This window comes from Nocardia sp. NPDC004860, from assembly GCF_040609015.1.
Taxonomy (GTDB): Bacteria; Actinomycetota; Actinomycetes; order Mycobacteriales; family Mycobacteriaceae; genus Nocardia.
In genome coordinates, this window is the sequence record NZ_JBEXJI010000008.1 from 47,618 (window position 1) to 161,606 (window position 113,989).

The following is a 113,989-nucleotide window of genomic DNA, read 5'->3' on the forward strand; positions in this document are numbered from 1 at the left end:
GTGGGGTTCGTGGGCGGCGTGATTCCCGGCTGCTCGTGCCCTGCTGGCGTGCGCAGCGCACGGGGAGGTGCGGCGAACGATCGGCATCACCTGGGGCAGCAGGTCGCCGCTGCCATCGAATCCAGTTGCCAGAGGTGGGGTTCGTGGGCGGCGTGATTCCCGGCTGCTCGTGCCCTGCTGGCGTGCGCAGCGCACGGGGAGGTGCGGCGAACGATCGGCATCACCTGGGACAGCAGGTCGCCGCTGCGATCGATTCCGGTTGCCGGAGGTGGGGTTTCATGGGCGGCGTGATTCCCGGCTGCTCGTGTGCTGCTGGCGTGCGCAAGGACCGCAGAGTGTGGTTGTGTCGCCTGCCCTGCCGGACTTGGGCTGACGCCGGGTCGGGAGCGTTTCCCGCCGATCCCGGCCCACGGACTGCACGCATCACCTGTACAGACACCCCCACCGCAGATCCCCGCACACCCAGACGTCCACAGCGATATACCCGCTGCCAGGATCGGTACGGCCGTCTCCACCGCGACCAGATCCCGCGACCGCTATTGCGGCAGCAATCACCACCGCGTCCGCGATCGTGACCGTGACCGCCGGCGACGGCCCCCGCCCCGCCGGCTCACCGGTTCTCGCCGAACACCGGACGCCCGCACCGGCATTGCTGCCACTGCTTCTCCGATCCCAACCGCCACTGCCGCCGCCACCACGAACCCGACAACCATCATGTGGCGACCCCAACCCCGTGATCTGAAGCAATACCTCCTGCAGCAACCCCACACGCGGCTTCAAAGGTGAGGGGGCTGGTAGGTGCAGGCGCGGACGTGAGCCCGGCCCCCTCCCTTCTCCAGGCCTCTCTTGTCTTTGATCTTTGGTTCTTTGTTTTTGGTCTTTTAGTTTTTGTCTCTTGGGTTTTCGTTATTCCGTATTACCTCCTGTACGCGGGTGGTGCGGGCGGTCAGGCGTCCGGACTTGAAGACATAGTTCCGATCGGGGCGGTCGAGTAGGGCACCTTCGACTCTCCGCGTGGACAGCACCACTAGATCGGCGGCCGCGCCGACGCGTAGCCCGTATCGCTCCGAGATGCCAATGGTGCGGGCCGCCTCGGTGGTCGCCATTGCCAGCACCCGGGTCAAGTCGTCGGGGCCGGAGAGATGCGCGGTTTGGGCCAGGAAGAGTCCGATATCGAGAATGTCGGCGTTGCCGTACGGGGTGAAGGCGTTGCGGATGTTGTTGGACGAGTAGGCCGTTGTGATTCCTGCCTGCCAGAGCTCTCGGATCGGGGCGATGCCGCGGCGCACGTTGGTGACATCCGATCGGCCACCGAGATGCATGTCGGTGGCGGGCAAGGGGACGACGGAGATTCCGCTCGCCGCCAATTGCTCCAGGATGCGGGCGCGGTCGGCGCGGGGACGACCGGCCAGGGAGGTCATGTGACCGAGGGTGACCCGCCCGTGCCGGCCGGTGCGCTCGGTGACCTCGGCGATGTAATCGGCCATGGCATAGCGGGGGTCGGTGGCGTCGTCGGCGAAGTCGGCGTGAATGTCGAGCGGCACATCGAATTCGGCGGCCAGGCCGAAGATGAGGTCGATGTGGCGGCGACAGTCTTCGACGGTGCGTTCGTTGTAGGCGCAGCCGCCGAGGACGTCCGCGCCCGCGTGCAGACTCTCGCGGAGGAGGTCGAGGGTGCCGGGAGCTTGGAGAATGCCCTCCTGCGGGAATGCGACGATTTGAATGTCCAGGCGGTCGCGATACTCCTCGCGCAGATCGAGCAGCGCGGTCACCCCACGCAGGCCCACGATCGGGTCGACATCGGGGTGTGCGCGAATGGCGGTGGTGCCATTGCCGATCGCCATGTCGAGGACACGTCGGGCGCGGTCGCGGATGGCGGCGACGGTGAAGCCGCGCTTGAGTTCGGCGGTCACGCTGATGGCCCCGGCCAGGGTGCCGTCCGGATTGGACTTCTCGGCGTCGAGGAGCGCCTTGTCCAGGTGCACATGGGATTCGATCAGGCCGGGAATGACGACTCGTCCGGCGCAGTCGATTTCCTCGGCGCCCCGGCCGGTGAGCGCGGGCCCGATCGCGGTGATGACACCGCCGTCGATCGCGATGTCGACCAGCTCCGCGTCGTCGGCGATACGCGCCGCGCGCAACATCAGATCCACGGTGTGCGGCAACGGATCCGCCATGGTGACCTCCCCGGACGAAGTGACTCCGTTTTGTATACGAGAGCCGTGTTTCGTCCCGAGGTGGCAATTGCTGCGCCGATGTTACGAAGTGTGCGACCTCGAAGCACGCTGTCGCGCAGTGTTTTCGGTGCGCGGCGACGCGGTGTCCTCGGTGTGTTTCCGGAACCGGTAGGCGTTCGCGGCGTGCGCGATGTGGGCGCTCACCACATCGGCCGCGCGGTCGGGGTCACCGGCCTCCAGCGCGGCGCAGATCTCTTCGTGCTCGCTCCACGAATCACTGGCGCGGCGCGGCAGTTCGACCGAGTACACCCAGGCGATCTTCCAGCTCAGCTGCATGATCAGCTGCGCGAGCAGGGTACTGCCCGATGCTTCGGCGAGCACCTCGTGGAACCGGCTGTTGAGCCGGGCCAGCTCGTCCAGGCGGCCCGCCCGCACCGCGTCCTGGCCCAGCGCGGTGAGTTCCTTGAGGCGGCCCAGTTGTTCGGGCGTGCGCCGCACCGCCGCCCGTGAGGCACAGAGCGGCTCCAGGCGGGCCCGGATCTCCAGCAGGTCGGCGGCCTCGTCCTCGGTGAGCTCCGCCACGAACACCCCGGCGTAGGGCCGTGACGAGGCGAAACCCTCGGCTTCCAGGGTGCGCAGCGCTTCCCGGACGGGCACGCGGGAGACGCCGTAGCCCTCGGCGAGCGCCTCCTCGGTGAGTCGTTGGCCGGGGGCGTACGCGCCACGAATGATGTCGTCGCGGATGGCGCGGCACAGCTGCTGCGGTGTCATGCGCCCGGCGGTGCTGGTCACTGCGGCCTCATCTGACGATCGGTGGGATGGGGATTTGCATACGATCCATCGTGGCCTCGCCCGACGGGATCCCGCAAATCTACTGCACCGGTCAGATATTCGCGGGTCCAGCTGTGTCGCAGGTGTTTCCGGTCGCTGAGCAGGCAGGATTTGTATACGATGCGGCCATTCCGATCGGAAGGTTTTCCGAATTGCCGTTCTCTCTTCGATACAGGTGGTGCACTCCATGAACGATCTCCTGCTGCGCGGCGGACGCCCCTGGACTCCCGGAGTCCCGCTCGCCGGCGCCGACATTCTCGTCCGGGACGGCCGGATCGCGGCGATCGCACCCGATCTGAGCGCCGAGGGCGTCGACACCGTGGATCTGGCCGGGGCGCTGGTGCTTCCGGGCCTGGTCGAGTCGCACTGTCACCTCGACAAGACCATGTTCGGCGGGCCCTGGGTGCCCAATACCGGCGGGCCGACGCTGGCCGGGCGGATCGCCAACGGCGAGGGCCGCCGTGACGAGCTCGGGCTGCCCAGCGCCGACTACGCGTCGAACCTGCTGGGGGCCATGGTGTCCGGCGGGACCGCGCACGTCCGCAGTCATATCGACATCGACCCGGAGGTGGGGCTGCGGGGCGTGGAGGCGGTCCGGGCGGCCGCGGCGCGGCACGCGGACCGGGTCGACGTGCAATTGGTCGCCTTTCCGCAGGGCGGTCTGCTGACCCGGCTGGGCACCGGCAAGCTGCTGGAAGCCGCGCTGGCCGAGGGTGTCGAGGTGATCGGCGGGCTGGATCCGGCCGGGTACGACGGGAATCCGACCGGTCAGCTCGATCTGATCTTCGGTCTCGCCGAGAAATACGGCGCGCGCATCGATATCCATCTGCACGACCGGGGCGCGCTGGGCGCCTGGCAGTTCGACCTGATCGCGGCCCGGACCAGGGCCACCGGGCTGGCGGGACGGGTCACCATCAGCCACGCCTATGCGATGGGCGAGCTCGCCCCGGGTGAGCAGCGCCGGATCGCCGAAAACCTTGCCGACGCCGGGGTTTCCATGATCACCTGCGCGGTGGGTGACGCGCCGGTGGTGCCGGTGCGGGTGATGTACGAGGCGGGAGCCGGGCTGGCGCTGGGCAATGACGGTGTCCGGGACCTGTGGACGCCCTACGGCGACGGCGACATGCTGCGCCGGATCATGCAGGTGGCCTTCCGGGATCGGCTGGTGTCCGATGCCGATATCGAACTCGCGCTGGCGGCCGGAACCTATGGCGGCGCCGCCGTTCTCGGAATCGAGGATTACGGACTGCGGGTGGGTGCGCCCGCCGACCTGTTCACCGTCGACGCCGAAACACCGGCTGCCGCTGTGGTTTCCGTTCCGACCCGAAAGCTGGTGGTCAAGCGCGGCCGGGTGGTCGCGCGGGACGGCCGGCTCAGCGCGGACTGATCGTATACGAAACAAAGGTGTAATCGCGTGGACCGCATCCGGCAATGATCCGCCGATAGAACTGTGGACATGCGCACCACCGCCTCAACCATCGTCAAAGGCCAAGGCCCGGACGGGAATACGGAGGCCGCCGAGGGCGGCAATGTATACACCGATCCGGCCTTGGCCTTTCAGCATGTCGGCCTGACCTTCGAGAACGGCACGCACGCGCTCGACGACATCGATATCGCCATCCGGCCGGGAGAGTTCGTCTCCCTGGTCGGCCCGTCCGGTTGTGGCAAGTCCACCCTGCTGCGCCTCGCCGCCGGATTCGAGCAGCCCACCGCCGGAACGGTTTCCGTCGCCACCGGCAAACTCGGCTACGTCTTCCAGGAGGCGACGCTGCTGCCGTGGCGCTCGGTGCTGCGCAATGTCGAGCTGCCCGCGGAGCTCGCCGGCGTGGACAAGGCCACCCGGCGGGCGGCCGCGCGCGAAGCGCTGGAGCTGGTCGGGCTGTCCGGCTTCGAGAACCACAAGCCCGCACAGCTTTCCGGCGGCATGCGCATGCGGACGTCGATCGCGCGGGCCCTGACAGGTGCACCCGAACTGTTCCTGTTCGACGAGCCGTTCGGTGCGCTCGACGAGATCACCCGGCAGCGCCTGAACGAGGAGGTGAGCGGGTTGTACCGGCGATCGGGCTTCACCGGGGTGTTCGTGACGCACTCGGTGGCCGAGGCGGTGTTCATGTCGAGCCGGGTCGTCGTGCTGACCGGGCGGCCGGGCCGGGTGGCGGCGGATATCCCGGTGCCGCTGGACTTCCCGCGATCGCCGGAGTCGCGGTACACACCCGAGTTCGGCGCCGTCGCGGCGGAGGTGTCGGCGGCGTTGCACGACGCCGAGCGGGGAATTGCGCGGATCGGGGGTAGGGCCGCATGACCGCCGCGACCGCCGACAGCGGAATCGTCGTGCTCGAGACGGCCGTGCCGCCCAGGACGACAGCGGCGACCGCGCGGCCGCCGCGCACGCCCCGGAAACTCCGCTGGCCCTTCGCCGTCACCCCGGTGCGCGTGCTCGCGCCCGCGCTGGTGTTCGCACTGGTCATGGCCGCCTGGACGATCGCGAGCCACCTTCTGATCCCGCAGGAATCCCGATTCCTGCTGCCGCCACCGGAATCGGTGGTGTCCAAGGGCCTGCTCGATGCCGCCACCCGCGCCGAGATTCTCACCGCCCTCGCCTCGACCGTGCAGATCGCGCTGGTCGGTCTGGTGATCGCCATCGTGCTCGGGGTGGCGTTCGCGGTGATCATGAGCCAGGCGCGCTGGGCCGAGTATTCGCTCTACCCGTATGCCGTGATCCTGCAGACGATTCCGGTGCTGGCCGTGGTGCCGCTGTTCGGCTTCTGGTTCGGCTACGAATTCGGCAGCCGGGTCATCGTGTGCGTGATGGTGTCGCTGTTCCCGGTCATCACCAATACCCTGTTCGGCCTGAAGTCGGTGCAGGCGTCCGAGCACGACCTGTTCACGCTGCACGGCGCCAACCGGTGGCAGCGGCTGCTGAAACTGCAACTCCCGGCGGCGCTGCCCGCCATGATCTCGGGATTCAAGATCTCGGCGGGCATGGCCGTGATCGGCTCCATCGTCGCCGATTTCTTCTTCCGCCAGGGCAATCCGGGCATCGGCCGGATGATCGACGTCTACCGGCAGCGGCTGGCCACCGAGGAACTGCTGACCGCGCTGCTGCTGTCCTCACTGGTGGGCCTGGTCCTGTTCTGGATCTTCGATTTCCTGGCCGGGCGCGTGGACCGCGCCCACGGCAAGCGCGTCGGCGAATAGCCGAACAAACTCTCCCGCAATCAGTTTCAACCTTCTAGGAATGCTCGTGAAAAAACGTGTCCTCGCCGCTGCCGCGATCACCGGCAGCGTCCTGCTCACCGCCGCCTGCGGTGGCGGCGCCTCCACCCCGAAACCCTCCGGGCAGGGTGTGCTGGCCGGAGTCTGTCCGTCCACCGTCGTGATCCAGACGGACTGGTACGCCACACCCGAACGCGCGTCGGCCTATCAGCTGGTCGGCCCGAACGGCACCGTCGACCCCAAGAAGGGCGCGTACACCGGCCCGCTGGGCGACACCGGCGTGAATGTCGAAGTGCGCCTCGGCGGTCCGTTCCTCGGCGGCCAACCGGTACCCGCGCAGATGTACCAGGACGACTCCATCACCCTCGGGCTGGTCCCGACCGACGAGCAGGTGCGAGCCAAGGCGAAATTCCCGCTGACCGGTGTCTTCGCCTCACTCGCGAAGAACCCGCAGATCATCATGTGGGATCCCGCCACCTACACCATCAACTCGTGGAAGGACGTGGCCGCGACCAACGCCCCGATTCTGTACTCCGAGGGCAAGATCTACATGGACTACCTGATCGCCAGCGGGTACGTGAAGAAGGAACAGGCCGACGCCTCCTATGACGGCACGCCCAGCCGCTTCGTCGCCGAGCACGGCCGGGTCATGCAGCAGGCCTACGTCTCCAACGAGCCGTACCGCTGGGAGCACGACGTCAAGGGCTGGCAGAAGCCGACCGGTCACCTGCTGGTCGCCGACGCCGGATACGAGAGCTACCCGCACGCCTGGTCGGTCCGCAGCGGCGAACTCGACAAACTGCGTCCCTGCCTGCAGAAGCTCGTCCCCCTGCTGCAGCAGGCCCAGATCGACTACGTCACCAACCCCGACCCCACCAACCAGGCCCTGCTCCGCATCGCACAGACGATCCCGGACGGCCCGCCCATCTCCGCCGCCGGCAATACCGACTCCGTCCGGGTCCAGCTGGACAGCAAGATCGTCGCCAACGGCCCCGGCAATACCCTCGGCAATTTCGACACCGATCGCGTCACCCGCGCCATCGCCCAGGTCACTCCGCTGCTGCGCGCCAAGGGCCAGCAGGTCCCCGACAACCTCACCGCCGCGGACCTGGTCACCAACGAATTCATCGACCCCGCAAAGGGTCTGAAGCAGCAGGGATAGGCGGGGCCGAACCCTGTCGAGTCACGACCCGCCACTCTCACCGGCCAGCCGGCCGCCGGCATTCCGGCGGGCTGGACCGACTCAGGCCTCCCGGTCGGACGCCAGATCATCGGCCGCCACCTCGACGACGCCACTGTGATCCGGCCGGCCGCGGCCATCGAGCGCGTCGCCCTCTGGGCGCATGAGGTACATCTCGCCGGCGCACACGGCCGGCAGCGGGAGATTGCGGTCCACGCCTTCGGGTGTCAGTGCCGGGATGCTTCGGACTTCTCGAGCTGGTGGACCACCAGGTCGAGAAAGGCGTCGACCTCCTCGCGGTGATAGGCGGGCGCGCCGTCGGTGGCGAGGTGGAAAGTGATGTCCCGGACATCCTCGGGGGTGAGGCCGTTGGGGCCGTGGTGGGCGAGCGTCGCCGCCAGGCGGTCGAGGAACGCGCCCACTTCGTCGGCCAGATATCCGCGGAAACCGAAAGGGGGTGCGGAGAATTGGATGCGCAGGACGTCGGCGGGGGTGAGGGCGTCGGGGGTGCGGCCGGCGGGGACGCGTCCGCGGCCGCGGCGTAGGTATTCCAGTTCCGTGCAGACGTGGTCGAGGAAGTCGTCGACCTCGCCGATGTCGTAGCCGCGATGTCCGGGTGGGGGACCGTCGAATTCGATGTGCCGGATGTCGGCGATGCTCAGATGGTCGCGGCCGAGCATGGTGTCGGCGATGCGTGCGCAGAAGGCGTCCACCTGGGCGGGGTGGTAGCCGTGGGGCCCGGACGGCGCGTGGCCGAACCGGGTGCGGCGGACGTCGTCTGGGGTCACTCGGGTCATTGTGCCAATGGCTTCATGTCCGAATTACCTCCGCCCCCAGCCGAATCCGGCCGCACCGGACAAACGGGTCCGTTTGTACAGGGTGGTTCAATGCTTGCGGACGCCGTCGATGAGCAGATGCCGGATGGCGTGGCTGAGATCGTCGACCGCCTGCGCCTCGGGTGTCCGGATGCCGTGCAGAATGGCGGCCAGCAGCATGCCGGTCACCGCCCGCGCGGTGTTCACGGTGTCGAGATCCGCACGCAGATAACCGCGTTCGACCCCGTGCTCGAGGTACCCGGCGGTCAGCATGTCGGCGGTGTCGAGCAAACCGTAGAGGCGCGCGGTCAATTCGGTGTCGATGCCGGTGGCCTGGAACAGCAGCAGCTGTGCCACCCGGCGGTCCTCGAGGAAGATGTGGTTCAGCGCGTCGCCGATGCGATCCACCTGCGCGCGGTATTCCTCGAGGCTGTCGGCGGCGTCGGGGGCATTGTCGGTCCCCAGCGACTCGATGATCCGCGCGGAAAGGTCGTCGATGACGTGGTCGATGATGTCGCGCTTGTTCTCGAAGTACCGGTAGAACGTCCCGTGCCCGATACCGAGCTCGCCGGCGATATCGGCGATGCCGGTGGCGTGGTAGCCCCGCTCGGCGAAACACGTGAACGCGGTGTCGATGATCTCCTGCCGGAGTTCGGCCTTGCGCCGTTCGATTCTCGAGGATGGCTTCGTCACGAGCCCGATGATACGGTGATCACAAACGGAATGAGATGTCATTCCGTGACATGTGCATCATTTCTTTGTGTGAACACAGTTTTGTTCGAACACAGTTCTTGCAGGAGGTTCGGCGTGGCACCTCAGTACGACGCCATCGTGGTCGGCGCGGGATTCGGCGGTATGGGCGCGGGCATCGAGCTGGATCGGCTCGGCCTGAGCAATTTCGTCATCCTCGAGCGGGAGAACGACCTGGGCGGCACCTGGCACGTCAACCGCTACCCGGGCCTGGCCGTGGACATCGCCTCGGTCACCTACTCGTACTCCTTCGAGCCCAACCCGTACTGGTCGCGGCTGTTCGCGCCGGGTTCGGAGCTGAAGAAGTACGCCGAGCACGTCGCGGACAAGTACGACCTGCGCCGGCGCATGCGGTTCGACACCGTCGTCGGGGGTGCGCGCTGGGACGAGGAGCAGCAGTACTGGGTGGTCTCCGTCGAGAACGGTGAATCGCTGACCGCGCGCTACCTGATGGCCGCCACCGGATTCCTGTCCCAGCCCTACACCCCGCCGTTCCCGGGCATCGACACCTTCGCGGGCAAGATCATCCACACCACCGCGTGGGACGACCAGGTCGATCTCACCGGGACCAGGTCCGCCATCATCGGCACCGGCGCGACCGCCGTGCAGCTGATCCCGGAGGTCGCCAAGCAGGCGCGGGCGCTGACCGTCTTCCAGCGCACCCCGATCTGGGTCGTCCCGAAGGTCGACGCCCCGATTCCGCCCGCGGTGCAGCATCTGTTCGCGCGAGTTCCGTTGACGCAGAAGGCCGCTCGCCTGGTCAACACCTCCATGCTGGAGGCGCTCATGGTGGTCGGCGTGCTGCACTTCAAGGAGGCCAAGCCGCTCAACAAGGCCGCGGGCATCCTGGCCAAGGCGCATCTGCGAACCCAGGTGCGCGACAAGGAGACTCGCAAGAAGCTGACGCCGGACTACGACTTCGGCTGCAAGCGACCCACCTTCTCCAACCTCTACTTCAAGACCTTCAACGAGCCGCACGTGCGCCTGGAGACCAACTCCATCGACCACATCGAGCCCGACGGCATCGTCACCGCCGACGGCCACAAGACCGAGATCGACACCCTCATCCTGGCCACCGGCTTCAACCTGTGGGACGTCAACTTCCCGGCCATCGAGATCATCGGCCGCGACGGCCGCAATCTCGGAAAGTTCTGGCGCGACAACCGCTTCCAGGCCTACGAGGGCATCACGGTGCCGAAGTTCCCCAACTTCGTCAGCCTCAACAGCCCCTATTCCTACAGCGGCCTGTCCTACTTCACCACCATCGAGGCGCAGATGAAGCACATGGCGCGCCTGTTCGGGGAGATGTTCCGCCGCGGCGAACGGGTCTTCGAGGTCACCGAGCGCGCCAATGCCGAATTCCTGGACCGCGTCACCGAGAAACTGGATTCGTCGGTCTTCTACAGCGGCCAGTGCGCCACGGCCCGCAGCTACTACTTCAACCAGCACGGTGAGGCCGCGCTGCTGCGCCCGACAAGCACCCTGAACGCCCACCGCGAGGCGACCACCTTCCCACTCGACGACTACACCTACGGGCAGCAGCCGGCCTGAGTGGGACTGCGCGGTCGGCAGAGTCGGCGGTCGACCGCGCAGCTGGGGGAAACAGGATTATCAGCCCTGCGCGGACGAGCGTGGACTCTAGAACAGGTCGCCGCGCATTCTCTCAGGGATTACTGGCAGACTGTGTGGGAAACGCACCCAACCGACCACTTACTAGGGGCTGACTTCGACGATGGACCTTCTGCTGCCGCTACTGCTGGTTGCCCTGCTCATCCCGATGTTCCTCGGTGTCCGCCGTCAGAAGCGGGAGATGTCGAAGGTCACCGAGATGCAGGACAGCCTGAAGGTCGGCGACCGGGTCGTCACCACGTCGGGGCTCTTCGGCACCGTGGTCGAGCTCGATGACACCACCGTCGATCTGGAGATCGCCGAGGAAGTCGTCACCACCTGGCTGCGGCAATCGATCCGCGAGGTGCGCAACGACGACGACGCCACCGAGGACACCACCGCCGAGAGCACCGAAGCCGCGTCTTCGAACGGCGTCGCCGACGATCACGTCGCCGCCCCCGAAGCCGCCGACGACGCGCCGCGGCTGACCAAGGACTGACATACTCCGCGCCATCGGCCGCACCGGATTCCCGGCGGCCGGTGGCGCTGCGGCGTGTGCCCCGCTCGTTCCACCTTCGAATCCGCCTAGGAGATAAGTACTGTGCCACCTTCTCAGGGAACGGCGCACCCGTTGCGTCTGCTCGGCATCTACGCCGCGCTGGTGGCTCTGATGTTCGGCCTGATCTTCTTCACCGGGGACAAGCACCACACCCCGAAGCTCGGCATCGACCTGCAGGGCGGTACCCGCGTCACCCTGACGCCGCGCACCCCGGATGGCGGTAAGCCGAGCCAGGACAGCCTCAAGCAGGCGCAGAACATTATCGAGCAGCGCGTGAACGGTCTGGGCGTGGCGGGCTCCGAGGTCGTCATCGAGGGCGACAATCTGGTGATCACCGTCCCCGGTGCCGATGGCGCACAGGCGAAATCGCTGGCGACCACCGCCAAGATGTACTTCCGCCCGGTGGTGCAGAGCGCCCCCGCGCAGGCGGGTAAGCAGGCCCAGCAGCCGCAGCAGACCCAGCCGCAGCAGCCGCCGAGCACGAGCGCGACGCCGGCCGAGACCACCCCGGCCACGGCCGAGGCTCCGGCCCCCACGACGACCGGCGAGGCCCCGCAGAACCGGGTCTTCCCGGCACAGGCCCCGACCACCCCGTCCGCGCCGCCGTCGACGCCCGCGCAGCCGGGCGGCCAGCAGCAGACCGCGCAGGAGATCGCGGCCGCCAAGGCGGCCCGCCAGAGCACCGACCAGAACGCCCAGCTGCAAGCCATGGCCACGCTGGACTGCTCCAAGCCGGATCCGTTGCAGGGCAACGACGATCCGAACCTGCCCCTGGTGACCTGCAGCACCGACGGCACCACCGTCTACCTGCTCGACAAGTCCGTGATGGACGGTACCGAGATCAAGGACGCCTCCGGCGTGCTGCAGCAGGCCCAGTGGGTGGTCAGCCTGCAGTTCAAGTCCAGCGGCACCGACCAGTGGGGCAACCTCACCAACAAGTACGTGGGCAAGCAGATCGCCTTCACCCTGGACTCCCGCGTGGTCTCCGCGCCGGTGATCAAGGAGGGCGGCCAGTTCAGCGGTAGCACCGCGATCTCGGGTCCGGGCATCAATGCCAAGACCTCCAAGGAACTGGCGAACACCCTGAAGTACGGTTCGCTGCCGCTGTCGTTCGGCACCTCCGAGGCCGAGACGGTCTCGGCGACCCTGGGCATCTCGTCGCTGCACGCCGGTCTGATCGCGGGCGCCATCGGCCTGGTGGCGGTGCTGCTGTACTGCCTGGCCTACTACCGCATGCTCGGCTTCCTGGCCGGTTTCTCGCTGCTCGCGGCGGGTGTGGCGGTGTACGCGCTGATCGTGTTGCTGGGCCGCTGGATCGGCTTCACCCTCGACCTGGCCGGTATCGCGGGTCTGATCATCGGTATCGGTATGACGGCCGACTCGTTCGTCGTCTTCTTCGAACGGATCAAGGACCAGATGCGGGAGGGCCGCAGCTTCCGGTCCGCGGTCCCGCGCGGCTGGCAGCGCGCGCAGCGCACCAACCTGTCGGGCAAGACGGTCTCGCTCATCGCCTCCGCCGTGCTGTACGTGCTGGCCGCGGGCCAGGTGAAGGGCTTCGCCTTCACCCTCGGTGTCACCACCGTGCTCGACGTCGTCGTCCTGTACCTGGTGACCTCGCCGCTGATGATGCTGGTCTCGCGCTCGCCGTTCTGGGCGAAGCCGTCGGTGAACGGCCTGGGCGCTATTACAGAGCTTGCACAGGAACGCAAGGCCACCGCCGGCGTCCTGGTGAAGGAGGCGTGATCATGGCCAAGTCCTCTCCCGTCGTCGTGGATTCCGACTCCGAGCTCGACTACGAGGCCGTGCCGACAGGCAAGCGGCACAGCCTGTTCGAGCGGCTCTACACCGGTACCGGTGGTTTCGAGATCGTCGGCAAGCGCAAGGTGTACTACGGCATCGCGGCGGCGCTGATCGCCATCGCGGTGGCCAGCATGGTGTTCAAGGGCTTCACCCTGGGCATCGACTTCGCGGGCGGCTCCCGGATCCAGCTGCCCGCCTCGGACAGCGTCACCACCTCGAAGGTGGAGGACGTCTACCGGTCCACGCTCGGCCACGACCCGGTCACCGTGCAGAAGGCGGGCTCGGGGTCCTCGGCGACCATCCAGATCCGTTCCGACACGCTGAGTGCCGAGCAGGCCGACAAGCTGCAGACCGCGCTGTTCGACACCTTCCATCCGAAGGACTCCAACGGCCAGGCCAGCCGCAACGCCATCAGCGTCGCCGAGATCAGCGGGACCTGGGGTGGCCAGGTCACCAAGAAGGCGCTGCTGGCGCTGGTGGTGTTCGTCGGCTTGACCACGCTGTACATCGCGATTCGCTTCGAACGCGATATGGCGTTCGCGGCGATCGGCTCGCTGTTCTTCAACCTGATCGTCACCGCGGGCATCTACTCGCTGGTCGGTTTCGAGGTGACGCCGGCGGCGGTCATCGGTCTGCTCACCATCCTGGGCTATGTGCTCTACGACAACGTGGTCGTGTTCGACAAGGTCGAGGAGAACACCCGCGGTGTACTGCACCTGACCAAGCACACCTACGCGGAGAAGGCGAACCTGGCGGCCAACCAGACGCTGATGCGCTCGATCAACACCACCGTCATCGGCATCCTGCCGATCATCGGCATGCTGGTGGTCGCGGTGTGGCTGCTCGGTGTCGGCACCCTCAAGGATCTGGCGCTGGTGCAGCTGGTCGGCATGATCGTGGGTGGCTACTCGTCCATCTTCTTCGCGGTGCCGGTGCTGGTGACGCTCAAGGAGACCTGGGGTCCGGTGGCCGCGCACACCAAGAAGGTGCTCAACCGCCGCTCCGGTGGCGCGAAGGCGCGGGTGGGCGTGGCGGCCGCCGAGCGGGCCGGCGCCGCAGGCCGTGGCGCCGACGCCAATGGTTTCGGACGCGACCACGCGCCGCGCAGTCAGAGCGCCGGGGCGCCGCGTCCCGGGGCCCGGCCGAGTGGGAAACGACAGCAGCGACGGCACTGAGCGCAGGGGGTGCGACCGTGAAGCAAGATCACAGGGTTGTGCGCCGGACCGCCGTCGCGCTGGTGGCGGGTACCCTCGCCGCCGGTGCGCTGGCCGGGTGCTCCAGCAAGAATCAGGTGCCCTCGATCGGGTACGGCGTGGACGCGGTCGTCGCCAGCTACAACGGCGGCAGCATGCTGGGCGCGAACAGCGGTACGGCCGCGGTGTTCTCGCGGGTGCTGACCGGGTTCTTCTATACCGGCCCGGACGGGCAGCCGGTGGCCGACACCGACACCGGCACCGCCAAGGAGGTCCCGGGCGACGCGCAGACCATCCAGTACCGCCTCGCCCCGGAGGGCGTCTACTCCGACGGCGTGGCGACCTCCTGCGATGACCTGGTGCTGACCTGGGCGGCGCGCAGCGGGCGATTCACCAAGGCCGGTCCGGGCGGGCCGGTGCCGCTGTTCGACGCCGCGAGCACCGACGGCTACCGCGATATCGAGCGGGTGGACTGTCAGCCCGGATCCAAGGACGCCACTGTGGTGTTCCGGCCGGGCAAGCACTATTCGGCGTGGAAGACGCTGTTCAATGCCACCGAGCTGATGCCCGCGCACGTGATCGCCGCACAGGTGAAGATCCCGAGTGTGGTGACGCCGGTGCAGACCGGGGATCAACCCACCCTCGAGCGCATCGCCGACTTCTGGAACAACGGCTGGAAGCTCGCCCCGGGCAAGGTGGACCTGACGCTGCTGCCGTCCTCGGGGCCGTACCGGATCGACTCGTTCGGTGACAAGGACGGTCTGGTGCTGGTCAAGAACGAGAAGTGGTGGGGCAATCAGCCCCGGACGCCGCGGATCGTGGTGTGGGACCGGCACTCCGACCTGAAGTCGAAGGTGTCGGACAAGTCGATCGGCGTGCTCGATGTGGGCGCCGGGTCGCTGGGCGACGTAAGCCTGGGCGGGTTCCACAAACAGAATCTGCCGGGCCGCGGCGTCGAGCAGCTGGTGCTGAGCACCGGCGGGGTGTTCGGATCGGCGGATGCGCGCCGGGCGTTCGCGCTGTGCGTGCCGCGGCAGGCGTTGTTCGACAAGTTCGGGCACCCGGGCTACGACGTCAAGCTGGGGCTGGGTGCGAGTCTGCTGAATTCCCGGACGGTGCAACAGGATTCGGTGTACTACTCGGCGATCTCGGGTGCGGGTGACAAGTACAAGGGCGGTGACGCCACCGCCACCCAGGCCGCGGCGACCTCGGGTGTCCAGAACCAGACCGTGCGCATCGGCTACGTCAAGCCGGACGAGCGGCGCGCGGCCACGGTGACCGCCATCGCCGACGCCTGCAAGGCCGCGGGCATCACCGTGGTCGACGCGGGCGCACCGGATTTCACCGCGTCGCAGCTCACCGACGGCAAGGTCGACGCCATCCTGGGCGGCACCGCCGGCATGCCGGGCCCGTCGGGTTCCTTGACCGGCACCGACGCCATCGCGTCGCTGCGCACCGGCGCGGGGCTGAATTTCGGCCGGTTCGGCAACGGCCGCTACGATGCCATCGCGGATCAGCTTGCGGCCGAGGACAACTCGGGCACCGTGCTGAACCTGCTGACCGAGCAGGAGAACCTGCTCTGGAGCGAGATGCCGTCGGTTCCGCTGTTCGCCGCCCCCCGCACCATCGGGTTCGGCGACGGTATGGAGAACGGCATCGCCAGTCCCACCGAGGCGGGAGCGGGCTGGAACATGGATCGCTGGGTGCTGAAACGGTGAGAGCCGTGGTGGCGTGGTGAATGAGGAGTGGGTGCGGATGAGCAAGCACGAGATGATGGAGACGGCCGAGGTGGCGGGGGAGCGGGCCGCCCGCGCGGAGGCCGCGGTGCAGCGGTTGACCCGCTGGCGTGACGACTTCCCGACGCCGGGAGTGCGTTTCGCGGATCTGTCCCCGGTGTTCGCCGATTCCGAGGGCTTCCGCGCGGTGCTGGACTGCTTGGCGGCCTGCGCTCCCGACGCCGACCTGGTGGCGGGTGTCGACGCGCGCGGGTTCCTGCTGGGGGCGGGCGTGGCCGCCACGCTGGGCACCGGCGTGATCGCGGTCCGCAAGGCGGGCAAGCTGCCGCCGCCGGTCATCTCGCGTGAGTACACCCTCGAATACGGTTCGGCGGCACTGGAGATCCCGGCCGACGGCATCGATCTGAAGGGCCGTAAGGTCCTGCTGCTCGACGACGTGCTCGCCACCGGCGGCACCCTCGCCGCGGCGGCCGAGCTGTTCGCCGCCGCCGGGGCCGAGGTGGTCGCGGCGGCGGTGGTACTCGAGCTCGGCTTCCTCAAAGGCCGTGAGCGCCAGGGTGATTACCCGCTGACCTCCATCGTCGAGCTGTGACCGGTCACCTCCCCGCCCCGATGGCCTGACCGATCAGGGCCTGCACCGCGGTGGGGACGATCTCCCCGGGGGTCTGCCAGAACCGGGGCTCGGCCATCACGAGGACCGGATCGGTGATGGTGCCGCCCTCGGGGGGCCGGAACGCCGTCGAGACGATCGCGCGGCCAGTGGAAGACCCCGGGCAGCTGCCCGGCGACACCGGTGATGTGCTCGGCCACCAGTTCCCGTTCGCAGACGACGCTGGGTGCGCCCTCGGCACAGTACTTGTCCACCAGGCGGTCGACGCCGGCGTTCGGCAGCATCTCCTCGTACTGCGCATGGATGTACACCGGCATGGACGGTCTTCTGTGCCACGACGATGTGGGCTGAACCGTCCCGGACAAGGGCGGTCGCGGTCTCTGCACACGGGGCTCGGAGTTGATCGGCTGGATTTGGTGGAATGACAGGCCGGTCCGGCGGTGGCGGCTATTCGCCCTGCTGGATTCATTTGCCCCGCAAAGGGATTCGGTCGCGGCAACAATGTACCGGTGAGTAACCCACTCGAGGATCAGGCCGCGTTCGCGGACTTCCTGGCGACCCACCTGCCCGAGGCCGCGCGGGAGGTCCTGGCGGCGGTGGTGCGCAGCGTCCCGGATTACGAGCAGTTGCCTCGGGATCTGCTGGAGCGGGACGTGATCCATCGTGCCGAGGACAATCTGCGGCTGTTCGCGCGACTGCTGGGGGAGGGACGCGAACCCCGGGCGGGCGATCTGGACGACCTGATCGCGGTCGCGGTGCGGTGGGCGCGCGAGGGTATCCCGCTGGACGCGGTGCTGGCGGTGTATCACCAAGGGGCGCTGGCGTCCTGGAACTTCCTCACGGCGCAGGCGCGGACGGAATATGAGCGGGAGGAGCTGCTGCGGGCCGTGCCGCAGTTGCTGCGGTACCTGGGCGTCGTCATTCCGGGCGTGGCCGGGTCCTATCTGCGTGAGCGGCAGGACCTGCACTGGGAACAGCGGGAAGCCAAACGCGCTCTGGCGCAGGCGTTGTTGCAGGGCAAACCGGCTGAACTGCTGGCCGATCGATTCGGGATCACGCTCGGCGGCTACCACGTGCTGGCGCTGCGCACCGCCGGCACGGCCGCCCCGGTGGGTGATGTGCGGCCCGCCGCAGGGGACGGCGCGCGGCCCGCGATGCGCGTGATCCACGGGGAGGTCGACGCGCTGTCACCGCTGGCGCTGACCGTGCTGGATCGGGCCGGGGGCTGGGTGCTGGTGCCGGTGAGCGAACCGGCCGCCCGGGTCGATGCCGCGGTCGGCCGGATCGCCGCCGCCGCGGGTGGCCGGGTGATAGCCGGGACAGCCACCGCCGCAACGGTTTCCGAGATTCCCGGGCGTGCCGAGGAGGCGGGGGAGATCGCCCGGCTCGCCCTCGGACTGGGCCGGCCGAACGGTGTGTACCGCATGGCCGACCTCGCCCTGCAGTACCAGTTCGCCCGCCCCGGCCCCGCCCGCGCCTGGCTGCTCGGCCTGCTCGCGCCCCTGGCCGAGCATCAGCACCTGATGGCGGCCCTGCGCGCGTATCTGGCCTGCGACCACAATCGCGTCGCGGCCGCCGAGTCGCTGGTCGTGCACCGGAACACCCTGAACTACCGCCTGAACCGCATCGCCGCCCTTACCGGATACGATCCCGGCCGCTCCGAGCACACACCCCTGTTCGCCGCGGCTCTCACCGCGTTCGATCTCTCGGCCGCCGGCCTCTAGCGGGCAATGACCCGGGCGACGAAACCGGTGACCACCAGCCAGAAGACCGCCGCCAGGCCGTAATTCAGGATGGTGTCGACGTTCGGGCTGCCGGTGTGGAACAGCCCTGGGAAGAATAATGCGAGAGGTTCGGCGAGCCCCTTGATGAAGACGAAGAACTTATTGGACTGATCCGCGTTGAGGATCAACATCAGGATGTAGACGCCCTCGACGAGGGCGAACAACGCGCCGACGCCGCTGATGATGCGAGCGGCGTGGACTTCATTGCGGGCGACGTACGGCATATCAGGGGGATGCCCGCTGTATGCCTGTTGAAACAGACACACAGATCCGTGAAACCGTGTGTCCGCCATGGCATGATGTCCGGGTGATCACCGCGGCGGCCGGGAGCGTTCGGGCGTGAAGCCCAAAGTCCTCGTAGGTGGGGCGGTCGCCCTGGTGCTGGGTCTGCTGACCCTCGTCCTCGTTATCATCCTGCCCGCCAGCGAGACCAGTTGCGGCCCGGGCACACCCAGCGTTCCGGCCGTCACCTCGGCCCGCACCGAACCCAACTGCCCCACCACCGGCTCGCCCGTCGAGGCCGGTCTGCAGGAGGGCGCGCTGCGCGTGCTGCGCTGCACGGTGGCCCACTTCGGCATGATGGACATGCGCGGCATCGTGAACGACGACTCCGTTCCGGACCTGAAGGCCGGGCGCTCGGTGGAATTCATCGTCGGCGCGGACTCGGGCAAGGGCGACGCCATCGTCTCGTTCCTGCAGCAGAACGCGGCCGCCTTCCGGGTCGACTACCTGATCTGGAAGCAGCGCAGCTGGACTCCGGGCGCGGCCGCCGGCACCGAGTGGAGCCCGCTCGGCGACCGCGGCGACGTCGCCCGCAATCACCTGGACCGGGTCCAGGTCACCATCAAGGACGTCGCCCCCACCTCCACCGAGCTCGCGCCGGCCAATGCCTCCATGGCGGCGGCGCCCGGCACGGTGAACGAGGCGGGCAGCCTCATCGGGGCCGGACGGCACCAATATCCGCTCGCCGCAGGCACATTCACCGTCAGCGACGTGTTCGGCGCGCGCGGCGGCACCCATATGGGCGTCGACCTGGCGGCCCCCGCGGGCACGCCGATCTACGCCGCCGCCGACGGACTGGTGGTGGCCGCGGGCGCGGCGTCCGGCTTCGGCGACTGGGTGGTCATCGACTCCCTCGATGGCAGCGGCCGCCGGTACTCCACCGTGTACGGGCACATGTACCAGAACGGCATCTTCGTGCACACCGGCGACGTTGTGCAGATGGGCCAGCGCATCGCCGACGTCGGCAGCAATGGCGAATCCTCCGGCCCGCACCTGCATTTCGAGCTGGTGCCCGGCGGACGGCTGACCGGCGGGCACCAGGTCGACCCCATGCCGTGGCTGGCCGGCGGCAGCATCCCCGCACCCAGTACGCCTTACTGCGAGAACGGATTCGGCACGCCGGGCGGCAATCTCGCCTCCGGGAAGGTGCCGCCCGAACTCGAGATCTGGTACCGCCGCGCGGGTTCGCTGTGCCCGGAGATCGGCGCCTCGCTGCTGGCCGCCCAGGGCCAGGCCGAATCCGGGTTCCGCACCGACGCGGTGTCCCCGGACGGCGCGCAGGGCATCGCCCAGTTCATGCCCGGCACCGCCAAGGCCCTCGCGCCCGACGGACAGCCGTACGTCATCGACGCCGACGGCAAAGGCTATGCCAGCGTGCTGGATCCGGCCGACGCCATCATCGGGCAGGGGCGCTACATGTGCGCCATCGCCAAGACCATCGAGGGCTGGATGTCGGAGGGCAAGGTCTCCGGCGACCTGACCGCGCTCACCATCGCCGCCTACAACGCCGGTGAGGGCGCGGTGCTCGCCTCCGGCGGTATGCCCAACCAGATCTCCCGGCACTACACCGAGACCCGGCCGTACGTGGCGCGGATCCTGGCCGCCGAGCCCGGATTCCGCAGCCTCGGCAGCGAGGGCCGGTTCCAGGCCGACCCGAACGCCGATCTGGGAGCGCAGATCGTGGCGGCGGGACAGCAATGGGTCGGCACCCCTTACGTTTTCGGCGGTGGCGGCCCGGGCGGGCCCAGCGACGGCGGATTCGACCAGGCGGGCTTCACCGCGGCCGCGGTATTCGCCGCCAGCGGCAGCACCATCAGCCTGCCGCGCACGGCCGAACAGCAGTGGGAACAGGGCGTGGAGGTCCAGCTGCTCAATGCCGAGCCCGGCGATCTGGTGTTCGGGTCCTTCGGCCCGCGCGGGCCCTCGGATGTCGGCGTCTACACCGGCAGCGGCCGCATGCTGCACGCCGAATCCGGCGGCAAGGTGACCGAGGTGCCGCTCTCGAACGGCATGAAGGCCCGCCGCATCAGTCGCTGAATCGGGGTTGGCCCCGGGTATCCGGGACATGTATTATCCCTATTCATGATGATGGGTGAAGGCGTCGAATGGGGACTGCACTGCTGCGCGGTGCTGGCCTGGCTCGACGATCATGCGCCGATCGCCACCGCCCGCCTGGCCGAGATCTTCGAGCTGCCGCCCGAATACCTGAAGAAGCGGCTGCAACCGCTGGTGCGCGAGGGAATCCTCGACTCCACGCCCGGCGCGCGCGGGGGCTACCGGCTGGCGCGCACACCCGAGCGCATCACGCTCATGGACGTGGTGTCCGCGGTCGAGGGGCGCACGGAAGCCTTCCGCTGCACCGAGATTCGCCGTCGCGGGGCCGGAGCCACCCGGGCGAGTACGGAATTCGCCAAACCGTGCGGCATCGCCCGGGCCATGGGGCGCGCCGAGCTGGCCTGGCGGCGCGAGCTGGCCGCGCAGACCGTGGCCGACCTGATGGCCGCCGCCCCGGTCAATGCCTCGGCTCACACACGCAGCTTCTATGAACATGTGACCGCCTGAGCGGTCGCGCCGCTCGCGAGAAACCGACCCGGCCCGCGCCGGGTTTTTTCGGAAGGAGATTCGGGATGGCTAATATCCCGGTTGCTGCCCGGCCGTCGACGGCCGAGACCACGGCCGCGCCGAACGGGTTGCGGCGCACCCTGATCCTGGCGTTGGGCACCTTCGCGGTCGGCACCGACTCGTTCATCCTGGCCGGTTTCCTGCCGGACCTGGCCGGATCGCTGCGGGTGTCCACGGCGACCGCGGGCGCGGCGGTGACGGTGTTCGCGGCGGCCTATGCGCTGGGGTCGCCGGCGCTGGCCACGATGACCGCGCGGCTGCCGCGCCGGGCGCTGCTGGTGTCGGCGCTGCTGGTGCTCGCGCTGGCGAATCTGGGATCGGCACTCGCGCCGACGTTCGCGATCCTGCTGGCCACCCGGATCGTGGCCGCGCTGGGAGCGGCGGCCTTCACGCCCAATGCTGGCGCGGTGGCCGCGGCGCTGGTGCCGCCGCAAGCGCGCGGGCGGGCGCTGGCGGCGGTCGTCGGCGGCCTGACCATCGCGACCGCGCTGGGCGTGCCGCTGGGTGATCTGCTGGGGCACTGGCTGGGCTGGCGGTCGGCGCTGACCGGGGTCGCGATCGGGTGCCTGCTCGCGGCGGCCGGTGTGGCGGCGTGGGTGCCGGCGCTGCCCGGCAATCCCGCGGTCCCGCTGGCGAAACGGCTGGCGGTGCTGCGCAATCGGTCGGTCGCGGCCGTGCTGCCGCTGACGGTGCTGGGCATGGGGGCGGCGTATGTCGTGTACGCGTATGCCGTTCCGGCGTTGGGGGCCTTGGGAATCGGGGCAGCCACGACCGCGTGGATGCTGATGCTGTACGGGGTGGGCGCGGTGGCGGGCAACCTGTCGTCCGGTTACGCCACCGACCGCTTCGGCGCCACCCGGGTGCTGACCGCCGGATACGCGCTGATGGCGGCGACCCTGGCGAGCATGGGTGTGCTGGCGGCGACGGACACCCGTGTTCCCGCCCTGGTCGGGCTGCTGGCCCTGGGCTGGGGTGCGGCCAGCTGGTGCCAGACGCCGGCACAGCAGCACCGGCTCATCGCGGCCGCGCCGCAGGAGTCCGGGCTGGTGGTGGCGTTGAACGCCTCCTGCATCTACATCGGCATCGGCGCGGGGACCGCGCTCGGCGGCATCACCCTGGGGCACGGCGCGACGGTCATGTACGGCCTGGCCGCCCTGCTGGCCGTGATCGCGCTCGGCTACCTGCGGTGCACCGCGCGAGCCGCGCGCTGACCCGCGGTGAGACTCGGCTCACGAAATATGTTCTTGCACGGTCTCGTTGAGCTCGGTTACTGTAGTCGAGTTCTTTTCCCGTCCGATCGGAGACATGCCGTTGCTCTTCTGAGGTGATCGCCGAGTGGCCCGCAATCGCGCGCCGCATTCGCTCACTCTCGAGGAGGCCCGCATGTCAATGCCCGTTATTTCCATTTCCGATCTCACCTTCGCGTGGCCGGACGGCACCGGAGTCTTCGACGGTCTCGACGCCCAGCTCGGACCCGGTCACCTCGGCCTGGTCGGCAGCAATGGTGCGGGGAAGTCCACCCTCTTCCGCCTGATCACCGGCGAACTGCGCCCCGCGCGCGGTTCGGTGAGCATTCCGGGGCGCTTCGGGTACCTGCGTCAGGACCTCGGATTGGCCGCGGGGCAGCGGGTCGACGCGGTGCTTGGGCTGGCCGGGATCCGGAAAGCCCTGCACCGCATCGAATCCGGATCCGGTACCGACGCCGACTTCGAAACCGTGGGCACCGCCTGGGATATCGAGGAACGCGCCGTGGCACTGCTCGGACGGCTCGGATTGCATTACGTCGCAGGGGATGTCGCGCAGCTGGACCGGCGGCTCGACACCCTCTCCGGCGGCGAGACCGTACTGCTGGGCCTGGTCGCCGAGCTGCTGCGCGAACCCGACGTCCTGCTGCTGGACGAACCGACCAACAACCTCGATCAGGTGGCGCGGCAACGCCTCTACGAGGTCGTCGGCCAGTTCCCCGGCACCGTGCTCACCGTCAGCCACGACCGTGAACTGCTCGACCGCGTGGACGCCGTCGCCGAGCTGCGCCAGGGCGAGATCCGGCTCTTCGGCGGCAATTTCAGCGAGTACGAGCGGATCATCGAGCTCGAGCAGGACGCCGCCCGCGCGGCGATCCGGGAGGCACGCAGCGATGTCCGCAAGCAGGCGCGCGAACTCGTCGAGGCCCGCATCAAACTCGATCGGCGGCAACGCTACGGGCAGAAGATGTGGGACCAGAAGCGTGAACCCCAGATCGTCATGGGGGAGCGCAAGCGCCAGGCCCAGGTCTCGGCGGGCAAGCTGCGCAACAACCACATCGGCAAGGTCGAGGAGGCCAGGGATCATCTGACCGACATGCAGGACCGGCTGCGCGACGACCGCGAGATCCGCGTCGACCTGCCGGAAACCCGGCTCTACCCGGGCCAGGACGTGCTCGAGCTGACCGAGGCGCGGCTCCCGTGCGGGCCGACGGTGACGCTGAAAGTCAGTGGCCCCGAACGCATCGCGCTCACCGGCCGCAACGGCATCGGCAAAACCACGCTGCTGCACCGCATCCGGGAGGAGTCGCCCAGGGTGCCCTGGCGCATGCTGCCGCAGCGCCTGGACGTCTTCGACGAATCCAGGTCGGTGTTCGAGAACGTCGCGGCCACCGCGCCGCACGCCTCGGCCGAACAGATCCGTGCCCAGCTGGCCCGGTTCCTGTTCCGCGGCACCGACGCCGATGTCGCGGCCGGCGCGCTCTCCGGCGGTGAGCGGTTGCGCGCGGCCCTGGCCATGCTGCTGCTGGCCGAACCCGCGCCCAAACTGCTGCTGCTCGACGAGCCGACCAACAACCTGGACCTGCCCAGCCTTGCCCATCTCACCGAGGCGCTGGCGAGCTTCCAGGGCGCGCTGCTCGTGGTCAGTCACGACCCGCGGTTCCTCACCGAGATCGGGGTGACCAGGCGGCTGGAACTGACCCCGGAGGGCCTGGTCGAGAGCGCGGGCGAACAATGAGCAGGGAGGCCCGGCCGACACCGGAACAATCCGGGTCCCATGCGGGCGCGAAACCGAGCCCCGACCGGGTATCGTTCATCGCTCCGGAGCTGTTCGGACCGGCGGTGATCGCTGTCCGGTCGGGATCCGATTCCAGGACTAAAGTGGATGATCTGGGTGGTTGAACGGTCCGATATGGTTTTCCGATCGAGGCCGCGAGCGGAGGTGGCATGACACAGCATCTGGAGCAGGCGAACTCGGGGCAATCGCCCGAGGGTGAGTCCGCCACCCCATCGGCCAACGGGCAGTCCGCCGCTCGCAACACCACCGCCGTTCCCACCTCCGCATCACGTCGCGTCCGCGCGCGCCTGGCCCGCCGCATGACCGGGCAGCGCGGCATCGCCGCCGTCAAGCCGGTGCTCGAGCCCCTCGCCAGCGTGCACCGGGAGCTGTACCCGAAGGCGAATCTCGCTCTGCTGCAACGGGCTTTCGACGTCGCCGACGAGAAGCACGCCCACCAGTTCCGCAAGTCCGGCGACCCGTACATCACGCACCCGCTGGCCGTGGCCAACATCCTGGCCGAGCTGGGCATGGACACCACCACGCTGGTGGCCGCGCTGCTGCACGACACCGTCGAGGACACGGGGTACTCGCTCGACGAGCTGACCGCCGAATTCGGCACCGAGGTCGCCCATCTGGTCGACGGCGTCACCAAGCTGGACAAGGTCAACCTGGGCGCGGCCGCCGAGGCCGAGACCATCCGCAAGATGATCATCGCCATGGCCCGCGACCCCCGCGTGCTGGTGATCAAAGTCGCCGACCGGCTGCACAACATGCGCACCATGCGTTTCCTGCCGCCGGAGAAGCAGGCCAAGAAGGCCCGCGAGACCCTCGAGGTGATAGCGCCGCTGGCGCACCGGCTGGGTATGGCCACCGTCAAGTGGGAGCTGGAGGACCTCGCCTTCGCGATCCTGCACCCGAAGAAGTACGACGAGATCGTGCGACTGGTCGCCGACCGCGCGCCATCACGTGACACTTACCTGGCCAAGGTGCGCGCCGAGATCGTGAACACCCTGGCGTCGAGCCGGATCAATGCGGTCGTCGAGGGCCGTCCGAAGCACTACTGGTCGATCTATCAGAAGATGATCGTCAAGGGTAAGGACTTCGACGACATCCACGACCTGGTCGGCATCCGCATCCTCTGCGACGAGGTGCGCGACTGCTACGCCGCGGTCGGTGTCGTGCACTCGCTGTGGCAGCCCATGGCCGGGCGGTTCAAGGACTACATCGCCCAGCCGCGCTACGGCGTCTACCAGTCGCTGCACACCACCGTGGTCGGACCGGACGGCAAGCCCCTGGAGGTGCAGATCCGCACCCAGGACATGCACCGGACCGCCGAGTTCGGCATCGCCGCGCACTGGCGGTACAAGGAGACCAAGGGCAAGCACTCCAACGACTCCACCGAAGTCGACGACATGGCGTGGATGCGTCAGCTGCTCGACTGGCAGCGGGAGGCGGCCGACCCGGCCGAGTTCCTGGAGTCGCTGCGCTTCGACCTCAAATCGCCCGAGATCTTCGTGTTCACGCCCAAGGGTGACGTGATCACCCTGCCGCAGAAGTCCACCCCGGTGGACTTCGCCTACGCCGTGCACACCGAGGTCGGCCACCGGTGCATCGGCGCGCGCGTCAACGGGCGGCTGGTCGCGCTGGAACGGCAGCTGGAGAACGGTGAAGTCGTCGAGATCTTCACCTCCAAGGCCCAGAACGCCGGACCCTCCCGGGACTGGCAGAACTTCGTGGTGTCCCCGCGCGCCAAGGCCAAGATCCGGCAGTGGTTCGCCAAGGAACGCCGCGAGGAGGCCCTCGAGGCGGGCAAGGACGCCATCAGCAAGGAGGTCCGGCGCTCGGGCCTGCCGCTGCAGCGCCTGATGAGCGTCGACGCCATGAGCGCGCTCGCCCACGAGCTGCACTACACCGACATCTCGGCGCTGTACGCGGCCGTCGGCGAGAACCAGGTGTCCGCGCACCACGTGGTGCAGCGGCTCATGGCCCAGCTCGGCGGCGTCAGCGATGTCGAGAACGAACTGGCCGAGCGGTCCACGCCGTCCACCGTGCCGGCGCGTCAGCGCACCACAGGTGATGCGGGCGTGGAGATTCCGGGCGCGCCGGGGACGGTCTCCAAGCTGGCCAAGTGCTGCACCCCGGTGCCCGGCGACGAGATCATGGGCTTCGTGACCCGCGGCGGCGCGGTCAGCGTGCACCGCACCGACTGCACCAACGCCGATTCGCTGCGCTCGGAACCGGAACGGATCATCGAGGTCAAGTGGGCGCCGTCGCCGTCGTCGGTGTTCCTGGTGGCCATCCAGATCGAGGCCCTGGACCGTACCCGCCTGCTGTCGGACGTGACCAAGGTGCTGGCCGACGAGAAGGTCAACATCCTCTCGGCCGCGGTCACCACCTCCGGTGACCGGGTCGCCATCTCCAAGTTCACCTTCGAGATGGGTGACCCCAAGCACCTCGGCCACCTGCTCAACGTGGTCCGCAATGTGGAAGGCGTCTACGACGTCTACCGCGTGACCTCGGCCGCCTGATCCCGTCCCGCCCCGGCGAAAGCCGGTGGGGGACAGGTCAGTCCGCGCACAGCAGCGGCTGGGTGGAGCAGCGGAACGCGTCGCCGACTCGATTGCTGGTTCCCGGACGGGTAGGAGATCCATATGTCGACGGGCAAGCGCGTCAAACTCGCCCTGGGTAGTGGCGGCGCACGCGGATACGCGCACATCGGCGTGATCGCCGAGCTCCAGGAGCGCGGCTACGAGATCGTCGGCGTGGCCGGATCGTCGATGGGGGCACTCGTCGGCGGGCTGTTCGCCGCCGGGCGGCTCGACGAATTCACCTCCTGGGCAACCACTCTCGGCCAGTTCGAGGTGGCGCGGCTGCTGGATCCGGCGTTCAGCGAACCGGGCGTGATCCGTGCGGGCAAGGTCCTCGACCGGATCCGCGAGATGCTCGGCGCCCTGCGCATCGAGGACCTGCCCATCCCGTATGTCGCGGTGGCCACCGATATGACGACCGGGCGGTCGACCTGGTTCCAGGCCGGTGAACTCGATGCCGCCATCCGGGCCTCGATCGCCATTCCCGGATTCATCACCCCGGTGCTCGTCGACGGGCACGTGCTGGTGGACGGCGGTGTGCTCGATCCGCTGCCGGTGGTGGCGACCATGGCGCTGGGCCCCGCGGACATGACCATCGGCGTCGACCTCTCGGGTGCGCCGGACCCGGCCTACGACCGCGCGCAGCCGCGCACGAACTGGTTCACCCAGTGGTGGCGGGCCTCGGCGCAGCGGCTCGGCGGGCCGCGCACCCCGGTCGAGGAGATGCCGGCGCAGCCCCCGGCGCTGAGCAGCATCCGCGCCACCGATGTCGCCCAGCGGGCCATCGATCTCATGCTGGCCGCCCTCACCCGCCAGCATCTGGCCGCCCACCCGCCGGATCTGGTGATCGAGGTGCCGCAGAACATCTGCGGCACCATGGATTTCCATCGCGCCACGCCGATCATCGAGCAGGGGCGGGCGTTGACGGCTCGGGCCCTCGATGCCCTGCCCGACCGCGCCCTCGACGCCCTGCCCGACTGAACGATTGCCCGGCGGTCGCGGGTACGATCGGCGCGAACCGGACCGGCCCGCGCGGCCGGTCGTCACCCGTAGGAAGGGCACCGTACCAGCATGAAGTTCGAGAATGTCACCGTCACCAAGCGTGCCAACGTCTACTTCGATGGCAAGTGTGTGAGCCACAACATCGAACTGGCCGACGGCACCAGCAAGTCGATCGGTGTCATCCTCCCCGCCACCCTGACCTTCAACACGGGTGCGCCGGAGATCATGGAGCTGCTCGAGGGTCAGTGCAACGTCACCCTCGCCGGCGAGTCCGAGGCCGTCACCTACAAGGGCGGCGAGTCGTTCTCCGTGCCGGGCAACTCCAGCTTCCAGATCGAGGTCGTCGAGCCGGTTCACTACGTCTGCCACTTCGGCTGAGTTCCGAACCCTGTGGCCCGGTCGCGAATGTGACCGGGCCACAGCCATTTCCGGCTCCGGCGTGGTACGCATGGGGTATGACGACCCTGGGAGTGGTGTTCCGGCCGCAGCAACCGCCCGAGCGGCTGCGGGACGTGGTGCGGGCGGCGGACGAGTCGGGACTCGACGAGCTGTGGCTGTGGGAGGACTGCTTCCTGGAGGGCGGGATCGCCACGGCCGCAGCGGCGCTCGCGTGGAGTGAGCGGGTGCGGGTCGGGGTGGGGGTGCTCCCGGTGCCACTGCGCAATGTCGCGGTCACCGCGATGGAGCTGGCGACGCTGGAGCGGATGTTCCCCGGGCGGGGGATCTGGGGTGTGGGACACGGGGTTCAGGACTGGATGGGGCAGGTGGGGGAGCGGATTGCCTCGCCGATCACCCTGCTGCGCGAATACCTCGACGCGCTGCGGGCGCTGCTGGCCGGGCAGCGAATCACGGTGAAGGGCAGGTATGTCCGGCTCGACGACGTCGCGCTGGACTGGCCACCGAGCGCCGCACCGCCGATCCTGGCCGCCGCGACCGGGCCGCGGACGCTGAGTGTGGTGGGGGAGGCCGCCGACGGCGTGATCCTCACCAGCTCCACACCCGCCGACGGGATTCGGACGGCCGCCGGGATCGTGCGGGCCGCGCGGCCCGAAGCGCTTGCGGCGCAGCCGTATCCGATCGTCGTGTACCTGCTGGCGGCCACCGGTCCCGGTGCCGCCGAACGGGTGGCCGCGGAGCTGCGCGGCGAGGGACGCGACACCATTCCCGATATCGGTGTGGCGGGAGATGCCCGGGCCATCGCCGACACCGTGCTCCGCTGGATCGAGGCCGGCGCCACCAGCGTGGTCCTGCAACCCACCGGGGACGAACCGGACCCGGTGGGTTTCGTCCGGTTCGCCGCCGAGCAGGTCAGGCCCCTCGTTTCCTGATGCCGCCGAAGGCTTGCCACACGGTCTAGCGCAGGTCGCGGAAGAATTCGCGGATGTCGGCGACCAGCAGCTCGGGTTCTTCCATGGCCGCGAAATGCCCGCCGCGATCCACGTCGACCCAGCGGGTGATGGTGTTGGACTGCTCACAGTAGCGGCGGATGCAGACGTCGTGCGCGAACGCGATGACACCGGTCGGGACACCGGAGTTCACGCCGGGCACACCCCACTCCCCGGTGTTCGCGTATCCGACGTACGCGGCCGACCCGGCGGTGCCGGTGAGCCAGTAGAGCATGACGGTGGTGAGTAGGCGGTCGCGGTCGATGATCTTGTCGGGATCGACGCCGCGCGGGTGCGTCCACTCGCGGAACTTGTCCATGATCCAGGCCAGCTGGCCGACCGGCGAATCCACCAGCCCGTACGCCAGGGCCTGGGGTCGCGTGGACTGAATCGCGACGTAGCCGAACTCCTCTCGCATGAACGCCTGGATGCGCCGCACCCGGTCCCGCTCGAGCTCGGTGAGCTCGTCGATGTCGTCCGCGGCCGAGGGCGGCGGCAGGTTCGGGCCGCCGTTGACGTGCACGCCGATCACCCGATCCGGTGCCGTGCGGGCCACTTCGGGGCTGACCGCGCCGCCGATGTCGCCGCCCTGCACGGCGTAGCGCTCGTAGCCGAGCCGGTTCATCAGCTCCGCCCAGACCCGGCCGATACGGGCCCGGGTCCAACCGGAGTCGCCGACCGGTCCCGAGAATCCGAACCCGGGCAGCGAGGGAATGATCAGGTGGAAGGCGTCGGCCGGATCGCCACCGTGGGTGCGCGGATCGCTCAGGGGGCCGATGACGTCGAGGAAGTCGGCGATCGAACCAGGCCAGCCGTGGGTGAGCAGCAGCGGCACCGCGCCCGGTTCGGCGGAGCGGATGTGCAGGAAGTGGATGCGCTGCCCTTCGATCTCGGTGACGAATTGCGGATACCGGTTGAGCTCGGCTTCGGCTGCGCGCCAGTCGTATCCGGTGCGCCAGTGGTCGACCAGCGCGCGCAGCCAGTGCACCGGAACGCCGGTGTCCCAGTCGTCGCCGGGCAGCGGGGCGGGCAGGCGCGCGGCATCCAGTCGCCGGCGCAGGTCGTCGAGCTGCTCGGCGGGGATGTCGATGCGGAAGGGCGTGATCTGTTCGCTCATGAGAACCACGGTAGAAGGCAGTTAGGACAGGTACTGCCCTAGCTGTCCGGCAGAATCGCATTCATGTTGGAAACTTCCGCCCGGCTGCTGCGCCTGCTGTCGCTGCTGCAGACCCCGCGCGAGTGGAGCGGCGCGGAACTGGCCGCCCAGCTCGCGGTCGACGTGCGCACCGTGCGCCGCGATATCGACAAGCTGCGCGCCCTCGGCTATCCCGTCGACGCCACCGCCGGCGCGGCCGGATATCGGCTGGGCGCGGGCGCACAGCTGCCACCGCTGCTGCTCGACGACGAGGAGGCCGTCGCCGTGGCCATGGGATTGCGCACGGCGGCGGGCGGGACCATCGCGGGCATCGAGGAGAGCTCGCTGCGGGCGCTGGCGAAACTCGAGCGGGTCCTGCCCTCGCGGCTACGGCATCGGGTGACGGCCTTGCAGACCGCGACCGTGGCCGTCCCCGATGGCGGCCCGCGCGTCGACCCGGACACCCTGACCGCCATCGCCGCGGCCATCCGTGACCAGCATCGCCTCCGATTCGACTACCGCACCCACGATGGCGAATCCTCGCGCCGGACAACCGAACCGCACCGCCTGGTGCACATCGGCCGCCGCTGGTACCTGACCGGCTGGGATGTGGACCGCGAGGACTGGCGCACCTACCGCGTCGACCGCCTCACCCCGCGTATCCCGACCGGCCCCCGCTTCACACCACGCGAGGCCCCCGACGCCGCCGCTCAGGTCTCCCGCGGCGTCACCACCGCGCCCTACCGCTATCAGGCCCGCATCGCCCTGATGACCTCGGTCGAGCGTGCGGCCGAGCTGATCGCCCCGACGGTCGGCGTCCTCGAGGCCGTCGACCCGGACACCTGCATCCTGCACACCGGCGCGGATTCACTCGACGCCCTCGCCGTCCACGTGGCGGGTTTCGGTTTCGACTTCCGGATCCTCGAGCCGCCGGAACTGGCGGCTCACCTGCGTGAGCTGGCTACCCGACTGCACCGGGCGGCCGGCTGACCTGCGCGTAGGCGCCCGGGCAGCTGGACCGCCGGCAATGCAAACTCTGCGGCCGATTCAGCCCGCCAGGGCTGTGCGGGTGGCGGAACGGATGGCGGCCGTGACGGTTTCGGGTTGTTCCAGCATGACCAGGTGGCCGCAGTCGGGGAGTTCGATGGCCTCGGACGGGCACAGGGTGGTGTTGAGGCGGGCGCCGGCGGCGGCGGACAGAATGTGGTTCTTGGCGCCCCAGACGGTGGTGATGGGCGGGAAGCCGGGGGCGGGCCGGAAGTTGTCGAGGACGGCCAGCTTCGGAAGGTCGCGGGCGATGGCGGCGGGTGGGAGCAGGCGGCGGGGTTCGCTCCAGCGGTGGCGCAGGCCGATGAAGGGGGAGGAGCCCATGCCGCGGCCGCGCGGGCCGAGCTGTTCGCGGACGACGAGATTCGCGGCGAAACCGGGCAGCCGGATCGCGCCCGCGACCGAGTCGAGCGGGAGCCGGGCAGCCGCGCGCGCGGTCCATCCGGTGGGCGTGGGACGCAGGGTGGCGGCGGTCAGCGGGCTGCACAGCACCAGGGCGCGCACATTCTGCGGGTTGCGGCGCGCGTACAGCAGGGACAGCGCGCTGCCGAAGCAGTTGCCGACCATCGTGACATGGGTGAGCCCGTGGGTGTCGATGAATTCCGACACCATGCGCACATAGTTGTCGACGGTGTAGCCGTCCTCGGGTGAGTCGGAGTCGCCGTAGCCGAACAGGTCCAGGGCGTACACGGTGTTGGTGGCCGCCAGCGCGCGCGTCTGGTTCACCCAGATGCGCCGGTCACCGCCGATATTGTGCAGGAACAGGATCGGATCCCCGGACCCGGCGCGATCGTAGGCGACGGATACGCCGTGATAGTCGAACTCCGGCATCGGGCGCTCTCCTCATTGAGTAGCGGTGCTGCACTGCGTCTGCGGCCTCGAGGGCCGTCAGCACCGACTCACCCTCGCGCGGTACCAGCCATGTTAGCCGGTACCGCGCGTAACACAAGTTTTTGAGGGGAGCGTCCGAGCGCTGGTCAGCGGGTGGATCCGGCGATCACCTCCCCGCTGCGGATCCAGGATTTCAGTTCGGTCATGCCGGTGTCGCGATCCATTACGGGCCGATATCCGAAATCGCGGGTCGCCGCGGAGGTGTCGTAGGTGCCCGAGCGGGTCATCACCGCCACCGAGTACCGCGATAGCGGCGGCGTCCAGTGTTCGGCGAGATACGGTACCCGCCTGAGGTTTTCGATCACCGACACCACCAGCGCCACGACGCGCGGATCGAGCTTGCGGCCGGGCCGCGGATAGCCGAGGTCCGCGGCGACGTCACCGAGGAACCCCCACACGTCGGTCCGCTCCGCATCGGCGATGAAATACGGCTTGCCGCCGACATTCTCGCTGGCAGCGGCCTTGACCGCGGCCTCGGCGATATTGTCGACATGGCACAGCGAGGCGTACACCTCGCGCCCGGCCGACAGATCCGGCAGGGTCCCGGCCGCCGCCCGTTCGAGCAGCCGCACAATGGGCCCGGATCGGTCGCCCGCACCCCAGATGGCCCGCGGCCGCAGCGCGCAGGTGGTGAATCCGGGCGTATTCGCCTTCAGCACCAGGCGTTCGGCGGCGGCCTTGGTCTCGCAGTAATGGTTGAGGTAGCGGCGGGGATACGGAACCGACTCGTCGATGTCGATCTGGTCGCCGCCGTCACGGTCCATGAGCGCGCTCGGACTCGAGATGAATACGAACCGCTGCGCGCCCGCGGCCCGGGCAGCGGCCAGCAATCGCGCGGTGGCGGCGACGTTCTCGGCCCAGAAGCGGGCGCGGGTGCCGCGCTCGTCCACGCGGGCGGCGCTGTGGAACACGACATCGACCCCGGCGACGGCGCGTTCCAGCGAGTCGGGGTCGCCGAGATCGCCCACCACCCGCTCCACCTGGTCGAGCACCGGGGCCAGGTCCCGCAGATTGCTGGTGCGCCGCACCAGAATCGCCACCTCGTGGTCCCCGTCGCGGACCAGCCGGCGCGTGAGCGCGCCGCCCAGGAAGCCGGAGGCCCCCGTCACCAATGCCTTCACGATGCTGCTGCTTTCACGATGCCTCCAGAAGTGTGTGGTCGCGTCGCCGGGCGCGGCCGAGGAGCGGCGTCAGTGCCGCGGTGCCCCAGCCGACCCGGCTGGCCAGTTCGTCGGCGGCCATGCTGACCGGTATGCGGGTGGCCGGATCCGCGGCGCACAGTGCCGCGTCGGCCCACCACAGCAGCCGCAGCGCGGGATTCGACGGGGCGCGCCCGGCCACCGCGGCGATCAGTCCGGCCACCAGATACAGCCGGGCGGCGATCCCGGCCAGGAAGTACAACCGCGTGACCAGTGGAACCACCTGCGGCGCCGGGCTTCTCATGCTGCGGCCCTACCCGTCGAGCTGCTTGGCCGCCCAGACCGCCAGCTTCTCGCGGCCGATCTTGGCATTGTGGCGGATGTCGACCGGGAATCGCGGATGGAACAGGAATTCCGCCACCGGTTTGGTGATGTCGAATTCGTCGCGCCGCCCGCGCAATCGGTCCTCGACCGCGGCCCGGTCGGCCGCCGGCGCCAGCTCCACACACAGCACCGGCTGCTGGTCTCCGCGCGCACCCACGCCCACCAGCGCGGTGCGGGCCACGCCCTCGACGGTGTTGAACACCTGCTCGACCTGCACGGTGAACATCGGCCCGCTCGCCGTCTCCAGCCGCTGACTCTTGCGCCCGCAGAAGCGAATTCGCCCGGCGTCGTCGATCCAGGCCAGGTCTCCGGTGCGGTGCCAGATCACCTCGCCGTCGGCGATCTTGCCGGTCCGGTTGGCCGCCTGCGGCCAGAAGTAGCGGGGGCTGACATTCGGCCCGGACACCACCAGCTCGCCGATCCCGCGTGACGCCGCCAGATCGGCTGCCCGCGCCTCCACATCCGGCCAGTCCGGTAGTGGATCATCGGTGATGGCGATGATGCGCGCCTGCACGTGGAGCGCGGGCGTGCCCACGCACACCCCGTACCCGGTGTGCGCCTGCTCCACCAGATCGCCCAGCAGCTCGCGGGATTCGATGGTCGCCATGGGCAGCGCCTCGGTCGCGCCGTAGCCGGAGTACACCTTCGCCGGCTCGGGCAGCACCTGCCGCAGCGCCGCGATGCACCAGTCCGGGACGGGCGCTCCGCCGGAGTAGATGCTCTCGATGCTCGGCAGCGCTGCCCCGGTCTGCTCGATGTGCCGCAGCAGCGGGATCAGCACGGCGGGGGAGGCGAACATGGTCTTCACCTGGTACCGCTGCACCGCGTCGACCACGTGCGCCGGATCGGTCGCCCCGACCTTGGAGGGAATCAGCGGCGGTAGCACGCACCGGGATCCGAGCAGCAGCTCCAGGATGCCCGCCACCGGCGCGGTGATGAGCGAGGTGCCCGGCGCGACGTGCTCGCGCGCGGCGTCCACCTGGTCGATCATGGCGCTGAGATTGCCGTGGGTGAGCACCACCGCCTTGGCGGGCCCGGTGCTGCCGGTGGTGTACGCGATGAGCAGCGGTTCGTCATCGGGCGCGGGCTCGCGTTCGGGCAGCGCGGAAGCCGGTGTGCGGCCCCAGCTTTCGAGGGTGGGTCCCTGCCACCACGAGCGCCCGACCGTGACCGCCATCCGCACCTTGCGGAAGTAGGCGCGGAACACGATGCGCAGCGCCTGCGCCTCGGTGACGCCCACGAAGGCTTCGGCGTCGGCGGCCTGCAGGCAGCGCAGCATCTTGAACATGCCCATGCCCGGGTCGATCACCACCGGCACCGCGCCGATCTTGAACAGCCCGTAGAGGACGGCGTACAGCTCGGGTCCCGGCCGCACCAGCACGATGGTGCGCACGCCGCGGGTGACGCCGGCCTCGGCGAACCGCTCGGCAATGGTGTCCGACCACGCGTCCAGTTCGGCGTAGGTGAGGTGACGGTAATCGGGCAGGCCGTCCCGATTCCTGCCGTCGGCATAGATCACCGCCTCCCGTTCGGGATGGGCGGCGACGATATCGCTGAAACGATCGAGAGCGCGCCAATAAATGGTGGGCAAGGAATGCGACACACTTCCCCCAGTGAATTGTCGAGGAATGCGAGGAATGTATCGGTGAGGCTACACGGGGTGATGTCGGACCGCTAGCCGTGGCGCTCCGTATTCGTTTGATATACAACAGTTTTAGTGTGTCCCCGGGTACCGACACCGGTTCTTCGCAACCCCCTATTCCACCCCTACGGAGTGACTCGCCGATCGGCGTGCGCACCACTTCCATCCAGCGATTACGCCGCGAAAATCGCTCGAACGCACGGTGATTGGTGAGGCGCGTGGGGCACTCGCCTACCAGCGGGTACGGTAGCGTTTCACTTGGCATCGGGGCTACGGGATATCAGCGGGGCCGGCTCGGGGGACACCGAATTGCGGCCGCCGCAGCCACATTCGACCGGACGCACTCAGTCCAGAGAGCAGGGGGCCACATGCGTACACGCTTCGAATCGATCGGTGCGTACACACCCACGACCATCCGTTCCACCGAGGACGTGATCAACAGCCTTTCGGTACCCAGGGCATTGGACCTGGAACGAATTACCGGAATCAAGAACAGGCGCGTGCACAATAGCGATCCGGAGAATTACGAATCGTCGTTCGCACTGGCGCGCCACGCCATCGAGGACTGCCTCGCCCGCTCCGGCTACGATGCCGCGGACCTGGACGTCATCATCTCGGTGTCGATCACCCGCTTCACCGCGCCCGGGCAGTACTGCTTCGCACCGTCTTTCGCCGCCCAGCTGGGTGCGGCCATCGGCGCGGGCCGGGCGCTGCACTTCGACCTGTCCAACGCCTGCGCGGGCATGATCACCGGCGTGCTGGTGCTGGACCGCATGATCAAGTCCGGTGTGGTGCGCCGCGGCCTGGTGGTCAGCGGCGAGCAGATCACCCCCATCGCCGAGACCGCCACCCGCGAGATCTCACAGCCCTACGACCCGCAGTTCGCCGCCCTCACCGTGGGCGACGCGGCCGTGGCCGTGGTGGTCGACGACCAGGGCGACGACGCGGACGAGATCCACTACATCGAGCTCATGACCACCTCGGCCGGCGCCGAGCACTGCATCGGCATGCCCAGCGACAAGACCACCGGTATCGCCATGTACACCGACAACCGTGCGCTGGCCAGCGAATCTCGCTTCCTGCAGGGTATTTCGCGCATGGCCGACTTCCTGCTGGAGACCGGCCGGGCCTGGGAGAGCGAGAAGTACGACTACTGGATCCACCACCAGTTCAGCGGCCCGGCCATCGACTACATCAGCTCGCTCACCGAGCGGCACTTCGACACCCCGATGCCGCAGGCGCTCAATGTCTACGCCGAATACGGCAATACCGCGTCCACCTCGCACTTCGTGGTGCTGCGCGAACACCTGGCGCAGGGCCGGATTCCGCGCGGCTCCAAGGTGCTGCTGATCCCCGAGGCGTCCGGCGTGGTCTCCGGGCACCTCGCCGCGACCATCTCCCGGCTGGAGGCCTGAATCCATGAGCACCGCAATCGTTTCCGCGGCCGTCTGCACCGACGCCGACACCGGCAGCTATTTCGAGCTGGCCGCCCGCGCCGGCGCGCAGGCGCTGACGGCGGCGGAGGTCTCCGCCGACCGGGTCGGCCTGGTGGTCAACGCCGGGGTGTTCCGGGACAGCAATATCGCCGAACCCGCGGTAGCCGCGCTGATCCAGAAGCGCCTCGAGGTGGGCCTGGAGTACGCGACCGGGCGGGTGCCCGCGTTCTCCTTCGACCTGCTCAACGGCGGCACCGGGGTGGTGCACGCGCTCATGGCCGCCCAGTGCTTCACCGGTCTCGGCGATGTCGAGTACGCGCTCATCGTGGCCGGCGACACCCATCCGTCCACCGAGCGCGACCGCGAGGACTTCCCGTACGCCGCGAGCGGTGCGGCCGTCCTGCTGCGTTCCTCCGACAGCGCGGGCGGTTTCGGCCGCATCTACACCACCGAGACCCCGGGCGCGCTCGCCCCGACCGCGTGGGCCGACCTGGAGGCGGCGGGCACCGGCGGCCGCACCGCGCTGACCGTGCGCACCGAGACCGGGGACCCGCTCGCGCTGGCCGAGGCCGCGCTGCGCGAATGCCTGGCCGGTGAAGGACTGCAGCCCAGCGACTTCGCCACCGGCGGCGCGGTACTGCTGGCCCCGGCCCCCGTCCCCGGCTTCCGGGAGCGGGTGGCCTACCGGATCGGGGTGCCCTCGGCCGCGGTCGCCGGGATCGACCCGTTCGTCGGCGACCCGTATTCCGCGGGCCCCGTGCACGCGTATCTGAGCGCGGCCACCCAGGGCATGCTCGACGAGGCGCGCGCGGTGGTGTTCCTGGCGGTGGACGACACCTCGGCGGCCGCCCTGGTCTATCGCCCGCAGGCGCTCGTCACCACCTCCTAGGCGAATGTGAAATACACTGTTTGGCAGTACATTTCGAAACCGTTGTGCCCCCGGCTGATCCTGGGCGCCCATGCGCCCTCGCTGCAATGATGCCGCTCCAGCACACCGAAGCTCGCCGTGCCACGCCTGTCAGTCGGGCGCATCCCGATCGGTGAAAGGGACGTCAGATGGCACGGTCGGTCGCTCGGGACCGAGGGGAAATGCCGGTGGGGACCGGCGCCAGGACGAGCTGGGCGGTCGCCACCCAGGTGAGCGCGGCGGACGCGGAGCGGCTGCGGGTCGCGCGCGCGGTGGCGGTGCTGGGGGCCGCCGCGGGGGTGGGGCGGGTCGCGGCACTATTGGACACGGAACTCGACGAGACCCGGGCGGTGGTCACGGAATTGGCGGCGGCCGGGCTGATCGTGGGGGAGTGCCGCCCGCACCCGGAGCTGGCGGCCCCGGTGCTGCGGGACCTGCCCGACGAGGATCGGCGCGCCCTGCACACCGGGGCGGCCGAACTGCTGTTCCGGGAGGGCCTGCCCGCGGCGACGGTGGCCCGGCACCTGGTCGAGGCGGGCGACGCCCGCGGCTCGTGGGCGGCGCAGGTGCTCCTGGAGGTCGCCGACCGCGCCTTCGACGCCGATGAATTGGACAGCGCCGGAACCTATCTGGAGCTGGCCTATCGGGCCAGCAGACGCGCCGACGAGCGGGCCGCCATCGCGACCCGGCTGGTGGCGGTGGAGTGGCGGATCAACCCGTCGTGCCGCACCCGCAATTTCGGCCGGCTCAAGGCGGCCCTGCGCACCGGGCGGGTGCCGTATCCGGAGCTGCCCATGACCGTGCTGCAGATGCTCTGGCACGGTCATGTCCTGCACGCCGATCACGCGCTGGTCCAGCTGCGTCGCAGCACGGACGCGGCGGCGGCCGATCGGGTCGAATTCGTCGGGGCGTGGCTGCGCTACACGCATCCGGTGCAGGCGCAACGGCATCCGTGGCTGGCCCGCGCCCGCTCCGGCCCGGAATCGCCGTCACCGGACCGGGATTCACCCCACCGGCAGGCCGCCGCGCTGCTGGCGGGACTGTGGGAGCAGCGCTCACCCGCCGAGACCGCCGCCGCGGCCCAGCGCATCCTGGCACACCACCGGCTGACCCCCGCCACCGTCGAGGTGCTGGTGGCGGCGGTCGACTGCCTGCTGCACACCGATCGCCTCGACGCCGCCGACGCCTGGTGTACCGCCCTGCTGGCCGAGGCCACCGCGCGCCGCGCCCCGACCTGGCAGGCGCTGTTCGCCTCGGCGCGCGCGGAGACGCTGCTGCGCAAGGGAAATCCGGTCGAGGCGGCCGGACATGCCCTGGCGGCACTCAATCTGCTGCCCGCCGAACAGCTCGGGGTGTGGCTGGGCCGGGCGGTCGCGGTGCTGGTGCGCGCGCTCACCGCACAGGGCAGGCACGCCGAGGCCGCCGCACAGCTGGAGCGGCCGATGCCGCGCGCCATGTTCGAATCCCGTTTCGCACTGGGCTATCTGCGCGCCTGCGGCGAGCACTGCCTGGCCACCGGCCGACCCGAGGAGGCGCTGCGGCACTTCCGCCGGTGCGGGCGGCTGATGGACGAGTGGGACATGGACTTCGCCTGGCTGGCGCCGTGGCGCAATGACCTGGCAGCGGCCGGCCTGGTATCCGGGCAGCAGCGGCAGGTGCGGAATCTGGTGACCCGGCATCTCGATCTGATCGGCGGAGCCGAGCAGCACCACACCGGTGGGGTGTCGCTGCGCCTGCTCGCCGCGACCAGCGATCCGCTGCGGCGGGTGACGCTGCTGCGCCGCTCGGCGGCGCTGGCCCGCTCGGGCGGCGACGAACTCGAATTGGCCACGGTGCTCGCCGATCTCGGGAACGCCTACCGGGCGCTGGGGGAGTCGGACCGGGCCCGGCCCCCGCTGCGGGAGGCGGCGCGACTCGCCGAGATCTGCGGGGCCGAACCGCTCCTGGCCCGCCTACAGGTCGACCCGGTGCCGGCCGCGCGAGAAACCCTGGTCGACACCGGTTTCGACGCCTTGAGCCCGGCCGAACGGCGGGTGGCCGAACTGGCCGCGCTCGGTCAGCGCAACCGCGATATCGCCGAGGCCCTGAACATCACCACCAGTACGGTGGAGCAGCACCTGACTCGGGTTTACCGCAAACTCGCGGTCGCTCGCCGCAGCGAACTGCGGTTCGCGCTGGCGTCCCGGACCGAGACGAGCGCGCGGACCGCTACCGGATGACCGTCGGCCGAAAGGGGATTGGCATGATCGCGTATCCAACCGGGGCGCCGCAGCCGCCGCGGGACGATGATCCGCAACCGCTGCTGCCCGAGCACGACCCGTTCTACCGGCGTCCGCGCGGACTCGACCGCGTCGTGCCCGGGGCCGTCCTGCGTTCGCGTCCGGTGGAACTCGCACTGCTGGGCCGCATTCCGCAGCGCGTCACGGCCACCCAGCTGCTGTACCGCAGCACCGATCTGCACGGCCGCGCCGAGGCGGCGGTCACCACGGTGCTGCTGCCGTCCGGTGCGGACCCGGCCGCCGACCGGCCGCTCGTCTCCTTTCAGTGCGCTATCGACGCCGTCGCCTCGAAGTGCCTGCCGTCGTATGCGTTTCGTCGCGGTGCGCGGGCGCTGGGCGCGGTTCCGCAGTTCGAGCTGCTGCTCATCGAGCACGCCCTGACCCGCGGCTGGGTGGTGTCGGTGCCCGACCACACCGGGACCGCGGGGCGGTTCGGGGCCCCGCGCGAGCCCGGGCACCGCACCCTGGACGGCCTGCGCGCCACCCTGAATTTCCTGGCGCGGCCGGATGATTCGCCGGTGGCGCTGTGGGGGTACTCGGGCGGCGGCCTGGCCACGGTATGGGCCGCCGAGCTCGCGGCGAGCTATGCCCCGGAGCTGAATATCCTTGCCGCGGTCCTGGGTTCGCCGGTGGGGAACCTCGAATCGACTTTCTTCCGGCTCAACGGCTCGGCCTTCGCCGGGCTGGCCACCCTGTGCGTGGCCGGACTGTGCCGCACCTACCCGGCCCTGGACCGCACCCTGCGCGAGCACCTCGACGCCGAGTCCCTCGACCTGCTCGACCGCGCCGAAACCAGCGCCACGATTCCGCTCCTGCTGCGCAGCGGCCGGTCCCGGCTCCAGGATCGCGACGGTTCGGCCCTGGCGACGCTGCGGACTCTGCCGCAGGTGCGGGCCGTCCTGGCCGATGCCGAACCCGGTGCGCGAGCGCCGCGGTTCCCGGTGCTCGCGGTGCAGGGCGTGCACGATCTGATCATTCCGTGCGGCAATGTGGATCGGCTGGTCGATCGCTACCGGGCCGAGGGCGCCTCGGTCCGCTATCTGCGCGATGTGCTGGGCGGTCACGCCAGCCTGGGACTGCTGGCCGCGCCCCTGTGCGAGAACTGGCTCGCCGATCGATTCGCCGGTCGTCCGCTCCCGGCCGGAACCACGCAAACCGTAGTCTCCCTGGCGCTTTCGATCCCCGCGCTCCGCGGCTACCTGGGCCTGGCGTGGGTCCTGGCGAGGGCGGTGGTGTCCCGGCCGATGCGCGCCGCACCACCCGCGCGGACCGCCGCGCAGCCGGGCACGCCGGAGTCGGACATCGCGCCCGCACTGCCGGCCACGTGATGCGCACGCCGCCCCCGCCCGACGAGGTCAAGGTCGGGCATCGATTCCCCTGAACGCCCGCGACCAGCCGATTCGGCTCCTACGAGGCACTACCGCAGCGAATCGGCCTTGCTGATCCAGCCCACCACCGCCCGGGTCAGGAAGGGCGGGGACAGGCGGGTGGCGAGGGCGGTGAGTTTGGTCTGCAGGCCGACCAGGACGTGCGGGCCCGACAGCGGGCGGCGTCCGATCGCGGTGTGCCACACCGCTTCCGCGACATCGTCGGGGGTGAGGTGGACGCCCAGCGTGGTCGCGGATTTCGAGCCGCGGCTCACCTCGGTCATCATGTCGGTCGCGACGAACAGGGGCAGCAGGTCGCTGACCGTGATGCCGTAGTGCCGCCATTCGAGGTCGAGGGCCTCGGTCAGGCTGCGCACCGCGGCCTTGGTCGCGCCGTAGGTCGCCAGGCCGGGCTGACCGTAGAGCGCCGAGGCCGAGGCCAGGTTGATGACCCGGCTGCCGGAGGTGCGGCGCAGATAGGGAAGGGCGGCGTGGCAGCCGTTGAGGACGCCCTTGACGTTCACGTCCACGAGACGATGCTGGCGTTCCACCGGGATCTCGCCGAAGGGCCCGGAGACCAGAATGCCCGCATTGTTGACCAGCAGGTCCAGCCGGCCGGTCGCGTCGTCGAAGTCCTTCAGCGCCCGATCCCAGCCCGCCGGGTCGGTGACATCGAAGGCCCCCGTCACGGTCCGCCCGCCGATCTCGGCGGCGGTGCGGGCGACCGCGTCGGCGTCGATGTCGTACAGGCCGACGGTCCAGCCCTCGCGGGCGAATCGCGCGGCGATGGCGCGGCCGATACCGGCGGCCGCCCCGGTGACGAGGATCGCGGGCTGAGAAGCATTGGCGGGCTGGGACATCGGAGCCTCTCGGATCGGAGGGTCGGGACCGCCGGTGCGGATCAGGCGGCGCTGCGGCCGAGGCGACCTGGATCGATCATCGCACGGTGGAAATCGGCCGCGTCACGGGCGGCGTCCCGGCCGTCCGCGAGCAGGTCCGCACCCAGGTGGATGAGGGTGTGCGGGGCGCTCGGCCGCACCTGCAGGCGCAGCGGGACACCCGCCGCCTCGGCGCGTTTCGCCACCGCCAGCGCGTCGGCGAGCAGCATCTCGCGTGAGCCGACCTGCAGCAGAATCGGTGGCAGACCGGTGAAGTCGTGGTTCACCACCGACCAGCTCGGATCCAGCTCGCCGTCCACGGCGATACCGCGGCGCACCACCATGTCCGGGCCGACCGCGGGCAGCACCGCGTCGTAGCGGGCATTGGGATGCGCCAGGCGGGCGGCGGAGTCGAAATCCGCCCACGGCGAGGTCACCGACAGTGCCACGGGTAGCGGCAGGCCCAGCTCGCGCAGTGTCAGCGCCAGCCGCAGCGCCAGTCCGCCGCCCGCGGAATCGCCCGCGACGACGATCTTCTCGGGCGGGAACCCCTCGGCCAGCAGGTGCCGGTAGGCGGTGAGCGCGTCGTCGAGGCTCTCGTTGGGGTGGGCGTCGGGCAGCTGGCGATAGTCGACGGTCAGCACCGGCAGCTCGCTCAGCGCGGCCAGCCGGGCGGTGTGGCGGCGGTAGCTGTTGAGCCCGCCCGCGATGAACGCGCCGCCGTGCAGGTACAGGATCGCGGCGTCGCGGTCCACCCGCGGATCGGGAACCGGTGCGCTCCACAGCCATTCGGCGTCGCAGTGCTCGAACCGCACCGGTTCGCGGCGGGTGCCGCGCGGGGTGCCGAGCACCCGGGCGGGCTGCTCGGACAGCCGCGTCATCCGGAACACCAGGTGCGCGGGGCGCGGGCCGAGGTCGGCGACCCAGGCTCCGGCGCGCAGGAACTGCTGCACCGTGGTGCGCAGCACCGGATGGGCGAGCCTGGTCCCGATGCGCGCCGGCCGGATCGTCTCCACGATCACCGATGAGACGGGGTCCGAGGTCTGCGGCGTCGCCACGGGCGCTCCTGTCCGCGCCGCGAAACACCGGGCGCTGCTGAGACAACGATGTCAGTTCTGGCCGAGGGCCGTTGATCATCTTGACGGTGAATGCGCGGATTGTCATGTCCGAGAACGAAATTCCCACGTAAGAGGGGGTGCCGGGCCGCCCGTCCGGCGGGGCGCGGCGGTAGGGCGTTGACTTATGCAGGTAAATGCCTGCATAATTTTCCCGTGCAACCCGAACCCGAGATGGACGCGGTCTTCAAGGCCCTGGCCGACTCCACCCGCCGCATGCTGCTGGACCGGCTGCGGGAGAACAATGGCCAGACCCTGCGCGAACTGTGCGAACGGGTCGAGATGGCCCGCCAGTCGTTGACCCAGCACCTCGACATCCTGGAGCGGGCCGGCCTCGTCACCGTGCTGCGGCGCGGTCGCGAACGGGTGCACTACATCAATCCGACCCCGATTCACGACATCGAACAGCGCTGGATCTCCGTCTTCGATCGCCCCCGGCTGGATGTCCTGCGCGCCGTCAAAAACCAGGCAGAGGAGTACGCCATGACCGCCACCACCGTGCCGAACTACGTCTATGTCACCTACATCCACGCCAGCGCCGAGCAGGCGTGGAAGGCCCTCACCGACGCCGACCTGACCGCGCAGTACTGGGGGCACGCGAATGTGTCCGACTGGCAGCCCGGCTCGGAATGGGAGCACCGCCGCGTCGACGGTTCGGACAAGATCGATGTCGTCGGCAAGGTCCTCGAGGTCGACGAGCCCCGGCGCCTCGTCCTCACCTTCGAGGATTCGATCGGGGCGGACCGCGCCCCGTCGGTGGTGACCTTCCTCATCGAGTCCCACCAGGACATCGTCCGGCTCACCGTCACCCACGAGAACCTGCCGAATCAGGAAATGCTACAGGGCATTTCGAGCGGCTGGCCCGCCGTGCTGGCCAACCTCAAGTCGCTGCTGGAGACCGGCGCCGTACTGCCGCAGGCGCCCTGGGAAATGTCGCAGGCCCACGCCTGATGTTCGACGCCACCACGCTGCGCGAGGTCTACGACACCCTGCTGGAAGCCGCTGCCGCCGTGGCAGATTCGGGCCCGCCGCTGCCGCCTCCGCCGGGGGAGTGGAACGCCGAGCGGATCCTGGGCCACGTCTCCCTCGTCACCGCCGCCACCATGGCCGCCGCGTCGGCGGTGGCGGCGGGGGAGCACGCCACCTACGACAATCGCCTCGCCCTCGACACCTGGACCATCGATCGCGTCGTCGATCTCGCGGGCGGGTTCCCCGGCCTGCGCGAACGCCTGCGCCGCCAGGCCGAGATGCTGTGCGGTTTCGGCGGGCCCGCGCTCAGCGACGCGGAACTGGACAGCCCGGTTCCGACCCGCCTGCTCTCCGCGGGCGCACTGCTGCTGGATCAGGCCATGCCCCTGCGGAATCTGTTCATCGGCCTGATCGATGTCGAAATCCCCGGCCACACCCGGCAGCTGCTCGCGCTGCGCGGAAACGGTGACGGCACCGGGCGGGCGAGTGCCCGCGCCGGTGCCGTCACCAGGTGATCGCCGCGGTGACCACCGCGTGGCCCTGCTGATTACCGCGGGGCCATGCGGATCGCGCCGTCGAGGCGGATGACCTCACCGTTGAGCATCGGGTTCTCCACGATGTGGCGGACCAGCGCCGCGTATTCGGCCGGGTCGCCCAGGCGCGACGGATGCGGCACCTGCGCGCCGAGGGCGTCGATGGCCTGCTGCGGCAGGGTCGCGAACAGCGGGGTGTGGAACAGGCCCGGCGCGATGGTCATCACGCGGATCTTGTACGAGGCCAGGTCACGGGCGACCGGCAGGGTCAGGCCCACGATGCCGCCCTTGGAGGCGGAGTAGGCCGCCTGGCCGATCTGGCCGTCGTAGGCGGCGACCGACGCGGTGTTGACGATGACGCCGCGCTCGCCGTCGGCCTCCTCGACCGCCGAGATGCGCTCGGCGGCCAGGCGGATGACGTTGAACGTTCCGATCAGGTTAACGTTGATGATCTTGGAGAAGGACTCCAGCGGGAACGCGCCCTGCTTGCCGACCGTCTTGATGGCATTGCCGATTCCCGCGCAGTTCACCGCAATTCGCAGCGTGCCGAGCTCCTGGGCGGCGTCCAGCGCGGCGGTCACATCCGCTTCGCTGGTCACGTCACCGGGCGAGAACACCACGCGCTCACCGAGTTCCTCGGCGATGGCCTTGCCGTCGGACGAGGGAAGATCGAGGATAACGACCTTCGCGCCGGCCGCGTGCAGTTCCCGCACGGTGGCCAGTCCGAGTCCCGACGCACCACCGGTCACGACCGCGGCAATGTCTGCTGTCTTCACAAAACCTCCAAAATTCTTGGTCTTGTTAATGTAGATTCTGCTCCGTCCACAGGGAAGACCGCCCCGTCGGCGTGGCGTTCACACGATGTCGCGAACCCTGCTACTCGCACGCGCGCGCGGATTGAACGGAGTGTCGTCCGGCGCGTCGAGTCGTTGGAATCCTGTTCATGCGAGAGAATTTCCGATCGGGACCGTTTCGTGCGCGACGCCCGTGGCGACGCGACGACGGCGGGCTGCACAGTACCGACGATCACCGACGACAACACACCGTCAGCCACGACCGACCGCCGAGAGGGTCAGACGATGCCGAGCGACGTGCCCCCAGCGGGAATGTTGAAGTCGTACAAAAAAGTGTCGCGCTGGTACCCCGCCCTGGAACTCGACGTACAGGCCCCTGCCCCCGAACGGCCCGACGCCGACTCGGCGTTCGCCGACGAGCAGGGCCCGGCCCGCTACCCGCACTACATCCACGACGAACCCGAGCTCGAGATTCCGCCGGTGCCCGAATCGGTGCTGCGGCGCAACCACTTCGATGGGGCCTGGGCGGACTGGATGACCGACTCCGGCGAGAGCGCCTCCTACGCACCGCCGCTGCGCTACCGCGGCAGCACGGTCGTCGAATTCCCCACGGGGAGTGGCGAAGCCGGTGCGGCATCGACCGGCGAGCGCGTCCCGAGAGCGGTCGACAGGGCCTCGCAGCTGCTCGACGCGGTCGCCGACCGCGCGGCCGTGCCGGGCGGGCGCATCGCGGGGCGGCGGTTTTTCGCCGTCGCGTTCCTGATCGTTGCCATTGTTTTGCTAGCCATTGCCGGTGGAGTTGCTCTATATGTGCTGAATTCCCACGGCGGCACTGCGCAATCCATCGGCACACGCGAGGCGGGACCCCGTTCCGGCCCGATCGCCGTCACGGCGGCGTACAACGAAATGACGGCCCCCGCGATCATCGGCGACCATGGACCCGCCGCGGGCATTCCGGCCGGATAAGAGGAGAGCGGAGACAATGGATCAGGACTGGAGCCGCTGGCTCGACGAGAAACCCGAAGAGGGCGAATCGACGGGCCGTGCCGCGCGTTCCAAGGCTCCGGTGATGCGCTTGCGCAAGCGCCGCGGCGACTCCGGCGAGGCCGGTCCCGCGCCGCGCCCGATTCTGGTGGTGGGTGGTTGCGGCGGCGCGGGCACCACCACGACAACGCTCGGCATCGCGGGGGAGATGAGCGCCGCCGGCGCCGAAACCGTCGCTGTGGACGGCACTTTCGCGGGCAGCGATCTCGCGTTGCGGGGCGCTGACGAGCACCTGAGCCCGATCAGTCTGCAGGCCTGGCTCTACGGCCGCGGCGACGACGAGGCCGCGCCGCTCAAGGAATGTCTCTCCCGCTCCACCTCCGGCATCGGCCTGCTGTGGCGCGATCCCGCCCCGCTGCGCCGGCGCGCCACCTACCTGACCGTCGCCCGCGCGCTCGGCGAGACCGGGTACACCCCGGTTTACGACGGCGGCAATCCGATCGCGAGCCGGCATCTGCGCCCGCTGCTCGAGGACGCCGATATCGCACTGGTGCTGTCGATTCCGGCGCGCGTGGATGCGGCCAACCGCTTGCGCGTGACGCTGGAGTGGCTCGACGATCAGTTCGGCGGGCAGGGCGAGGGGCAGGGTGACGGCATCGTCGGCGACACCACCATTGTCGTGTCACATCAGTTGCCGGGCAGTGATTCTCGGGTCGCTGAGCATTTGCGGGAGCATCTGGACGGCTGGGTCCGTGAGATCGTCGAGATACCCTATGACGCACACCTCGCACGCGGAGAGTTGGTGCGGCACAGCAACCTGGCCGCAGAGACACGCCGCGCGTATCGCCGCCTGCTTGCTGGAGTGGCATCATGACCGCAGCCATGAAGGAACGCCGATCCGCCTCCGAGGCCGCTCTGGCGGCCGGTGTGGTGCCGCCGCCGGAATCCCGCCGCGCACCGATCTGGGACCGACCCGTACCCGGCGATGGCCGAGCGCCCCTGGTGTGGCTGCTCGGCGTGCACGGGGGCGCGGGCGCGACGACGCTCTCGCATGTGCTTGCGCCGGCGGCGGATTCGTATCGGCGCTGGCCGGGCGTGTTCGACCGGGAGTCCCCGTTCGTGGTGCTGGTGGCGCGCGAGACCATCGCCGGGCTCACCCGCGCCCACGATCTGCTGCGCCAGCATCACGCCGGGCTGGCCGGTTCGTGTGAGGTGCTGGGCCTGATCACCGTGGCCGCGCGGCCGGGCCGGCTGCCCGCCGAGATCCGCCGCTACCGCGATGTGGTCGGTTCGCTGGCGGGTCAGGTGTGGAAGTTGCCGTGGCACGAGGAATGGACCCTGGTCGAGGCCGATGAGCTGCCGGTGTGGTCACCCGGCGACCCGGTGCCGCAGCAGCGCAAGCGCAAATCCGATCCGCTGGAAGAGATTACGCCCGACGTGCGGGAGCTCGGCGCCGGCATCGTGGCCGCCGTGCAGGACGCGCTCGACGCCCCCCGCCCCGCGTTCCCGGACCGGGGAGAGTGATCATGGACACCGACGGATTGTGTTGTGCGGGAAGAAGTTCCCGGTTGCGGGGACCTGCCCGGTCCCCAGGGAAGGTGGCAGGGCAGTCAGTAGAAGGAGTTGTCGTCGCCGGTTGGACGGCCGGGCCGTGCATAGGCGAGATTGTTACTAGCAGTTCGCTTTTGGATAAGGACAGACAATGAGCATGCTCCTCGCCGTACACGACGCGTACGGCCAGATCCTCGCCCAGGTCGGGAATCCGACCCCCGAGGCACCGCCCGCGTCGGACAAATTGCTGAAACTGGTTCGGTATTTCACCTGGTTCGTTCTGTTGTCAGGAATCCTGGGCATCACCTACGCCGGTGGCCGGTTCGCCTGGGAGAAATGGACAGGAGGCGGTTTGGAGTCGCCGAAGATGGTGGCAGGGGCCATGATCGGAGGAATCGTCGCCACGAGCGCGGGCACGATCATGAATGCAGTGATCACCTAATGTCCGCCGCGCTGGTTGCGCCAGCGATGGACGCCGTGCTGGCCTACAAGCAGATGCCGCCGGATGTGATCCGGCCGATCATGCAGCTCATCGACTGGCTGCTGTGGTGTGTACTGCTGTTCTGCCTGGCCTGGATGATCCTGGCCGCGGGCCGGCTCTGGTATGCCTTCCGCGACGACCTGGCCGCCAACGACGCGACGCACGGGGTGGTGATGAGCCTGCTGGGCGCGATCATGGCGACCTCGGCCAGTGGGATCGCGCTGGCCCTGCTGCCGACCTGACGGGCACGGGCAGCTGAATTGTCCACTGGCACACACATTTCGGAGGCCATGCGATGAGCGAGAAGGAGTCGCCCGAGCGTGACCGCGTCTCGTTCGGCGTCATCGCCTCGGCCGCCCTGGTCGCGGTCATCCTGATCGCCGGCCTGGTGGTCTACTTCGGGCACGGCGACAGCAAGCCGAGCGCCAAGCCCGACGGGACCGTCCCGGCGGCCTCCGACTCCGGCGCCACCGGATTCGCCTCGCCCGAGGTGGATCTGTTCGGCCGCCGGGTCGACGTCCCCAACAACACGGCCGGCCAGCCGCTGCCGCAGGATCCGTCCAAGCAGCGCAAGGCCACCGACGCCGACTGGCTCACCGCCGCCCCGCTGGGGACCACCGATCCCCACGGCTGGCAGCGGGTCTACGGCGCGTCCGTGCCCTTCTCCACCTCCGACGGTCCGGCGCGCCTGGAAAACGGGCTGGCCGTCGGCTATTCGCACACCCCGCAGGGCGCGGCGCTGGCCGCGGCCCAGATCACCTACCGGCTCAATGCCCGCCCGGCCGACCGGGAGCTCTACGTCCGGCAGGTGCGGGTGCCCGCCGAACAGCTCACCGCGTACGACCAGGCGCTCGCCGATCAACGGCTGCCGAAACAGCAGCCCCAGAAGGTGACTCGATATCTGGTGGCCCCCGACGGCTTCCAGATCGAGAACTACGCCGACGACATGGCCATCGTGCGGCTGGCCGCGCGCGGGCCGGTGGTCGACAACCGGCAGCTGTGGGCGGCGGTGCGCCTGATCATGGTCTGGGACGCCGGCGACTGGCGGCTCAAACCTTCGACTTCCAAGACCGCGCAAACCGAATACGTCGATTCGCTTGCGGGATGGACCCGATGGTGACAACAACAGAAATGGCATCGCGACCCATCGAGAGGTGGACCACATGCTGAGGCGGCTAGTCACGATCCTTGCGGTCGTCTTCACCGTCATGATCGCAACCCCGACGGTGGCCTACGGCCAGACGTACGGTTTCGACCAGGCCTGCAACGAATTACACGACTCCCTCGACGGGCTGGGCGTACCCGGCATCTCGCTCGGCGACGCGGCCTCGGCCGCGTGCAAGGCGGGCAATGTCGCGACCCACCCGACCGACGCCGCCGCCACCGTGCGCGACAAGGCGTGGGACTCCACCTTCGGCAAGGTGGTGGACTCGCTGATGAACGGTCTGGGCGAGGCGTTGACCCTGGCGTTGACGTTCTGGATGAAGATCCCGAACGAACGCGTCAGTGACGCGGGCGCGCTCTTCACGAAGATCAACGACTACACCTATCAGGTCCAGATCCTGTTACTGATGGCGTCGGTGATCCTCTCCGGCCTGAAACTGGCGCAGGCCAGACGCGGAGCCGCGGTCAGCGAGGCCACGGAATCGTTCTGGATGTTCGCGCGCGTGGTGTTCAGTTCCTGGATGCTGGGCGCGGTGATCGTGGCCGCCACCCAGGCCTCGGACAAGTTCTCCGAGTGGATCATCAACGACTCCACCGGCGGCAATGCCAAGAACATCGCCGAGCTGATGGTGAAAACCTCGAAGCTGCAGGCGTTCTCGCCGGGTCTGGTGCTGATCATCGCGATCGTCGGCCTGCTCGGGGCGCTGGCCCAGATCGTGCTCGCCATCGTCCGCCAGGGTCTGCTGGTGGTGGCCGCGGGCGTGCTGCCGCTGGCCGCGGCCGCGTCGGGCACCCAGATCGGGCGCACCTCGTACTCGAAGCTGCTGGGCTGGATCATCGCGTTCATGCTCTACAAGCCGGTGGCGGCGATCGTGTACATGATCGCGTTCACCACCGCGGGCAATACCGACGACCTGACCGGCACCGTGAACCTGCCCGACGCCGACGAGGCCCAGCGCATGCTGGTCGCCATCGTGCTGCTGTGCACGGTCGCGTTCGTGCTGCCGGCGCTCATGCGCCTGGTGACCCCGGCGGTGGCCATCGTCGGTTCCGGCGGTTCGGGTCTGGCCGCCACCACCGGCACCCTGGTCGGCATCGCCGCGCTCGGTGCGGTCGGTTCGCGCGCGGTGGCCCCGCGCGGTGCCGCCGGACCCGGCGCCGCCGGATTCGTCGGACCCGGTCGCGGCGGGCGTCCCCGTCCCGGTCCCGGGGGCGGCGGTCCCGGCGGCGCGCCACGCCCGACACCTTCGCCACGCCCGGCGGGTGGTGGCGGCGGTGCGCCCGCCGCGAGTCCTGCCGCCCAAGGCGGTGGCGGCGCAGTACCGTCAGGCGCGTCCCGCGTCGCCAACCGGGTCGCGCAGGCGCGCGCGGCGACCGCCTCGCTGAGCAAGGCCGAGTCCACCGCGGGCGACCTGGCCGGTGACCGCTGGGCCAACCGTTCACCCGACCTCGGCAGGAGCACCATCCCGCGATGACGATGACCGAGACCTACGAGCGCCGCTCGTACGGACTGTGGCAGAAGCCCCGCAGCGCCGGGCTTTTCGGCCTGCGCTGGGGTGAGACCGTGGTCGGTTTCGCTGTCGTGATCACCGCGCTGCTGACGGCGCTGGCGGCCGGGCCGAAACCGGCCGCCGTGGTGGCGGGCATCGGCACGGTCGTGATGGTTCCACTGGTGTGGCGGACGGGGGGCCGCTCCGGCTACGAGAACGGATTGATGATGTTCCATTGGTTGCGCGGCCGTTCCAAGGGCGAGCACGTGTACCGGGGCGGGCGGTTCTCCCGGATCCCGGGCGGCGTCACCCGCCTGCCCGGACTGATGGCCCCGTCACGGCTCTACGAGGGCATCGACGCCGGCGGCTACAGCTTCGGCATGATCCACCTACCGCAATTCGCCCAGTACACAGTGGTTCTGCGCGCTTGGCCGCAGGGCCACGAGGCCGTCGACCAGCCGGTCATCGACCGCTGGGTGGGCGCGTGGGGCACGTTCCTGGCCTCGCTGGGGCAGACCTCCGACATCGTGGCCGTGGTGCCGGTCATCGACACCGTGCCCGAGACCGGAAACCGTTTGCTCACCGAGGTTTCCACCATCACCCGGCCCGAGGCCCCCGATCTCGCGCAGCAGGTCATGTACGAGCTGGCCACCGAACTGCCGCAGGAGCGGGTGCAACTGCTGCCCCGGGTCGCCATCACCTTCAAGGCGACCACCGCGGAGCGCCGCAAGAATCCGGCGGAGGAGGCGGTCGAGATCGGCCGCCGCCTGCCCGGCATCTGTGCGGCCCTGGCGGAGGCCGGCGTTCGTGCCCAGCCCATGGCCGCCGACGAGATCATCTCGTTCATCCGCCGCAGCTACGACCCGGCCGCCCAGGCCGATCTCGAGGTGGCCGCGGGCGAACCCGGTGGGCACGGCCTGGATTGGGCCGACGCGGGCCCGGTCTCGCACGAGGAGCGCTGGGACCACTTCATTCACGACGGTGGCCGCTCGGTCACCTGGGAGATGGACACCGCGCCCGAGGGCGCGGTCGACGAGCGGGTGCTGCAGCGGCTGCTCGCGCCGAATCCGGAGGTGCCGCGCAAGCGCATCACCATCGTCTACCGCCCGCACTCGGCCGGCGACGCCGCCCAGATCGTGGACGACGACTACAAGAACGCCCTGGTGGCACAGCAATCCGAGCGCGGCGTCGTGTCCGCCGCCGCCACCCTGCGCGTCGGCGCCACCCAGCAGGCCCGCGAGGAGCAGGCCCGCGGGCACGGTGTCACCCGCTTCGGCGCCCTGGTCACCATTACCGAACCCCTGCGCGGCGACCTGCCGCGCATCGAGGCCATCACCCGCGACCTGTCCACCCAGGCCCGCCTCAAGATCCGCCGCTGCTACCGCTACCAGGCGGCGGCGTTCGCGGCCTCGCTCGGCTGCGGGGTGATCCTCCCCGAACACGCCACCATTCCGAAAGCGCTTGCGGGGTAACCCATGCCACGTGACTTCGACCCCTCGGTCCGCGAACGCGACGCCGCGCCGCCCACCCGGCGCGGCTCCCGCCGCGACCCGGCTCCCGTCGACCGCTACGACGAGCCGGACCCGTACCCGCCCCCGTCCTCCCGCGTCATGCGCGACGAGCACCGGCCCCGGCGCGGCACCCTCCCGGACCGCCGCATGCTCCGCCGCGACCCCATCGAGCCGCCCGACCAGGATCGGCCGGCCGAGGTCGTGAGCGCGCACGAGGGTGAAGCGCTGCGCGCCGAGCCGGGGATCATCACGGATCACGCTGCGCCCCAGCATGATCCGGAAGCGATGGCGCAGCCGGAACCGCCGGTCGGCGAGCGGCCGGTGGAGGAGCGCGGGGCGTCGGTCCCGATGCCCGAGGCCGAGCCCGAGCGGGCCGAGACGCACCCGGAGATCACGAGCCGGGAGCCGGTCGAGGTCGTCACTGCACCGCAGCTCAGCGAGACGGTGGCCGAGCCGATCGAAGTTCCCGAAGCGGACAGCGGCGCGGAGCCGGTGAAGAAGGCGGCCCGGCGGCGGCTTCCGGCGATGCCCGCCCTCGAACCCACCGGTGGCACAGGCGAATCGGGCACGGCCCAGGGTGTCGCCGCCGAGGTCGTGGCGACCGGGCGAGAGCTGGCGGTACGCGCGGAGGCCGATTCGGGGGATGCACTGCGGGCCGCGGCCGATGTGCTGGGGGAGCCCACGGCCGGATCGGCCGGGCGTCCCGGCGGCACCGAGCGGTCGGAGCGCGTGCTGGACAAGGGATCCGGCCGGAGTGGTGCGGTGGCGCGGTCCGGCGGTGTGCGCGAGGGCGAGGCTCGGTCACGGGCGCGCGGGCCGGAGCGGACCGAGGGGGATCGCATGGAGCGCAAGCGGAGTCGCGAGACCACATCCGAGGCGGATGCGGTACGCCGCGGGGAGCCCGGCGAACGGCGCCGCGAACGACCGCGCGCCGAGGGCGAACCCGGACGAGAGCGGCGCAGTGACGGTGAATCCGGGCGCGAACGGCGTGTAGCCGAAGGCGGGCGTGAGCGCCGTGCCGACCCGGAGCGGGATGCCCGGCGCGGCAATGGCTCCGAGGGCCGCGGGCGGTCCACGGACGCGGATCGGGTGCATCTGGGCGGACGGGCCGGCGCCCCCGGCCGGACCCGTGCCGCGCGGCCGGAGGGCGAGGCAGGGGAGCGGCCGGTGCGCAACCGGCCCGCGCGCGACGGGCGGCCCGAGCGGACCGGCACCGAGGAGCGTGGCCGCGGCGCCCGTAAGGACAAGCGGGACAAGGTCGCCGACCAGGCCGAGCGCGACGCGGCCGCCAAGCGCGCCGCCGCGCGCAAGGCCGCGGCCAAGAAGAAGCAGTCCGGTCCCAAGCTGCTCGACGACACCATGCGGGCCAAGCTCGAGGTCACCGCGCGCGAGGGCAATGGCATCAGGGCGGCCTGGGCCACCTTCCGCCTGCACACCGACGATCTGCGGCGGCGCAACTTCGCGGCGCGCGCCGAGCGCATGGAGTACGGCAGCTTCGACGAATTCGACCGCACCACAGCACAACTCACCGATCGCGGCTACATCGGCGCGGGCGGCGGGCGGATGAACGTGGTCGGCCGCCCGGTCGAGTACCGCGCCACCACCGCGCAGGTCGCGGGCCTGTGGCCGTGGTCGGTCGGCGCGGGTGCGCCGCTCATCGGCACCCCGCTGGGTTCGCACCTGCACACCGGCGCTCCGGTCTGCTTCGACCCGATGAACTGGTTCATGCGCGGCAGCTTCATCACCGCGCCCAGCCTGTTCGTGCTGGGCCTCAATGGTTTCGGCAAATCCTCGCTGGTGCGCCGCATCGTGCTGGGCGGTGTCGCGCAGGGCATCACCCCGCTGATCCTGGCCGACGTCAAGCCCGACTACCGCAAGCTGGTGGAACTGGTCGGCGGTCAGGTCATCGACCTGGGTTACGGCCACGGCAAGCTCAATCCGCTCGCCGCCGGTGTGCTGGGCTCGATCGTGCCGATGCTGGGCGAGTTCCCGGAACTGCAGACCCAGGTCATACAGGAGATGCGCGCCCGCCAGGTCACTTTGGTGGCCGGTCTGGTGGAGCTGGTGCGCGGCGCGCGCGTGCGCGACTTCGAGGAGACCCTCATCTCCACCGCGCTGCGCATCCTCTATCGCGAGGGCAGCGTCTTCACCCCGGACCACCCGCCGATCATCGAGGACCTGCTCGATGTGGTCGTGGCGGGCGGCGACGAACTGCAACTCGATGCGGGCGCGGACAATCCGGACGAATACCAGGAGGCCATCAAGGGTCTGCGCCGCTCCTTGCGCGCACTCACCCAGGGCCCGTTCGGCGCGGTCTTCAACGGCCACACCACCACTCCCATCGACACCACCGCCACCGCCGTCTGCATCGACGTCTCCCACATCCCGAACGGCGACAAGAAACTCAAGGCCGCCGTCATGCTGGCCTGCTGGGCCGACGGTTTCGCCTCCGTCGAGGCCGCGCACGTGCTGGCCGACGCGGATCTGGGCCCGCAGCGCTACTTCCAGGTGGTGATGGACGAGCTGTGGCAGGTGCTGGGCCTGGGCGACTTCATGGTCGACCGCGTCGACGAGCTCACCCGTCTGCAGCGCGGCATCGCCACCTCGCTCATCATGATCAGCCACACCATCAAGGACCTGCAGGCCCTGGGCTCCGAGGCGGCCATCGCCAAGGCCCTCGGCTTCCTGGAACGCGCCCGCGCCAAGATCTTCGGCGCGCTCCCGGCCGAGGAGATCGCGCGTCTGGATTCCACCGTGCCGTTCACCGCCGCCGAGGAGGAGATGGTGACCAGCTGGTCCGCGCCGCAGGCGCTCACCGGTGAGGCACTCAAACCGGGCCAGCAGCGCCCGCCCGCGCCCGGCACCGGTAAGTTCCTGCTCAAGATCGGCGAGGACCGCCGGCCCGGCATCCCGTTCCACATGGAGTTCACGCTCTCGGAACGGGAGAGCGGAATCCACGACACCAATCAGCGTTTCAGCGAATTCACCGAGACCACCGCGAGCCGCGGCTCGGACGAGGGGAGCGCCGCATGATGCCGCACCGGTCGTATCGAAGAGTGTCGCCGGAGGTCCGGCAGGCCGCCGTCGAGCAGGTCATCGCCCTCACCGGCAAACTGCGCTCGGAATCCGAGGCCTGCCGGGTGGTCGCCGAACAGATCGGCGTGCACACCAATTCGGTGCGCAACTGGGTGCGCGCCGCCGAGAGCCCCGGCCTGGAACGCATGGATGCGATCGCGCTGCGCCGCAAAGTGGCTCTGCTGCAACAGCAGCTCGCGGCCGCCGCCGAAATGAACCGCACGCTGGTGGAAACCCTCCACGACGCCAAGCGCGGCACATGAGCCGCTGCCGCGAGTACGAACACGCCGACTCGGGAAACCCGCTGGTATGGACCGGGTATAGCGCTCAGCGACTAACCTGGAAGGGTGGTCCGGTGCTGCGCCGCCGGCGCGGGCCGGTGAGCGCGAGCACGGGTGTGCACGGTGCGAGCGCAGGCATGCGTCCCGCGATTGGGGTGGTGATGCTGGTAGTGAGCGTCGCAGTGCTGGCCACCGCATGCGGCGGCGGCAGCTCGACCGGCGGCGGCTCGAATCCGTCTGCCGGGCAACCGCCCACGTCCACCACGCGGTTGCTGGAGGATGCCCCCGCCCCCGACCCGACCACGCCCGACGGTGTCGCGGTGACCGCGCTGGAGCAGATCTACACCTGGTACCCGGCCACCGAGTCCGAGGGTGACGCGCTGCGCCGGGCCCGGAAATGGCTGGGCCCCAGCCTGATCCGTACACTGGACAACCCGTCCACCGGCGTGGAAACCCCGAGACCGTCACTGCGCTGGGCCGACTGGGCCAAGACGGGCGCTCACGTCGAGGCGTTCGCGTTCGCCTCCGGTGAGAAGGCTCCCACCGGCGCCGACCCGAACCGGCAGCAGTACAAGATCGGCATCGAGCAGACGGTCGTCTATCCGGACGGCAGGCGGGAATCGCTACCCCCGGCCACGGTCGTCGCCACCGTCGTGCGTGCACCTGCCGGTGGCTGGTTGCTGGACGAATTCCGTTGAGCGGTAACGACTCACAGGTCATCCCAGGAGGTTAGAGATGGCGAAGAAACCGATTGCGGACCCGGCCGACCCGGGTCCGGATCGTGTCCTGCACCTCGTCTACGCGGGTTTCTACTTCTTCGGAACCGTGTGGCTGGCCGTGCAATTGGGCAACCTGCTGAGCTCGCCGCGCCAGCACGTGCCGATCAACCCGATCGCCATCGTGGTCAACCTGCTGAAGGGCGAGCTGCGCTGGCCGGCCGCCGCCACCGTGATCATCGTGCTCGTCTTCGGGGGGACGCTGGGCTGGGTGCTGTACCGGCGCCGCCGCGAGCTGAACGCCAAGAAGGGCCGACTGGCGATCGACGACAAGGCCGATCACATGGGCACCGGCGGAGCCATCAAGGCGCTCACGCTGTCCGGTGTCCGGGAGAAGGCCGGCCAGATCGGTGTGCCGCTGCACAAGCACCTCACCGGGGACATGCTCATTCCCGGTTCGCTGATGCGGCCCGGGGACATGCTGGTTCCGGGTATCCCGATCGGCATGTCGGTCGCCGACGGCGAAATGATGTACGGCTCCTACGAGGATCTGCAGGTCGACATCTGGGGCCCGCGACAGGGCAAGACCACCTCCCGGGTGATCCCGGCCGTGCTCGCCGCCATCGGCCCGGTGGTCGTCACCTCCAACAAGCGTGACGTCGTCGACGCCACCCGGGATGTGCGGGTGGGCAAGGGCAGTCAGATCTTCGTCTTCGATCCGCAAGGCGTGGCCCCGGATTCGCACGACCTGCAGGCACAGCAGGAACCCGGCTGGTACTGGGATCCGCTGGCATGGGTCGACGTGCACCGGCCCGGCTGCGAGGTGCGGGCGGTCAGCCTGGCGGGTCATTTCTCCGACGCGGAGGGCAGTCCCTCGGCCGGCCAGGGCGCGGACTCGTACTTCGACCCCGAGGCCGAGGATCTGCTCGCGGCACTGTTCCTGGCCGCGGGTTTCGAGGGCAGCAACATCCTGCGGGCCTGGGAATGGGTGAACAACCCGATGGACACCACCCCCATCGAGATCCTGCGCGCCCATTCCAAGCACTACATGGCCGAGGGTCTCGCCGGCCAGTACAACCTCGACATCCGCACGCGCGACGGCATCTTCGGTGGCGCGAAGGCGATGATCAGGTGCCTGAAGTTCCCGCACATCCAGCCGTGGATCATCCCCAACGGCGGCCGGTCGGCCTTCGACGAACTGGAATTCCTCGAGCGCAACGGCACGCTCTACTGCCTGTCGCTGGAGGGCCGCGGCTCGGCGGCGCCGCTGGTGAGCGCCCTGACCGCGGCGGTCATCGACGTGGCCTCCCGGGAGGCGTCACGGTCGCCGGGCGGGCGGTTGCCGGTGCCGCTGCTGGCCGCCCTCGACGAGGCCGCCAATGTCGTGCGCTGGAAGGATCTGCCGAAGCAGTACAGCCACTTCGGTTCTCGCGGCATCGTGGTGATGACGGTGCTGCAGTCCTGGGCGCAGGGCGCGCGCTGCTGGGGACCCGATGGCATGGAGGCGCTCTGGGGCGCCGCGAACATCAAGGTCATCGGCAGCGGCATCGACGACATGACCTTCCTGCAACAGCGCTCCGAGGCCATCGGCGACTACGACAGCATCTCGCAGTCGGTCTCGGAATCGAAGGGCGGCAAGAGCTATTCGCGCTCCCTGAGCTCGTCGCGGACCTTCAACGCCCATGCCCTGGCAACCCTGCCGCGCGGCCGCGCCATCCTGTTCGCCTCCGGCACACCGGCCGTGCTGCTGCGCACGGTGCCGTGGTGGGAGGGCCCCGACGCCGCCGCGGTCGAGCGGTCGATCGAAGCCCACGACCCGTCACCGACGCGCAAGACCGAGATTTCCGATCTGATCAGTCCCGCGCTGATCAAAGAGACACTGCCGGATGTTTCGGCGCCCAAGGAGGTTCGACCGCTGTGAGCGAAGAGTCAACACCCATGGTCTACGCGAGCGTGGTCGAGTTCGTGGAGAACTACCTCAGCCTCGTGTACCGCCGGCAGGTGACCGATATCAGCGACACCGTGTGGTGCCCCGAATGGTGGAAGCACGCCGAGGCGGTCGCGCGACTGGATGCCATGTGGCGGGCGTGGGAGCACTTCCGCCACGACGGCAAGACCGGGCTCAGCATCTGGTTCCTCGACCACGCCGACCCGCACATGGCGAAACTGTTCGATCCCAAGGGCCCGTTCAAGTACTGCAGTGTGCGCAACGGCCACAAGGACATGCTCACCCCGCTGCCGTTGAAGTCCCCCCAGCAGGGCTTGTTCAGCAATCCCACGATGGGGGAGTTCCCGCTCTGAGATGAACCGTCGGCCTCGGTATGGTGCCGGCGCCGAAACGAAAAGTGGCGGATCGGGTTGCGATCCGCCACGGTTCGAAGTTATTGCTGCTCAGACTCGTTCACGTGAGCGAGCGCGTTCGCGCTCCCGCTCGTGCGCTTCCTGCTCCCGCACCCGCCGCTGCGCCGCCTCCTGCTCCCGCAGCCGCACGGCATCCTGTGCCGACTGGGCCTGTCCGACCTCCATCAGCAGCCGTACCGATTGCAGTTCGGGCGAGATGCCCATGCGCGAAAGGTGTTGCGCCAGCGCGGTTCGCCGTTCCACCGAGTCGTATCGCACGGAGCCGCGGCTGGCTTGCTGCGCGGCCATCCGAGATGCCTCCGCCTGCGCGGAGAATCGATCCTTTTCGAGAGATACGCCCCGTTCACGCGTCGGGCGCTCCAAGATTCGCGAGAGTTCGCGGTTACGCGGATCACGTGCCTTGGCATCCGCTGCCTCACGCAGCCGACGCTCGCGGCCCTCCTTCTGGCGGGCCTCGGTGACCCTGACGCGTGCTTCCGCTTCCTTCTGGCCACGTTCCCGGGTGCGCAGCGCGACAAGTGTCGCGAGCTGCAACATTTGCCTCATCATCGCCGCTGTTTCGCGGCCGATGTCGTCGAGTTCCTCGGCCATTGCCTGCTCCCCGATGCTGCAGTTAGATCACTATGGATGATTGTGGTGCTTCGTCACGGACATCGCCACACGAACGGTGGTTGCGCGTAGCCATATCCCGCCTGCAAACGTGGACACCCGGAGCCCATCAGGCGTCGCAACGGCCCGGTGGGGATTGCCCGGTGGGCTTTACTACGCCTTGGTACTCCGTTCTACGAGGTTACCAGCGAAAACTCCGAAACCACCGCACGCGCGCGTCGCGATCCAGCATATATCGCACAATTCCGGCACGTCGTGGAAAAGTCAGGATTTTCTTTGGTTAGGGAAGCCTTAGGCAAGAGGTTCAACGGGACCTTCCCGAGACCTTCGCCGGAAAAGAACCGGGCCCGGCGCGGGGAAGCGCCGGGCCCGAAAAACCATGCTGGTCAGTTGATTTGGACCGAGTGGATGTTCACGTCCGCGGCCGGCTTTCCGTCCTGGCCGCCGCCCTGGACGCCCGCCTTGGCGACCTTGTCGAGGGTGGCGAGACCGGCGTCGTCGACCGTGCCGAAGATCGTGTACTGCGGCGGCAGTTGGGAATCGCCGTAGACCAGGAAGAACTGGCTGCCATTGGTGCCCGGCCCGGCGTTGGCCATGGCGAGCACACCGCGCTTGTAGGCGACCGGGTACTGGGCGGCTTGGTCATTCGGGTCGTACTGGTCGGTCGGGTACTCGTTGTCGAATTCGTAACCGGGGCCGCCCATTCCGCTGCCGGTCGGGTCGCCGCACTGCAGCACCTCCAGGCCCTTGCCCGTGGTGATGCGATGGCAGCTGGTGTTGTCGAAGAACTTCTGCTTGGCCAGGCTCTCGAAACTGTTGACCGTGCAGGGGGATTCACTCGGGGTCAGGGTCATGGAGATCGGACCCTGGCTGGTGTCCATGGTCGCCTTGACATCACCGGCGGTGGAGACATTGGCCGTGCTCGGCGGATTCACCGGCTTGTCGGCCGGCTTCTGCGACGGGCGGTACTCACAGCTGACCGAGGCCGGCTTGGCCTTGGCGGCCGGCGGGGGAGCGGCGGTCAGCGAGGCGTCCGGAGTCTCCGAGGCCTTGGCGCTGGTGCTGTTGTCATCGCCCTTGGTCAGGAAGTAGATGCCGACACCGGCCGCGACCGCGACCACAACACCCAGGGCCGAGGCCGCGATGGTGAGTTGCTTGCGCTTACGCGCCCGCTGGGCCCGATTCTCCAGTTGACGCTCCAGCTTCCGCTTCGCCGCAGCGCGTCGCTGTTCATTGCTCGGCACTAACTGTCCCTCCGTGAACGGTCGGTATCTGATGTCTGTACAGACTGCGGCCGTCAGCCCAGCGGCCGCGGCAGACATTACCTGCATTCGCTGAGAAAAACCTACATATGGCAGGCCCTGGTGACCGACGGCCGGTAACCGGTTGGACTTGGCGGACGGGCGTGGTGAAAACTGGGCATCGTGACCAAGACCAGCAGCTTCCGTGCCCCGAGGGGGGTCCCCGACTATCTGCCACCCACGTCCGCCGAGTTCGTCGCCGTCCGCGACGCCCTCGTGGGCACGGCGCGATTGGCCGGATACGGGCATGTCGAGCTGCCGATCTTCGAAGAGACCGCCCTGTTCGCGCGGGGTGTGGGCGAATCCACCGACGTCGTCACCAAGGAGATGTGGACCTTCGCCGACCGCAATGGCGAGAGCTTCACCCTGCGCCCCGAAGGCACCGCCGGCGTCATGCGGGCGGTCATCGAGAACGGCCTCGACCGCGGGGCGCTGCCCGTCAAACTCTGCTACGCCGGTCCGTTCTTCCGGTACGAGCGCCCGCAGAAGGGCCGCTACCGGCAGCTGCAGCAGGTCGGCGTGGAGGCCATCGGCGTCGACGATCCGGCGCTGGACGCCGAGGTGATCGCCATCGCCGACGCCGGATTCCGGGGGCTCGGACTGGAGGGTTTCCGGCTCGAGATCACCTCGCTCGGCGACGAGACCTGCCGGCCGCAATATCGAGAACTGTTGCAGGACTTCCTGTTCAAGCTGCCGTTGGACGAGGAGACCAAGCGCCGGGCGGCGATCAACCCGCTGCGGGTGCTCGACGACAAGCGTCCCGAGGTCAAGGAGATGACCGCCGAAGCGCCGCTCATGATCGACCACCTGTCGGAGTCGGCCAAGGCGCACTTCGAGCAGGTGCTCGGCCTCCTCGACGCGCTGGGCGTGCCGTACGTGGTCAACCCGCGCATGGTGCGCGGGCTCGACTACTACACGAAGACCACCTTCGAATTCGTGCACGACGGGCTGGGCGCGCAGTCCGGCATCGGCGGCGGCGGCCGTTACGACGGGCTGATGGCCGAGCTCGGCGGGCAGCCGCTCTCGGGCATCGGCTTCGGCATCGGCGTCGACCGGACGGTGCTGGCGCTCGAGGCCGAGGGCAAGTCCGCCGTCGACGGTCCCCGCGTCCAGGTGTTCGGCGTCCCGCTCGGTGAGGTGGCCAAGCAGCGCCTGGTGGTGCTCGCGGCCGAGCTGCGCCGGGCCGGCATCCGCGTCGACCTCGCCTACGGCGGCCGGGGGATGAAGGGCGCGATGAAGGCGGCCGACAAGTCCGGCGCGCAGCTGGCCCTGGTGCTCGGTGACCGCGAGGTCGCCGAGGGGCAGATCGGGCTCAAGGATCTGAGCACCGGCGAACAGCGTCAGATCCCCCTGGACGAGGCCGTCGCCCAGGTCGCGGCCGCACTCGCGGGCGAGCAGAACTGATCCGTCGGCCGAGCCGGACAGCGCCGCTGCCCGGCCCGGCCGGCAGCCGCCGCGCCGATGGGGCTTGGGGTGGGGCAAATCGGGGTATGGGGTTAGGACCTGCTGGTACCGTGCGGTGCGTCCCGCGGGGGCGGTGCGTGCCGCCGGCAGGCCCGACCCATCGAGACTTGGACGAATGCGCTGCTGTGACTGATGAATCGAAACCGGGGTCCGACGGCGAAATCGGCCTCGACCTGGTCGCCCCCGAACTGCTGGCCCCGGCCCTGCGCAGGCTCACCCTGGCCGCGCTCGGCATCGGCATCGGGGTCGGACTGCTGATGGCGCTGTTCGTGCACTGGCCGATCGCCCTCGTCACCGGCCTCGTGCTCGGCGCGCCCACCGCTCTCTACGCCGTGGCCGTGCAGCGCCGTCGAATCACGGTGTCCGGCACCGTCATCCGTGCCCGCACCTGGCGCGGCGAACGCCGCCTCGACCTGGCCGGCGCCACCGCCGCCGAAATCCTGGTCTACCCGGGCAAGATCAGCCGCATCGTGCTGCGCGTCACCGCCGGCGCCGACACCCAGGTCGTGCCGCTGGCCATCTACAGCGACTCCGGCAGCGGCCGCGAACTCCACATTCTGGGCCTGCGCAAACTCGCCGACGCCCTGGCCGGTTGCCCCCTCGCGGCCGCCCTCGCCATCTCCGGACTGCTCGTCCAGCAACTGCGCGCCGAGGCCCGCGACGCCGTCGCCGAGCAACGGCCCCTCTACCGGGCCGTCCGCATGGTCCGCGACCGCGACCAGGTCGCCCCGGTCGTCCTCAGCGACTCCGACATCGCCGACCTCGCCCACTGAGCGGTCAATTCACCGATCCCCGAGCCGGATTCACCGGCCGGTGCCGGTGTCTGTTTGCTCACGTGCTGCTCACGGGGCGGGACGCGGGGGAGTGAGCCTGGCTAGGGTGAAGACGGACCTACCCGCCATCGCGAGGAGATCGTCGTGAGCACCATCGCGCCAGTGACCGTCACCGTGACCGGAGCCGCCGGGCAGATCGCCTACGGATTGCTCTTCCGCATCGCGTCGGGGGCGCTACTCGGGTCCGAGACGCCGGTGCGGTTGCGGCTGCTGGAGATTCCGGCCGCCGTCGGATCGCTCGAGGGCGTGGCGATGGAACTCGAGGACGGGGCGTTCCCGCTGCTGGCGGGCATCGATATCGCCGATGATCCGTGGATCGGGTTCGACGGGGCCAATATCGCGATTCTGGTGGGCGCGCGGCCGCGGACCGCGGGCATGGAACGCTCGGACCTGCTGGCGGCCAACGGGCCGATCTTCACCGATCAGGGCGCGGCCATCAATGCCAATGCGGCAGAGGACATCCGGGTGCTGGTGGTCGGGAATCCGGCCAATACCAATGCCTTCATCGCCATGAGCAATGCGCCCGACGTGCCCGCCGGGCGGTTCACCGCGCTCACCCGGCTCGACCACAATCGCGCGATCGCGCAGGTGGCGAAGAAGACCGGGGCGGCGGCCGCCGACATCGCGCGGATCACGGTGTGGGGCAATCACTCCGCGACGCAGTACCCGGACCTCGCCCATGCGACGGTCGGCGGGCGCGGCGCGCTCGAGCTGATCGCCGACGATGCCTGGGTGACCGGCGATTTCATCCCGACCGTGCAGCAGCGTGGCACCGCCATCATCAAGGCGCGCGGCGCGTCCTCGGCGGCGAGCGCGGCCAGCGCCGCCATCGACCACATCCACGACTGGGTGCTGGGTACCGCGCCCGGAGACTGGACCTCGATGGCGGTGCCCTCGGACGGCTCCTACGGCGTGCCCGAGGGACTGATCAGCTCGTTCCCGGTGACCTGCGCCGATGGCGAGTACACCATCGTGCCGGACCTGGAGATCGGCGAGTTCGCCCGCACCCGGATCGACCACAGCGTCGCGGAACTCGTGAGCGAGCGCGACGCCGTGGTCGACCTGGGGTACGCCAAGCGGTCCTGATCAGTACCGGCGAGCGGAGGTGATCAGCTGAGCTTGCTGATCACGTTCTCGCCGTACCACTTGATCTTGACGATCTTCTCCTCCAGCGACTCCGTGTCGGGCTCCATCGCGTACGAGTTGCGGAAGCCGACGATCAGATCGGTGATGCCCTTCTCCTCGAGGCGCTTCACCCCGTCGGTGGTGTAGCCGTCGCGGGAGACCGCGTGGATCTCGAACTCGCCCGGATTGTCGCGCTCACTGCGCAATTCGTTGATCCGCGCCAGGTACTTGTCCAGGTCGTCGCCCTTGCCGCCGGCGTGCATCCAGCCGTCGCACAGCCGCACCGCGCGGCGCAGCGCGGCATCGCTGTGCCCGCCGACCAGGATCGGCAGTGGCTGGGTCGGGGCGGGGGTGAGCTTGATCTTGGGAATGTCGTAGAACTCGCCGTGGTACTCGAAGTACTCGCCGGTGGACAGGCCGCGCACGATCTCGATGCACTCGTCCAGGCGCTTGCCGCGCTTCTCGAACGGGACGCCCATCATCTGGAAGTCCTCCGGCCACGGGCTGATGCCCACGCCCAGGGCGAAGCGGTTGTTGCTCAGGCGGGCCAGCGAACTGGCCTGCTTGGCCACCAGCACCGGCGGGCGGATGGGCAGCTTGAGCACGAACGGGGTCATGCGCAGCGTGGTGGTGGCCGCTGCGAGGGCGGCCGACAGCACGAAGGTCTCGATGAACGGCTTGCCGTCCAGGAACTCGCGATTGCCGTCGGCGGTGTAGGGGTACTTGGAATCCGACTCGGCCGGGTAGGCGATGCTGTCGGCCACGGTGATGCTGTGGAACCCGGCGGCCTCGGCGGCCTGCGCGAGGGGGATGTAGTAATCCGGGTTGGTCATCGCCTCCGCGTAGGTGAAGCGCATCGATCGTCCTCTCGACAGTGAGCCAGTACAAAAACTAGAACCGATTCTAGTTCTGTGAGTGATGCTAGCGGGAGGCTCGCGGGAAAGGCAGTCGAACGAGCGATCCGCACCCTCCGCACCCGATCCTGCTGGAGGTGCTCACCTGTCGTATCCCAGCGGCAGACCGCCCGGTCGTAGCCGTCCCGGTGGCTGAGATGCCCGTCCCGGTGGGCTTGTCCGGATTCCTGGATCTTGTTCTAATCGCGTCATGACGATCGCCATCACCGGCTCCGGCTCGGGCATCGGCGCGGCCACCGCCGCCGCTCTGCGCGCCGCCGGGCACGACATCATCGGGATCGACCTGCGCAACGCCGACATCACCGTCGACCTCACCGACGCCGCGGCGCGTGCGGCCGCGGTCGAGGAGATCGTGGAGCGATCCGGGGGAGTGCTGGACGGCGTGGTGCTGTGTGCCGGTGTCGGCCCGCAGGTGCCCGACCCGAACCTGGTGGTGGAGATCAACTACCGGGCCACCGTGGCCCTGCTCGATGCCCTGCTGCCCGCGCTGCGCAAGGGCGAAAACCCTGCGGCCGTGGTCGTTTCGTCGGTGGCCTCCACCCAGATCAAGTGGGAGGACAATCCGATCCGCACGGGCACCGAGGCCGAGGCCTTCGCCCAGGCCGGGGATTTCGCGGGCCACTACGCCTACGCGTCCTCCAAGAACGCCGTCACCGTGGCCGTGCGCGAACGCGCCGTCGAGTGGGGCGCCGCCGGCGTGCGATTGAACACCGTCGCCCCCGGCAGCGTCGAAACCCCGCTGCTGCAGGCCGGTCTGGACGATCCGCGCTACGGTGACGCCATCCGCAACTTCGTGGCCCCCATCGGCCGCAATGGCAAGCCCGAGGAGATCGCCTCCCTCATCGCCTATCTGGTCGGCCCGCAGGCCGGCTTCATCCACGGCGCCCAGTTCGTCATCGACGGCGGAATCGACGCGCAGACGCGGCCGACCGCGGTGTAATCCACCGCGGCGCGCCGACCGCGCGCCCTGAACGGTGGCCGAGCCCGCGGGGTGTACAGCCGCATTTCGGCCTCCACCGATGCCGCGGTGACCGGGGTACCCGACCCGATCGCCGCGGCATTCTGCTGTCCGGAGACGACCGTGCCGCCACGAAAGCGGCTGTGCCGCACCCGGATCAGGCCGGATCGGTCTCGGCCGCGTCCGTGCTTTCCGCCGGCCCGCCGATGACACCGGGGGCGAAGGTGCCCAGGTTGCCGGTGAGTTCGCTTTCGGCGGTGTGGCTTTGATGCGGCCGCACGGTGCGGCCGTGCTTGGCATCGGCCGCACCGCCCTGGCTCGTGCCCGCCGCAGCAGGGGAGCCCATGTAGCCCGTACCGGCCGGGCCGCCGAGGCCGGGGATGCGGGCCGCGCCTGCGCCGAACGGGTTGGCGGGGTTGGTGACCTTGCCACCGGGGATCGAGGACCCGGGGCCGCCAGGGATTGACGGCAGGCCGCCGCCGAGACCGCCGGCACCGGCTCGGGGCCCGCCGGCCCCTGCGGCCGTGGTGTTCGGGAGACCACTGACCGGATCGGCCTTCCGGGGGGCGCCGGGCGTGTGGGTGGCTGCCTGCAGGCCGCTGCCGAACAGGCCCTCGGCCTGCGCCAGGATCGGCCGGCCGACATTCTGTGCCAGCCACTGTGCGACCTCGGCCGGGTTCGGGCCGCCGCCCTGGCCGAGCAGCTGACCGATGATGGCGTGCACCTGCGCGGTGTAGACCGAGAGTTCGCCGTGCGTGGCGTTCACGACCGCGACGGCCTCGCCGAGATGCCGGGTGGCCGAGGCGATCAGCGTGGTCTGGCCGATCGGGGTCAGGATCAGCGGGGCCAGCGCCGTGGCCTCGGCGGCGAAGGCCTCCGCGATGGCGGTGAGCTGGATATTGCCCCGCTGCACCACGGCCGCGGCCCGAGTGGTGATCGACGACAGATCGCAGCCGCGCTGGGCGGTCGCCCGGCCGTGATTCCCGGCCTGCCGGCCCGACTCCTGCGCACGCTGGGAAGCCTGGCCCTGCCACAGGGATTCGACGGTCTCGAGCGCGCCCCCGCCGATCTGTACCGCGGCCACGATGACCTTCGACCCGGTGCTGAGCAGGGTCGCCGGATTCAGCGGGCCGAGGATGCCGGTGCCGAAGCTCTGCAACAGGTCCAGGAACGGCTCGAAGAGCGCGTCCAGTCCGGGAATCGCGGGAAGCGCCAGGCCCTTCATGAGATCGCCGACCGGATCGGCGGGCAGCGGCGGCAACGCGGCCGCGGGATCGGCGGCGGCCCGGGCCAATGCGGCCTGGGCGGCATCGAGCGCGGCGGGCACCGCGGTCAGGGCGGCGTCCGCGGAACCGAGCACGGCCTCGGCACTGCCGAGTGCGTCCTGCGCGCCCGAGAGTGCACCGTGGGCACCGTCCAGCGCCGGCGCGACCGTGTCGCCGAGCGTGCCGGTCCGTGACTCCGCGGCAGCACCGCCCGGGACTCCTCCGGCGAGCGGCGAGCCGGCCTGCTCGAATTCCTTACGCGCGAGCGCGAATTCCGGCGATTCGAACGGCGGCATGTCGGTGGGCAGTGTGCCCAGCGGCAGATCCGGGATCGGACCGATGACGCTCACGTTGCCGGCTCCCCTCGCACCGGTGTCCGGATCTGCCGGGCGGACGGCATCGATGACGCCGGAGTCGATCGGCCTCATACCCGTTCGCCGATCTGCCCGGCGGCCGTGCCGAGGCCCCCGGCGAAGTCGGCGTCGGTGGTGTCGTAGGTGGCGGCCGATCCGAAGGCGGCCCGGCCGAGGACGCCGAAGCGGGCCGAGAGGGCGGCGATGTCGCGATCGTGCAGGAGTTCGGCGACCGCGAAGCCGGCCAGGAAGTCCGCGCCGACGAGTCCGAAGACCGGTGTCATGGCCGCGACGTGGGACACCGTGTCGAGGCCGCCCTGGGCGGCGATGTCGGCGGCGACGCCGTCCTGGGTGGCGGCGAATGTACGCACCGCACCGGTGTCGACCAGAGCTCGGCCATGGCAGTACCCCCCTGATCGTCATGGACATGCGGATGGCGAATATATCCCGTCCATCGTCCAGACCGGCGTGGCGTGCGCGGCCACACCGCAACCACACCGTTGTTGCAAATTAGAACAAGTTCTATATTCTCGTCTCCATGAAGGTCGCAGTCACCGGCGCCGCCGGGTTCCTTGGCACCAATTTGCTTCGCCTGCTTACCGATCGCGGTCACGAAGTGACTGCCATCGACCGGGTCGCGGGCGCGAGCCGGCCCGGTGTCGCCTGGGTCAACGGTGACGTGCTGGACCCGGCGTCCATGCGCGCGGCGCTGGACGGGGCCGAGGTGGTCTACCACCTGGTCGCGCTCATCACCCTGGCCCACAAGAACGACGTGGCCTGGCGGGTCAACACCGAGGGCGTGCGCATCGTCGCGGACGCCGCGCGCGAGGTCGGCGTGCGGCGGATGGTGCACACCAGCTCCATTCACGCGTTCAACCAGTACAGCTGTGGCGGCCGGATCAACGAGCGCTCGCCGCGGTCCATCGATCCCGAGCTGCCGGTGTACGACCGCTCCAAGTGGCAGGGCGAGATCGAGCTGCGCAAGATCATCGACAAGGGCCTGGACGCGGTGGTGTGCAACCCGACCGGTGTGTACGGCCCGATCGACAACACCGCCTCGCGCATCAACACCACGCTGTGGGACGCCGCGCGCGGCCGGGTGCCGGTGATGATCAGCGGCGGCTTCGACCTGGTCGACGTGCGCGACGTGGCCCAGGGTCTGGTGCTCGCGAGCGAGCGCGGCCGCACCGGTGAGAACTACCTGCTCGGCGGGCACTTCACCGACATGTTCCAGGCCACCCGCACCGCCGCCGAGGTCAACGGGAAGATGAAGCCCGCCTTCGCGATTCCGGCCAAGGTCATCAATGCCTGCATGCCGGTCATGGAGCCCGTCGCCCGTGCGCTGGGCAGTGACCGCATCTCCAAGGCGGCCATGGGCGCGCTGCTGTCGGCGCCGATCGTCGAGCACACCAAGGCCACCGAGGAACTCGGCTACCGGCCGCGGCCCGCCGAGCAGACCATTCGGGATCTGGTCGCCTTCTACAACGGGCAGCCGATCGAGTCCGACACGCAGAAGATTGCTTGACAGTCGTTAGAACACGTGTTCGACTGGGGTGGTGCGTTGGCAAAGGCAAACCCTCGGCGCCGATGACGGCGCGCTACCCGGGCTCGAACGTGCGGGTTTCGTACGCAGCGTACAGACGCCCGAGTTCGAGGGCATCACGTTTCACGAGGTGCTCTGCAAGAGTGCCCTGAACCGGGTGCCCGACAGCAATCTGCCCTTCAGCTGGACCATCAACCCCATGCGGGGCTGCTCGCACGCGTGCCGCTACTGCTTCGCCCGCGGCACGCACGAGTACCTCGACCTGGATGCGGGGGCCGATTTCGACTCCCAGATCGTGGTCAAGACCAATGTGGTCCCGGTGCTGCGGCGCGAACTGCACAAGCGGTCGTGGCGGCGGGAATCGGTTGCGCTGGGCACGAATACCGATCCCTATCAGCGCGCCGAGGGCCGCTACCGGCTCATGCCCGGCATCATCTCCGCGCTCGCCGACTCCGGCACCGGGTTCTCCATTCTCACCAAGGGCACGCTGCTGCGGCGGGATCTGCCGCTGCTGGTCCAGGCTGCCGGGCAGGTGCCGGTGCACCTCGCCGTCTCCATCGCCATCCTGGATCCGGAGCTGCACCGCGGCCTCGAGCCGGGCACGCCCTCGCCGCGGGCGCGGCTGGAACTGGTGCGCGCCCTGGCCGACGCCGGATTCGCGGTGAATGTCATGGTGGCCCCGGTGATTCCATACCTCACCGACTCCCAGGCGCATCTCGACGCGCTCTTCGCCGCCATCGCCGAGGCCGGGGCCGCCGGTGTCACGGCGTTCCCCATGCATCTGCGCGGCTCCACGCGCGGCTGGTTCCTCAATTGGCTGGCCGAAGCCCACCCGGCGCTGCTGCGACGCTACCGGCAACTGTATGGTCGGGGTGCTTCGGTGACACCGGAGTATTCTGCGTGGCTACGCGGCCGAATCGGGCCGTTGCTGGAGAAACACCGTTTGAACCGCGATCGGCCGGCCGAACCCGAGGTCCGCGTCGCCGAATCGCACACGCCCGATCCGCAGCTGGCGTTGTTCGCCTGACGGCGGTTCTTTGATCGAAACCATTGCGCATCACGGGTGTGTCGCGAATATTGCGGAGTAGTTTGGCGTTGGTACCTCACACCTGACGAGGAAGTGATGCACGCGCATGGTTTCGCAGCATGACGACCCTGCGGCGCTGCCGCACAAGGATACTGTGGCTCCGCTGCACAACAGCACTGTGAAAGCTCCGTCCGACGGCGGGGTCGCGGCGGCCGGAAACGGTGGCGCCACAGCGAAATTGGCGGTCGAGAAATTGGAAAGAGTCGTCATCCGCTTTGCGGGTGACTCCGGTGACGGTATGCAGCTCACCGGTGACCGTTTCACCCACGAGGCCGCCGCCTTCGGCAATGACCTTGCCACCCAGCCGAACTTCCCTGCCGAGATCCGCGCGCCCCAGGGCACGCTGCCGGGCGTGTCGTCGTTCCAGATCCAGATCGCGGACTACGACATCCTCACCGCGGGGGACCAGCCCGACGTATTGGTCGCCATGAATCCTGCTGCGCTGAAGGCGAATCTGGAGGATTTGGCCCGCGGTGCGACGGTGATCGTGAATACTGACGAATTCACCAAACGGAATCTGACCAAGGTCGGCTATGCCGGTGATCCGCTCGCCGATGACACGCTGACCGATTTCGTGGTGCACCGGGTGCCCATGACATCCCTGACGCTCGGGGCAACCGAACCGACCGGTGTGGGTAAGAAAGATGGGCAGCGCGCGAAGAATATGTTCGCGCTCGGCTTGCTGTCGTGGATGTACGGGCGGCCCATCGGTGGCACCGAGCAGTTCATGCGGGAGAAATTCGCGGCCACACCGGATGTCGCCGAAGCGAATATCCTCGCATTCCGGGCAGGCTGGAATTACGGCGAAACCACCGAGGCCTTCGCCACCACCTACGAGATAGCCCCCGCGACGCTGCCGGTCGGCACCTACCGGCAGATCACCGGCAATACCGCGCTCGCCTACGGCATCGTCACCGCCGGGCAGCTGTCCGGGCTGCCGGTCTTCCTGGGCACCTACCCGATCACCCCGGCCTCGGACATCCTGCACGAACTGAGCAAACACAAGAACTTCGGCGTCACCACCTTCCAGGCCGAGGACGAGATCGCCGGCATCGGCGCGGCGCTGGGCGCCGCACTCGGCGGCGCGCTCGGGGTCACCAGTACCTCTGGGCCGGGGCTGGCGCTCAAGAGCGAGACCATCGGCCTGGCCGTCATGACCGAGCTGCCGCTGGTGATCATCGACGTGCAACGCGGCGGGCCCTCCACCGGCCTGCCCACCAAGACCGAACAGGCCGACCTGCTGCAGGCGCTCTACGGGCGCAACGGCGAGTCGCCGGTGGCCGTCGTCGCGCCGCGCTCACCGGCGGACTGCTTCGACGCCGCGGTCGACGCCGCCCGCATCGCGCTGACCTACCGCACGCCCGTGCTGCTGCTGTCCGACGGCGCCATCGCCAATGGTTCCGAGCCGTGGGCGATTCCGCAGGTCACCGAGCTGGCCCCGATCGATCCGGGCTTCGAACCCGAGGGCGCGGAGGGCGATTCGTTCCAGCCCTACGCGCGCGATCCGGAGACCCTGGCCCGGCCGCTGGCCGTGCCCGGCACCGTGGGCCGCGCCCACCGCATCGGCGGGCTCGAAAAGGCCGACGGCAGCGGCAATATCTCCTACGACCCGGCCAATCACGAGCTGATGGTGCGGATCCGGCAGGCCAAGATCGACGGCATCGCGGTGCCCGACCTCGAGGTGGACGATCCGGGTGACCGCGCCGAACTGCTGCTCATCGGCTGGGGCAGCTCCTACGGGCCGATCGGCGAGGCATGCCGGCGGGCACGGCGGCGCGGGGTGCCGGTGGCGCAGGCGCATCTGCGGAACCTGAACCCCTTCCCGCCCAACCTCGGTGAGGTGCTGCGCCGCTACCGCACCGTGGTCTGCCCGGAGATGAACGGCGGCCAGCTGGCCATGCTGCTGCGCGCCCGCTACCTGGTCGACGTGCAGCCGTGGACCAAGATCGCCGGCACCGCCTTCCAAGCACAGGAACTGGTCGGCGTCATCGACGCGGCCCTGGACGGTTCCATCGCGGAGATGGAACAGGCCAAGGCCTTCGCCGCTCGCGCGCGGGCGACCTACCGCACCCCAGGGGGCAACTGATGACCATTCTCGAAAACCCGCTCGTGGGTACCGATCTCGGCCTCACCGGACTGTCCGGCGTGCCGCGGGCCGACCGGCCGCAGAAGGCGAAGGACTTCACCTCCGATCAGGAGGTGCGCTGGTGCCCCGGGTGCGGCGACTACGTCATTCTGGCCACCGTGCGCGGCTTCCTGGCCGATCTGGGTCTCGAGCGCGAGAACCTCATGTTCGTGTCCGGCATCGGCTGCTCGAGCCGGTTCCCGTACTACCTGGAGGCATACGGGATCCACTCGATCCACGGTCGCGCGCCGGCCATTGCCACGGGCATGGCGGTGACCCGGCCCGACCTGTCGGTCTGGGTGGTGACCGGTGACGGCGACGCGTTGTCCATCGGCGGCAATCACCTCGTCCACGCGCTGCGCCGCAATGTGAACATGACGATCCTGTTGTTCAACAACCGGATCTACGGTCTCACCAAGGGCCAGTACTCACCGACCTCGGAGACCGGCAAGGTCACCAAGTCCACCCCGATGGGCTCGGTCGACCATCCGTTCAACACCCTGTCGGTGGCGCTGGGCGCCGAGGCCACCTTCGCCGCCCGTGCGCTGGACTCGGATCGGGCCGGGCTCACCGAGGTGCTGCGCGCCGCCGCCGAACACCGCGGCACCTCGTTCGTGGAGATCCTGCAGGACTGCCCGATCTTCAACGACGGCTCCTTCGACGCGCTACGCCGGGAGAACGCCGAATCCCATCTGGTCCGGTTGCGGCACGGTGAGCCCATTCGGTTCGGCGCGGACGGTGAATTCGCGGTGGTCCGTGCTGGTTTCGGCCTGCGGGTGGCGCGCGCCGACAGTGTCGCCGAGGCCGAGATCGTGGTCCACGACGCCTATACCGACCACCCCGAATACGCCTACGCCCTGTCCCGCCTGTCCGACCAGGACCTCACCCACGTGGTGACCGGCATCTTCCGCAGCGTCTCCCGCCCCACCTACGACGACGGCGTCCGCGCCCAGTTGACCACCGCCGTCGAACGCAAACCGGTGAGCGAGAACTCGCTGCAGGAGCTGCTCACCGGCCGCGAAACCTGGACGGTCGGCTGATCTTTCGCCGCTAGGCCGGAACGAAGGCGTTCAGCAAGCGCTGGAACAGATCGTCGAAGCGCTTGCGGGACGCCTTCTCGTCATCGTCGAGCCCGTCGCCGAGCTCGGGCGCGTACACGATCCTCGCCGAAAAGTCTTGCCGCCCTGGCTGTCCGCATCACATTCCTCCGAATTCCCTTGCGGGCAGCCACCCGCCGCCGCCGATTCTGCCGCCAACCGCACGCCACACCCGTGCTGCCACGCCGACCCACCCCGGATCCCGCCCTCGCCCCGAGCGAAACGGGTGAGGGGCCGGAAATGGCAAGGTCCCCAGCCTGTTCGAGGCTGGGGACCGGAGGAATGTCGGGTCAGCGGAGAGCGGGCGGGTTGTTCAGGTCCCGGGCCGAATAGGTGTCGCAGGCCTTGACCTGGCCGGTCTTGTAGCCGGTCAGGAACCACTTCTGCCGTTCCTCCGACGAGCCGTGGGTCCAGGCTTCGGGGTTGACGCGGCCGGTGGCGGCCTTCTGGATGCGGTCGTCGCCGACGGCGGACGCGGCGGAGAGCGCGTCGCGGATGTCGTTGTCGGTCAACGGCTTCAGGAAGGGTGTGTTGGAGCCGGGCGCGGGGAGCTTGTCGGCGTAGTTGGCCCAGACCCCGGCGTAGCAGTCGGCCTGGAGTTCGGTGCGGACCGCGCCGGAGGTGGCGCCCTGGGGGTCGCGCTGGGCGCGGTTGATGTCGCCGAGCAGGTTCTGGATGTGGTGGCCGAACTCGTGGGCGACCACGTACTCCTGAGCGAGCGGGCCGCCGCTGGAGCCGAAGCGGTCGACCAGTTCCTGGAAGAAGCTGGTGTCGAAGTAGGCGGTCTGATCGGCGGGGCAGTAGAACGGGCCGACCGCCGAGGAGGCACGACCGCAGCCGGTGCTGACCGCGCCGGAGAAGAGGTTGAGCTTCGGGACCACGTACTTGCGGTTGGTCTGCTTCGGCAGTTCGGTGCCCCAGATCGCGTCGAGGCTCTGGGCGGTGAGGATGACGCGGCAGTCGACGTACTTGTTGGCGTCGGCACCGGTCTTGCAGTGCGTGGGCAGGATCGCGGTGCCCGACTTGGCATTGCTGTCCGCGCCCGTGAACTGGCCGAGAATGCTGCCCGGGTCGCCGCCGAAGATCAGTGCCGCGATCACCGCGATGATGCCCAGCGCACCGCCGCCGAGAGCCAATCCACCGCCCATACCCGGTCCGCCACCGCCACCACTCGCCCGGTTCGGGTCGATTTGCAGGCCCTCGTTGAAGGTCATGGCTATCACTGTGACACGGGCGAGTCGATATCGGTTTCCACTCGCTGAACGTGTCTCTCTACGATGGGTCTGCACCTGGTCACACCTCACCGGTGCTTCGAGCCCGTCGAAAGGAATCCCGTGCTGCGCACCCACTTGGCTGGTTCGCTGCGAAGCGAGCACGCCGGTCAGACCGTCACCCTCACCGGCTGGGTGGCCCGGCGGCGAGACCACGGTGGCGTGATCTTCATCGATCTGCGCGATGCGTCGGGTGTTGCCCAGGCCGTCTTCCGTGAAGGCGAACCCGCGGCGGCCGCCCACAAGCTGCGCAACGAGTTCGTGGTGAAGATCGTCGGCGTGGTCGAGAACCGCCCGGCCGGTAGCGAGAACCCGAACCTGCCGACCGGCGCCATCGAGGTCAACGTGACCGAGCTCGAGGTGCTGAACGAGGCCGCGCCGCTGCCGTTCCAGCTCGACGACGAGCCGGGCGAGGAAGCCCGCCTCAAGTACCGCTACCTGGACCTGCGCCGCGAAGGCCCGGCGCACACGATCCGCCTGCGCTCCAAGGTGAACGCCGCCGCCCGCGCCGTGCTGGCCAAGCACGCGTTCGTCGAGGTCGAGACCCCGACCATGACCCGCTCCACCCCCGAGGGCGCGCGCGACTTCCTGGTTCCGGCCCGCCTGCAGCCCGGCAAGTTCTACGCCCTGCCGCAGTCGCCGCAGCTGTTCAAGCAGCTGCTCATGGTCGGCGGCATCGAGCGCTACTACCAGATCGCGCGCTGCTACCGCGACGAGGACTTCCGCGCCGACCGCCAGCCCGAGTTCACCCAGCTCGACATCGAGATGAGCTTCGTCGAGCAGGAGGATGTCATCCTGCTGGCCGAGGACGTCCTGGCCGCGCTGTGGGAGCTGGTCGGTTACGAGATTCCGACCCCGATCCCGCACATGACCTACGCCGAGGCCATGCGCCGCTACGGCTCGGACAAGCCGGACCTGCGCTTCGAGGTCGAGATCACCGAGATGATGGAGTACTTCAAGGACACGCAGTTCCGCGTGTTCCAGGCTCCCTACGTCGGCGCGGTCGTCATGCCGGGCGGCGCGTCGCAGCCCCGCCGCCAGTTCGACGCCTGGCAGGAGTGGGCCAAGCAGCGCGGCGCCAAGGGCCTGGCCTACATCACCTTCAACGAGGACGGCACCCTCGGCGGCCCGGTCGCCAAGAACCTCACCGACGCCGAGCGCGAGGGTCTGGCCAAGCAGGTCGGCGCCGAGCCCGGCGACTGCGTGTTCTTCGCGGCCGGCGACATGAAGTCCAGCCGCGCGCTGCTGGGCGCGGCCCGCGGCGAGATCGCCCGCAAGTGCGGCCTCATCGACGAGAACGCCTGGGCCTTCGTGTGGATCGTGGACGCCCCGATGTTCGAGCCCACCGCCGACGCCACCGCGAGTGGCGATGTGGCCCTGGGCTATTCGGCCTGGACCGCCGTGCACCACGCCTTCACCTCGCCCAAGCCCGAGCACCTGGACACCTTCGACACCGATCCGGGCTCGGCGCTGGCCTACGCCTACGACATCGTCTGCAACGGCAACGAGATCGGCGGCGGCTCCATCCGTATCCACCGCCGGGACATGCAGGAGCGGGTGTTCCAGGTGATGGGCATCGGCGAGGAGGAGGCCCAGGAGAAGTTCGGCTTCCTGCTCGACGCCTTCTCCTACGGCGCGCCGCCCATGGGTGGCATCGCCTTCGGCTGGGACCGCATCACCGCGCTGCTGGCCGGCGTGGACTCGATCCGCGAGGTCATCGCCTTCCCGAAGTCGGGTGGCGGCGTCGACCCGCTCACCGACGCGCCCACCCCGATCACCCTGCAGCAGCGGCAGGAGGCGGGCCTCAACGCCAAGCTCGACGCGAACGGCAACCCGGTCAAGGACGACGCCAAGTAAGGGCGCGCCCGGACCGTCGCGAGCCCGCCGGTATCAGCGATACCGGCGGGCTCCGTCGTCGACAGCGGCTCGCGCGTGCGGGCGGATCGAGCTCAGACCACCAGCCCGTTGGTGAGCGAGCGGTAGGCGTAGGTGGTGGCGATGGCGGTGACCGGTCCGGCCACCAGCAGGCCCAATCCACACAGCAGCGTGCCGATCACGGTCATGATCAGCACCCCCAGCGCCAGCAGGGTCACCTGCAGGGCATTGGCGATCACCAGCCGCACGCTGGATTGGATTGCGGCGATCGGGTTCTGGTCCCGATCGATCACGAAGTGCAGCGCGAACATGCACAGCACGCCCACGATTATCGCCGGGAACACGCACGCGATCGAGGCCACGAGGCACAGCGCGAACACGATGAGCGCGGTGATCAGTACATTCCCGGCATTCACGAAGCCGAAGAAGGCCGGGAAATCCGGTGGCGTCCCGTCGGTTTCGTACAGTGCGCCGCGGATCATGGCGGCCTGCAGCAACCACACCACCAGCGACGCCACCGCGAACAGCAGGACGACGGCCGACAACGACTGCACGTCAACCATATTCACCAGCAAGGTGACCACCAGCCAGGCGATCATGCCGATCAGCACCATGCCCACCCACGGAATGGGATTGAGCCGGAACCGATCCCACCCGTAGGCGAGGGCCGCGCCGACGTCGAGGGTCTCGCGCGGGGATGTATAGCCCTGTTTCGGCGCCGGCTCGGCGGGCGGGGCACCGGCGGGCGGCGGCATCGCACCCGGCGGGAATCCGCCCGGTGGAGGCGGATTCGCGCCGGGCGGCATGCCTGCCGGCGGCAACTGCTGCGGCGTGCCCGGGCCGTAGCCGGCCGGCGGCTGCGGCGCGCCCGGCTGCGGGGTGAAGGCCGGCGGAGGTTCCACCGGCTCGCTGCCGTACTGCGCGGCGCCGGGGCCGTCGAATTGCGGGTATCCGGCGAGGCCGGGCAGCTGGTGGCGGCCGGGCGAGGGGCCCGGCTCGGGCGCGCCGGAAACCGGTGCGGGCTCGGTGTTTTGGTGCTGCCCGGCGTGGGACGGATACTGCTCGCCGCCCCCTGCGACGGGACGGTCGCCGGAGGGCTCGTACGGTGCTGAGGGCGGCGTGCCAGTCATGGTCGCAAGCCTTTCACATTTCCCGGTTTACGGTGTGGCGCACAGCAAGTGACCATGAGACAACTAGACGGTCCTGGTTGTGTCAAGCAACCAGCGCCGCGTGGGCAAACCCATCACAAAGACACGCCGCCCGACGCGCGAAAGGTTGCGCAACCGCTCGCTGAAAGTGACCTGACGGGAGTAACTTGGGTTCCGATGACCGCACTATTGGCCGAACGCGCCGCCGAAGTCGTGTCCGCGGCACAACAGTTGCTCACGAAGCGAATGGGTGCTCCGGTGAAGCTGAGCGATCCGATGGAACTCAGCGGCAGTGGTAGGACGACGGTACTCCGTGTCCGCGTTGCAGAGAACGCCTTTTCGCTACCTCGCACACTGATTGTGAAGCAGGTAGCGGGTACGGCGACGCAGCGGCGCACCGGCGGCATGGCTCCCGGTGTCGCCAGCATCGACTCCGCATTCCTGCGCGAGGCGGTCTCCTACCAATTCACCACCGCCCTCGGCCGTGACCACCGGCCCGGCGCCTACCTGCTCGGCTACAGCCTCCCGGACCGCCTGCTCATACTCAGCGACCTCGGTGAGAACACCTCCCTGACCGCGGTCCTGCAGTCCGGCGTGGAACCGAGCGGGCGCAATGCGCTCATGGCATTCGCTCAGGCACTGGGCCGCATGCACGCCGCGACCGTCGGCCGCGAGGCGGACTTCGTGGCGCTGCTGCGGCGCGTCGATGTGGTGCACCGCGTGGACGGCATCGCGCAGCAAGCCGAATCCGCGGTCGCCGAGGTGCCGATCATGTTGCAGCGCGAGCTGGGCATCGAGGTGCCGGGGGAGATCGCCGAGCGCATCGTGCGCGGCAACCGGCTCTTCTCCGCCGGGCGCTACCGCGCCTTCAGCCCCTCCGACCTGTGCCCCGACAATGTCATCCTCAATGACGAGGGCGCGCGGTTCCTGGACTACGAGTGGGGCGGCTTCCGCGACGCCACCCTCGACATCGCCTATGCCCTGGTCTCCTTCCCGGGCTGCCTGTGCGATTTCGAGCTGTCGCGCGAACGCGCCCGCCAGATGGTGGAGGCGTGGCGCTCCGAGGTGGTGGCGGTGTGGCCGGCCCTCGCCGATGACGAGGTGCTCGCCGAGCGCATCCTCGAGGCGCGCCTCATCTGGGTGTGGCTGTCCACCTACTGGTTCCTGCCCGCCGACCACGCCCGCATCGCCGCCGCCCGCGAGCACGGCCTGTCCATCCCGCGTTCGGCCGCCCTCATCAACCGCTGGGCCGCCCTGGCCGAGGACGCCCGCTGCACCGGCGACGACACCCTCGGCGACTTCGCCGAACACGTCTCGGCCACGCTGGAAGAGCACTGGGAGGAGTGATCCGCCGCGCGCTGTCGGGGGATGGCGTCGCGGTCGGCGAGTGTGTCGGAGCCGGTCGGTAGGGTCGGTTGCGTGAGTGATGGGCTGTTCGATGCGCCGGGCACGCAGGCCGTAGTCGACGACTTCGAGGCGGGAGCCGCGCGCATTCCCAGCGGGGACGACCGATTCGCGCCGCTGGCCGTACGCATGCGACCGCGCACCCTCGACGAGGTGGTCGGGCAGCAGCATCTGCTCGGGCCCGGGTCGCCGCTGCGGCGGCTGATCGAAGGGTCCGGGGCGGCTTCGGTGCTGCTGTACGGACCGCCCGGGACCGGCAAGACCACCCTCGCCTCGCTGCTGTCGCAGGCCACCGGACGGCGGTTCGAAGCGCTGTCGGCGCTGTCGGCGGGCGTCAAGGAGGTGCGGGCGGTCATCGATCTGGCCCGCCGCCGCCTCACCGTGGGTGAACAGACCGTGCTGTTCATCGATGAGGTGCACCGGTTTTCGAAGACGCAGCAGGACGCGCTACTGGCGGCGGTGGAGAACCGGATCGTGCTGCTGGTCGCGGCGACCACGGAGAATCCGTCGTTCTCGGTGGTGTCGCCGCTGCTGTCCCGCTCGCTGGTGCTGCAACTGCAGTCCCTGTCGGAGGCCGACGTTCGCACGGTGCTCACCCGGGCCATCGCCGACCCGCGCGGGCTGGCGGGGGAGTACACCGTCACGGATGCGGCGCTCGACCACATCGTGCGGATCGCGGGCGGTGATGCGCGGCGTTCGCTCACCGCGTTGGAGGCGTCGGCCGAATCCTCCCTGGACGGCACCGTCGATGTGGAGTTGGTCGAGGCCAGCGTCGACAAGGCGGCGGTGCGCTACGACCGTGCGGGCGACCAGCACTACGACGTCATCAGCGCCTTCATCAAATCCCTGCGCGGCTCCGATGTCGATGCCGCGCTGCACTACCTGGCCCGCATGATCAGCGCGGGCGAGGATCCGCGATTCATCGCCCGCCGCTTGATGATCCAGGCCAGCGAGGAGGTCGGCATGGCCGACCCCACCGCCCTGCAGACCGCGGTCGCGGCCGCCCAGGTCGTCCAGCTGGTCGGTATGCCGGAGGCCCAATTGGCCTTGACCCAGGCCACGATTCACATCGCCACGGCCCCGAAGTCGGGCGGGGTGGTCAAGAGTCTCGCGGCCGCCATGGCCGACGTACGCGCGGGCAAGGCGGGCGCGGTGCCCGCCCACCTGCGCGACGGCCACTACGCCGGCGCCGCCGCGCTCGGCAATGCCCAGGGCTACAAGTACCCGCACGACCACCCGGACGGCGTTCTCTCCCAGCAATATCCACCGGACGAGCTGGTCGGGGTCGACTACTACCGGCCGACCGATCACGGCTACGAACGTGAAGTGGGTCCTCGCGTCACCAAACTGCGCCGCATCGTCCGGGGTAAATAGCGCCGAGTGCGCCGATGCGTCACGCGCCGAATTGCAGCGACTGCCGGAAACAGTCGCTCGGTGCGCCGCGAATGCGCTTGCGGCGCTGGTCAGTCCGCCAGCAGTCCCTCGTGGATGGCGATGCGTTCGATGTCGGCGGCGGTGCCGGCCATGATCACGCGCACGTGCTCGGTGACCAGTTCGAGCGGCCAGTTCCACCAGGCGGCACGCAGCAGGCGCGCCACGTCCTGGTCCGGGAAACGCTGCTTGACCACCTGCGCCGGGTTGCCGCCGACGATCGTGTACGGCGGCACGTCGGAGGTCACGACGGCGCCGGTGGCGATGATCGCGCCGTCGCCGATGTGCACGCCCGGCATGATCAACGAGTTGTAGCCGATCCACACGTCGTTGCCGACCACGGTGTCGCCCCTGGACGGAATCGAGGTGATGATGTCCATCGTCTCCTCGGCCCAGGTGCCGCCGAAGATGGTGAACGGGAAGGTCGACACTCCCGAGGTGGCGTGGTTGGCGCCGGCCATGATGAAGCGGGTGTTGCTCGCGATGGCGCAGTATTTGCCGATGATCAGCTTCTCGGGGCCGAAGGCGTAGAGCACATTGTTGGTCTCGAAGGCGGTCGCCGCGTCCGGATCGTCGAAGTAGCTGAAGTCGCCGACCTCGATGTTCGGCGAGGTGACGTGCGGTTTCAGGAAGACGGTGCGGCGCGCGTGGGGGAGGGGGAAGCGCTGGGATGGGTCCGGGATCACAGTCACCCCGGCGATGGTAGCTATCGCCCGGTGGTGGGTGGAAACTCCCTGGACCCGGACCGGTAGGCTGGATGGTTGTGCAGACCCACGAGATTCGACGGCGCTTCCTGGAGCATTTCGTAAAGGCCGGACATACCGAGGTACCGAGTGCCTCGCTGATCCTGGCCGACCCCAACCTGCTGTTCGTCAACGCAGGCATGGTCCAGTTCGTGCCGTATTTCCTCGGTCAGCAGACCCCGCCCTTCGATACCGCGACCAGCGTGCAGAAGTGTGTCCGTACCGGCGATATCGAGAACGTCGGCGTCACCACCCGCCACAACACCTTCTTCCAGATGGCGGGCAACTTCTCCTTCGGCGACTACTTCAAGCGCGGGGCCATGGAGCTGGCCTGGTCGCTGCTCACCAACCCCGTCGAGGACGGCGGCTACGGATTCGATCCGGAAAAGCTCTGGGTCACCGTGTATCTCGACGACGACGAGGCCGAGCAGATCTGGCGTGAGCTCGGCGTGCCGGACGAGCGCATCCAGCGCCGCGGCATGGCCGACAACTACTGGTCCATGGGCATCCCCGGCCCGTGCGGCCCGTGCTCGGAGATCTACTTCGACCGCGGCCCCGAATACGGCATCGAGGGCGGCCCCGAGGCCGACGAGGACCGCTATCTCGAAATCTGGAACCTCGTGTTCATGCAGAACGAGCGCGGCGCCGGGCGCGGCAAGGACGACTTCGAGATCCTGGGCCCGCTGCCCAAGAAGAACATCGACACCGGCATGGGCATCGAGCGTGTCGCGTTCCTGCTGCAGGGTGTCGACAATGTCTACGAGACCGATCTGCTGCGCCCGATCATCAACAAGGCCGAGGAGCTGACCGGCCGCTCGTACGGTGTCGAGCACGCCGACGACGTGCGCTTTCGCGTCATCGCCGACCATGCCCGCACCGCGGCCATGCTGATCGGCGACGGCGTGAACCCCGGCAACGACGGCCGTGGCTACGTGCTGCGCCGCCTGCTGCGCCGTATCGTGCGCTCGGCCCGCCTGCTGGGCGCCGAGCAGCCGGTGATGGGTGCGTTCATCAAGGTCGTCGCCGACCTGATGTCGCCGTCCTATCCGGAACTCACCACCGACTTCAAGCGCATCGAAACGGTGGCCGTCGGTGAGGAGGCCGCGTTCCTCAAGACCCTGAGCACCGGCACCAAGCTGTTCGACGAGACCGTCGACGAGGTGAAGGCCCAGGGCAGCAGGAAGATCAGCGGCACCGACGCGTTCACCCTGCACGACACCTACGGTTTCCCGATCGACCTGACCCTCGAGATGGCCTCCGAGGCCGGCCTGCAGGTCGACGAGGAGGGCTTCCGCGCGCTCATGGCCGAGCAGCGCAAGCGGGCCAAGGAGGACGCGCTCTCGCGCAAGCACGCGCACGCCGACCTCACCGTCTACAAGGAGTTCGTGGACCGTGGCGCGACCGAGTTCACCGGCTTCGACGAACTGTCGACCGAGGCGACGGTGCTGGCCCTGATCAAGGACGGCGTCCGGGTACCGGTCGCCGAGGCCGGGCAGGACGTCGAGGTGATCCTGGACCGTAGCCCGCTCTATGCCGAGTCCGGTGGCCAGATCGCCGACCGCGGGTCGCTGGCCTCGTCGCACGGCCTCAAGGTGAAGGTCAACGACGTGCAGAAGATCGCCAAGAAGGTGTGGGTGCACAAATCCACCGTCGAGGCCGGTCAGCTCACCGAGGGCGACACCGTGCTGGCCCAGGTCGATCCGGGCTGGCGGCGTGGCGCCACCCAGGGCCACTCGGGCACCCACATGGTGCACGCCGCGCTGCGACAGGTGCTGGGCCCCAACGCGGTTCAGGCCGGCTCGCTCAACAAGCCGGGCTACCTGCGCTTCGACTTCAACTGGCAGGGCGCGCTGTCCGAGCAGCAGAAGGCCGATATCGAGGCCGTCTCCAATGACGCGGTGGCCGACGACTTCCAGGTCAACACCTTCGTCACCGACCTGACCTCCGCCAAGAAGATGGGCGCCATGGCCCTGTTCGGCGAGAACTACGGCGACGAGGTGCGGGTCGTGGAGATCGGCGGGCCGTTCTCCATGGAGCTCTGCGGTGGCACCCACGTGCAGCACTCCTCGCAGATCGGCCCGATCACCGTGCTCGGCGAGTCGTCGGTCGGTTCCGGCATCCGCCGCGTGGAAGCCTTCGTGGGCCTGGACTCCTACAAGTACCTGGCCAAGGAGCGGGCGCTGCTGGCCGGTGTCGCCTCGTCGCTGAAGGTGCCCTCCGAGGATGTGCCGGGGCGCGTCGAGCAGCTGGTCGAGCGGCTCAAGACCGCCGAGAAGGAGCTGGAGCGCACCAAGATGGCGGCCGTGCTGTCGAGCGCGGGCACCTTCGTCGAGCAGGCCCAGCGGGTCGGCAAGGTGCTGCTGGTCGCCGCCGCCGCGCCCGCGGGCGTGGGCGCGGGCGATCTGCGCACCCTGGTGCAGGACATCAAGGGCCGCTTCGGTTCCGAGCCCGCCATCGTGGTGCTGCTCGGCCATGCCGACGGCAAGGTGCCGTTCGTCGCCGCGGTCACCAAGGCCGCCCAGGATCTCGGCATCAAGGCCGGGGATCTGGTATCCGCCTTCGGTCCGGCCATCTCCGGCCGGGGTGGCGGCAAGCCCGAGATGGCCCAGGGCGCGGGTTCGGACCCGTCGGGCATCGAGGCGGGTCTGGCCGCCCTGCGTGCGCGGGTCGCCGAGCTCGCCGGATAAATGGGCGACGCGGACACATCTGACACGCCGGGTCCCGCAGACGGGACCCGGCCCGTACCCGAAGCAGACCCGGCGCGGCCGGATTCGGGACATTCCTCCGGATTTGCTCGCACGCCGACCGAGGCCTCCGGGGTCTCGGCCGGCGGGCGGGGCTTCGCGTCGGAGCGGCCCTCCCCGGAACGGGACCCGGGCCGCGGCCGGCGCATCGGCATCGACGTGGGGTCGGTGCGCATCGGTGTCGCCTCCAGCGATCCGGACGGGCTGCTGGCCACCCCGGTCGAGACGGTGCCGCGCGCGAAGAAGGTCGCGCCCGGCGCCCTCGCCTCCGATCTATCCAGAATTGCCGACATTGTGCGGGAGTACGAGGCCGTCGAGGTGATCGTCGGCCTGCCGCGCACATTGCGCGGGGAGAGCGGCGCGTCGGCTAAGCTGGCGGCCACCTTCGCGGGGCGTTTGCGGAGCCTGATCGCGCCGGTGCCGGTGCGACTTTCCGACGAACGTTTGACTACGGTGTCTGCTGCACGTGCGTTGCGAGACAGTGGAGTTCGCGCACGCGGGCAGCGGCAGGTCATCGATCAGGCCGCCGCCGTGTCGATCCTGCAAGGATGGTTGGACGAACGGAGTGCCCTTTTGAAGCCGCGCGGTGATGACGCATGACCGACCGCTGGACGCGGGCCGAGGAACGCTACCGCCAGAACGCCGAACGGCGTTACCGCCGCGACGATCTGGATTGGTCCGAGGCGGACGATTACGAAGACGACACCACCGTCATTCCCCGCTACGAGGATGAGCGTTACGACGACGAGCACTATGAGGGCGAGGACTACGACGAGGAGCTCCCGCACGAGCCGGAACCCCCGCGCCGCAGCGCGCCCCAGCGTGCCGAGCGCGGCCGCCGCGGCGACCGGGGCCAGCGTGCCGAGCCGGGCCGCCGGGCCACCCGATCGCAGTCGCGCGCGGGGTCGCGAGGCAGCCAGCGCCCCAAGCGATCCCGGATGGCGTCGCGGAAAGCGGCCGAGCGCAAGCGGCGTCGCCGCAATCTGTTCGTCATCGCGGGTGTGTTCGCCGTATTGTTCGTCGGCGCAGTCGGATTCGCGGGCTGGAAGTTCGTCGGCAAGCTGAGCCCGCCCCCCGACTTCTCGGGCCCGCAGGGCCCGCTGGTGGTCATCCAGATCAAGCCGGGTGACACCGCCACCCAGATCGCGCAGACCATGGCCGACAAGGACGTGGTGGCCAGCAGCGGCGCGTTCTACGAAGCGGCCGTGCGCAATACGAACATGAACTCCATCCAGCCCGGCTACTACGCCATTCCGGGCCACAGCAAGGGCTCCGAAGCGGTGACCGCGCTGTTCAGCAAGGACGCCCGGGTCGGCAATGTGGTCATCTCCGAGGGCCGCCAGCTGCACGACTCCAGCGACGTCACCACCGGCGCGCGCAAGGACGGCATCTACCGCAAGATCGCCGAGGCCAGCTGTGTCGGCACCGGCACCGCCGCCAAGTGCGTCACCTACGAGCAGCTCGACCAGGCCGGGGCCACCGCCGATCCGGCCACGCTGGGCGTGCCGGTGTGGGCGCTGGACCGGGTGCGATCGGTGCCGGACCGTTCCCGCCAGCTCGAGGGCCTGATCGCCGGTGGCACCTGGGATTTCGACCCCAGCGCCAACGCGCTGGACATCCTCAAGCAGCTGGTGACCGCGAGCGCGGCGAGCTACGACGCCACCGGGGTGGCGCAGTCCGGCGCGGCGAACGGCCTGAGCCCCTACGACACGCTGATCGCGGCGTCGCTGGTGGAGCGGGAGGCGCTGCCGCAGGACATGTCGAAGGTGGCGCGGGTCATCGTGAACCGGCTCGCCGCCCAGCAGCCGCTGCAGTTCGACTCCACCGTCAACTACACCCTCGACAAGACCGAGGTCGCCACCACCGACTCCGACCGAGCGCACAAGACCCCGTGGAACACCTACGCCATGGCCGGTCTGCCCGCCACGCCGATCTCCGCGCCGTCGCTGGATGCCATGCGTGCCATGGAGAATCCGGCGCCCGGCCCGTGGCTGTATTTCGTGACCGTCGACAAGCAGGGCACCACGTTGTTCACCGAGGACTACAAGGAGCACCTGCGCAATATCGAAAAGGCCAGGCAGAGTGGAATTCTCGACAGTGGGCGGTAACCGGAAGGCGGCCGTGCTCGGCAGCCCGATCTCGCATTCGCGGTCGCCGCAACTGCATCTGGCGGCCTACCGGGCGCTCGGCCTGGACTGGAGCTACGAGCGCATCGAGTGCACCGCCGAGCAGCTGCCCGGCCTGGTGGACGGGCTCGGACCGGAATGGGTCGGGCTGTCGGTGACCATGCCGGGCAAGGTCGCCGCGCTCGGCTACGCCGACGAGCGCACCGAGCGAGCGGTCCTGGTCGGCTCGGCGAACACCCTGGTGCGCACCGATTCCGGCTGGCGTGCGGACTGCACCGACGTGGACGGCGTGCGCGGCGCGCTGGAAGGCGCCGGCGTGCAGGAGATCTCCCGCGCCGTCGTGCTGGGCGCGGGCGGCACCGCCCGCCCGGCCCTGCTGGCGCTGTCCGACCTGGGCGCGCACACCGTCACCATCGTGGCCCGCGATCGCGGCCGCGCCGCCGGGACCCTGGAACTGGCCGAGCAGCTGGGCATGTCGGCCGAGGTGCTCGATTTCGACCCCGAGGGCCTGCTGTTCGTCTGTTCCGACGTGGACGCCGTCGTCAGCACCGTGCCCGCCGTGGCGGCCGCGGCCGTGGCGGATTCGGTGGCGGCGGCCCCGGTGGTGCTCGACGCGATCTACGACCCGTGGCCCACGCCGCTCGCGGAAGCGGTTGCCCGCGTGGGCAATACCGTGGTCAGCGGCCTGGAGATGCTGCTCAACCAGGCCTACGGGCAGGTCGAGCAGTTCACCGGCAAGTCCGCTCCGCGCGCCGAAATGGCTGCGGCCCTGCGGGATTGATCACGGATGTGACCCGCTAATCGAGGACGGCCGCGGATATTTCCGCGGCCGTTTCCGGTTCGAAGGCCTGCCGGAAGGTGAAAGCGTAAGGCGTCGGCCCGTTCTCGCGCAGGTGGTCCAGTCGCGCCATGGCGTCGGCGAGTGTGGGCAGCATGCCCTCCGGCACCCACCACAGCACCGTGAAGACCTCGCGCAGCGGGGTGAACCATTCCCGGCGGCGGCGCACGTAGTCCATGTGGCCGCTGCGATAGACGTAGTCGAACAACGCTTCCCGCGATTCCCACACGCTCATGTTCACCAGCATGTCCGGCTCGCCGTGGTACGGGCGCAGGGAGGTGGCGTTGTTGGATTCGCCGTCCACCATGCGCCAGACGAAGCCGGGGGAGGATTCGGCGACGGCATTGATCTCGTCGAGGGCCGAGAAGAATTCGGCGACCCGGGGATCGCCTTCGGGGGCGACCATGCGCCCGATGTTCAGCTGTGCGAGGTACATTCCTCGACTATAACTAGTCTCCATTGGTTTTAGAAAAACTTACGCAGCATCGGCCCGGCGCCGGATCCATCCGCGCGGTCCAGCCGGCCTCGGCCGCCGGACCTGCCAGCAGCGCCAGATTCATGCCGCAGACCAGCGGCGGGAAGTCCACGGCCAGGCGGTGAAAAGGGCAGTTGCGCAGGCGGATCGCGTCGCCGTCGAGATAGGGCTCGTAGCCGCGCTCACGCAGCACCTCGAACAGGTCACGGCCCGCGAGGGCCGGCCCGTGCGCGGCGGCGGCCTTCGCGATGGCGTCCTCGAAGCCCTCGTGCTCGACCACCTCGGCGAGAATCGTTGCGACCGTGCGATAGTCGCGGGCCGGCAGCGTGATCGCGAACTCCGCGTCGGCGCGGCGATAGAACTTGGCGGGCCGTCCCGAACCGGGCCCGGTGCGGCCCTCCGGGCGGCGGAAGACCGCGTCCAGCAGTCCCGCCTCGGTGAGCTTGTCGAGATGGAAGGCGGCCAGCGGCCGTTTGATCTCGACGGCCGCGGCCGCTTCGTCCCGGCTCACGTCGTGGTCGGCGGCCGCGACATGGTCGTAGAGCCGCTTGCGGATCGGATCCTGAAGCAGGGCGACGGCTTCGATGCTCACGCTGTCTTTGTAGCAGCGTGCCGGGCCCGGGTGTGTCCCGCGGCCCCGCTCCGGCTATGGTTCTGGAACAAGTTTCAATTCATTCGGTTCGGCCGCGCGGCCGCGCAGGTTAAGGTGATCGTCATGAATGCGTGGGTGTTGCGCGCCGTGGGCTTGGGGGCGCTGACCGTTGTGCTGGAGGCCCTGCTCGGTTTCGGCATGAGGTACTGGCCGACCACGGGCGCCTGGATGCGGATCCTGTGCCTGATCGTGCTGGTCGGCTCGGTGGTCGCGTGGGGCGTACTGGACGGCCGCGCCGATCGGCGCGCCAATGCCGATCCCGAGCGCGGCACCGATCTGACCATGCGCTGGCTCAAGGCCGCGCTCGCCGGTGGCCTGGGCTCCGGCCTGGCCGCCTGGATCCTCGACTTCGTTCCGGGCTTCGACCTGGGTGATCAGGGTCTGGTCTTCAACATCACCTCGGCCGCGTCCTTCATCGTGCTGCTGATCTTCATCCCGGGCGTGCTCGGCGTCGCCCTCGGCCGCTGGCTGGCGGGCCGGGGCGGCAAGAAGCAGTCCGGCACCCCCGCCGGCTCCGCACCCAACCCGCAGCCCGCCGGCGTCTGAGCTCCCGTCCGCGCTCGACCCCGCGCCACCGATCGGGTGGCGCGGGGTTTTTCGTATCCGGGAGCACCGACGGCAGCGCCCGCCGCCGGAGTCCGGCGACGGGCGCTGAGAGGAAAGCCGCTGTGCCCTACAGCAGAATCGCGCCGCCGGTCGGGCCGTCCTCGCGGGCGATGGCCGAGTAGGCCGCGGCCAGCAGGCTCGGATCCGGGCCCTCCAGCCGACCCGGCTTGGCCAGGCCGTCGAGCACCACGAAACGCAGTACGCCCGAACGGGTCTTCTTGTCGGTCTGCATGGCGTCCATCAGCTGCGGCAGCGCATCGGCGTCGTAGGTGGTGGGCAGACCGATGCTGTCCAGGATGGTGCGGTGCCGCTCGGCGGTGGCGTCGTCGAGACGGCCTGCCAGGCGGCCCAATTCGGCCGCGAAGACCAGGCCCACCGAGACGGCCGCGCCGTGCCGCCAGCGGTACCGCTCCCGGCGCTCGATGGCGTGGCCGAGGGTGTGGCCGTAGTTGAGGATCTCGCGCAGATTCGATTCCTTCAGGTCGGCGGCCACCACATCGGCCTTGACCTGGATGGCGCGGCGGATGAGCTCGGGCAGCACGTCGCCGGTCGGGTCCAGGGCGGCCTGCGGGTCGCGTTCCACCAGCTCCAGGATCACCGGGTCGGCGATGAAACCGGCCTTGATGATCTCGGCCATGCCCGCCACGATCTCGTTGCGCGGGACCGTCTCCAGCGTGGCCAGGTCCACCATGACGGCGGCCGGCTCGTGGAAGCTGCCGACCAGGTTCTTGCCCGCCTCGGTATTGATGCCGGTCTTGCCACCCACCGCGGCGTCCACCATGGCCAGCAGCGTGGTCGGCACGTGCACGATGTCCACGCCGCGCATCCAGGTGGCGGCCACGAAACCGGCCAGGTCGGTGGCCGCGCCGCCGCCCAGGCTCACGATCACGTCCTTGCGGGTCAGCCCGATACGGCCGAGCACCTCCCAGCAGAAGCCCGCGACCTGCAGGTCCTTACCGGCCTCGGCGTCGGGGATCTCCACCCGGTGCGCATCGATGCCCTTGTCGGCGAGGGCCTTCCGCACCACCTCGGCGGTCTCGGCCAGCGGCGGCTGGTAGAAGATCGCCACGGTCCGCACGCCGGACCGGCCGGTCACCTGGTCGACCAGGTCGCCCAGCAGCCCCCGGCCGATGATCACCGGGTACGGGTCGGCCGTGCGGACCTCGATGCGAGTCGGCTCGCTCATAGGACTCCTCCGTGAATGGTCCCGCCCAGCGGCGGGGAATAGCGTGACCCCGTGGTGCGGGGAAGTTGTCGATCGGATCGGCGGCGCGTGCCCGTGGCGCGCGATGGTGCGCTCAGGATCACGAACCTCCCTCCACCGCAGGGGAAGTGGCGCCGGGAACCGGTCCGTCGGCCGGCGTGTGCTGCTGCTCGCGGGCGCGTGCCCGCGCCCGTCGGGCCCGGGCACGGCGCGAGCGTCCGCTGCCGGGCGCGGCGACGGCGCCGGGTACGCGGGCCGCATCCGACGCTGCGGCGGGTGTGTTCGGGGCAGCCGCGTCGGCCGCTCCGGCCGGAGCGGCGGTGCGGGGCGAATCCTGGCCACCGGCAGCGGAACTCGAGGGCGCACCGGCGATGCGGGAGGCGCGGCGACGGCGTCCGCCGGTACGCGCACCCACTGCTCCGGATCCACCACCTACAGCGTCGGCCACCGCGGGCGCGCCGGACCGGTCAGGCGACGCGTTCCCTGATCCAGCGGCGGGCGGCGCGACCGCCGCGCCGACGGTGGTCTCCGCGTTCGGCGGGAGTGGAGCGGCCGCGGTGGTGCGGCCGCCACGGCGGCGCGAACGCCGGTTGCGCCGAGAGCGTTTCGCGTCCCCGGCGGCCTCGGCCGCGCCGGCGGGCGAGGCAGGGGAGCCCTGGCCGTTGCGCGCCTCGGTGGCCGGGGCCGAATCGGCTTCGGCGGCAGTCGTATTCGTGCCCTCGCCCGGCCTGTTCTCGCCGCGGCCGCGGCCGCCGCGGCGGCGTTTGCGGCGGGCGCGCGAGCGGGAGCTGACGCCGGGCTCGACGGTAGCGGTCTCGGTGCCCGAATCCTCCGGGCGCGCAATCGGTTCCAGCCCGAGCTTGGCCAGGATCATGCGGACGACGCGGCCGGGGCTGCGGCCGTCGGTGCGCACCCGCACGGTCGCCACCTCACGGTAGAGGGGGCGGCGGATCTTCATCAGTTCGCGGTACTTCTTGGCGGGGTCGTCGCCGTTGAGCAGCGGGCGGTTGGTGCTGGCGCCGGTGCGGCGCAGCCCTTCGCCCACACTGATTTCCAGGTAGACGACGGTACGGTCGTGCAGCAGGGCGCGGGTCGCGGCCGAGAGCACCGAGCCGCCGCCGAGGGAGACCACGCCGTGCCCGGCGAGGACGGCGTCACGGACGACCTCCTCCTCCATGCGGCGGAACTCCGGCTCGCCGTCCTCGGCGAAGATCTCCGGAATCGTGCGCCCGGCGCGCTCCTCGATCGCGGCGTCGGTGTCGTAGAGGTCCACGCCGAGTTCCCGGGCCAGCTTGCGCCCGATGGTGGACTTGCCCGCGCCCGGCGGGCCGACCAGCACCAGACTGATTGCGGGCCGGTCGGTTTCACCGGCCGCCGCGGTGGGTTCGTGCTCGCCGGACACCGCGCTGTCGTCAGCGGTCACTGCCCGGCGTGGCCCGGGATGTGCGGGCGGGCGTTGATCCGCTTCAGGTAGGCGTGGATGTTGTCGACGGTCTCGGGCAGCGAGTCGCCGCCGAACTTGTCCAGCACGGCCTGCGCCACGACCAGCGCCACCATCGCCTCGGCGACCACACCGGCCGCGGGCACCGCGCACACATCCGAGCGCTGGTGGATGGCGACGGCCTCCTCGCCGGAGGACATGTCGACCGTCGACAGCGCCCGCGGCACGGTCGAGATCGGCTTCATGGCCGCGCGCACGCGCAGCGCCTCGCCATTGGTCATGCCGCCCTCCAGGCCGCCCGCGCGGTTGGTGGAGCGCAGCACGCCGTCGGGGCCCGGCCGCATCTCGTCGTGGGCCTGGCTGCCGCGGCGGCGGGCGGTCTCGAAACCGTCGCCCACCTCGACGCCCTTGATGGCCTGAATGCCCATGAGCGCGGCCGCCAGTCGCGAATCCAGGCGCGCCTCACCGGAGGTGAACGAGCCCAGGCCCACGGGCAGGCCCTCGATCACGACCTCGACCACACCGCCCAGGGTGTCGCCGTCCTTCTTGGCCGCCTCGATCTCGGCGATCATGGCCGCCTCGGCGTCCTTGTCGAACGCGCGCACCGGCGACTCGTCGATGGCGTCCAGATCCGAGGCGGTCGGGACCACGCCGGTGGTGTTCGCGGCGGCGCCGATGGACACCACGTGCGAGATCACCTCGACGCCCAGCGCCTGGCGCAGGAAGTTCTTGGCCACGGTGCCCGCCGCGACCCGCGCCGCGGTCTCGCGGGCGCTGGCCCGCTCCAGGACATTGCGGGCGTCGTCGAAGCCGTACTTGAGCATGCCCGAGTAGTCGGCGTGGCCGGGCCGGGGACGGGTGAGGGGGGCGTTGCGGGCGAGGTCCGCGAGCTCGGCCTCGTCCACCGGATCGGCGGACATGACCTGGGTCCACTTGGGCCACTCCGAGTTCGCCACCTCGATGGCGACCGGGCCGCCCATGGTGCGGCCGTGGCGCACGCCGCCGACCATGGTGACCACGTCGGCCTCGAACTTCATCCGCGCGCCGCGCCCGTACCCGAGCCGTCGCCGGGCCAGCTGCGCGCCGATCTCGGCGGAGGTCACCTCGACACCGGCCACCATCCCCTCGAGGATGGTGACGAGAGCAGGACCATGGGATTCTCCGGCAGTTATCCAGCGCAACACGAGTGACATCTTTCCATGACAACGGGGGCGCTCGAACACACGGCCCGTGCGTAGCCCGATGTCAGCGCACGGCCACCACCGCCACCATGCTCGCGGCACACATCGCGGGCCCGTGCGCGAGCGTCCCGGCGACGACCGCCCGCCGGCCCGCGCCCGGGATCGGCAGCCGATGCCCGAGCATGCCGCCCAGGCCGGCGGCGGCGGTGAGCATCGGCGCGGCCAACGCCGCCCAGGACCAGGTCTGGGCGCCGCAGAGGGCTGTTGCCGCTCCTAGACCGAAGGCGAGTTTGACGTCGCCCGCGCCGAGGGCGCGCGGGCAGCAGAGGTGGACGAACAGGTAGGGAACGGTCAGCAGCAGGGCGCCGGAGACCGCGAGTGCCGGCCTGCCCGTGGCGAATCCGTAGCCGATCACGAGCGCGGCGCCGGGCAGGGTGAGGACGTTCGGTAGCCGCCGGCTGCGCAGATCGCAGACGCTCAGGGCGACGCACCATAGGGTCAGCAGCAGGACGGGCAACGGAGACATGAATCGAGGATCGCGCGGCGGCGGCCGGTGCGGAGGGCGTGATCGCGAAATGTGGAGAACCGCTTGCGATGTGAACAGCCTGGGTTCCATTACCAGGTCATTCACGTGTTGCGTGTCGGTGTTGCGGCGTGTCGGCGGTAGCTTTGACGCATGTCTGCTGATCACGATCCGGTCCGGCGCCCCGACTACGCGCTGCGCAGGGCCAGCCTGCGCAATCTGCTGGTGGAGAACCGCGTCGATGCCCTGCTGGTCACGGACCTGATCAATATCCGGTACCTGACCGGTTTCACCGGCTCCAACGCCGCGCTGCTGGTGTACGCCTGGGATTCCAGCGAGGACCGCACCATCATCTGCACCGACGGCCGCTACCTCACCCAGGTCGGCGTGCAGGTGCCCGATCTGCGCGCCGAGATCAACCGGGCCAGTGCGCGCCGCGTCATGGAGATCGCGGGGGAGTGGCAGACCGGCCGGGTCGGTTTCGAGAGCCACGTGGTCACCGTCGAACAGCATCGCGGCCTGTCCGCGCTGGGCACCGGCCTGGACCTGGTCGCGGTCTCGGGGCTGGTCGAGCAGTTGCGCATGGTGAAGGACGACTTCGAGGTCGAGCAGCTGCGCGCGGCCTGTGACGCCGCCGACGCGGCCCTGGCCACCCTGCTCGAGCGCGGCGGGCTGCGTCCCGGCCGCACCGAGCGGGAGGTGGCCCGGGAGCTGGAGTGGCTCATGTTCGAGCACGGCGCCGAGGCGGTCGCCTTCGAGACCATCGTGGCCGCGGGCGCGAATTCGGCTGTCCCGCATCATCGCCCGACCGGGTCGGTGCTGGCCACCGGTGATTTCGTGAAGCTCGACTTCGGCGCGGTGGTCGGCGGCTACCACTCCGACATGACCCGCACCTTCGTGCTGGGTGCGCCGACGGACTGGCAGCGCGAGGTCTATGACCTGGTCCAGCGGGCGCAGCAGGCCGGCCGCGAGGCCCTGACCCCGGGCGTCTCGACCAAGGCGGTGGACGCGGCGTCGCGCGCGGTGATCGAGGCCGCCGGGCACGGTGAGCTGTTCGTGCACGGCCTCGGGCACGGTGTGGGCCTGCAGATTCACGAAGCGCCCGGAATAGCCAAAACCGGCACGGGTACACTGCTGGATGGCGTGGCGGTGACCGTCGAGCCAGGTGTGTACTTCCCCGGCCGCGGTGGTGTCCGGATCGAGGACACACTCGTGGTTCGCCAGGGGGGCCCGGAGCTGCTCACCCGCACCAGCAAAGACCTGACCGTCGTCGACTGACGCACGGTTCGACCGACTAGTAGGAGATCCGAGGACAGTGGCGGACACCAGCGACTTCAAGAACGGCCTCGTGCTGAAGATCGACAATCAGCTGCAGCAGATCGTCGAGTTCCAGCACGTGAAGCCGGGTAAGGGTCCCGCCTTCGTGCGCACCAAGCTGAAGAACGTGGTCTCGGGCAAGGTTGTCGACAAGACCTTCAACGCGGGCGTCAAGGTGGAGACCGCGACCGTCGACCGTCGCGACATGACGTACCTGTACCACGATGGTCAGGACTACATCTTCATGGACGGCGACACCTACGACCAGATCCACCTGAGCGAGCAGCTGCTGGGCCGCAACGCGGGCTTCCTGCTGGAGAACATGGCCGTGCAGATCGCCATGCACGAGGGCGAGGCGCTGTTCGTCGAGCTCCCGGTCGCCATCGACGTGATCGTCACCCACACCGAGCCGGGCCTGCAGGGCGACCGCTCCTCGGCCGGCACCAAGCCCGCCACCGTGGAGACCGGCGCCGAGGTGCAGGTGCCGCTGTTCATCAACCAGGGTGACAAGCTGCGCATCGACACCCGGGACGGCAGCTACATCAGCCGCGTCAACAACTGACGCGACGGATAATGTCTTCCGTGGCCGATCAATCGGACAAGAAGTCGTTCAAGAAGCTCGGCGCACGGCACAAGGCGCGCCGGCGCGCGGTGGATCTGCTCTTCGAGGCGGAGGCCCGCGATATCGATCCCGCGGATCTGCTGTCCGAGCGTGTCTCGCTGGCGGTGCGTGAGGAGTCGGTGGCGCCGGTGAACCCCTACACCCGGGTCCTGGTCGAAGGCGTCGCCGACGATCTGGACCGGGTGGACGGCACCATCGAGTCGTACCTGCAGGACTGGACGCTGGGACGGCTGCCCGCCGTGGACCGTGCCATCCTGCGGGTGGCGGTGTGGGAGTTGTTCCACGGCAACGACGTTCCACCGGTGGTGGCGGTCGACGAGGCGGTGGAGCTGGCCAAGGAGCTCTCCACCGACGATTCGCCGTCGTTCATCAATGGTGTGCTGGGGCAGGTGGTCCAGGTGGCCCCGCAGGTGCGGGCCGCCGCGGCCGCGACCCGCGCCACCGTCGCCGACGACGAGAAGTAGGACGAGAAGTAGTTCGAAGGAGAAGCGCAGGGTGCGCAAGTATCTCGTGATGGCCATGCGCACCCCGCGCTTCGACGACTCCGTCATCGTCCCGCACAAGGACTGGCTGACGGCCGTCCGCGAGCGTGGACAGCTGGTGGAAACCGGCAAATTCACCGACGGCAGCGGCGGTGCGTACGTGATCACCGCCGAAAACCTGACTGCCGCACAGGAACTGATCCGCACCGACCCGATTCACACGACGGGCGCGTCGGAACTCACCGTCTACGAGTGGGAAATCACCGGCTGATCCGGACTTTCGTCACGCCCCGGCGGGACGCAGCACGATCGTGCCCTTGGCCGCCCGGTCGGCCAGCAGCTGATGGGCGTGGGCGGCCTGATCGAGCGGTAGCACGCGGTCGACGAGCGGGGTCAGTGAACCCGTCGCGGCGCGATTCAGTGCCGCGGCGCGCGCGGCGGCGACCCCCGCCAGCCAGTCCGGCCCGGAGCAGCCGATCAGGGTGAGGCCGCGCATGATCAGGTCCATGGCGCCGACCTGTGCGGGCGCGCCGGACAGGAAGCCGTAGCTGAGCATGCGGCCGCGCAGCGGCGTCATGAGATCCAGCAGGGCCAGGGCGGATTCGCCGCCGATCGAGTCGAACACGACGTCCAGCGTTGTGCCGCCGAGCATTTCGCGCAGTTGCTCGGTCCAGCCGGGTATGTGGTGATCGACGACGATGTCCGCACCGAATTCGCGTGCCTGCAAGGCCTTCTCGGCCCCGCCCGCGGTGGCGATCACCCGCGCGGCGCCGTACTCCTTGGCCAGCTGGGTGAGATAGGCGCCGACGCCGGTCGCGGCCGCCTCGATCAGGACCGTCTCGGTGCCGGTGAGCCGCGCGGTCTCCAGCAGCGGGATCGCGACCGACCCGCTCATGGCGACCGCCGCGGCCTCGGCGGTGCCCAGTCCGTCCGGAATCGCGGTCGCCGTCTCCACCGGAACGCAGACCTGCTCGGCATAGGTGCCGAAACTGTTGCTGCTCACCACTGCTCGCTGCCCGATCAGCGCCGGGTCCACGCCCGCGCCGACCTCGGCGATGACGCCCGCGGCCTGGGTGCCGAAGACGATCGGGAACTCCACCGGCAGCGGGAACGTGCCCGACCGCAGCATGGTCTCCGGGAACAGCACCGGAATCGCCTCGGTGTGCACCAGGATCTCTCCGGCCTGCGGGCGCGGCGCGGGCACCTCGCTCGCCACCAGGACGTCGGGTGCGCCGGTAGCGGTCAATAGGATTGCGTGCATTGAGAACCTCTCATAAGTTGACTGACGGTCAAGATATGTCTGCGAAGATATTGACCGTCGGTCAAGTTGTCAATGAAAGTGGTGATATGGACCGGCCCAAGGAACGCGCCGACGCAGCGCGCAACCGGCAGGCAATCCTGGCGGCGGCGCGGAAGCTGTTCGCCGAGGAGGGGGCCGACGCCGCCACGATGGAACGGATCGCGGCAGCGGCCGGGGTGGCCAAGGGCACGCTCTTCCACCGCTTCGGCAGCCGCGCCGGCCTGCTGCACGAACTGATGGCCGAGGGTGCGTTCGACCTGATGGAGGCCGTGCGGTCGGGTCCGCCGCCGCTCGGTCCGGGCGCTCCGGCCGGGGAGCGCCTGCTGGCCTACTTCGACGCCATGACCCGTCTGGTCGCCGACGACATCGAGATCTCGGTCGCCTATCGGGCAATCCCTCCGCATCCACGTGCCGAGGAACTCCACGCCTTCTGGGCCGCCCACATCAGCAGCCTGCTCCGCGAGATCCGCCCCGATCTCGACGCCGACGTGGTCGGCGGGTTGCTGCTCGCGCCCCTGGGTGGTGACCTGGTGCCCTACCTGGTCCGCAACGGCCAGAAGGACCGGCTTCTCGAGGCCGTCCGGCAGCTGGTCCAATCGGTTCTCGACGGAGCTGCGTGAGACTGCGGACCTGCCCGATTGGGGACTCGCCCGAGTCGCAACGAATCCGCCAGAGCCGCAGCGAATTCGCCCGAGTCGACGTGGATGTGCCTGAGCCGCAACCGCTCTGCCCGAGTTGCGACGGATATGCCCGGGTCGCGAAGATATGCCGGAACTGCGAGGGATCTGCCCGCGGGTGACGGATATGCCTGAGCGGGAACGGTCCAGGTCAGTTCGGGCTGTCGTCGTAGCGTTCGCGGGCGGCGAGGACGTCCTCGATGTGGGTCTCGGCCCAGCTCTTGATCGCCTGCATGACCGGGAGCAGGCTGCGTCCGAGTTCGGTGAGCTCGTAGTCGACCCGGACCGGCACCGAGGCGGTGACCGCGCGGCTGACCAGCCCGTCGCGTTCCATGGTGCGCAGGGTCTGGGTGAGCATCTTCTGGCTGACGCCCGCGACGATGCGGGACAGGTCGCTGTAGCGGCGGGGTCCGCCGGCGAGCGCGGTGAGCAGCAGGCTCACCCATTTGTCGCTGATGCGGTCGAGCAGGTGCCGGGTGGGGCATTCCTGGACGTAGGCGTCGTAGGCGCGGCGGGCTTCGGTGCGCCGCTGGGCCGCGGTCGTGGTTGCCATGGCTCTCCCTCGCGTACGGTACGCACTCCGAGGTGCGTACTTCCCAGTGGAGAGTAACACTCCGTAGGTTCGGGGCTGGATGGAAAACCGTACAGCAGAGGAGAACTCACATGCGTGCCGTCGTGATTCGTTCGTTCGGAGGTCCCGAGGCGCTGGAGCTGGCAGGCGTGCCGGTGCCGTCGCCGGGTCCCGGGCAGGTGCGGATTCGGGTGACCGCCGCCGGGGTGAATCCGGTCGATCTGCACACCCGCTCGGGCGGTCTGGCACAGGCGGGCCTGATGGTGCCGCGCGACGTGATCGGCCTCGGCTGGGACGTCGCCGGCACGATCGACGAGATCGGTTCCGGCGTCCCGGTTTTCGCGCTCGGTGACCAGGTGTACGGGTTGTCGGACCGCCTGGACGTGCCATTGGGCGCGCAGGCGGATTTCGTCGTCCTGGACGCCGCGGCCGTCGCGCTCGCCCCGCGCCGTGCTTCCGCGGTCGAGGCGGCGACGATACCGCTGAATGCCCTGACCGCCGTGCAGTCCCTGGACGCGCTCGTGCTCACCGCCGGGCAGACCGTGCTGATCACCGGCGCTGCCGGTGCGGTCGGCGGCTTCGCGGTGGAACTGGCTGTGGCCCAGGGCCTTCGGGTGGTGGCGACCGCCGCCGCCCCGGACGAGGACCTGGTCCGTGAACTCGGCGCGGAATTCTTCGTCCCGCGCGGCGCGCGCCTGGGCGAGGCGGTGCGCGCCCTGATCCCGGGCGGTGCCGACGGCGCGGTGGACGCCGCGTCCCTGGGCGCCGAGGCTCTCGACGCGGTCCGCTCCGGGGGCGGGTTCGCGGCCGTGGTGGGTGGCGCGGAACCGGCGGGTCTGCGCGGAATCCGGGTCGCCAACACCTGGATTCGCGCCGACGGTCCCCGCCTCGCCGAGCTGGCCGCCCTGGTCGATGCGGGCCGCCTGACTCCTCGTGTGGCCGGCACCCTGCCCCTCGACCGGGTCGCCGACGCCCACCACAGGCTCGCCGCCAGGGGCCTCCGCGGCCGTCTCGTACTGGTGCCCTGAACCGGCGGGTTCCCGGGGCATGCGCGAATTGTCCGGCATGTCGTCAGACCAGCAGGCCGCGACGATGGCGGCCTCGGAACCGATGCAGGCCCGCGTCGGCCACTCTGCGCGGCAAGCTGGAGGCCGCTGCCCTGGCCAATGTGTCCCGCGCCGTGCGGGTTCCGGACCGGTTCAGGCCGGGTGGGTGACCCGGTCGGCTAGGTGAAGGACCAGACGGCGGCGGGGCGGCCGGTGGCCTTCACACGAACCCGTTCGCCGGTGCGGGAGAGTCCGGGGATGGCGGCCAGGGTCCGGTTGAGGTTGCCGGGGTCGGGTTTCGCGCCGTGCAGGGCGGTGGTGAGGTCGACGGCTCTGGTGGCGGTGAACTGGTCGCCGGTCAGGGCGCGGGTGAATGCCAGGTCCTTCCAGAGCATCTCGGCCAGCCGGGCGCGGGCGGCGGCGACGATCTGGTTGTGGTCGAAGGCCAGATGCGGGACGGCGTCGAACGGGACCCAGGTCGCGCTGCCGGTTCCGTGCGGGCCGACCACGGCCCACATGGCGATGGACAGTGTCGGCCCGCGTGGATCGCGGTGCGGCTCATCGAAGGTGGCGACCTGCCCGACGGCGAGGATGGCCTCGGCCGGTACCCCGAGTTTGGTGTGGACCGCGCGGCGGGCGGCCTCGGCCAGGCGTTCGCCGAGGCCGAGCAGCACACCCGGCAGCGCGAGTTCACCGGCGAAGGGCTCCCACCGCCGGGGCGCGATGCCGAGGACGGCGGTGGGGTCGTCGGGTCCGTAGCGCAGGGTGATCACGTCGATGGACACTGCGGATTGTTGCTCCACAAATCGACAATCATGCCTGACAGCCTGTCGAATATCCCGGGTTGACCCCCGGTCGATTCGACAGCGCCCTTCTCGGGCGTCCACTCACGCCGGTAGCGGTGAGTATCGGTTCCCGCGTCTGTCGGGCTGGTTTCACTGGCACCGGTGGGGTGCCGGTCAGTGCCGTCCCGTCGGCGGGCATTGGTTACCCGGCCCCCTGCTGGGAGGTCCGGGGATCGTGACGAGCTGCTTTCTTGGATGTTCGGCCATAGCGCAAGATTGGTGGCCGCGTTCACGTCCCGGTCGGCGCGGAACCCGCACCCGCACAGGAACACTCGATCCGCCAATACCAGCCCGGCGTTGATAGTGCCGCACTTCGAGCAGCGTTTGCTCGACGGGAACCAGCGGTCAGCAGTGACCACCGTGCCGTTGCGCCAGTGCTGTTTGTACCGTAGCAAGCGGGCGAAGTCGGTCCAGCCGGCATCGCTGATAGCGCGGGCCAGGCGGTGATTGCCGAGCATCCCGGTCACGTTCAGGTCCTCGATGACGAGCCGGTCGTGGGTTTTGACCAGCTCGTTGGTGACCTGATGCAGGAACTGACGGCGCTTATCGGCGACCTTACGATGGTGGCGGGCCAGTTTCGCGGCGGCCTCGCCTCGATTGCGGGATCCTTTCTGCTTGCGGGACAACGCTTTCGACAGCCCCCGCAGTCGAGCAAGCCCGGAAGCGGCGGGTTTGGCTGGGTTTGCGATGCGGGCGAGCGCGGTTCCGTCGGCGTTGGCCGCGACCACGAACACCGACAATCCTCGATCCAATTCTGTCCAACCACCCGGATCTGCCGGGTCACGGAGCGGGTGGCGACGGGCTGGGTGCAGGTCAGCGGCCTCGGTTGCGAGACTGACCCACCATAGACCTGCGTGTTGAGACACCGTGGCGTATAAGATCTTCGCGCGCCCGAGTCGAAGCATTCGCCGCAACTGGCGGGTATCGGCACGAACCCGAATCAGACCGATGCCAGGCAAGGTGACCGATCGCGCGATGCCGTCATCACCGACACGAATCGAGGCACGCCCACCGTTCGAACCTTTGGTGCGCAGCCGGAATGCCGGGGTTGTGCGTGCCTTGGTCTTGAAACGGGGAAAACCGACAGGTTTGCCCTTACGTTTGCCGTGACGCGACGCCGAGAAGGCTTTCAAAGCGCGGCCGCAGTCCACGGCAGCTTCTTCGAACACCTGCTGGCATACCTGATCCCGCCACGCTAACCCCGTGACCTGTATCTGCGTGGTCCCGGACGGGTCGACGGTGAAGACCCGACCGGCAGTTTCGGTCTTCTTCCATGCATTGAAGGCGTTGATCAAACTGAATCCGGTCCACGGGATCGGGTAATCGGGATCGCTATTGCGTGCGGTGAGGGCGGTTTTCACCATGTGCAGGCACTGGTTGAACGCGAACCGCGCGGCACCGGCGTGCCGGGTAAGCACGGTGTGCTGCTCGGCTGTGGGGTCAAGCCGGTAACGGAACGTGGTGTGCCTGCTCATCACGAGCGAGTGTGACACAGGACACCGACAGGATTTGCGGTGTGGAGTTGGCCGAATGAGGTGCGCACCAGACGAATCGACAATCCGCCCATCCTCGGAACGTTGAAACGATCAGTCCTTGTATAGGCGCTGAGCCGGGATCCGGAGGGTGCGATCGGCTCGGTCCGGCCCGCACGCGGTGAGCACCACGGGCGCGCCGAGTTCGGCCTCCAGGTAGCCGGGCATGTCGGCGGGCAGGTCGGCCAGGGCCGGGGTGGCGGCGGCGAGGAGATCGGTGAGCCGCCGCTGGTGGCCGAGGTCCTGCCAGACACCGCACGCCAGCCGCTCGACGCAGCCGTCGGGGGTGAGATAGCCGGTGGCGGTGCGGATGTCGCCGAGGGCGTCGAGGTGGTTGACGACCACGCCGTCGATCCCGCCGCAGGCTTCGACGGCGTAGCGGAGCAGCAGCGGATCGAGGTGCCCGCGCCGGAACGCGCCCTGGTATTCGCCGGTTCCGTTGTGCGGCTCCGCAATCGCGAGCGCCGGGTCCTCGGTCGGGAAGGGCCCGGCCCCGTGCCTGGTCATGTACGCGCGGGTCACGCCGAGCACGTAGCCGGGCGCGCCGAGGCGCGCCAGCATGGCGCGCGCGTGCCGGGGTTCGACGGTCGACCAGGTGGTGTACGGGTGGGTGCCGCGCCACTCGTCGAGCAGCACCCCCTGCGCGCCTTCGAACACCAGCCGGCCCTGACGCGCGAATGCGGCGAGCTGCTCGCCCGGCAGGATGGCCACGGCCCGGGCGAACGCGGTGTACGCCGCGACCAGATCGTCGATCGGGTCGTAGCGGTGCCGTCCGCCCGCGAGCAGCGGCCCGTAGTGTTCTTCGAGCGCGATCAGTTTGCGCCGCAACACCTCCGGTCGACGGCAGTCGGCGGCCCGGGGTGCGTCGTGGCCGAGCGCGTAGCTCGCCGTCTCGCCGATGCCGATGCCGCACGAACCGTGCCGGGCGGTACCCCTCGTATCCTCCCGGCAACGATTGGCGGCTCCGTGGATCGGCGTGGTGAGCAGGGCCCGCTCGTCCACGTAGAGCAGGGACAGCGGATCGGCGACGCCGAGCGCGGCGAGTTCGCGCGCCTCGGCGGCCAGAGCCAGCGGTTCCACCAGCATGTGCCGCGACAGCAGGGTCGGCACCCGCGACAGGGTGCCGGACCCGAACTGGTGGAAGGTGTGGTGGCGGCCGTCGGCTATCACATTGTGGGCGGCCTGCGCCCCGCCGTTGAACCGCACCACCGCGGCCACGTCGAGCCCGGCCTGCGGTGAGCACAGCCAGTCCACGGTGGCGCCCTTGCCGGCATCGCCGAAGCCCAGGTCTACCACGATCAGGTGGCTGTCGCCGAACATGTTGTGTCCCTTCGTCCATCGGATCCGGTCAGAGATCCACGTCGTCGGTCCCGGTGGCGGCCGGCAGCGCCCCGACGCTGCGTCCGCGCCGGGCGCCGCCCAGCGGTGCGAGGGCCTTGCCCACCGCGTCGGCCTCGCTGGTCGATCCGATATCGCGCAGATCGGCCAGCCCTGCCCCGAGGTCGATGCGGTCCTCGGCGATGCCGATGGTCAGGGCGATGAGCTCGCACACCGCGGCCGGATCGTCGAGCCGCAGGAACCGCTCACCCAGCAGCCCCTGCCAGTGCTCGGCGATCTCCGGATCCCGGTAGTAGCTGGACTGATTGGGCAGGATGTAGTGCACGTGCCAGCGGTCGGCCAGCTCGCGGTAGATCGACTCGACCGAGATGTCGTGGTCGACGTCGTCGCCGATGACGGCGCGAAGGTGGCGAGCGGCCAGCCGCTTCTTGTTCAGCTCGTCGCCGACGATGAACAGGTAGCCCTTGCGGCCCCGCTTGTCCCACGCGTCGGTGGCGGTGTGCCGGGCGATGAAATACGCTGCCAGCTCGTAACTTTCGGACTTCTGCCCGCCACCGCCGCCCTCCAGCAGGATGAGCCGCAGCTGCTCGTCCATCCGGTTGTCGGATTCGAACTGCCCGACCTGCAGCGGCACCCGGTCGCTGTCGGCGTCGCCGATGGCCCCGAACAGGATCTGCGGATCCTCCGCATAACCCTTGCGCTGCAACAGCCCGTGCAGTTTGGCCAGCTTCTCCTGCATGATGCGGGGCACCCTGCCCATGGATCCGGTGACGTCGAACAGCACCGCGATGGGCAGTGAGTTGCCGTGGTCGTCGGAGTCCCGCGACTCCCGCTTGTCCACCCCGAACGGATCCAGGGTGGGGTGCGCCTTCCACTGATCCCACGGCACCGACCGCATATCCGCGGTGTAGCCGAAGTCGTCGAGCCCCTTCGCCGCGCGGAAGGTCCGCGCCGCGTCGTAGGCACTGTCGTCCCAGCGTCCGTAACCCATTGCTATCACTTACCTTTCGTGAGCTCGAAGGGCCGGAAGCGGCGCTTCCCGTAGAGCCGGTCGAGCAGATCGTCGAATTCCCCGAGCAGGTCCGCGGCGTCGGGCCGCAGCCGTGGATCGGATTGCAGGCACCCCGTGGCGTAGGACCGCAGGGCCGCGGGTGCGCGGTCGCCGAGCATGGTGAGCATCAGGCGATGCGCGAGGTGGACATCGGTGGCGGGGGAGACCGCGTCCCGGATCTCCGGCGGATAGTCGAGCGACTTCAGCGTGGCCGCCGCCGGATTCCCGGGCCGGGTCGCGAAAGACCAGCCCGCCAGCACGATTCCGTGCAGGCGCGGATGCACCAGCACATTGGCCGGGCTGATGGCGGTGTGCACCCACCCCGCCAGCTGTGCTCCGGCCAGGCAGCGCAGCAGCCGGCGATGCATCCAGGCGTAGTCGCGCGGGTCCAGGCCACCGGGGTAGGCGGCCCGGACTTCCTCGAGCGTCACGAACTCCCTGGTGAGCGCGGCGAGCACGTTCACCGTGCGCTGCTCGCCGGTCGCGGAGTCCAGATGGTCGACCGTATCGATCAGCTCCGGGAAGTACGGCCCCGGCCATTTGTGCTCCGTGGCCACGATCGCGATGTCGCGCAGGGCATTTCGCTCCCCGGACAGCAGCCGGTTGGCCGCCGTCCGGCGCGGGATCTTCACGACCCGGTCCGAGCCGCTGCGGTACACGTCCGCGACCGAGCCCGACGCGTGCAGCGCACCCACCGGGTACGTCCCGTGTGCGCCGGTCACCTCGAAGGCGGGCTCGTCCAGTTCCAGCCACTGCCGGTACAGCTCGGCCAGCCGTGCGAACGCGACCCCCGCGATGCCGGCGTCGACGGCCTGCACCCGATCGGGATGCACGATCCCCGCCAGCCGGTGGTAGCGCCGCCGGGCGTCCTGCCGGGCCGCGGAATCCGTTGCGGCAGCACCGAACAGATCCTCGGGCCGCCGGGCCGCCCGAATGCTCTCGGCGGTCTCTCGTGCTGTCGTCATGGTTTTAGGCTAGATGACTAAAACAATGCGCACCAGAGGTTCGGGGGAACTTTTTGTAGTTTCGACAAAAAGCCTGGCGGGCGGGCCGGGTGGTCAGCGACCGGGGTGTGCGACCCATCCGGCGACCACGGCCAGCCCGGTGGGCCGGTGCACGGCCAGGAATCCGAACGGGCGGTCGAACGTCACCGTGGTGTGCAGCACGGTGTGCGCCGGTCTCGGGAACCGGGCGCTGGCCAGGTTCATCGACAGCGCGGTGACCGCGGCGGCATCGAACCCGGTCTCGGTGAAGCGCGCGAACACGTCCTGCGCGGCCTGGTCGACATAGAGCGGGCGCGCCGACATCGCCGGGAAATGGCCCCGCGCGCTGTCGGTCACCGTGGTCAGGCCGAACAGTGCCGACTGGTCGATCAGGTTGTGCAGGCTGCGAATCTCGAAGGGCGGCAACAGGGTTTCCAGGCTGTCGCCCTGCCCGTGATCGGCCACGGCCTGCACTCTCAGTCCGGGTGCTTCGGTGCCTGCCGGCAGGTCCGTCCGGATCGGGATGGTGCCGTCCAGTGCGTCGAGGCCGGTCGTCAGCACTGTGCCCGGCGTGCCCTCGCCCAGGAGCAGGTGTACGTCGAGATCTTCTGTGCCGTAGACGATTACGCGCGTCACCGCCGTATCCGCGCCGAGTACGCTCGCGTGCTGTGGGCGCGACGAGAACCGGCGCAGAGCGGGACCGCTGTGGCCACGCCATGGTCCGTCGGTGACCTCCATGGTGGTCCGGCGGAAGGGGTCCTCCCATCGGGTGCGGGCGACCAGCGCGGTGGCGAGCACCAGGACCGTCGCGGCGTCGATCGGGAGCGGGAACTTCTCGATCAGGCCGTCGGTGTGGCCGCTCGCCCAGGTGTCGAGGGCGGCCTGATCGGTGAGGGTCTCCACGGTTCCCGCCGGCAGTCGTCGCGACCACTCCGGGCGCAGCGGCAGGTCCCGCCGGACCCAGAGGCCGAGCGCCGCCGAGACCGAGTCGGCCTCGGTCAGGGTGCGCAGCAGGTCCAGCGCCCGACCATTGCCGTCGGCGGCGGAAATGCCGGTGGCCGTGGCGAGTTCGCTGCGTCCGGGCTCGTCGGCGGCGGAGGCCAGCAGGGCGAGCAGTGGCCAGACGCCGCAGCCGGACAGTACGAAGTCCCCGGTCCCGGCGGCGGCGCACCAGCGGGCGGTGAGGCGGTTGGCGGCATCGACATATTCGGCCAATGCGGTCGTCATGATGTCAGCCTAGGTCTAATGGGCCCGCCCGATCCGGGGCTACGGTGAGAGAAACGATGTCGTCGACTCTCACCGAGGAGATCATGATGGTTGCCGCTGATACGGCGACGGAGCCTGCCGCGCGCCTGCGGGCATCGATGGAGCACGGTGCCACCGCCGCGCAGGCATGGGCGTTGTTCGACGCCCTGCCCACGGTGCGAGTCGAGGAGATCACCACCGGCCGGTGGCGGGGCGACGAGGTCGCGACGGGTCATCCGTGGGACGGGCTGCTCGTCGAATCCGGCTGGTATGGCAAGCAATTCGACAGCGCCGATGATGTGCAGCCGCTGTTGTTCTCGGGGCCGGACGGGGGCATCTTCCCCGTTGACCCGCGCCGGGTCCCGCTGTTCCTGGCGGGCAAGGTGCCGGTGACCGGCCTGCGCCCGGTGCGCCGCTCGCTCGGGGTGTTGCGGCCGGTGTTGCGGACGACGACTCCGCGCGCCCGGCTGCGGAACCTGGAGTTTCGTGGAAAGTCCAGTGCCGCAATGATCTACGATCACCTGCCGATCATCGATATTTTCCGGCGAGTCGACAACGACACGCTGCTCGGCGTCATGGATATGCGCGGGCTGAACGAACCGTACTTCTTCGTCCTCTACCGCGACCGCTAGCCGCCTGCACGAAGCGTCTGTCCCCGAGTCGACCTCGGCCTACCATCGAAGAGGACAGTGGTCTTCGACTCGGGAGGTCCCGATGGAACGCACGACCTGTCTGATCGCCGGTGGGGGACCGGCGGGAATGTTCCTGGGGCTGATGCTGGCCCGCGGTGGCATCGAGGTCATGGTGCTCGAGAAACACGGTGACTTCCTGCGCGACTTCCGCGGCGATACCGTGCACCCGACCACCCTGGAACTCATCGACGCGCTGGGTCTGCGCGAGGACTTCGCGAAACTGCCGCAGCGGCGGTTGAACGACATACAGATACCCATCGGCGGTCGCATGGTGCCGCTCGCGACGTTCGCGCACATCCCGGGCAGGCACAAATATGTGGCTATGGTGCCGCAGTGGGACCTGCTGGATCTACTGGCCCGCGCGGGCGACGTCGAGCCGACCTTCCGGTTGCGCATGAGCACCGAGGCGGTCGATCTGGTGTACGAGGGCGGCGCCGTCGCGGGTGTGCGCTATCGCACGAAAGATGGTGCGACCGGCGAGATTCGCGCCGACCTGACGGTGGCCTGCGACGGCCGCTCCTCGGTGCTGCGTGCGGCCGCCGGGCTCGGGGTTCACAACTGGCCCACGCCGTTCGACGCGTGGTGGTTCCGCATCCCGCGCAACGGCACCGACCCGGCCGGTCTGATCCCGGTGGTCAGCGCCCACCGCGTGGCGGTGCTGTTCGACCGCGGCGACTACTGGCAGAGCGCTACGCTGATCGCCAAGGGCAGCGACACCGACCTGCGCACGCGCCAACCGGTCGGCGTCATCATGCGTGATCTGGGCGCGGTGGCCCCGTGGCTGGGCGACCGCACCGACGCCCTCCGGACCTGGGACGAGGTGAAACTGCTCGACGTCAAGCTGGATCGCGTCGACCGCTGGTACACCGACGGCCTGTTGTGCATCGGCGACGCCGCCCACGCCATGTCCCCGGTCGGCGGCGTCGGCATCAACCTGGCGGTGCAGGACGCGGTGGCCACCGCGCGCATTCTCGGCCCGAAACTGTTGTCGCACACCGTAACCACCGCCGACCTGGCCCGGGTCCAGCGCCGGCGAGCCCTGCCGACGGCCGTTGTCCAGAGCATGCAGCGGCTGGCCCACGCCGGCGTCATCCGCCCGGCGGTGGCGGGTCGCCTGGACGTCTCGAACGCCACCGAAACGCCCACGGCTCTACGCGTTTTCCGGCGCATCCCCGTGGTGCGCAGCCTGCCGACCTTCCTGGTCGGCCGAGGTGTGCTACCCGAGCCGGTACCCGCGTTCGCTCGTCGCGACTGAACCGCACTGTCCGTGCGGGGGAGCGAAAGCCCCTGCGGCGCAGGATATCCGCGTTGTAGGGATTTGTCAGGCGGTGGGCCGGCCTGGCCGCGGCGTCCGGACCCCTCGTCCTACCGGACGCCGCGCGGGCGGAACTGAATACTGATGCGCGGCCCCACCGGCCGCTTCGTCTTGGGAATGGCATGCTCCCAGGTCCTTTGGCACGAACCACCCATGACGATGAGATCCCCGTGCCCCAGCGGATACCGCACGCTGGCTCCACCGCCGCGCGGTCGCAAGAGCAACGCCCGTGCAGCGCCCACCGACACGATGGCCACCATGGTGTCGTCGGTCGCCCCGCGCCCGGAGGTGTCCCCGTGCCAGGCGACGCTGTCGTTTCCGTCGCGGTAGTAGCACAGGCCCGCGGTGGTGAACGGCTCACCCAGTTCAGCGGAGTAGTGCGTGCTCAACGCCTCCCGTGCCTCGGCCAGCACCGGATCCGGTAGCTCCCGCTCCGCCTCGTAGAAGCACAGCAGCCGCGGCACGTCCACCATCCGGTCGTACATGGCGCGCCGATCCGCGCGCCAGGGCACCTCCGTCACGAGCCGTTCGAACAGCACATCCGCGCCGCTCAACCAGCCCGGCAGCACATCCACCCAGGCGCCGTCGCCGAGTTCGGTGCGCTGTATCCCCTGCAGCGCACCGAGTTCCACCTCCCCGAAGCCGTCCAGAAGTGATCCCTGCCAAGGCGTCGACATGTCGAAGAACATACCACAATTCCGAACGTATGTTCGATAGGGCTGTTCAGATGTCGAGTTCTTCGTCGATCTTGCGGAGCTGATGACGGGCCAGGGCCAGGTTGCCGCGGATGCGGTCGAGGGCGAGATAGAGGAACAGGCGACTCGCCGGGTGCGCGCTCAGCGGGCGCAGCAGATGATACTGACCGGTCAGGGTGATCAGGATGTCCTCGATCCCTTCGTCGAGGCCGAGCTGTTCGATGGTGCGCATCTTGGCGCGGACCACCTCGGTATTGCCGGCCGCGCCGAGCTGCAGGTCCAGGGATCGGGATCCGCCGGCGGTGCCGAGGGTCATCCCGCTGCTGTAGTCGACGATCGCGGCGCCGAGCGCCCCGTCGATGGTCATCATGTCCTTCAGTGCCACATCCAGATTCGACATGTGTCTCCCTTTCCGTGTGATGTCCTCGATCGGTGGAATTCGGGTGCCGTCAGTCGTGAGGGGCCGGCGCCAGGGTCGCGGCGATGGCGCGGACCACCGGGCGGGCTTCCAGGTGAACACGGGCCAGCGTGGCGTCGGGGCCTGTGAGCAGGGCCAGGCAGGCGATGGGGCCGGCGCGGTAGACCACCACGTGGCCGACGCCGCTGTCGAGGACCACCTCGTGCAGGTCGGCGCCATGGGTGGCGGCCGCGAAGGTCAGCGACACCGACAGCAGCGCCGCGGTCAGCGCCGCAATGCCGGTGGCTTCGATGGCATCCGGGAGATCGTCGGCCAGCAGCAGGCCGTCGCTCGAGGCCACCGCGGATCCGATCAGATGCGGAACGCGTCGCCGTAGCGTGTGTAGGTGTGTTTCGAGGTCGCTGCCCGCCGAGTCCGCACGCGGTGAATCGATGCGAGCGCCGCTGCCCGGACCGGTCAGGGCGGTGGCGTCGTGCGTGAGCGTCATGGCTCGTCTCCTCTGTCGGCGGGAACCTCTTCGCTGGCGCGCACGGACAACGTGCCTGCCCTGGTCGGGCGTCATGTGCGCGTGTCGATCGATCTCGAGCCGAACGCGTTGTGCCACTGCGTGATCACTGGCGAGCTCTGCAGCGCCGTTCGACGGCGCTACTATTCCGGACCCACCGCAACTTGGACGAGCGAACACGCTGAGCACGACGCGCAAGTGTCAACGCCACCGATCTCATTGGGGCGCTGATGGTTTCACAAACTCACCTTCGGCTCCATCCAGAATAGCGATCCATCGGCGAATGCGCAGCAACAACTTGTGCTCCGATGCCGGGCGGCATTTCGGGGTAGGAGCTGCAATCGATTCGAACCGCCGGGTCGGTATTGATTGCGCGCCCGGGCATTTCAAATCCGACCGACCAGTCGTACTCGCACTCGCCGACTCGGCGCGTGGGCGTAGGTCACGCCTTGTGTTTACATACGGGCGACCGTATGGTTTTCTGCATGGAACAACATGTCCTCACCGAGGCGACCGATCCCTTCTGTCTGGACAGAGCGGCTGCCGTCGCACGGCTGATCGGGGCTCCCTGGGGGAGGTATGCCGTTCTGGGAGACAGCCTTTCCGCGGGAACCGGCGATCCCACCCCGGGCTACGGCGATCAGGGCTGGCCGGACCGCGTCGCCGGGATCCTGCGATCGGTTCGGCCGGATCTGGCCTATCTCAATGTCTCCGAGATCGGCGCGACGACCGCCCAGGCGCTCGAGCGGCAGGCGGATCGCGTAGTCGCGTTCTCCCCGGACCTGCTCCACCTGCCGTGCGGGGCCAATGACATCGTGCGGCGCACACCGGACTTCGACGAGATCGAGCGAACCCTGCGACGCATGTACGACCTGGCGAAGCGGACCGGCGCACTGCTGACCACCTTCACACTCGGCCGGGCCTATGTCGTCCCGGTCTTCCCGGACTGGCCGGAGCGGATCGCCAGGGTCAACGAGATCGTGCGCGGGCTGGCAGCCGAATACGGCGCGCTCGTGGTGGACATGTGGGACCACCCGGTCAACGACCGCGACAACCTGCTCAGTGCGGATCGCATCCACTTCTCGACCTCGGGCCAGGCCGTCATGGCGTCCGAGACGGTCGAGAAGCTGGCGAAATCACTGGGACGCAACACATCCGAGTTGTCCTCGACCTCGCGCTGACCCCTCACGGCGAGCAGCGCAGGCCGAACTGTCCGGGTTCGTACAGTGCCCGGCCCTGACAAATGAAGAGGTTTTCATCGTGGCAGTCAGTCAGTACTCAGGCGGTCGGCCGGTCGTGGCCGCGGACGCCGAAGCCATTCCCTGGACGACGATCTCGATTGTCCTGAGCGCCTTGTTCGTCGCGGTTCTGGATTCGTTCATCGTCGTGGTCGCCGCGCCCTCGATCGTGGCGGATCTGCACGCCTCCGCCGGTGACGTTCAATGGGTGCTCGCGGGCTATCAATTGAGCTACGCGGTCTTCATCATCACCGCTACCCGCTTGGCCGATCTGTACGGCCGCAAACGGATCTTCCTGCTCGGTGCCGCGGTCTTCACGCTGTCCTCGGTCGCGTGCGCGCTCGCACCGGACGCGGGCAGCCTCATCACCGCGCGCGTCGTCCAGGGCCTGGGCGCCGCGCTGATGGTGCCGCAGGTGTTCGCCTATGTCACCGTGCTGGTGCCGGCGGCCAAGCGGCACAGCGTCTTCGGCGTGGTCGGCATCGTCATGGGCATGGCCACCATCGGCGGACAGGTCATCGGCGGACTGCTGATCGGCGCGGATCTGTTCGATTCCGGCTGGCGCCTGGTGTTCTGGGTGAACGTGCCGATCGGCGTCGTCATGTTCCTGCTCGCCCTGCGCTCTGTGCCGGCCACCGGGTCGGCCGCCTTCCGCCGACTGGACCTGCCCGGCGTGCTGGTGCTCAGCGTGGCCCTCTTCCTCCTGGTGCTGCCATTGATCCAAGGGCAGCAGGCGGGCTGGCCGGGCTGGGTCTGGGCCTGCTTCGGGAGCAGCGCAGTCGCTTTCGGGGCGTTCGTCGCGATCGAGCGTCGGCTGGAACGCCGGGGCGGGGATCCGCTGGTGCCCTTGACCTTGTTCGGCCAGCGCTCGTTCTCGCTCGGGATCGTCCTCGTGCTCGCCCTGTACGCGCTGATCTACTCGTACTATCTGGCCCTGTCGGTGACGATGCAGCAGGGTCTCGGCCTGTCGGCGCTGGGCGCGGGCCTGGTCTACGCGCCTGCGGCAACCGCCTTCTTCGTGTTCAGCATGGTGGCGAGCCGGACCATCCCGAAATACGGGCGACGGGTCCTCGAGGTCGGCGCGATCGTCATGGCGAGCGGCTACCTGGCGACCGGCCTGCTGCTGGTGTCCGGCCCGCGGATCACGCCACTGCTGGTGATCCCCACTCTCGTATTGCAGAGTGTCGGTGGCGGATTGGTCATCACGCCCGCGCTCAACACGGTGCTGAGCCGGGTGCGACCGGAGTCGGCCGGCGTCGCGTCGGGGGTCCTGTCGACGGCCCAGCAGTGCGGGGGAGCGCTGGGTGTCGCCGTGATCGGCGCGATCTTCTTCGGCGCGTTCGATCCCGCCGCGGCAGACCGGGTCGCCGCCGCCGGTCACGCCTTCGCCGTCGCGTCCTTCGCGACCTGCGTCATCGCGGTCGTCTCGGGTGTGATCGTGTTTCTGCTCCCGAAACAGCCTGCGGCCCAGGGCTGAACGGGTCGATGTGCTGACGGCCGGGCCCGCCCGGCCGTCAGCATCCGATCAGGCCGGGACCTGATCGTGCTGGTTCACGAATGCGAGGAACCGCGGAATCACCTGCTCGGGAATGGCCCACAGCATCTCGTGGCCGACGCCCGGGTAGATGTCGACCTCGGCCCCCGGAATGTGTTCACGGACTCTTTGTGCGCCCACTTCCGGATCATTGGCGACCGTGGTGGCGCCGAACAGCACCATCAGTGGCGCGGTGACGGCCGCCAGCTGCTCGTCGGTGAGCGGTCGCTCCCACGGCATGGCGAGACGGAACCTGATGGCGCTCAACGTCAATGCCCACTGTTCCTCGCTGAACTCCAGACCCGGCGTGAGCCACTCCGAGAGCTTCGCCAGCCGCTTGCGGGTCGGCACCATCCCGCCGACGAGGAAACGGAACAGCACACTCCAGCGCGGTGTGGTGAAGGTCGCCCCGCCTGGTTCGAGCATGGTCAGGCTGGCCACCCGCTCGGAGTGCTGGACACCGACCAGCAGTGCCAGCCAGGAGCCGACGGAATACCCGCCCAGATGCACGCGCTCGATACCCAATCCGTCGAACACCTCCAGCAGCCAGCGCACGATGTCGTCCTCGTCGCGCAGGGGCTCGGTCTGCTCGCTGCGTCCCGCCCAGCCCAACGGATCCGGGGTGTACACCACGTGATCCCGCGACAGTTCCGTGATGACCGACTCCCAGAACAGCCCATTGCCCGGCATCCCCGGCAGCAGCACGATCGGCGTGCCGTCTCCCGACCCGGATTTGCGCACTCGTGTTGTGCCGAACGAGGTGTCGATATCGAGATCGATCGACGGCACCGGCCACTGCGCGGCCATCGCGTCGTACGCACGCAGGTACTTCTCCTTGGCCTTCGCGCTGGTGAAACGTCCGATCTTCTTGGCCATCGGGCCTTCCCTTCCTCTTCGGTGCGTGGTCTGTGTCGGTCGTCTACTCGGCGGTGAGCAGGTCGGCCGGCTCGTGCGA

Annotated in this window: 105 protein-coding genes and 2 pseudogenes (1 of these 107 only partly in view); 66 read left to right on the plus strand and 41 right to left on the minus strand. The window is 69.4% G+C overall.

Features of this window, described 5'->3' with window-relative positions; translation table 11 throughout:
• Positions 1–881 precede the first annotated feature (881 nt).
• Together ABZV44_RS17580 and ABZV44_RS17585 are read right to left on the minus strand one after the other, a co-directional pair.
• Positions 882–2,177 carry an amidohydrolase family protein gene (locus tag ABZV44_RS17580; RefSeq protein WP_354837184.1) on the minus strand — a complete coding sequence of 432 codons (1,296 nt, stop codon included), beginning with the start codon at positions 2,175–2,177 and terminating at the stop codon, positions 882–884.
• An 81-nt stretch (positions 2,178–2,258) separates the two neighbouring features.
• Complete coding sequence (locus ABZV44_RS17585) at positions 2,259–2,969, minus strand: GntR family transcriptional regulator (RefSeq protein WP_354837186.1); 711 nt, start codon at positions 2,967–2,969, stop codon at positions 2,259–2,261.
• A 226-nt stretch (positions 2,970–3,195) separates the two neighbouring features.
• Between ABZV44_RS17585 and ABZV44_RS17590 the strand changes: the two genes are divergently transcribed.
• The 5 genes from ABZV44_RS17590 (at position 3,196) to ABZV44_RS17610 (ending at position 7,707) form a co-directional block, all read left to right on the plus strand.
• Positions 3,196–4,395: an amidohydrolase gene (locus tag ABZV44_RS17590; protein ID WP_354837188.1), complete on the plus strand. Its 1,200-nt coding sequence runs from the start codon at positions 3,196–3,198 to the stop codon at positions 4,393–4,395.
• Between the two features lie 69 nt (positions 4,396–4,464).
• Positions 4,465–5,310, plus strand: a complete 846-nt coding sequence (locus ABZV44_RS17595) for an ABC transporter ATP-binding protein (RefSeq protein WP_354837190.1) — start codon at positions 4,465–4,467, stop codon at positions 5,308–5,310.
• Entirely contained in the window at positions 5,307–6,206 is a 900-nt protein-coding gene (locus ABZV44_RS17600; RefSeq protein ID WP_354837192.1) for an ABC transporter permease, read from the plus strand. Before ABZV44_RS17595 ends, ABZV44_RS17600 begins: the two co-directional genes overlap by 4 nt.
• A gap of 46 nt (positions 6,207–6,252) precedes the next feature.
• Positions 6,253–7,386 (plus strand): ABC transporter substrate-binding protein, encoded by a 1,134-nt coding sequence (locus ABZV44_RS17605; protein WP_354837194.1) that lies wholly within the window; start codon positions 6,253–6,255, stop codon positions 7,384–7,386.
• 60 nt (positions 7,387–7,446) lie between these two features.
• Positions 7,447–7,707, plus strand: a complete 261-nt coding sequence (locus ABZV44_RS17610; RefSeq protein ID WP_354837555.1) for a hypothetical protein — start codon at positions 7,447–7,449, stop codon at positions 7,705–7,707.
• On the opposite strand, the gene ABZV44_RS17615 is transcribed toward ABZV44_RS17610, so the two are convergent.
• On the minus strand, positions 7,632–8,201 hold the full coding sequence (locus ABZV44_RS17615; RefSeq protein WP_354837196.1) for a DivIVA domain-containing protein: 570 nt from the start codon (positions 8,199–8,201) through the stop codon (positions 7,632–7,634). The genes ABZV44_RS17610 and ABZV44_RS17615 overlap by 76 nt on opposite strands.
• A gap of 87 nt (positions 8,202–8,288) precedes the next feature.
• Positions 8,289–8,954, minus strand: a complete 666-nt coding sequence (locus ABZV44_RS17620; RefSeq protein WP_354837197.1) for a TetR/AcrR family transcriptional regulator — start codon at positions 8,952–8,954, stop codon at positions 8,289–8,291.
• Between the two features lie 72 nt (positions 8,955–9,026).
• Here ABZV44_RS17620 and ABZV44_RS17625 point away from each other — a divergent pair, with 72 nt between their 5' ends.
• From ABZV44_RS17625 to ABZV44_RS17650, 6 genes are all read left to right on the plus strand, one after another.
• Entirely contained in the window at positions 9,027–10,520 is a 1,494-nt protein-coding gene (locus tag ABZV44_RS17625) for an NAD(P)/FAD-dependent oxidoreductase (protein ID WP_354837198.1), read from the plus strand.
• A 181-nt stretch (positions 10,521–10,701) separates the two neighbouring features.
• Positions 10,702–11,076, plus strand: coding sequence for a preprotein translocase subunit YajC (gene yajC, locus ABZV44_RS17630; protein ID WP_354837200.1), 375 nt, complete (start codon positions 10,702–10,704; stop codon positions 11,074–11,076).
• A gap of 102 nt (positions 11,077–11,178) precedes the next feature.
• A complete protein-coding gene (gene secD / locus ABZV44_RS17635) occupies positions 11,179–12,879 on the plus strand; it encodes a protein translocase subunit SecD (RefSeq protein WP_354837202.1) in 1,701 nt (566 codons plus the stop codon).
• Positions 12,880–12,881: 2 nt separating this feature from the next.
• A complete protein-coding gene (gene secF, locus ABZV44_RS17640) occupies positions 12,882–14,111 on the plus strand; it encodes a protein translocase subunit SecF (protein WP_354837204.1) in 1,230 nt (409 codons plus the stop codon).
• A gap of 17 nt (positions 14,112–14,128) precedes the next feature.
• A complete protein-coding gene (locus ABZV44_RS17645; RefSeq protein WP_354837206.1) occupies positions 14,129–15,847 on the plus strand; it encodes an ABC transporter substrate-binding protein in 1,719 nt (572 codons plus the stop codon).
• Between the two features lie 37 nt (positions 15,848–15,884).
• A complete protein-coding gene (locus ABZV44_RS17650) occupies positions 15,885–16,457 on the plus strand; it encodes an adenine phosphoribosyltransferase (RefSeq protein ID WP_354837208.1) in 573 nt (190 codons plus the stop codon).
• A gap of 194 nt (positions 16,458–16,651) precedes the next feature.
• On the opposite strand, the pseudogene ABZV44_RS17655 reads toward ABZV44_RS17650, so the two are convergent.
• Positions 16,652–16,792: pseudogene (locus tag ABZV44_RS17655) on the minus strand (lipase); the annotation flags it as partial.
• Between the two features lie 192 nt (positions 16,793–16,984).
• Here ABZV44_RS17655 and ABZV44_RS17660 point away from each other — a divergent pair.
• Positions 16,985–18,199 carry a helix-turn-helix domain-containing protein gene (locus tag ABZV44_RS17660; RefSeq protein WP_354837210.1) on the plus strand — a complete coding sequence of 405 codons (1,215 nt, stop codon included), beginning with the start codon at positions 16,985–16,987 and terminating at the stop codon, positions 18,197–18,199.
• Here the strand turns inward: ABZV44_RS17660 and ABZV44_RS17665 are convergent.
• Positions 18,196–18,483 (minus strand): hypothetical protein, encoded by a 288-nt coding sequence (locus ABZV44_RS17665; RefSeq protein ID WP_354837212.1) that lies wholly within the window; start codon positions 18,481–18,483, stop codon positions 18,196–18,198. The genes ABZV44_RS17660 and ABZV44_RS17665 overlap by 4 nt on opposite strands.
• Positions 18,484–18,598: 115 nt before the next feature.
• Here ABZV44_RS17665 and ABZV44_RS17670 point away from each other — a divergent pair, with 115 nt between their 5' ends.
• The 8 genes from ABZV44_RS17670 to ABZV44_RS17705 all read left to right on the plus strand — a co-directional run bounded on the left by ABZV44_RS17670 (position 18,599) and on the right by ABZV44_RS17705 (position 29,105).
• The gene (locus tag ABZV44_RS17670) at positions 18,599–20,578 is read left to right on the plus strand and encodes a peptidoglycan DD-metalloendopeptidase family protein (RefSeq protein ID WP_354837214.1); all 1,980 of its coding nucleotides are present in this window, start codon (positions 18,599–18,601) and stop codon (positions 20,576–20,578) included.
• 45 nt (positions 20,579–20,623) lie between these two features.
• The gene (locus ABZV44_RS17675; protein ID WP_354837216.1) at positions 20,624–21,103 is read left to right on the plus strand and encodes an Rrf2 family transcriptional regulator; all 480 of its coding nucleotides are present in this window, start codon (positions 20,624–20,626) and stop codon (positions 21,101–21,103) included.
• Positions 21,104–21,168: 65 nt separating this feature from the next.
• Positions 21,169–22,374, plus strand: coding sequence for an MFS transporter (locus ABZV44_RS17680; protein ID WP_354837218.1), 1,206 nt, complete (start codon positions 21,169–21,171; stop codon positions 22,372–22,374).
• A 172-nt stretch (positions 22,375–22,546) separates the two neighbouring features.
• Entirely contained in the window at positions 22,547–24,145 is a 1,599-nt protein-coding gene (locus ABZV44_RS17685; protein ID WP_354837220.1) for an ATP-binding cassette domain-containing protein, read from the plus strand.
• A gap of 209 nt (positions 24,146–24,354) precedes the next feature.
• Positions 24,355–26,715, plus strand: a complete 2,361-nt coding sequence (locus ABZV44_RS17690; RefSeq protein WP_354837222.1) for a RelA/SpoT family protein — start codon at positions 24,355–24,357, stop codon at positions 26,713–26,715.
• Between the two features lie 123 nt (positions 26,716–26,838).
• Positions 26,839–27,756: a patatin-like phospholipase family protein gene (locus ABZV44_RS17695; protein ID WP_354837224.1), complete on the plus strand. Its 918-nt coding sequence runs from the start codon at positions 26,839–26,841 to the stop codon at positions 27,754–27,756.
• A gap of 90 nt (positions 27,757–27,846) precedes the next feature.
• Positions 27,847–28,155 carry a pyrimidine/purine nucleoside phosphorylase gene (locus tag ABZV44_RS17700; protein ID WP_354837226.1) on the plus strand — a complete coding sequence of 103 codons (309 nt, stop codon included), beginning with the start codon at positions 27,847–27,849 and terminating at the stop codon, positions 28,153–28,155.
• 77 nt (positions 28,156–28,232) lie between these two features.
• A complete protein-coding gene (locus ABZV44_RS17705; RefSeq protein ID WP_354837228.1) occupies positions 28,233–29,105 on the plus strand; it encodes an LLM class flavin-dependent oxidoreductase in 873 nt (290 codons plus the stop codon).
• A gap of 25 nt (positions 29,106–29,130) precedes the next feature.
• Here ABZV44_RS17705 and ABZV44_RS17710 read toward each other — a convergent pair whose 3' ends face one another.
• The gene (locus ABZV44_RS17710) at positions 29,131–30,279 is read right to left on the minus strand and encodes an epoxide hydrolase family protein (protein WP_354837230.1); all 1,149 of its coding nucleotides are present in this window, start codon (positions 30,277–30,279) and stop codon (positions 29,131–29,133) included.
• A gap of 63 nt (positions 30,280–30,342) precedes the next feature.
• On the opposite strand from ABZV44_RS17710, the gene ABZV44_RS17715 reads away from it, so the two are divergent.
• The gene (locus ABZV44_RS17715; RefSeq protein WP_354837232.1) at positions 30,343–31,287 is read left to right on the plus strand and encodes a YafY family protein; all 945 of its coding nucleotides are present in this window, start codon (positions 30,343–30,345) and stop codon (positions 31,285–31,287) included.
• A gap of 57 nt (positions 31,288–31,344) precedes the next feature.
• On the opposite strand, the gene ABZV44_RS17720 is transcribed toward ABZV44_RS17715, so the two are convergent.
• From ABZV44_RS17720 to ABZV44_RS17735, 4 genes are all read right to left on the minus strand, one after another.
• Positions 31,345–32,175: an alpha/beta hydrolase gene (locus ABZV44_RS17720; protein WP_354837234.1), complete on the minus strand. Its 831-nt coding sequence runs from the start codon at positions 32,173–32,175 to the stop codon at positions 31,345–31,347.
• A gap of 146 nt (positions 32,176–32,321) precedes the next feature.
• Positions 32,322–33,356, minus strand: coding sequence for an NAD-dependent epimerase/dehydratase family protein (locus tag ABZV44_RS17725; protein ID WP_354837236.1), 1,035 nt, complete (start codon positions 33,354–33,356; stop codon positions 32,322–32,324).
• Between the two features lie 13 nt (positions 33,357–33,369).
• Entirely contained in the window at positions 33,370–33,678 is a 309-nt protein-coding gene (locus tag ABZV44_RS17730) for a hypothetical protein (RefSeq protein WP_354837238.1), read from the minus strand.
• Between the two features lie 9 nt (positions 33,679–33,687).
• The gene (locus ABZV44_RS17735) at positions 33,688–35,349 is read right to left on the minus strand and encodes a fatty acid CoA ligase family protein (protein WP_354837240.1); all 1,662 of its coding nucleotides are present in this window, start codon (positions 35,347–35,349) and stop codon (positions 33,688–33,690) included.
• Positions 35,350–35,768: 419 nt separating this feature from the next.
• On the opposite strand from ABZV44_RS17735, the gene ABZV44_RS17740 reads away from it, so the two are divergent.
• The 4 genes from ABZV44_RS17740 to ABZV44_RS17755 all read left to right on the plus strand — a co-directional run bounded on the left by ABZV44_RS17740 (position 35,769) and on the right by ABZV44_RS17755 (position 41,350).
• Positions 35,769–36,815: a 3-oxoacyl-[acyl-carrier-protein] synthase III C-terminal domain-containing protein gene (locus ABZV44_RS17740; RefSeq protein WP_354837242.1), complete on the plus strand. Its 1,047-nt coding sequence runs from the start codon at positions 35,769–35,771 to the stop codon at positions 36,813–36,815.
• Positions 36,816–36,819: 4 nt separating this feature from the next.
• Positions 36,820–37,725 carry a hypothetical protein gene (locus ABZV44_RS17745; protein ID WP_354837244.1) on the plus strand — a complete coding sequence of 302 codons (906 nt, stop codon included), beginning with the start codon at positions 36,820–36,822 and terminating at the stop codon, positions 37,723–37,725.
• A gap of 200 nt (positions 37,726–37,925) precedes the next feature.
• On the plus strand, positions 37,926–39,962 hold the full coding sequence (locus ABZV44_RS17750) for a LuxR C-terminal-related transcriptional regulator (protein WP_354837246.1): 2,037 nt from the start codon (positions 37,926–37,928) through the stop codon (positions 39,960–39,962).
• Positions 39,963–39,985: 23 nt separating this feature from the next.
• Positions 39,986–41,350 (plus strand): lipase family protein, encoded by a 1,365-nt coding sequence (locus tag ABZV44_RS17755; RefSeq protein ID WP_354837248.1) that lies wholly within the window; start codon positions 39,986–39,988, stop codon positions 41,348–41,350.
• Positions 41,351–41,439: 89 nt separating this feature from the next.
• Here ABZV44_RS17755 and ABZV44_RS17760 read toward each other — a convergent pair whose 3' ends face one another.
• Together ABZV44_RS17760 and ABZV44_RS17765 are read right to left on the minus strand one after the other, a co-directional pair.
• Positions 41,440–42,249, minus strand: a complete 810-nt coding sequence (locus ABZV44_RS17760; protein WP_354837250.1) for an SDR family oxidoreductase — start codon at positions 42,247–42,249, stop codon at positions 41,440–41,442.
• 41 nt (positions 42,250–42,290) lie between these two features.
• Positions 42,291–43,325, minus strand: coding sequence for an alpha/beta hydrolase fold domain-containing protein (locus ABZV44_RS17765; protein ID WP_354837252.1), 1,035 nt, complete (start codon positions 43,323–43,325; stop codon positions 42,291–42,293).
• 231 nt (positions 43,326–43,556) lie between these two features.
• Between ABZV44_RS17765 and ABZV44_RS17770 the strand changes: the two genes are divergently transcribed.
• Together ABZV44_RS17770 and ABZV44_RS17775 are read left to right on the plus strand one after the other, a co-directional pair.
• Complete coding sequence (locus tag ABZV44_RS17770; protein ID WP_354837557.1) at positions 43,557–44,333, plus strand: metalloregulator ArsR/SmtB family transcription factor; 777 nt, start codon at positions 43,557–43,559, stop codon at positions 44,331–44,333.
• Positions 44,333–44,866: a hypothetical protein gene (locus ABZV44_RS17775; protein ID WP_354837254.1), complete on the plus strand. Its 534-nt coding sequence runs from the start codon at positions 44,333–44,335 to the stop codon at positions 44,864–44,866. Before ABZV44_RS17770 ends, ABZV44_RS17775 begins: the two co-directional genes overlap by 1 nt.
• A 32-nt stretch (positions 44,867–44,898) precedes the next feature.
• Here ABZV44_RS17775 and ABZV44_RS17780 read toward each other — a convergent pair whose 3' ends face one another.
• Complete coding sequence (locus ABZV44_RS17780; RefSeq protein WP_354837256.1) at positions 44,899–45,660, minus strand: 3-hydroxyacyl-CoA dehydrogenase; 762 nt, start codon at positions 45,658–45,660, stop codon at positions 44,899–44,901.
• Between the two features lie 351 nt (positions 45,661–46,011).
• On the opposite strand from ABZV44_RS17780, the gene ABZV44_RS17785 reads away from it, so the two are divergent.
• The 13 genes from ABZV44_RS17785 (at position 46,012) to ABZV44_RS17845 (ending at position 59,232) form a co-directional block, all read left to right on the plus strand.
• Positions 46,012–46,644: a hypothetical protein gene (locus tag ABZV44_RS17785; protein WP_354837258.1), complete on the plus strand. Its 633-nt coding sequence runs from the start codon at positions 46,012–46,014 to the stop codon at positions 46,642–46,644.
• 16 nt (positions 46,645–46,660) lie between these two features.
• Positions 46,661–47,536, plus strand: coding sequence for a hypothetical protein (locus ABZV44_RS17790; RefSeq protein WP_354837260.1), 876 nt, complete (start codon positions 46,661–46,663; stop codon positions 47,534–47,536).
• Positions 47,533–48,186 carry a hypothetical protein gene (locus tag ABZV44_RS17795; RefSeq protein ID WP_354837262.1) on the plus strand — a complete coding sequence of 218 codons (654 nt, stop codon included), beginning with the start codon at positions 47,533–47,535 and terminating at the stop codon, positions 48,184–48,186. Before ABZV44_RS17790 ends, ABZV44_RS17795 begins: the two co-directional genes overlap by 4 nt.
• Positions 48,187–48,364: 178 nt before the next feature.
• The gene (locus ABZV44_RS17800; protein ID WP_213556317.1) at positions 48,365–48,655 is read left to right on the plus strand and encodes a hypothetical protein; all 291 of its coding nucleotides are present in this window, start codon (positions 48,365–48,367) and stop codon (positions 48,653–48,655) included.
• Positions 48,655–48,936, plus strand: coding sequence for a hypothetical protein (locus tag ABZV44_RS17805; RefSeq protein ID WP_354837264.1), 282 nt, complete (start codon positions 48,655–48,657; stop codon positions 48,934–48,936). Before ABZV44_RS17800 ends, ABZV44_RS17805 begins: the two co-directional genes overlap by 1 nt.
• Before the next feature lie 53 nt (positions 48,937–48,989).
• Positions 48,990–49,814, plus strand: coding sequence for a hypothetical protein (locus ABZV44_RS17810; protein WP_354837266.1), 825 nt, complete (start codon positions 48,990–48,992; stop codon positions 49,812–49,814).
• Between the two features lie 43 nt (positions 49,815–49,857).
• Positions 49,858–51,333 carry a hypothetical protein gene (locus tag ABZV44_RS17815; protein WP_354837268.1) on the plus strand — a complete coding sequence of 492 codons (1,476 nt, stop codon included), beginning with the start codon at positions 49,858–49,860 and terminating at the stop codon, positions 51,331–51,333.
• Positions 51,330–52,820 (plus strand): SCO6880 family protein, encoded by a 1,491-nt coding sequence (locus ABZV44_RS17820; RefSeq protein ID WP_354837270.1) that lies wholly within the window; start codon positions 51,330–51,332, stop codon positions 52,818–52,820. The genes ABZV44_RS17815 and ABZV44_RS17820 overlap by 4 nt, the downstream gene beginning before the upstream one ends.
• A gap of 3 nt (positions 52,821–52,823) precedes the next feature.
• Positions 52,824–55,892 (plus strand): hypothetical protein, encoded by a 3,069-nt coding sequence (locus ABZV44_RS17825; protein WP_354837272.1) that lies wholly within the window; start codon positions 52,824–52,826, stop codon positions 55,890–55,892.
• A 23-nt stretch (positions 55,893–55,915) separates the two neighbouring features.
• The gene (locus ABZV44_RS17830) at positions 55,916–56,197 is read left to right on the plus strand and encodes a transposase (RefSeq protein ID WP_354837274.1); all 282 of its coding nucleotides are present in this window, start codon (positions 55,916–55,918) and stop codon (positions 56,195–56,197) included.
• A 155-nt stretch (positions 56,198–56,352) separates the two neighbouring features.
• A complete protein-coding gene (locus tag ABZV44_RS17835; protein WP_354837276.1) occupies positions 56,353–56,913 on the plus strand; it encodes a hypothetical protein in 561 nt (186 codons plus the stop codon).
• A gap of 37 nt (positions 56,914–56,950) precedes the next feature.
• The gene (locus tag ABZV44_RS17840; protein ID WP_354837278.1) at positions 56,951–58,852 is read left to right on the plus strand and encodes a TraM recognition domain-containing protein; all 1,902 of its coding nucleotides are present in this window, start codon (positions 56,951–56,953) and stop codon (positions 58,850–58,852) included.
• Positions 58,849–59,232, plus strand: coding sequence for a DUF4913 domain-containing protein (locus ABZV44_RS17845; protein WP_354837280.1), 384 nt, complete (start codon positions 58,849–58,851; stop codon positions 59,230–59,232). Before ABZV44_RS17840 ends, ABZV44_RS17845 begins: the two co-directional genes overlap by 4 nt.
• Before the next feature lie 90 nt (positions 59,233–59,322).
• Here the strand turns inward: ABZV44_RS17845 and ABZV44_RS17850 are convergent, their stop codons facing one another.
• Positions 59,323–59,883, minus strand: coding sequence for a hypothetical protein (locus tag ABZV44_RS17850; RefSeq protein WP_354837282.1), 561 nt, complete (start codon positions 59,881–59,883; stop codon positions 59,323–59,325).
• 404 nt (positions 59,884–60,287) lie between these two features.
• Positions 60,288–61,145, minus strand: coding sequence for a peptidylprolyl isomerase (locus ABZV44_RS17855; protein ID WP_354837284.1), 858 nt, complete (start codon positions 61,143–61,145; stop codon positions 60,288–60,290).
• Between the two features lie 180 nt (positions 61,146–61,325).
• Between ABZV44_RS17855 and hisS the strand changes: the two genes are divergently transcribed.
• The 3 genes from hisS (at position 61,326) to ABZV44_RS17870 (ending at position 64,585) form a co-directional block, all read left to right on the plus strand.
• Positions 61,326–62,606 (plus strand): histidine--tRNA ligase, encoded by a 1,281-nt coding sequence (gene hisS, locus ABZV44_RS17860; RefSeq protein WP_354837286.1) that lies wholly within the window; start codon positions 61,326–61,328, stop codon positions 62,604–62,606.
• Positions 62,607–62,791: 185 nt separating this feature from the next.
• A complete protein-coding gene (locus tag ABZV44_RS17865) occupies positions 62,792–63,439 on the plus strand; it encodes a hypothetical protein (RefSeq protein ID WP_354837288.1) in 648 nt (215 codons plus the stop codon).
• A 144-nt stretch (positions 63,440–63,583) separates the two neighbouring features.
• Positions 63,584–64,585 (plus strand): malate dehydrogenase, encoded by a 1,002-nt coding sequence (locus ABZV44_RS17870; RefSeq protein WP_354837290.1) that lies wholly within the window; start codon positions 63,584–63,586, stop codon positions 64,583–64,585.
• Between the two features lie 23 nt (positions 64,586–64,608).
• Here the strand turns inward: ABZV44_RS17870 and ABZV44_RS17875 are convergent, their stop codons facing one another.
• Positions 64,609–65,481 carry a TIGR03619 family F420-dependent LLM class oxidoreductase gene (locus ABZV44_RS17875; protein ID WP_354837292.1) on the minus strand — a complete coding sequence of 291 codons (873 nt, stop codon included), beginning with the start codon at positions 65,479–65,481 and terminating at the stop codon, positions 64,609–64,611.
• A 247-nt stretch (positions 65,482–65,728) separates the two neighbouring features.
• On the opposite strand from ABZV44_RS17875, the gene ABZV44_RS17880 reads away from it, so the two are divergent.
• Complete coding sequence (locus ABZV44_RS17880; RefSeq protein WP_354837294.1) at positions 65,729–66,478, plus strand: SDR family oxidoreductase; 750 nt, start codon at positions 65,729–65,731, stop codon at positions 66,476–66,478.
• A 175-nt stretch (positions 66,479–66,653) separates the two neighbouring features.
• Here ABZV44_RS17880 and ABZV44_RS17885 read toward each other — a convergent pair whose 3' ends face one another.
• Positions 66,654–68,111, minus strand: coding sequence for a hypothetical protein (locus ABZV44_RS17885; protein ID WP_354837296.1), 1,458 nt, complete (start codon positions 68,109–68,111; stop codon positions 66,654–66,656).
• 74 nt (positions 68,112–68,185) lie between these two features.
• On the minus strand, positions 68,186–68,485 hold the full coding sequence (locus ABZV44_RS17890) for a type VII secretion target (protein ID WP_354837298.1): 300 nt from the start codon (positions 68,483–68,485) through the stop codon (positions 68,186–68,188).
• A 167-nt stretch (positions 68,486–68,652) separates the two neighbouring features.
• Here ABZV44_RS17890 and ABZV44_RS17895 point away from each other — a divergent pair, with 167 nt between their 5' ends.
• The 4 genes from ABZV44_RS17895 to ABZV44_RS17910 all read left to right on the plus strand — a co-directional run bounded on the left by ABZV44_RS17895 (position 68,653) and on the right by ABZV44_RS17910 (position 73,909).
• Positions 68,653–69,639 carry an NAD-dependent epimerase/dehydratase family protein gene (locus ABZV44_RS17895; protein WP_354837300.1) on the plus strand — a complete coding sequence of 329 codons (987 nt, stop codon included), beginning with the start codon at positions 68,653–68,655 and terminating at the stop codon, positions 69,637–69,639.
• 31 nt (positions 69,640–69,670) lie between these two features.
• Positions 69,671–70,684, plus strand: coding sequence for an Rv2578c family radical SAM protein (locus ABZV44_RS17900; RefSeq protein WP_354837302.1), 1,014 nt, complete (start codon positions 69,671–69,673; stop codon positions 70,682–70,684).
• Between the two features lie 106 nt (positions 70,685–70,790).
• Positions 70,791–72,830: a 2-oxoacid:acceptor oxidoreductase subunit alpha gene (locus ABZV44_RS17905; protein ID WP_354837309.1), complete on the plus strand. Its 2,040-nt coding sequence runs from the start codon at positions 70,791–70,793 to the stop codon at positions 72,828–72,830.
• The gene (locus tag ABZV44_RS17910) at positions 72,830–73,909 is read left to right on the plus strand and encodes a 2-oxoacid:ferredoxin oxidoreductase subunit beta (RefSeq protein ID WP_354837311.1); all 1,080 of its coding nucleotides are present in this window, start codon (positions 72,830–72,832) and stop codon (positions 73,907–73,909) included. The genes ABZV44_RS17905 and ABZV44_RS17910 overlap by 1 nt, the downstream gene beginning before the upstream one ends.
• Before the next feature lie 347 nt (positions 73,910–74,256).
• Here the strand turns inward: ABZV44_RS17910 and ABZV44_RS17915 are convergent, their stop codons facing one another.
• Positions 74,257–75,180, minus strand: a complete 924-nt coding sequence (locus tag ABZV44_RS17915; protein WP_354837313.1) for a neutral zinc metallopeptidase — start codon at positions 75,178–75,180, stop codon at positions 74,257–74,259.
• 120 nt (positions 75,181–75,300) lie between these two features.
• Between ABZV44_RS17915 and aspS the strand changes: the two genes are divergently transcribed.
• Positions 75,301–77,094 carry an aspartate--tRNA ligase gene (aspS, locus tag ABZV44_RS17920; protein ID WP_354837315.1) on the plus strand — a complete coding sequence of 598 codons (1,794 nt, stop codon included), beginning with the start codon at positions 75,301–75,303 and terminating at the stop codon, positions 77,092–77,094.
• Positions 77,095–77,186: 92 nt separating this feature from the next.
• Here aspS and ABZV44_RS17925 read toward each other — a convergent pair whose 3' ends face one another.
• Positions 77,187–78,242 carry a hypothetical protein gene (locus ABZV44_RS17925; protein ID WP_354837317.1) on the minus strand — a complete coding sequence of 352 codons (1,056 nt, stop codon included), beginning with the start codon at positions 78,240–78,242 and terminating at the stop codon, positions 77,187–77,189.
• Positions 78,243–78,437: 195 nt separating this feature from the next.
• On the opposite strand from ABZV44_RS17925, the gene ABZV44_RS17930 reads away from it, so the two are divergent.
• Both ABZV44_RS17930 and ABZV44_RS17935 read left to right on the plus strand, forming a co-directional pair.
• On the plus strand, positions 78,438–79,607 hold the full coding sequence (locus ABZV44_RS17930) for a kinase (RefSeq protein ID WP_354837319.1): 1,170 nt from the start codon (positions 78,438–78,440) through the stop codon (positions 79,605–79,607).
• 72 nt (positions 79,608–79,679) lie between these two features.
• The gene (locus ABZV44_RS17935; RefSeq protein WP_354837321.1) at positions 79,680–81,038 is read left to right on the plus strand and encodes a replication-associated recombination protein A; all 1,359 of its coding nucleotides are present in this window, start codon (positions 79,680–79,682) and stop codon (positions 81,036–81,038) included.
• A gap of 89 nt (positions 81,039–81,127) precedes the next feature.
• On the opposite strand, the gene ABZV44_RS17940 is transcribed toward ABZV44_RS17935, so the two are convergent.
• Positions 81,128–81,787 carry a CatB-related O-acetyltransferase gene (locus tag ABZV44_RS17940; RefSeq protein ID WP_354837323.1) on the minus strand — a complete coding sequence of 220 codons (660 nt, stop codon included), beginning with the start codon at positions 81,785–81,787 and terminating at the stop codon, positions 81,128–81,130.
• A gap of 71 nt (positions 81,788–81,858) precedes the next feature.
• Here ABZV44_RS17940 and alaS point away from each other — a divergent pair, with 71 nt between their 5' ends.
• The 4 genes from alaS (at position 81,859) to ABZV44_RS17960 (ending at position 87,489) form a co-directional block, all read left to right on the plus strand.
• A complete protein-coding gene (gene alaS / locus ABZV44_RS17945) occupies positions 81,859–84,525 on the plus strand; it encodes an alanine--tRNA ligase (RefSeq protein ID WP_354837559.1) in 2,667 nt (888 codons plus the stop codon).
• 204 nt (positions 84,526–84,729) lie between these two features.
• The gene (gene ruvX, locus ABZV44_RS17950) at positions 84,730–85,182 is read left to right on the plus strand and encodes a Holliday junction resolvase RuvX (RefSeq protein ID WP_354837561.1); all 453 of its coding nucleotides are present in this window, start codon (positions 84,730–84,732) and stop codon (positions 85,180–85,182) included.
• Positions 85,179–86,690, plus strand: coding sequence for an endolytic transglycosylase MltG (gene mltG / locus ABZV44_RS17955; RefSeq protein WP_354837325.1), 1,512 nt, complete (start codon positions 85,179–85,181; stop codon positions 86,688–86,690). Before ruvX ends, mltG begins: the two co-directional genes overlap by 4 nt.
• Positions 86,665–87,489: a shikimate dehydrogenase gene (locus ABZV44_RS17960; protein ID WP_354837327.1), complete on the plus strand. Its 825-nt coding sequence runs from the start codon at positions 86,665–86,667 to the stop codon at positions 87,487–87,489. The genes mltG and ABZV44_RS17960 overlap by 26 nt, the downstream gene beginning before the upstream one ends.
• A 16-nt stretch (positions 87,490–87,505) precedes the next feature.
• Here the strand turns inward: ABZV44_RS17960 and ABZV44_RS17965 are convergent, their stop codons facing one another.
• Positions 87,506–87,982 (minus strand): DUF3291 domain-containing protein, encoded by a 477-nt coding sequence (locus ABZV44_RS17965; RefSeq protein WP_354837329.1) that lies wholly within the window; start codon positions 87,980–87,982, stop codon positions 87,506–87,508.
• A gap of 13 nt (positions 87,983–87,995) precedes the next feature.
• Positions 87,996–88,613: a transcriptional regulator gene (locus ABZV44_RS17970; RefSeq protein WP_354837331.1), complete on the minus strand. Its 618-nt coding sequence runs from the start codon at positions 88,611–88,613 to the stop codon at positions 87,996–87,998.
• A 123-nt stretch (positions 88,614–88,736) separates the two neighbouring features.
• Between ABZV44_RS17970 and ABZV44_RS17975 the strand changes: the two genes are divergently transcribed.
• The gene (locus tag ABZV44_RS17975; protein ID WP_354837333.1) at positions 88,737–89,219 is read left to right on the plus strand and encodes a B-4DMT family transporter; all 483 of its coding nucleotides are present in this window, start codon (positions 88,737–88,739) and stop codon (positions 89,217–89,219) included.
• A gap of 127 nt (positions 89,220–89,346) precedes the next feature.
• On the opposite strand, the gene aroB is transcribed toward ABZV44_RS17975, so the two are convergent.
• From aroB to ABZV44_RS17995, 4 genes and pseudogenes are all read right to left on the minus strand, one after another.
• Positions 89,347–90,465 carry a 3-dehydroquinate synthase gene (gene aroB, locus ABZV44_RS17980; protein WP_354837335.1) on the minus strand — a complete coding sequence of 373 codons (1,119 nt, stop codon included), beginning with the start codon at positions 90,463–90,465 and terminating at the stop codon, positions 89,347–89,349.
• A gap of 874 nt (positions 90,466–91,339) precedes the next feature.
• Positions 91,340–91,831 (minus strand): annotated as a pseudogene (locus tag ABZV44_RS17985) (shikimate kinase); the annotation flags it as partial.
• Positions 91,832–91,902: 71 nt separating this feature from the next.
• A complete protein-coding gene (gene aroC / locus ABZV44_RS17990) occupies positions 91,903–93,117 on the minus strand; it encodes a chorismate synthase (protein ID WP_354837337.1) in 1,215 nt (404 codons plus the stop codon).
• 52 nt (positions 93,118–93,169) lie between these two features.
• Complete coding sequence (locus ABZV44_RS17995) at positions 93,170–93,631, minus strand: A24 family peptidase (protein WP_354837339.1); 462 nt, start codon at positions 93,629–93,631, stop codon at positions 93,170–93,172.
• Between the two features lie 150 nt (positions 93,632–93,781).
• On the opposite strand from ABZV44_RS17995, the gene ABZV44_RS18000 reads away from it, so the two are divergent.
• Genes ABZV44_RS18000 through ABZV44_RS18015 form a run of 4 tightly spaced genes read left to right on the plus strand, consistent with a single transcriptional unit; the run spans position 93,782 to position 96,320 of the window.
• Entirely contained in the window at positions 93,782–94,906 is a 1,125-nt protein-coding gene (locus tag ABZV44_RS18000) for a Xaa-Pro peptidase family protein (protein ID WP_354837341.1), read from the plus strand.
• A gap of 37 nt (positions 94,907–94,943) precedes the next feature.
• A complete protein-coding gene (efp, locus tag ABZV44_RS18005) occupies positions 94,944–95,507 on the plus strand; it encodes an elongation factor P (protein WP_354837343.1) in 564 nt (187 codons plus the stop codon).
• A gap of 20 nt (positions 95,508–95,527) precedes the next feature.
• Positions 95,528–96,031: a transcription antitermination factor NusB gene (gene nusB / locus ABZV44_RS18010; protein WP_354837345.1), complete on the plus strand. Its 504-nt coding sequence runs from the start codon at positions 95,528–95,530 to the stop codon at positions 96,029–96,031.
• A 31-nt stretch (positions 96,032–96,062) separates the two neighbouring features.
• On the plus strand, positions 96,063–96,320 hold the full coding sequence (locus ABZV44_RS18015; protein WP_354837347.1) for a YciI family protein: 258 nt from the start codon (positions 96,063–96,065) through the stop codon (positions 96,318–96,320).
• Positions 96,321–96,332: 12 nt separating this feature from the next.
• Here ABZV44_RS18015 and ABZV44_RS18020 read toward each other — a convergent pair whose 3' ends face one another.
• A complete protein-coding gene (locus ABZV44_RS18020; RefSeq protein ID WP_354837349.1) occupies positions 96,333–97,310 on the minus strand; it encodes a zinc-binding dehydrogenase in 978 nt (325 codons plus the stop codon).
• An 86-nt stretch (positions 97,311–97,396) separates the two neighbouring features.
• On the opposite strand from ABZV44_RS18020, the gene ABZV44_RS18025 reads away from it, so the two are divergent.
• Entirely contained in the window at positions 97,397–97,969 is a 573-nt protein-coding gene (locus ABZV44_RS18025; RefSeq protein WP_354837352.1) for a helix-turn-helix domain-containing protein, read from the plus strand.
• 208 nt (positions 97,970–98,177) lie between these two features.
• On the opposite strand, the gene ABZV44_RS18030 is transcribed toward ABZV44_RS18025, so the two are convergent.
• Entirely contained in the window at positions 98,178–98,579 is a 402-nt protein-coding gene (locus tag ABZV44_RS18030) for a helix-turn-helix domain-containing protein (RefSeq protein WP_354837354.1), read from the minus strand.
• Between the two features lie 110 nt (positions 98,580–98,689).
• Between ABZV44_RS18030 and ABZV44_RS18035 the strand changes: the two genes are divergently transcribed.
• Positions 98,690–99,625: an NADP-dependent oxidoreductase gene (locus ABZV44_RS18035; RefSeq protein WP_354837356.1), complete on the plus strand. Its 936-nt coding sequence runs from the start codon at positions 98,690–98,692 to the stop codon at positions 99,623–99,625.
• 197 nt (positions 99,626–99,822) lie between these two features.
• On the opposite strand, the gene ABZV44_RS18040 is transcribed toward ABZV44_RS18035, so the two are convergent.
• From ABZV44_RS18040 to ABZV44_RS18065, 6 genes are all read right to left on the minus strand, one after another.
• Positions 99,823–100,428, minus strand: a complete 606-nt coding sequence (locus ABZV44_RS18040) for an NUDIX domain-containing protein (RefSeq protein WP_354837358.1) — start codon at positions 100,426–100,428, stop codon at positions 99,823–99,825.
• Positions 100,413–101,963, minus strand: coding sequence for an RNA-guided endonuclease TnpB family protein (locus ABZV44_RS18045; RefSeq protein ID WP_354837360.1), 1,551 nt, complete (start codon positions 101,961–101,963; stop codon positions 100,413–100,415). The genes ABZV44_RS18040 and ABZV44_RS18045 overlap by 16 nt, the downstream gene beginning before the upstream one ends.
• Before the next feature lie 111 nt (positions 101,964–102,074).
• Complete coding sequence (locus ABZV44_RS18050; RefSeq protein WP_354837362.1) at positions 102,075–103,340, minus strand: adenylosuccinate synthetase; 1,266 nt, start codon at positions 103,338–103,340, stop codon at positions 102,075–102,077.
• A gap of 28 nt (positions 103,341–103,368) precedes the next feature.
• Positions 103,369–104,349 (minus strand): hypothetical protein, encoded by a 981-nt coding sequence (locus ABZV44_RS18055; RefSeq protein WP_354837364.1) that lies wholly within the window; start codon positions 104,347–104,349, stop codon positions 103,369–103,371.
• A 5-nt stretch (positions 104,350–104,354) separates the two neighbouring features.
• Positions 104,355–105,374, minus strand: a complete 1,020-nt coding sequence (locus tag ABZV44_RS18060; RefSeq protein WP_354837366.1) for a hypothetical protein — start codon at positions 105,372–105,374, stop codon at positions 104,355–104,357.
• A gap of 93 nt (positions 105,375–105,467) precedes the next feature.
• Positions 105,468–106,619, minus strand: coding sequence for a serpin family protein (locus ABZV44_RS18065; protein ID WP_354837368.1), 1,152 nt, complete (start codon positions 106,617–106,619; stop codon positions 105,468–105,470).
• 137 nt (positions 106,620–106,756) lie between these two features.
• On the opposite strand from ABZV44_RS18065, the gene ABZV44_RS18070 reads away from it, so the two are divergent.
• Together ABZV44_RS18070 and ABZV44_RS18075 are read left to right on the plus strand one after the other, a co-directional pair.
• A complete protein-coding gene (locus ABZV44_RS18070) occupies positions 106,757–107,269 on the plus strand; it encodes a DUF4334 domain-containing protein (RefSeq protein ID WP_354837563.1) in 513 nt (170 codons plus the stop codon).
• Between the two features lie 82 nt (positions 107,270–107,351).
• Positions 107,352–108,584, plus strand: a complete 1,233-nt coding sequence (locus tag ABZV44_RS18075; protein WP_354837370.1) for an FAD-dependent oxidoreductase — start codon at positions 107,352–107,354, stop codon at positions 108,582–108,584.
• A gap of 110 nt (positions 108,585–108,694) precedes the next feature.
• Here the strand turns inward: ABZV44_RS18075 and ABZV44_RS18080 are convergent, their stop codons facing one another.
• The 3 genes from ABZV44_RS18080 to ABZV44_RS18090 are packed head-to-tail and all read right to left on the minus strand — an operon-like array spanning position 108,695 to position 110,244.
• Positions 108,695–109,321 carry an alpha-ketoglutarate-dependent dioxygenase AlkB gene (locus tag ABZV44_RS18080; RefSeq protein ID WP_354837372.1) on the minus strand — a complete coding sequence of 209 codons (627 nt, stop codon included), beginning with the start codon at positions 109,319–109,321 and terminating at the stop codon, positions 108,695–108,697.
• A gap of 46 nt (positions 109,322–109,367) precedes the next feature.
• Complete coding sequence (locus ABZV44_RS18085; protein WP_354837374.1) at positions 109,368–109,739, minus strand: hypothetical protein; 372 nt, start codon at positions 109,737–109,739, stop codon at positions 109,368–109,370.
• 49 nt (positions 109,740–109,788) lie between these two features.
• On the minus strand, positions 109,789–110,244 hold the full coding sequence (locus tag ABZV44_RS18090) for a roadblock/LC7 domain-containing protein (RefSeq protein WP_354837376.1): 456 nt from the start codon (positions 110,242–110,244) through the stop codon (positions 109,789–109,791).
• Between the two features lie 503 nt (positions 110,245–110,747).
• On the opposite strand from ABZV44_RS18090, the gene ABZV44_RS18095 reads away from it, so the two are divergent.
• Positions 110,748–111,443, plus strand: a complete 696-nt coding sequence (locus tag ABZV44_RS18095; RefSeq protein ID WP_354837378.1) for an SGNH/GDSL hydrolase family protein — start codon at positions 110,748–110,750, stop codon at positions 111,441–111,443.
• 79 nt (positions 111,444–111,522) lie between these two features.
• The gene (locus tag ABZV44_RS18100; RefSeq protein ID WP_354837380.1) at positions 111,523–112,977 is read left to right on the plus strand and encodes an MFS transporter; all 1,455 of its coding nucleotides are present in this window, start codon (positions 111,523–111,525) and stop codon (positions 112,975–112,977) included.
• Positions 112,978–113,025: 48 nt separating this feature from the next.
• Here the strand turns inward: ABZV44_RS18100 and ABZV44_RS18105 are convergent, their stop codons facing one another.
• Positions 113,026–113,910: an alpha/beta hydrolase gene (locus ABZV44_RS18105; RefSeq protein WP_354837382.1), complete on the minus strand. Its 885-nt coding sequence runs from the start codon at positions 113,908–113,910 to the stop codon at positions 113,026–113,028.
• A gap of 43 nt (positions 113,911–113,953) precedes the next feature.
• Positions 113,954–113,989, minus strand: partial view of an alpha/beta hydrolase gene (locus tag ABZV44_RS18110; protein WP_354837384.1) — the 3' portion only. It continues 363 nt past the right edge of the window; only the last 36 of its 399 coding nucleotides appear in the window; its start codon lies beyond the right edge, outside the window — the gene reads right to left on this strand; its stop codon occupies positions 113,954–113,956.

Coding starts and splice junctions, on each gene's coding strand:
- ABZV44_RS17580 (WP_354837184.1), bottom strand. CDS start 2,177: ATGGCGGATCCGTTGCCGCACACCGTGGATCTGATGTTGCGCGCGGCG.
- ABZV44_RS17590 (WP_354837188.1), top strand. CDS start 3,196: ATGAACGATCTCCTGCTGCGCGGCGGACGCCCCTGGACTCCCGGAGTC.
- ABZV44_RS17595 (WP_354837190.1), top strand. CDS start 4,465: ATGCGCACCACCGCCTCAACCATCGTCAAAGGCCAAGGCCCGGACGGG.
- ABZV44_RS17600 (WP_354837192.1), top strand. CDS start 5,307: ATGACCGCCGCGACCGCCGACAGCGGAATCGTCGTGCTCGAGACGGCC.
- ABZV44_RS17615 (WP_354837196.1), bottom strand. CDS start 8,201: ATGACCCGAGTGACCCCAGACGACGTCCGCCGCACCCGGTTCGGCCAC.
- ABZV44_RS17620 (WP_354837197.1), bottom strand. CDS start 8,954: ATGACATCTCATTCCGTTTGTGATCACCGTATCATCGGGCTCGTGACG.
- yajC (WP_354837200.1), top strand. CDS start 10,702: ATGGACCTTCTGCTGCCGCTACTGCTGGTTGCCCTGCTCATCCCGATG.
- secF (WP_354837204.1), top strand. CDS start 12,882: ATGGCCAAGTCCTCTCCCGTCGTCGTGGATTCCGACTCCGAGCTCGAC.
- ABZV44_RS17650 (WP_354837208.1), top strand. CDS start 15,885: ATGAGCAAGCACGAGATGATGGAGACGGCCGAGGTGGCGGGGGAGCGG.
- ABZV44_RS17665 (WP_354837212.1), bottom strand. CDS start 18,483: ATGCCGTACGTCGCCCGCAATGAAGTCCACGCCGCTCGCATCATCAGC.
- ABZV44_RS17675 (WP_354837216.1), top strand. CDS start 20,624: ATGATGATGGGTGAAGGCGTCGAATGGGGACTGCACTGCTGCGCGGTG.
- ABZV44_RS17680 (WP_354837218.1), top strand. CDS start 21,169: ATGGCTAATATCCCGGTTGCTGCCCGGCCGTCGACGGCCGAGACCACG.
- ABZV44_RS17685 (WP_354837220.1), top strand. CDS start 22,547: ATGTCAATGCCCGTTATTTCCATTTCCGATCTCACCTTCGCGTGGCCG.
- ABZV44_RS17690 (WP_354837222.1), top strand. CDS start 24,355: ATGACACAGCATCTGGAGCAGGCGAACTCGGGGCAATCGCCCGAGGGT.
- ABZV44_RS17695 (WP_354837224.1), top strand. CDS start 26,839: ATGTCGACGGGCAAGCGCGTCAAACTCGCCCTGGGTAGTGGCGGCGCA.
- ABZV44_RS17700 (WP_354837226.1), top strand. CDS start 27,847: ATGAAGTTCGAGAATGTCACCGTCACCAAGCGTGCCAACGTCTACTTC.
- ABZV44_RS17705 (WP_354837228.1), top strand. CDS start 28,233: ATGACGACCCTGGGAGTGGTGTTCCGGCCGCAGCAACCGCCCGAGCGG.
- ABZV44_RS17710 (WP_354837230.1), bottom strand. CDS start 30,279: ATGAGCGAACAGATCACGCCCTTCCGCATCGACATCCCCGCCGAGCAG.
- ABZV44_RS17715 (WP_354837232.1), top strand. CDS start 30,343: ATGTTGGAAACTTCCGCCCGGCTGCTGCGCCTGCTGTCGCTGCTGCAG.
- ABZV44_RS17720 (WP_354837234.1), bottom strand. CDS start 32,175: ATGCCGGAGTTCGACTATCACGGCGTATCCGTCGCCTACGATCGCGCC.
- ABZV44_RS17730 (WP_354837238.1), bottom strand. CDS start 33,678: ATGAGAAGCCCGGCGCCGCAGGTGGTTCCACTGGTCACGCGGTTGTAC.
- ABZV44_RS17740 (WP_354837242.1), top strand. CDS start 35,769: ATGCGTACACGCTTCGAATCGATCGGTGCGTACACACCCACGACCATC.
- ABZV44_RS17745 (WP_354837244.1), top strand. CDS start 36,820: ATGAGCACCGCAATCGTTTCCGCGGCCGTCTGCACCGACGCCGACACC.
- ABZV44_RS17750 (WP_354837246.1), top strand. CDS start 37,926: ATGCCGGTGGGGACCGGCGCCAGGACGAGCTGGGCGGTCGCCACCCAG.
- ABZV44_RS17755 (WP_354837248.1), top strand. CDS start 39,986: ATGATCGCGTATCCAACCGGGGCGCCGCAGCCGCCGCGGGACGATGAT.
- ABZV44_RS17760 (WP_354837250.1), bottom strand. CDS start 42,249: ATGTCCCAGCCCGCCAATGCTTCTCAGCCCGCGATCCTCGTCACCGGG.
- ABZV44_RS17770 (WP_354837557.1), top strand. CDS start 43,557: ATGGACGCGGTCTTCAAGGCCCTGGCCGACTCCACCCGCCGCATGCTG.
- ABZV44_RS17775 (WP_354837254.1), top strand. CDS start 44,333: ATGTTCGACGCCACCACGCTGCGCGAGGTCTACGACACCCTGCTGGAA.
- ABZV44_RS17790 (WP_354837260.1), top strand. CDS start 46,661: ATGGATCAGGACTGGAGCCGCTGGCTCGACGAGAAACCCGAAGAGGGC.
- ABZV44_RS17795 (WP_354837262.1), top strand. CDS start 47,533: ATGACCGCAGCCATGAAGGAACGCCGATCCGCCTCCGAGGCCGCTCTG.
- ABZV44_RS17800 (WP_213556317.1), top strand. CDS start 48,365: ATGAGCATGCTCCTCGCCGTACACGACGCGTACGGCCAGATCCTCGCC.
- ABZV44_RS17805 (WP_354837264.1), top strand. CDS start 48,655: ATGTCCGCCGCGCTGGTTGCGCCAGCGATGGACGCCGTGCTGGCCTAC.
- ABZV44_RS17810 (WP_354837266.1), top strand. CDS start 48,990: ATGAGCGAGAAGGAGTCGCCCGAGCGTGACCGCGTCTCGTTCGGCGTC.
- ABZV44_RS17815 (WP_354837268.1), top strand. CDS start 49,858: ATGCTGAGGCGGCTAGTCACGATCCTTGCGGTCGTCTTCACCGTCATG.
- ABZV44_RS17820 (WP_354837270.1), top strand. CDS start 51,330: ATGACGATGACCGAGACCTACGAGCGCCGCTCGTACGGACTGTGGCAG.
- ABZV44_RS17825 (WP_354837272.1), top strand. CDS start 52,824: ATGCCACGTGACTTCGACCCCTCGGTCCGCGAACGCGACGCCGCGCCG.
- ABZV44_RS17835 (WP_354837276.1), top strand. CDS start 56,353: ATGCGTCCCGCGATTGGGGTGGTGATGCTGGTAGTGAGCGTCGCAGTG.
- ABZV44_RS17840 (WP_354837278.1), top strand. CDS start 56,951: ATGGCGAAGAAACCGATTGCGGACCCGGCCGACCCGGGTCCGGATCGT.
- ABZV44_RS17850 (WP_354837282.1), bottom strand. CDS start 59,883: ATGGCCGAGGAACTCGACGACATCGGCCGCGAAACAGCGGCGATGATG.
- ABZV44_RS17875 (WP_354837292.1), bottom strand. CDS start 65,481: ATGCGCTTCACCTACGCGGAGGCGATGACCAACCCGGATTACTACATC.
- ABZV44_RS17880 (WP_354837294.1), top strand. CDS start 65,729: ATGACGATCGCCATCACCGGCTCCGGCTCGGGCATCGGCGCGGCCACC.
- ABZV44_RS17895 (WP_354837300.1), top strand. CDS start 68,653: ATGAAGGTCGCAGTCACCGGCGCCGCCGGGTTCCTTGGCACCAATTTG.
- ABZV44_RS17905 (WP_354837309.1), top strand. CDS start 70,791: ATGGTTTCGCAGCATGACGACCCTGCGGCGCTGCCGCACAAGGATACT.
- ABZV44_RS17910 (WP_354837311.1), top strand. CDS start 72,830: ATGACCATTCTCGAAAACCCGCTCGTGGGTACCGATCTCGGCCTCACC.
- ABZV44_RS17915 (WP_354837313.1), bottom strand. CDS start 75,180: ATGACCTTCAACGAGGGCCTGCAAATCGACCCGAACCGGGCGAGTGGT.
- ABZV44_RS17925 (WP_354837317.1), bottom strand. CDS start 78,242: ATGACTGGCACGCCGCCCTCAGCACCGTACGAGCCCTCCGGCGACCGT.
- ABZV44_RS17930 (WP_354837319.1), top strand. CDS start 78,438: ATGACCGCACTATTGGCCGAACGCGCCGCCGAAGTCGTGTCCGCGGCA.
- mltG (WP_354837325.1), top strand. CDS start 85,179: ATGACCGACCGCTGGACGCGGGCCGAGGAACGCTACCGCCAGAACGCC.
- ABZV44_RS17965 (WP_354837329.1), bottom strand. CDS start 87,982: ATGTACCTCGCACAGCTGAACATCGGGCGCATGGTCGCCCCCGAAGGC.
- ABZV44_RS17975 (WP_354837333.1), top strand. CDS start 88,737: ATGAATGCGTGGGTGTTGCGCGCCGTGGGCTTGGGGGCGCTGACCGTT.
- aroB (WP_354837335.1), bottom strand. CDS start 90,465: ATGAGCGAGCCGACTCGCATCGAGGTCCGCACGGCCGACCCGTACCCG.
- aroC (WP_354837337.1), bottom strand. CDS start 93,117: ATGTCACTCGTGTTGCGCTGGATAACTGCCGGAGAATCCCATGGTCCT.
- ABZV44_RS17995 (WP_354837339.1), bottom strand. CDS start 93,631: ATGTCTCCGTTGCCCGTCCTGCTGCTGACCCTATGGTGCGTCGCCCTG.
- ABZV44_RS18000 (WP_354837341.1), top strand. CDS start 93,782: ATGTCTGCTGATCACGATCCGGTCCGGCGCCCCGACTACGCGCTGCGC.
- ABZV44_RS18020 (WP_354837349.1), bottom strand. CDS start 97,310: ATGCACGCAATCCTATTGACCGCTACCGGCGCACCCGACGTCCTGGTG.
- ABZV44_RS18025 (WP_354837352.1), top strand. CDS start 97,397: ATGGACCGGCCCAAGGAACGCGCCGACGCAGCGCGCAACCGGCAGGCA.
- ABZV44_RS18030 (WP_354837354.1), bottom strand. CDS start 98,579: ATGGCAACCACGACCGCGGCCCAGCGGCGCACCGAAGCCCGCCGCGCC.
- ABZV44_RS18035 (WP_354837356.1), top strand. CDS start 98,690: ATGCGTGCCGTCGTGATTCGTTCGTTCGGAGGTCCCGAGGCGCTGGAG.
- ABZV44_RS18045 (WP_354837360.1), bottom strand. CDS start 101,963: ATGAGCAGGCACACCACGTTCCGTTACCGGCTTGACCCCACAGCCGAG.
- ABZV44_RS18050 (WP_354837362.1), bottom strand. CDS start 103,340: ATGTTCGGCGACAGCCACCTGATCGTGGTAGACCTGGGCTTCGGCGAT.
- ABZV44_RS18055 (WP_354837364.1), bottom strand. CDS start 104,349: ATGGGTTACGGACGCTGGGACGACAGTGCCTACGACGCGGCGCGGACC.
- ABZV44_RS18060 (WP_354837366.1), bottom strand. CDS start 105,374: ATGACGACAGCACGAGAGACCGCCGAGAGCATTCGGGCGGCCCGGCGG.
- ABZV44_RS18065 (WP_354837368.1), bottom strand. CDS start 106,619: ATGACGACCGCATTGGCCGAATATGTCGATGCCGCCAACCGCCTCACC.
- ABZV44_RS18070 (WP_354837563.1), top strand. CDS start 106,757: ATGGAGCACGGTGCCACCGCCGCGCAGGCATGGGCGTTGTTCGACGCC.
- ABZV44_RS18075 (WP_354837370.1), top strand. CDS start 107,352: ATGGAACGCACGACCTGTCTGATCGCCGGTGGGGGACCGGCGGGAATG.
- ABZV44_RS18080 (WP_354837372.1), bottom strand. CDS start 109,321: ATGTCGACGCCTTGGCAGGGATCACTTCTGGACGGCTTCGGGGAGGTG.
- ABZV44_RS18085 (WP_354837374.1), bottom strand. CDS start 109,739: ATGTCGAATCTGGATGTGGCACTGAAGGACATGATGACCATCGACGGG.
- ABZV44_RS18090 (WP_354837376.1), bottom strand. CDS start 110,244: ATGACGCTCACGCACGACGCCACCGCCCTGACCGGTCCGGGCAGCGGC.
- ABZV44_RS18095 (WP_354837378.1), top strand. CDS start 110,748: ATGGAACAACATGTCCTCACCGAGGCGACCGATCCCTTCTGTCTGGAC.
- ABZV44_RS18105 (WP_354837382.1), bottom strand. CDS start 113,910: ATGGCCAAGAAGATCGGACGTTTCACCAGCGCGAAGGCCAAGGAGAAG.